Below are 115,343 nucleotides of genomic sequence, written 5' to 3' on the forward strand. Positions count from 1 at the left end.
GCCACCCTGCGCTTTCTGGGCAGTACCTGTTTTTCCGCCGACCCGATAGGAATCGACAAACGCTTTGCCGCCTGTCCCCTGAGCGACAACACTTTCAAGAGCATGCCTGATTTGCTTAGATGTCTCTTCGGAGATGATCCTATGTTTGAGCTTCGGGGCGTTTTTCATCACAACTTCCTTAGTTAATGGGTCAATAAGTTCCTTTGCAATGTATGGAGTATACAGATATCCACCATTTACAGCTGCGGAAACCGCTGCAACCTGCTGAATGGGTGTTACAGAAACACCTTGCCCGAAAGCAGTTGTTGCGAGCTCTACCGGGCCAACACGATTGATGTTAAAAAGAATCCCGGTTCCCTCACCCTGCAAATCGATACCCGTTTTTTGGCCAAATCCAAACCCTTTAATATAGCCAAACAACTTGTCTTTTCCAAGGCGTTCCCCCAATTCGACAAAGCCAGGGTTGCAGGAATTCTGGACAACTTCCAGGAATGATTGACTTCCATGGCCGCCTCGTTTCCAGCATTTCAGTCTCGCACCGCCAACTTCAACAGACCCGGAATCATGAAAATGGTCGTTTTTTAAATTCACCTTCCCTTCCTCAAGTGCTGCAGCCAAGGTGATGATTTTAAAGGTGGACCCGGGTTCATACGTACTCCAGACAGGCAGGTTGCGATTATACACTTCCTGTGGCACATTCCGAAAATTGGCAGGATCAAAATTCGGCCTGCTCGACATTGCGAGGATTTCCCCATTATTGGGGTTCATGGCAATTGCGATAATCCCATCAGGGTTGTATGTCTTTTGGGCAATATCAAGCTCTCTTTCTACAATTGTCTGGACCTTTGTATCGATTGTCAGCCGAAGGTCAAGCCCATCCAAAGGCGGCTGGTAATCATCGGCCATATCATTCATCCGCCTGCCTTTTGCATCGGCATAAAACTGGACTGACCCTTTTTCCCCACTCAATTCCTTGTCATAAAAAAGCTCCAGGCCCATCAACCCTTGATTGTCTATGCCAGCAAATCCTAGTACGTGAGAAAGGTAGCTCCCATACGGATAATGTCTCTTTGAGTCTTCGCCAATATAAATTCCCTTGAGGCCAAGCGACCTGATTTCCTTTGCCTTTTCGTGTGAGATTTTCCGGCCTGATGGCAGCCTGATGATCGACTCTTTCTCAGTCAAACTTTTTAAGGTTGCTTCTTTCGAAGAATTCAAAACGGCCGCGAGTTTTTCTGCTGTAGCCTCAGGATCCACTATTTGCCTTGGTACCACCCACACTGTCGGGGCGCTAATATTCGTTGCGAGCGGGACACCATTACGGTCAACGATTTCCCCTCTTTCCGGGGCAAATGGGATGTCTCTGCTCCACGAGCCTTTTGCTCTGTCAGTTAACATATCCCCCATATAAAACTGTACATAGCCAAGTCTGACGTCAATTATAAGGAATATAAATATCCCTGCAAACAGAGCGATTAATAGGCGCCTCCGCACTGTCACATTTGATACCCGCATAAAGAATGCTCCCCTTTCATTCTGTTCCTTCTTAATTCCGCATGCCTGGACAAAAAGAAGGACATGCTCGTCGTTCATTCTTATGCTGGGTGTTTCAAAAATAGAAGAGGGTGTTACAAAAAGAAACCAACCATGTTTTTCCACAAGAAATAAGATGGAAAGATTTCTCAGGGAAAGTATTGCTTTCTAAAGCTGCTTCAGGGGCTTTACATTTAACCAGGATACTCATGCAGAAAGGAAAAGGGATTTATTAAAAGGGTTTACTGGATTAATCCCTCCTAAAGAACACGCGATTAATCTACGAAATAGGGTTTACTGGATTAATCCCTCTACGAGAACACATGATTAATCTACGAAACAGGGTTTACTGGATTAATCCCTCTACGAGAACATATGATTAATCTACGAAACAGGGTTTACTGGATTAATCCCCCTACGAGAACACATGATTAATCTACGAAATAGGGTTTACTGGATTAATCCCTTCTAAAGTACACGCGATTAAACTGCCAAACAGGGTTTACTGGATTAATCCCTCTACGAGAACACATGATTAATCTACGAAACAGGGTTTACTGGATTAATCCCTTCTAAAGTACACGCGATTAATCTACGAAACAAAGTTTACGGGATTAGGTCCCTAGGATGCTAAAAATCGAGCCCCTGCCAAATATATATTAAACAAGTTTAGGTAACAAAAAAAACTGACCCAAAGCGCCGCTAACTATCCGCGGCGACTTTGGGTCAGCCTTACATTAATTTTTAATATCTGGATTCTTTTCTTCTTTACCTTCGAGGGTTTGAAGCGGTGTTTCAAGTTCGAGAGTCAGCAAGTCGCCTTTTTTCAAAGGCGTTCCTTTCGTAATGCTTTGCGTTACGACGTATCCCGAGCCTTTGTAATCGAGGCGGATTCCAGATAGAGTCGCTACTTTCATTGCGTCTCTAAGGGACCAGCCTTTCATATCCGGCATCGTCGCTTCACCGGATGTAAGGAGAATAATTTTTTCACCCTCAAGCGCAGTTTCCCCAGCGGCAGGTACCTGAGCTTCAATCTCACTGCCTTTGCCAAGAACGATCGCCTCGAAGCCTTTGTCTTTCAACTGTTTTTGTGCATTTGTTACCGGTTCACCAGACAAATCTGGAAGCTCTGCACTCGTTGGTGCTTCCTTTGTAGTCGGCTTTATATTCAAGTATTGAAGGCTGTTTTTCATTACCGGATTAAAAATCATTGATACTGGGATAGACCCTTTGGAATAGTGGTCAATTTTAGGCTGTTGGACTGCTACATACATGACCAGCTCAGGATCATCCTTAGGCGCCATGCCCAAGAAGGAGAAAATATAATCCCCCGGTCCGCTCAAGTAGCCGCCGCCTCCGGAAATTTCCGCTGTTCCGGTTTTGCCTGCAACACTATAACCATCAATCTTATACCGGTTTCCGGTACCGTTTTTAGAAGTAATTACCGTCTCCAGAATATCCCGGACTTCTTTCGCTGCTTCCGATGATATTGGAGTGCCTGCTACCTGAGGCTCTTTTTCCTTAACCTCGCCTGTATCAGGATCCACGACTTTTTTAATAACATATGGCTTCATCATTTTGCCGTCATTGGCAACCGCTGTAACCGCTTGGACTTGTTGAATCGCAGTAATCGCAGTTCCCTGGCCGTAAGAAGTTGTAATCTTCTCAATCGGCCATTCATAGCGGATTTGACTTGTTGCCTCGTCAGGCAAGTCGATTCCAGTAGGCTTATCAAGCCCAAACTTAGAAAGATAGTCCCTGAATTTTTCAAAGCCCAATTTTTCATTTGCAATCTTGGCAAATGCAACGTTTGATGATCTCTGTACACCTTCGAGGTAAGATATTTTACCCCATCCTGACCTTTTGTGATCGTGGATGGGTTTATCCTTTTTTGTAACCTGGTATGATCCAGATTGAAATTTTTCGTTAGGATTGAATTTCCCTTCGTTAACAGCAGCTGCGAGCGTAAATATTTTCATAGTTGAACCAGGTTCAAATGGATATTCAATCGCCTCATTATGCCAGGTTTTTTCGAGCCCTTCCCTTGTTTTGGGGTCGAAGCCAGGGCGCTGCCCCATCGCAAGGATTTCTCCTGTCTTCGGATCGGCAACTATCGCAATGATTTTTTGGGGGGTGTACTCTTTCGCAACTTTATTCATCGCGTCTTCAAGGAAAGTCTGAATTTTTTTATCAAGGGTCAAATAAATATCTTTACCATTATCAGCTGGTTCCACAAATTCCTTTCCATCTGGAAGCAGCATTCCCCAAACATCACTTTCAAACTTGATTTTCCCATCCTTGCCTTTCAGGATCGAATCCATTGACTTTTCAATGCCAAGCCTTCCAACGGACCTAATCCCGTCATCTTTCGTCTCTTGCTTTTCAACAAAGCCAACAACATGTGAGGCAAAGTTTCCGTTTGGATAAAATCGTTTTGAGCCACGCTGGAAGGTTATCCCGGGTAAGTTCTCTTTTTCAATCTGTATTTTCGTTTGATGGGAAATATCCCTTCCAGCATTCCCAAACTCAACCTGAAACAATTTCGGGTTTTCTTTCTTCTTGGAAAGGATTCTGAGTATTTCACTTTCTTCAAGATCAATATACTTTGCTAAAACCGCCGCTGTTTTTTCATAATCAACAACATGCCTTGGTTTTTCCGGATTGGTGGTCATTTTCTTATCAAGGATGGCAACAAGATTATAGGAAGCAGTGTCCTCGGCGATTATTTCACCTTTTCTGTCCATAATAGAGCCTCTCGATGCCTTTATTACGTCTTGCCTCATATGCTTCTGTTCAGCCTTTGCAGCCAGGGGCTGTCCTGCAGCCTCTCCTGTGATGCCTATGACCGAAAATCGATATAGTACGATTAAAAAGAGCAGGAGGAAAAAGAAAAACAATCCAACTGCTCCCTTGTTTATATTTGGTTGTTTCTTAATCATTTAGTGCACAACCTTGACTTTTTTGTCATCAAACTTCAAGCCCAGTTCTTCTGCTTTTGCCATAATCCGCTCGTACGAACTCAGTTCTTCTTTAAGTACTGTTAGGTCACCGTTTTCCTTTTGCATTTCACTAACAGAGACTTTCATTTTCTGAATATCCTTGTTCGTTTTGTAAATTTCGGCCTGTGTTGAGATAATCTGCACAGCACCTAAGCAAAGAAATGCTGCAAATAACATCCAAATGACCCGTTCGCCTGGAGTAACCTTTTGTCTTGCAGCCCTGCGCCTCTCGGGTTGGGCAATCTGCTGCCTTTGCTCGTGTTGCTGTTCCTGGAGCTTTCTTGCCAAACTGCTCATTCGTTCCCCTCCTGAATCTCACTTATTTTCCATGGGCTTATCCTGGATCAGTGTCTTTTTATATAGATTACAATTTTTCAGCTATTCTTAGTTTCGCCGACCGGGCCCGGTTATTATGTTCCAGTTCCTGCTCACCGGGAAGAATTGGCTTTCTGTTCACTAGTTTTAAGACTGGCTTATACTCATCCGGAATAATTGGCAACCCCGGAGGTAATGGCGGAGTCTCTGATGCTTGTTTCAATGTCACCTTGCAAATCCTGTCTTCAAGGGAATGAAAGGTAATGACCGAAATGCGGCCATCCTTATTCAGCAAGTTGATTGCCTGTTGGAGCGACTTTTCAAAAACGCCAAGTTCATCATTCACCGCAATTCTGATCGCCTGAAAAACCCTTTTCGCGGGATGTCCGCCAGTCCTTCTTGCAGGCGCGGGAATCGCTTCCTTAATTAGTTCAACTAGCTCACCAGTGCTTTCAATCGGTTTTTTTGCCCTGGCAGCCTCAATTTTCCTTGCAATTTGCTTTGAAAATTTCTCTTCCCCGTACCGGAAAAAGATCTTTACCAATTCTTCGTATTTCCAGTTGTTGACGACATCGTAAGCGGATATTTCCCCTTCCAAATCCATCCTCATATCAAGAGGTGCATCATGGTGGTAACTAAATCCACGCTCTGGCGTATCTAGCTGAGGAGAAGAAACACCAAGGTCATATAAAATTCCGTCCACACTATGTATCCCAATGTTCTCAAGTTCACTTTCTAGGTGAAGAAAATTGCTTTTAATAATAGTAAGCTTGTCCGTATAAGCGGATAGTTTTTCCCGGGCATGGGCGATAGCAGTCTCGTCCTGATCAAAGGCTATGAGCCTCCCGCCCTCCCCCAGCTGCTCGGCAATCTTCAGGCTATGCCCCGCACCTCCAAGAGTACAGTCAACATAAATCCCATCAGGCTTAATATTCAGCCCGGCTACTGCTTCTTCCAATAATACTGTTGTATGTTCAAACATTGTTATCCACCTTTCCAATCGAACGATACATAAAGAAATTATACTAGGATAACATTCCCTTTATATATCAAACCCAATCATATTTTCTGCGATTTCAGCAAAAGAATCCTCGGATTCCTGGAAATATTCTTCCCATATCTGCTTGCTCCAGATTTCGATTCGATTGGAAACTCCCAAAATCACACATTCTTTTTGTAATTGAGCATAGTCAACCAATGGAGTTGGAATATTGATTCTCCCCTGTTTGTCTATCTCGCTCTCAGTTGCGCCGGAAAAAAAGAACCTCGTAAAAGCGCGGGCATCTTTCTTTGTAAGCGGGAGGGCCTTCAGTTTTTCCTCAATCAGGCTCCACTCGGATAGCGGGTAACCAAATAAGCATCGGTCGAGACCACGGGTGATGACAAACATCTCCCCCAGGTTGTCCCTTAACTTTGAAGGGACGATCAGGCGGCCTTTATTATCGATGTTATGATGGTACTCACCCATGAACATACCCGTTACCCCCACTTTCTATTTAGAATGTACCACAATCCTCCACTTTCCTCCACTACTTTTTTACGCATCCATTATGTAAATGCTATAAAATTCTGACTATGATGGTTCTACACTATCTTTCTTAAAGGGACAAAATTCGCCAAATACCGCGGTAATTAAGGGTTTATCGCCGGACAGAAGCTACATGTTTTTTTATTAAAAATAATTTGATGGAAAAAACTGCTGTCCTTAAAGGATTAATCTGTCTAACAAAAAATCGTTTATATAGTTTTCGTGCTTAGTAGGAGAAGGGGCCGAACTATTAATTCAGCAAAGGGTTCAGTGGAGGTTTGTGGTAGATTTGTGGTGCAGACGGGTTGATTCCAACAGGAGGAACCAACTAATTTGGAGTACGCTTATTACAAGTGGTGGGGCAAAGTGGGAATGCCTGACACTCAGCACTATCCCTTTTCAAATAAAAAAGGCCCCGCTGTCCGCGGAACCTTTTTTAAATCCGTATTAATTTATGGGATCCATCAAACTCAAAGTCGAGTTCAAGGAGCCTGCCAGGAAAGTTAATTCCAAACTTATTCATATAATAGAGGATGTTCCATACCCGTTCCTGGGGCATTCCCTCCGGCCTAAGTTCCAATCCGACTCTGGTATATTTTCCTAATTTAACCGCATGCTTCATTTTCACTGCGTCTTCAAGCTTCTTCTGCATAAAGCCGACTTGCGAAAGGATGATGCTTTCATTTTTTTTCAGTAAAGCAAGCATGGCTGGGTCGATTTCGATGGTTTTGTCTTCAATTCGCCGATATTGGGCATTAATCTCCTTAATTGCGTTCCGGAAGATTGAATCGAGGTCACGGTCATGAACTGACTCCAGGAATATCTGCTGTTCTGACTCTGTTCCCCGCCTTATTGCTTCAGCAACATCCAAACCAAGTTCATTTATATCTCTTTCTGTTGCCCTGTCCATAAAGGTAATATTCAGCCTTGGAACAATAGGCGGCATTTTTATGCCAAAATGTTCAAACACGAGCTTCAGTTCAGCCCAATATGCGATCTCGCCAGGGCCTCCTATAAATGCCAGGACCGGAAATAACCACTCCTGCATTAAAGGCCTTGTTACAACATTGTTGCTCAAGCTGGAAGGCTCGTTCCTGGCAATTTGAAGCAATTCCTCAAGTGTAAACGAAAGGCTGCCATTGTTGCCTATGAAACAGCCGGAAACTGGTTCAAAGTCAAGGAGGACCCGCTCATTGATGGTTTTATCATAATAAAATAAATTGGCGGAATGCTCGGAAGCATCAATCGTGTTGGCGAAACCGCCTTTTCGGATTTCCTCTTGCTGGCGCAGCAAAGAGGAAATGATAGCCTCCTGGTTAAGGATAATCTCTTCAAACCTTGTCCGTTCTATTTCCCTTAATTCAGGATTGGCTGAGTCAATTAGCAGGATCCCGGAATCAGGAAAGAGGCCTGCAATCAGGTCTGCAAAAAAGTCAGTGAATGTATCCGACCGCTTTAGTGAGTCTTCTATAAAAGCCCTTACCTGCCGTGTAAAGCCAGTTTCGCCAAAAATGGCAAGAAGGCTTGATACCCATGAACTGCATAGCTCTTTATCAATCTTGATATCCGAGACCATTTTTTTCTCTATGACTTTTTGCGGAAAAATCCATTTGTCCGCCCTGCTGCCAGCAGGTACATAAATATGGTTCACTTCCTGGTAATCATGGTCTTCGCCAGCAATCCAGAAAACAGGAACGACTGGAGTGCCAAGCTCCTTTTCCTTCTGGCGAGCGAGTTGAACAATGGAAATGACTTTATGAATGGAATAGAGTGGTCCGGTCAGGATGCCTGCCTGCTGGCCGCCAATAACGACTGAGCTGTTCGGCTGCTTCAGCTTTTCAAGCGATATTTTTGTGGCTGCAGTTGGTTGAAACCGCGCCATATACTTTTCGATATGGGCAGCAAGCTCTTCTCTCGGGAAATCCCTGTTACTTAATTCACTTAAGCGTTCCCTGTCTGAAACAGGATGATTGTATGTATAGTGAAAATAGGGTGTTACTTCATTGGTCTGCTGCAAATAATTAGACGCAAATTGATTTGCTGCAGGCAATAAGAGATTTGAAATCTCCATATAGTACTTCCTTTCTGCAAAAACGGTTGTGTATCAATACCATACGAGTATAGCATTTACATAAAGGTTTTAAAAAATCTTTGCCTGACAATTATCCGTCAGGGAAGTTGAACGGCGGCCACCGCCCTCTGGATTAGGCCGAATACGATAAGGCCAAGATACCCGGTAAAGAACAGGAGGAAATTGAATCTCCAGAACCCTTTGAAAACTTTGCCGACAACCACCTCACCGCGTACTTTCCAATGGAGGATCGAAAAAATCATCGCGGTAGTAAATAAAATAATCATAATAAGCCATAGGTAGGACTGCCCCCAGATGGTTCTAATTAAGAAATGGACCGCCAGGATTAGGAGGAAGGTCGTAAAATCAATTGCAATGTTTACTGATTGCCTATGTACCCCGGTTACCGTCTTGCTTATCGTAAAGACAACCACATACCCAAGCAGCGGCAGGACAATGAATAATGCAAAAAATGATGAAATGAATGTGCTCATCGATTCCCCCCCATTCCCGATTCAATTCCTTTAACCAAATGATAAAAAGCTGTTATGAGCGGTACATTCTTCCCTTTGGCTTCGGCCTGTTCGAGAAGGTAGCCGAGGATGGCGTCAATCTCGGTCACACTTCCCGCCTCGATATCCTTCAGCATCGAGGAACGATTTTCCGCGGTGTTTTTGCATATTCTTTTAATATTTTCTAGCTGGGCCTCTTTATCGTCGAATTCTAGTATAGACGCAACCTCATGGTAAAGGGCTTCCAGATTCCTTTCATAAAACGGATTCGCAATAAGCTGGCCATTTTCGACCCGGAGAATGGCTGTCAACGGGTTTATAACAGCATTGGCAGCAAGTTTATTCGCAAGCATTGAGTAGTAATCTGATTCAACCGTGAAAGGGAAAGACCCGATTTCTCTTTCAGCCAGGGCAGACAGCATTTTTCCATCGCCTCTGAACACCGCCGCTTTGGTAACGCCAGTCCCATTATGGGTTACAGCTGCAGCCCCTTCCCTAAAAGCACCGTGCTCCACTGTTCCAACGAATAAATTATTCGAAGATAATCGGCTGATCAGCTTCAAGTGGCCCATGCCATTTTGCAAGAACAGGACATTTGATACTGAATCAAGAATAGGGAGGATGTTCTCAAGTTGGTATTGCTTCACCGCAACAATAGCAAGATCCATGTCAGGAAGCTTTTCAGCCAATGCCCTGGCTTCAATAGTAGTGTTATAGACCTTATCGGCTCTTTTAAGGGTAATCCCTGATTTATTAATCTCATCCGCCTGCTCTGCTGTTCTGGTAAATAAAAGGACTTTAAAACGGGTTTGCAAATAGGCGGCAAACAACAACCCGATTGATCCTGCACCAATTACACCTATTTTCATTTCGCTGGCTCCCTGTTTGTTCTTTACCTACATTTTACCAAAGTGGGACAAGGTTTGTATGACTTAATTCCTATCTTTCTAAAAAGAAGGCTGAGTAGATCCTAAGTTTTTCTGTTGATTTTCGCTGTCCAAAGGAAAGCTTCCCTGAACAGTCAGTACAGGGGCGGGCGTTTTTTGCCTGTCACGAGACACTTCGTGGACCTTAGGGCGAGCTGGGAGCTTCCTCGTCGCTAAAGCTCCTTCAGGGTCTCCGACTGGCCTTTTCTCTCGCACGACATTGAATAATCTTCCCGGAAAAAGCACAGCAGGAGAAAATGCGTTTTTTGCATTTTCGATCGAGCTTCGTGCCTTCCGCTTCAATCTGACTAGGTAATTCTTTAATTCTATTTCTATAGTAAGTTAGATTCATTTGGAACCTTACACATAAAAAGCTTGCCTACTTAAACAATCGGCAGAACTGCGTTTTACGAAGAGGGATTTCTTCCATATAGCTGTTTTATTGGACGGAACGGCAATCAGCGAAGAGGGATACGTCCCATCTAGTTATTTTATGGGACGGAATGGCATTCTGCGAGGGGAGTTTCGTCCCATAAAGCTATTTTATAGGACGGAACGGCATTCTGCGAGGAGAAATACGTCCCATAAAGCTATTTTATGGGACGGAATGGCATTCTGCGGGGAGAGATTCGTCCCATAAATACTTACACACTGGATTAGTCCATCCATAAATGCAAAAACCCTTCCGCACGCATATGACGGAAGGGCAAATCATAATTATACTGGATAAACCGGATGCTTGCGGGTACTGAAGTTGAGTTCCTTCGTTTCATAGTAGCCCAAGCGCTTGATGAGTACCTCTCTCAACTCGTCGGGTGCTACAATTTCATCGACGATCAGGTCCGATGCAAGCTTATAAATATCGATTGATTCTTTGTATTCCTGATGTTTTTCCTGAACAAAAGCAAGCTTTTCTTTCGGGTCGGTTATTTCATTGATTTTATTGGAATAGACCGCGTTGACTGCTGCTTCCGGCCCCATTACAGCTATTTGGGCTGTCGGGAGGGCGATGCAAACATCTGGCTCGAAAGCAGGGCCCGCCATTGCATAAAGGCCTGCACCGTAAGCTTTTCGGACAATTACCGAAATCTTCGGTACAGTCGCTGAACTCATGGCCGCAATTAATTTTGCACCGTGGCGGATAATGCCTGCCCTTTCAACCTTCGTGCCAATCATGAATCCTGGCACATCCGCCAGGAACAACAGCGGGATATGGAAGGCGTCGCAAAGCTGGATGAACTTGGCGCCTTTATCAGCAGAGTCGACAAACAGGACCCCGCCTTTTACTTTTGGCTGGTTGGCAATGATTCCGACTGTCCGGCCCCCGAGCCTGGCGAATCCGGTGATCAACTCAGGTGCGAACAGCTTCTTTATTTCGAAAAAACTGTTTTCGTCTATTAAGCTGTTAATGGCTTCGTACATATCAAACGGGGCATTCTGGTTCACAGGAATAATTGCTTCAAGCGGCCGCCCTGCAAGCGGCGGGACTGGCTCATGTTTTTTTGGCTTCTCCTGAAAGTTGGCCGGGAAGAAGGTAATATATTTTTTGGCAGATTCGATTGCTTCCTCTTCGGAAGAAGCGAGAATGTCTCCGCAGCCGCTAACCGTACAATGCATGCGAGCCCCGCCCATTTCCTCAAGGGTTACTTTCTCGCCGATAACCTTTTCAGCCATCCGCGGCGACCCCAAATACATCGAGGCATTTCCATCGACCATAATGACCACATCACAAAAAGCAGGTATGTACGCGCCTCCAGCTGCTGAAGGGCCAAAAAGGAGACAGACTTGAGGGATCATCCCTGACAATTTCACCTGATTATAAAAAATCCTGCCCGCACCGCGCCTGTTCGGAAACATGTCAAGCTGGTCCGTTATCCTTGCCCCTGCTGAATCAACGAGATAAAAGAGCGGGACCTTCAGTTTTTCAGCGACTTCCTGGATCCGGATAATTTTTTCAACAGTTCTTGCACCCCATGATCCAGCCTTGACAGTCGAATCATTCGCCATGACGCAGACCGTTTGCCCGCCAACCTTGCCGATTGCTGTAACGACCCCGTCAGCAGGCAGCCCGCTGGCCTGATTGTTGGCAAATTTCCCATCTTCCTCATACTCGCCATTGTCAAACAGCAGCGCAAGTCTCTCTCGCACAAATAATTTTCCTTGTTCTCTATTTTTTTCGTGGTACTTTTGTTGGCCGCCCGCTTCGGCCAGTTTTCTTTTCTCATTCAGTTTTTCAGTTAATGTTGTTGTTTCTGTCACCTGTATTTACCCCCTATCGATGACGGCAAGAGTATCGCCTTCATTAACGAAATCACCAATACCAACCTTCAGCTCGCTGATTTTTCCCGCAAACGTGCTTTCAACCGGAATTTCCATTTTCATTGATTCAAGGACAATGATTTCCTGGCCCTCGCTGACTTCATCGCCTGTTGAAACAAGTATATTCAAAACCGTGCCTGCCATGGATGCAGTAATTTCTTTCATTTCTGTTTCCTCCTTATGTCTTGATTTTCGTTTGTAAAAATGAAGTTGTATAATTCCCTTTTGTAAAATCTGGGTTAGTAAGAATTTTTGTGAATAGCGGGGCGTTGGATTTAATTCCAGTTATTGTGAGTTTCTCGAAAAATGCCCGAGCACGCTCCATAGCGACTTCCCTTGTCTCTCCGGATAGAATACATTTAGCAATCATCGGGTCATAAAAAGGTGTGACTGCATCACCCGATTTATAACCGTAATCTACCCGAATTCCCTCTCCAGCGGGAACTTCAAAAAGTTCAATTTTCCCTGGTGATGGCAGAAATTTTTCCGGGTCTTCGGCATAGAGCCTAAACTCAAATGCATGCCCCTTGCTTTTGATATCCTCCTGATTCTTTGGCAAAGCTTCTCCTCTAGCGGTGAGAATTTGCCATTCGACCAGGTCAATTCCTGTAACTTCTTCAGTCACTGCATGCTCAACCTGAAGGCGGGTGTTCATCTCAAGAAAATAAAAGTTCTCTTGTTCATCAAAAATAAATTCAATTGTTCCAGCATTCTTGTAATCCACTGCTCTCGCGGCATTGAGAGCGGTTTCAAAAAGCTGAGCGCGCGCCTGATCGGAAAGAAATGGCGACGGAGACTCTTCCACCACTTTTTGATTGCGGCGCTGGACCGAGCAATCCCTCTCGAAAAGATGGACGATGTTTCCATTTCCATCTCCAAAAACCTGGACTTCTATATGACGGGCATTGAGGATGAATTTTTCAAGAAACACTTCATCCGAGCCGAAATAAGCCTTTGCCCTTGCTTTGACTGAAGCAAAAGACTTTTCCAGGTCTCCGTTATCCGCGCATTTAACCATTCCGATTCCACCACCGCCACTCGAAGCCTTTAGCATCACCGGATAACCGATTCTTTCGGCAATTTCCTTCGCCTCTTCCAGGGCTGCAATTCCGCCCTCGCTGCCCGGAACTACCGGCACTCCAGCCTGCATCATCACAGCTCTTGATGCAACTTTATCACCCATTAACCGGATTGTTTCTGGTTTCGGACCTATAAAAATCAGCCCTTCCTTTTCAACAAGCTCGGCAAACTCTGCATTTTCAGATAAAAACCCATAACCAGGATGTATTCCGTCTGCACCCGCATTTTTTGCAGCATGGAGGATTTGTTGGGCCTGCAGATAGGATTTGGCAACAGGTGGCTCTCCAATCCTGACAGCCGTCGTGGCTTCCTGTACATAAGGAAGTCCTGCATCTGCATCAGAATAGATGGCAACCGTCTCGATTCCCATCTTCTTGCATGTTTTTATAATTCTTAATGCTATTTCGCCCCGATTTGCGATTAATACCCTTTGCACACTATACCCCTTTCTCCCCCCGGATTTCTTGTTTGCGACCTTCTCAAAAGCTCAGGGTATTCGAAAGCCATTGGCCAGACAGTGAATACATTCCCTGGCTTGCATACCCTATACTATGTTTCTACCATACATTCTGAATATCCTGCAAATTTTGAAAACGCCTTTCTATATTAAAATGCAGAATTTTTCATATTCTTAGGTTATAATATGAATAATTAAATCAGCTTAAAGATATAGGCCTGATTTCAGCAATACCGGGATAAGGGAGAATCATAATAGGGGGGCATATACATGGCAATTAAAGTTGAGAAACTAAAAGTCAATTACAAAACGCTTGAAGAGTTTAAAAAATTCAAAGAATATGGAATTCAGGAATTGTCCATGCTCGAAGACCTTGAAGCAAACATTATTGAAAATGATAGTAAATCACCCTTTTACGGGATTTATTTCGGGGATAAGCTGGTAGCCCGGATGAGCCTTTATCAGGTTGATGCCAAAAGGGATCTCTATTTTAATCCTCCACAGAATTACATTGAACTTTGGAAGCTTGAGGTGCTCCCTGCCTATCAGGGCAAAGGCTATGGTTCAGCTCTTGTCAAGTTCGCTAAGGACCAGGGCCTTCCTATCAAGACAAACCCTCGAGTCGGTTCAAAGGGATTTTGGGAAAAGCACGGCTTTAAACAAGTAGAATATGAGGTAGACCGAGATCTTGGTGAAAATCCGCTCGTCTGGTATCCGGAAGGCGTCAGCGCACAGCACCATTAAGAATTGACATCCGCATAGTTGCAACATGCGAGTAGCCCGGGCTGGCTATTATGTGTGCGCAAGCAAGCATTTTACGATAGTACAAAAAATCTCTCTATATAAATATCAAAAGGCTGGACGGACTTTATCCGTTCAGCCTTTTCGTTTTATTCAACCCTTTCAAGGTTCCCATACTTATCTAACTGAAATTTCGCTTTATGCTGGCCCTGTGAACTGTCCTCCTTATCCGCAGCCATCTTCCTAGCCCGGTCGAGGATGGCCATCAGCGCTTGATAGTCTTCCTCAAGGGTAGTCAATTCCTTTAGAAGCCGTTCGTTTTCCCTTTCGAGCGCTTTAATCCGTGCTTGGGCTTGCTGGATTTCTTCTTCAGCGGTTCCTGCACGTGTATAGAGGTCTTGCAAATAGGACAGGATCGCCTTGAAGTCAGGAACGGGTAGAGTACTTATTTGCTGGGCAGATGGAAGTAAATCGCTTAGCTTGGTTTCTTCTGCCTGAGTGGAAACAAGTTGCTCTTCCACCGGAAGCCCCTGTTCTTTTGGAGCATCCCGTGAGTTCTTCTTCGCTTCCTTTCGCTGCTTTTTGGCATGTTCAATGCCGGCCCTGTATTGTTTCCTAACGTGAGAATTCCAGCGGAACCCACATGCAGCCGATGTCCGGGACAGCTTTCTCCCAACTTCTTCGAATGCCTGCAGCTGCGTTCCGCCTTCCCTTATATTCCGCAAGATAACCTCGGCTAGAAGCAGGTCTTCATCCGAGGTCCATGCATCCTGGCGTGTTGATGACATCCTTCTTATCCCTCCTATCGTTTTACCTCATACATATGCAGGTAATAGGAAAGATAGAATTGGTATGGAGGTCTCATTTTTACGGATTCTGCTACTTTTTCTTTCGAAGGAATTTTGCAACGTGCTGATGATGGGCCTCAGTTTCCCAAAGCTCCGCACAAAAACGGACTTCGTTTTCTATTCTCTTCTTAAGGCCGGCACTCTCCCATTTGTCCACCCAAACTTGCTTGAAGCCTTTAAGAACTCCACTTTCTTTTACTAGCATTTCTGAGGCAAATTTTCGAAGCGCATCAATTGGGGGTCCATTAAAGACACTGTCAACAAATCCAATTCGATTCAGTTCTTCCACAGGATGTAAGCCCGCTTCCATTAGGAGTTTCATGCTGCATGAAGCTGGCAGTTTTTCCGATAAAAGAGAAGCCCCTCCCCATCCGGTAATGATGCCTTGTCTGCCCTGTACGAATCCGGCTTTTGTCCCGCTTCTGGCTATCCGGAAATCACAGGCAGCCGCAATCTCGCAGCCTCCGCCGACAGCTGGCCCATTTAGAATCGCAATTGTCGGTTTTGGCAAGGTTGCAAGGGAATAAAGAATCTCTGCCGCTCTGGACAGCATAGGATGAGCTTGCTCTTTTGTTTTTAAAGAATGGAATTCCGACAAATCCCCACCTGAACAAAAAGCCTTAGTGCCTGAACCCGTTAGTGCGACGATTTTAACCTTTTCATCATGGGCTGCTTCCAGCAATCGGGTGAGTCCATCGAGGACTTCATAGCTGATTGCATTCCGTTTTTCTTCCCTATCAATTGTAAAAAGGAGAATCCCTTCATCCAGAATAGTCATCGTATAAGCCAAAAGCTTTACCCCCTAACTAAATATGTACGAAAAAAGCACAGGAGGTTTTTCCCCTGTGCTTGTTCGAACGGAAAATTAGTCGTTAACAACTTCTTTCCCCTTATATGTTCCGCAATTTTTGCAAACGCGGTGAGCAAGTTTCATTTCTTTACAGTTCGGGCATTCCACCATGCCAGGAACATTTAATTTGAAATGAGTGCGACGTTTTCTTTTTGCAGTTTTAGAAGTCCTTCTAAAAGGTACAGCCATTCTTCCCACCTCCTTAAAGAGTTATAAGAAAGTTATGAAGGCCAGAAAATGCTGGGTCTTCACTTGCTTACTTTTTTTGCCGATTATGAATCGGAAGTTTTGTTGTCGTCAAAAAACTTGGCCAGACCCGCTAATCTTGGATCAATCCTGTTGCTTTGGTCCTCTTCGGTTACGACTTCCCAATCCTTGCCGGACTGCGGAGCCGCCCCTTCAGGATTCGCCTCATCGCTGAATACCTGCATGGGAACCTCCAGCAAAAGGATTTCCCTGATGATAGGCATGACGTCGACCACATCGCCTTTGACCTGATGAGCTTCCTCATCCGTTTCATATCCAGAAATATTGAAAAGAAACGTTTCTGTTGTTTCTACATCAACTGGATAAATGACATCAACTAGAGTCCGTGAACAAGGGAGGACCAGATGTCCCTTAATCCTGATATGAAAGGTCACACGAGATGACCCGATATCGGCGCGTCCGGTTACGTGAATCGGGGACACGTCCCTAATGGTTGGGTCGGTTTCCCTGATTTCGTCCGCATTGACTGTTTCATCAATCAGCATTTCCTTGTTGCGGTTTTTTTGTAGTTGGCTAATTGTCCATTTCATTTACATCACCCCAAGGCAACAAAGGTAATTATACTTTTATGCATACTATTTGTCAATATTTTTTCTTTACAGAGGAATTGCTTGAAACCAATCATGTTCTGGCTAATAGAAAGACTACTATTCAATAGTTTATCCTTAACAGGCTCAAGGAAAACATACTTACTTATCAGGCAGTTTTACTAATATGTGCATAATGTTTTATAGTAGAAATGAAAGTATACCTATCAGAAAGGAGGCTGTCAATATGGATGCGGTTGGTGTTGTAGTTGAGTATAATCCTTTTCACAATGGACATCTCTACCACTTGCAGTCTTCAAAGCAGCTTTCTAGAGCGGAAATTGCCATCGCTGTTATGAGCGGCTCTTTTTTGCAAAGAGGTGAACCTGCACTGGTTTCGAAGTGGTCCCGTACAAAAATGGCCCTGTTGAACGGAGTTGACATAGTTTTTGAGCTCCCATACCAATACGCGGTCCAGAAGGCTGAATTATTTGCTTGGGGTGCTGTTGCAATTCTTGAGGCTGCTGGCTGTACAAGCCTTTGTTTTGGCAGTGAGGCGGGCGATGCTGGCAGTTTTATCAAGACTGCAGAGTTCCTGACCGCAAACGAGGCCGAATATAACTCTTTAATAAAGAAACATATTAAGTCAGGGGTCAGCTACCCGCGTGCAGCCTCGCTCGCAGTTTCCGAATTGAATGGACCCGAAGGAATAGTCCCGCTGTCCGAGCCCAATAATATTCTCGGCTATCACTATGTGAAAGCGATGCTTGACCAGCGCTGCAGGATGGAGCCTCTGACTGTAAAAAGAAAGAATGCCCAATACCATGATGAAGATTTTTCTTCAGCTACGATAGCAAGTGCAACCAGTATCCGGAAAGCTTTCTTTTCCGATGGTGTTGATATTCCAGCCATCTCGCAATACATTCCGCCCGCTACTGAAAGTTCCCTTCTGGAATACATAGAGACATATGGAACTCTCCATCACTGGGAAAACTATTGGCCTTTATTGAAATACAGACTGCTACAGACAGCCCGGGGTGAATTGGCTTCAATATATGAAGCGGAGGAAGGCCTGGAGAACCGGCTTGCTGACTGCGCAAGAAAGGCAGACAGCTTCGCCGGCTTTATGCAACTCGCCAAAACAAAACGCTATACATGGACCAGGATTCAGCGGCTTTGCACCCATATACTCGTCAATGCTACGAAAGAAGAAATGGCCGTTAGCACGGCAATGCGTCCGGGTTATTTACGGTTACTCGGAATGACAGGGGCCGGAAGGAACTATCTTAATAAAATGAAAGGCAGCTTGCCGATCCCGCTCGTTTCAAAACTGTCTGGGTTTACTTCACCAGAAATCGAGCTGGATATCCGGGCAGCTTCTGTTTATGCAATGGGACTTCATGGCAGCATGTCCCAAAAACTGCTCGAGCAAGAATATCGCCAGCCGCCGATCTTTCTTGAATGAAGAACCTTATTTTGCAGTAAAAAAACTTGGTTTTGGGTGTAAATCCGTACCTGCCATTGAATGCAACTCGTTTCCGGATTTTTTCGGTCATAATGAATTTTGCCAAATCCATGAAAATAACACAAAGAGGCTGCCCCTTACTTTTGGGACAGCCTCTGTTTATTTTTCAGGTTTCAATTTTTCCAGATAAGCAACTGCTTCATCAAACGTATCAACCGGGACAATTTTCATTTTCGTCCCAATATCTTTGCCTGTCTTTACTGCAGCCCGGTAATTGGAGTTTTTTGCTCCTTTTTCATTCGGAGCAAAAAAGATATCGGCTCCAGCTTTATCAGCTGCGACGATTTTTTGCTCAATTCCGCCAATTGGGCCGACCATTCCTTCAGACAAGGTACCGGTCCCGGCAATTTCATAACCTTTAGTTAGGTCATCTTCGGTAAGCTGATTATAAATTTCGAGTGCAAACATTAAACCTGCCGATGGACCGCCAATTTCGTCAGTCTTTATATTGACTTTTGGGTCGACGATAATTTCTTTGTCATCGATTGGCGCAATCCCTATGCCAGCACGTTTCGGATCATTTTTAAAAGCCTGTAGCTCCAAATTGGCTGACTGTTCCTTATTGCCTCTCGTAAAAGTGAGCTTCACTGTCTCCCCGGCCTTTTTGCCGGCAAGGTAATCTAGAAGTTCATCCCTTGACTTCAATATCTTTCCATCCACCTTTAAAAGCCGGTCGCCTACTTCCAGTTTTCCCTCCGCTGGCATTCCAGGGACAACTTCCATGACATAGACACCCTTATAGCGATACTCAACCGGAATGCCAGCTTTTTTATAGGCAGCCTCAATTGCACTCGCCTTTGAGCCTTCCATTAGATGGAGCTGCTTCTTGTTGTACTCCTGTTCACTTTCATTCGGCCTCAGTATATCTTTCATAGAATAAATTTCTTGATACTTACTGAAACTTGCAATTAGATACGTATAAATATTGGCGCGCCCCATCCTGACGGTTGTCAGCATGAAGCTTCCTTCCTCATCATATCCGCCCTCTACTTCTATAATCGGCTCCAATTCCTTTGCGAGCCCAGGTTTGGAAACATAATAAGGCAGCATATAAAAAACACTTGCCAGGACTAGGATCGCCGCCAGAACATACGGGATCCGAGGGTATTTCTTGCGCATTATTGCTGCTCCTTCCACCGTCCAATAACTTCTTTTATCGGTTCGATATGTCTTTTTGCTTCTTCTTCTCCTATTTTAATAATGTCTTCAATATTGGTAAAGGCACGCGAACTAAATTTACCTACATCCGGGCGAATCATAATGTCGGAGGCAATCTCGCGGTTAACGAGCAACTCAGCTTGCATAATATCTATGCTTTGCATGATCACATCGTAAATCGAATCGATTTCCGCATTTGGTTTAACCCCTGAAACATCGACAGCAATAACAATGTCAGCTCCCATCTCCTTAACAACTGAAACAGGTATCCTGTCTGCAACCCCGCCGTCGACCAATAACCTCCCATTAATTTTTTCAGGAATGAAGATGCCTGGAATCGAGATGCTGGCCCTCACTGCCTCGGCAGCAGGACCGTTTTTAAATACTACTTTTTCACCGTTCATCAAGTCTGTCGCCACAATGGCAATCGGCAGATCAAGCTCTTCAATGTTTTTGTTATGAGTAAAAACCCGGATAAACTCCTTTACCCGCTTTCCTGCTATAAAGCCCATTTTAGGTACGGCAAAATCCAGAAAATATTTCCTCTTAAATCCGATTGAAAACTTATAAAAACGGTCCAGATCTATGCCGGTCCCATACAAGCAAGCAATCAGCGCCCCCATGCTGCTGCCGGCAATCATATCAATCGGGATTCCTTCATCCCGGAATACCCTCAATACACCGAGATGGGCAAAACCCCTTGCCCCGCCGGAGCCGAGCGCCAAGCCGATTTTTGGGGCCATACTCATGCTCCCTCCTTCAATAATCAATACCGAGCTTAAATTCTCCTTCAATCCTATGGTCTAAATAATCATTCTATGAGTATATTGTTTTACAGGACAAGTCTTTGCTTGCTCTTTATCTGATGGTACGCAAGGTCTGTATTTAAGCGTCCTTTGGTTGTCCTATCGCCTTGAAACTAAAGCAGTACTCCGCAATTCTCCTGAAGGAGGCCCAATATGTTTCGTTCGAAACTAAAAACCATCTTTTTGGCAGCGTCTGTCACCATCATGGCAGCTTCCTTGATTACATATCCGCAAGAGGCGTTCTCCGCCTCAATTCGCGGCTTGAATATGTGGTGGGAAATTGTTTTTCCCTCCTTGCTGCCCTTTTTTATTGTATCCGAAATGCTCATTGGCTTTGGTGTTGTCAAGTTCATCGGAGTTCTTCTCGAGCCATTCATGCGGCCCCTTTTTAAGGTACCTGGAGTCGGCGGATTCGTATGGGCAATGGGAATGGCTTCCGGCTACCCAGCCGGTGCAAAACTTTCAGCACGGCTTCGCCAGGAAGGCAGCCTGACCAGGGTAGAAGCTGAACGGCTGGCATCCTTCACAAATTGCTCAAATCCTTTATTTATTTTCGGAGCGGTCTCAGTTGGTTTTTTCCATAATGCTCACCTTGGCTTTGTTCTTGCTGCTTCCCATTATCTTGGCAATTTTTGCGTTGGCTTACTCATGCGCTTCTATGGAAAGGACGAACGAATGACAAGAAGCAGCCGCCATAAGCGGCTAAAGATACGTGAAGCTCTTGCTGCCCTTCATAGGACGAGAATCAAGGATAATCGGCCAATAGGCAAATTGCTGGGGGACGCCGTCACCTCTTCCATCCAAACCTTGCTAATGATTGGCGGCTTCATTATCCTGTTTTCCGTCGTAAATAAAATCTTATTCCATCTGCACATTACAGCCTTTTTAGCAAAAGGAATCGAAGTTCTCTTTTCATCACTTGGATTTCCTGAAATGCTTAGCATCCCGTTCATATCCGGACTGTTTGAAATTACGCTGGGAAGCCAGCTGACGAGCCAGGTTCAAGAAGCAACGCTCCTCCAGCAGGCAATGGTAACCAGCTTTATTCTTGCCTTCAGCGGCTTTAGTGTCCAGGCCCAAGTAGCCAGTATTCTAGCACAAACTGACATCCGGTTTCAGCCGTTTTTTATTGCACGCATAGTACATGGTATTTTTGCCAGTATTTTTGCCTTTGTACTTTGGGATCCCATTTACATTAAATTTGCGGATACCGGAATCCCGCCTAATGCGGTACCTGTTATGCTTCAGCAGAATGCGCAACTCTTCACTTCCGCCCATTCCATTATCGCCTTTGCCGGACCTTTGATAACCATTGGATCGCTGTTAGTCTATATTGTCATTCTATTCAAAAGACGAAATGGATGATAGCAGAAAAGCGTATCATCATTCTTTTGGCTTTTCAGTCCCAAAGGAAGACTGTGGCTGTCCATACGAAAAAGCCAGGCAATGCCTGGCTTTTTTCGATGCTATAATGAATAAATATCAAGGTTCAGCCATGTGGGACCTTCAGGCCTTACACCGTTTAACTGGTGATTTCACTTGTTTTTCTTATAGATCGAATTTCTTTTTTAACGCAGCTTCAACAGCAGGCGGGACAAGTTCATGGATATTCCCTCCATACTTTGCAACCTCTTTTACAATGCTGGAACTTAGAAAAGAATACTGATTGTTGGTCATAATGAAGAAGGTTTCAATTTTTTCATTCAGTACTCTGTTCATTGAGGTAATTTGCATTTCATATTCAAAATCGGAAACTGCACGAAGTCCACGGATAATCGCATTCGCCTGCACCTTTTGCGCATAGTCGACAAGAAGGCCCTGAAAAGAATCGATTTTCACATTGGGCAGATCCTTCGTTACCTCTTCTATAAGACCAGTACGCTCTTCCACAGAAAACAAAGGATTTTTGGACGAATTATTAAGAACAACAACATACACCTCGTCGAAGACTCTTGCGCCCCTCCTGATAATATCGAGGTGTCCGTATGTAATCGGGTCAAAGCTGCCCGGACAGACTGCTATAGTAGCCACGTTCTAAACCTCCTGGTGGTTTTAGGAATAGGAAAAAATAGAGATTGCTATTATACCGTACACTTCACTCTTCATCTTTTCAAGACTTCCAATGGAATCTGGCAAAATTACATCCTTGCCGTGTTCACAAACAGCGATTCCATCCCTCTTCAGCCTGCCATCAGCATCAATTTGTTCAAGCAGCTTAACGAGCTGCTGTTTTTTATAAGGAGGGTCAAGGAAAATAAAATCGAAAGTGAGGTCGCGTTTTTTTAAAGCTTTTAAAGCACGTTCAGCATCAGTCCGGTAGACCTCCGTCCGTTCCTCAAAATCACAGGTCTTTATGTTGTCCTTAATGGTATGGATTGCCTTCGGTTCCCTGTCGATAAAAATCACTTGATCAAGCCCGCGGCTAAGAGCCTCAATTCCAAGCCCCCCGCTGCCGGCGAACAGATCAAGTCCTTTTCCCCCTTGAAAATAAGGGCCTATCATATTGAAAACAGCTTCCTTTACCTTGTCAGTTGTCGGCCTGGTCGATTGGCCAGGCACGGCTTTTAGCTGCCTTCCTTTACATGTCCCTGAAACAACTCTCATGTCAATCACCGCTACTCAATGTTTTTACTTTCATAATCCTACCATACTGGACGAACCTCGCCAAATATCAATATCCGTTTTATCTTTTTTAAATTTTCGTGGAAAAATGTGTATAAGCAATCTTTCGCTGGAAATAATGACATTAACAACATCATTCGAGGATGTTGTTGCCAACCGCGGAGAAGACTTACGTTTCCCCATAAGTTCTTCCTCCGGTTTCTCCTCTCCCTTTGCCTTCTGTCCCTTTGGGATATAGAAGGACCCTGCAGGTTTCCTGCAGGGTTTTTTCTTTTTTGAAAGGAACTTCTATGCTAATGTTGATCTATATAAGAGGAACTATTAAGTTTAACCTCTTTATTTCGCTACACAAAGGGAAGCTTCTGAGACATAACATCGCAGAGACAGGCGCCTTTTGCCTGTCGCGAGGCGTTCTTTGCCTGTCACGAAGCGCTTCAATTAAATTTAGATTCTTTAGTTCCTCTTATATAGAGAGATATGTTTCTGAATTTCGACTCTACAAAGGAAAGCCTCATCTCAGGGGCAAACGGAATTTTTTCTTGTCATGAACCGTTTCAATCCAATTGGACATTAATTCACCAACATTTATATAGATTATATCAAAAGGAGAGTTTTCTGTGATTCAGCGTTTTGTAGAACTTGGCAGCGGCTATGGAGACTTATATGAACTGATCGAACTCGCAAAAGCGAATTCCAGTCGCCTTCGTCATATTATTGCGTTTCATACAGCAATAGAAGGTAAACAGGTTGTATCCCTGGCCATCATTTTGGATCCAGCGGGAGAAGGAAAATTCCAGCCGATATACATTTGCAGGGAAGGAATCCCCAATCCAAAGGTGATTCCAAACAAAAGATATACTTTATTCGAGGAAACAGCGGCTAACCTGTCCAAGACTATTTGTGAGCTCACAGTGAAACCATCTACACTGTTTGCGGATAAGGAATTATATTACCAATATCTGATTGGAATCCTGCGTCTTAACCACTTTATTCCTCCACTTCACTGGTAGGAATGAATGCGATTTTTTCTAGAAGAGGCTGAACGGCTCCATCATTTCTAAGCATCAAAAAAGTGAGGGAATCACCCTCACTTAAATACCCATCTTATAATCATACTCTTTTGCTTTATCAGGAGCTGAATTCTCGTATTCCATCTTTACAAATGGCTTGTAGGATGGCTCAACCTTCTTAACAAAAGAATACGATTTTAATTTTGCCATTACATTCTCCATCTCACTCTGATTGCAGTAAATAACTGCATATTTCAGTTTTTTAGATACATAATGGACGTTGCCGAACCGCCTTAGCATTTTGGCTTGCTTTAGCGTATATAGCCAAACCACCAATCCTTGCCTTTGTCCAAACATAGTCTTTCCCCTTCATACTCAATGTTTTTTATAAGTCTAGCATAAGAAAGCAGCTTAAATCAATCCCGCCAGGCTGCAAGAGGCTAGCTAGTTATGAATAGAATAGAAACAAGAAAGGCGCTCTAACAATACTTTTCTATTAAAAATAAAGGATGATGACGAATGGAAATGGAACATGTCTGGTCCACATTCCTGAAAGAAATCAGCCTAATCCCACCGGTCAGTTCTGTTGAGCTGAAAAAGATGGCCGGAATTCCTTTCCTCTATATCACTGTCGACTCCCCCGTTAATCCAGAACTAGTAGAAAAGAGTATACGGCGCTGTTCAGCCTTGGCGATGAAAGGGAAGAAACTGAGCAGTGAAACCATTTATGTAAGATCCGAACCTAACAGCTTTGTATTTCGACATAGGTTTTATGTCCCGCAAAGAAAGATGTTTTGCTGTGGAAATTTATGTGTGGATTGCGTGCGTTTCAATCCAAACGGATGGTTTTAAGCTAATAGGGACAGTTCCCCTTTGCACACTGCAAAGGAGAACCGTCCCTACTGGTTAAGCTGAGCATCCGCAGCTTCCACCGGAGCCGCAGCCTCCGCCACAGCTTGATCCGGTATCAAAGAATGGGTTACCAGTTGGCACCTTGACGTGGATGGATACAGAGTGGCCAATCAGCATGCTGATTTGATCCAGCAAAGCCTGAAAATCATTTTCAGCCCTTTTGAATTCTGCGACGTGATCGTCCAAGTCCATATCACGCTTCGCTTCACGGATTTCTTTCATAATGCTTTTATAATCCGGATGATATTTCCCAAAACGCTGAACATCCTCGTAATGGTCCTTCAGTTTGACAAAACGAGAGATTTTTCTTTGCGTTTCTGGGCTTGTACGTACTTTATATAGGCAATCCCGATAATATTCAGCAACATCTGACTGTAACACCATGCTGCCCAACTCATCAGCAAAATCAAGCAATTCTATTCTTTCACTAGTAGCAAGCAAATCTGCCCACCTCCATTGCTTATTCTACCATGAAGGTAGGGTAAAGGTGAAATTTTCTTTTTTATTCCCTTAATTTACCTTTTCGTCACGACAAACTAATACATTTATGAATACAATCCAATAGATTATAATAAATCCGAACACAATGCCTTTATTAAAACATCAATGGTGGCATATATGAAAATAGCATTATTTTCACCTTATTATAATCAGCCAAGAGGCAATTCTACCACGGTAAAACGGCTTATTTATCATTTTGAAAAAATGGGCATTCTTCTTTCTGTTATTCCCTATCTGGAAAACAGCAGTATCGATGGTACAGATGCAGACATCTTCCATATTCTTCATGCCACCCGATTTGTAAGGTGGGCAAAAGACCGGCAGTTCATCTTAAACCACCCTTATATAGTTACAATGGGTGGTACGGACATAAATGTTGATTTACAAACAGACTTGAGTTCTGAAATTTTCTCATTTTTGAATGAAGCAGTTTTTATTACAGTATTTACAGAAGACGCAAAAGATAAAATCAAACAGCTGTATTCTCCATGGATGAAAAAGACGTTCGTAATCCCCCAGGGCGTTTGGTTGCCATGGGCAATTTCTTCACCAAAAAATAGATTAAAACCTTCTATCCTTTTACCGGCAGGGCTGCGGCCTGTCAAGGATGTCCTGCACATCCTTCCGGGACTTGATGAGATCATTGATCATTATCCGGAAATGACATTTACCATTCTTGGCGCCAATTTAGATAGGTCGGTTCATCGGGATGTGCTAAAACAGGCTGAGCATGTACTGGCTAAGATACGTTGGTGCAGTCCCCCACGAATTAATGATAGAAAAATACGAAAGCGCAGACATTATCGTCAATTCTTCTCTTTCAGAAGGCCAGCCACTTGCACTAATGGAAGCGATGGGGTTGGGCTTGCCAGTCATAGGAAGAAAAAACAATGCCAACCTGCAACTGATATCACACGAAAAAACAGGCTGGCTTTACGAAACGATTCCGGACTTCATTGAGGCAGTCCATTCAATCGTCAGCAATACGACTTTAAGGGAAAACATAGTCAAACAGGCAAAAGAATCGATGTTTGAAAAGTTCTTACCTGAAAAAGAGGCAATGGCTTACCTTTCTTTGTACCATCAGATTGGGCGTTAGCTCGTCCGTATAGCAGAAAAGGTTATGGGACCAGAAAACCCCATAACTTTTTACCCCAATTCTTTACCCGCTGGGGCTTTTCATCGATTGGAACATATGGAACATCATGGAAGCCATCTGCACGCCATTAGCAAACTTGGCTACCCGGTGCGGGATTGTTTTTTCAAAATGATGGAGGGAAGCTATTTCGAACTCATCAAGGATCGCTGGATTCCGTGTCAGCTTCCGATACCATACAGGCTGTTCCCTAATAAACTGCCTCAAATCTTTTCTTGAATTAATATAATCCGTTACTTCTCTTCTCATGGCGTCCTCCAATCAATCCTTCCGGAACGGGAATGGATGCTGCACAACTGGCTCGGGGGGCGGTGCCTGTTGGGCTGGCTGTTGTTGAAATTGACTAATAAGCCCCTGAATGGCACCCAATGCCTGGCTCAAATTATTCAAATGGGATTGGATTTGCCCAGGCTCAACCTTTTTTGCAAGCTCTGCTACCTGGCCAAGCCAATCCTTTTTTGAAGGATCTTCTTCACTCGTTTCCTTCTTTATCTCCCCGGTTTCGTTCCAGCGCGGATCCTCTTCGCCAAGCAAATACCATTCCTCATATAATTGCTGCCAAGTCGTCGTTCCGTTGCGGACTTCCCTTACAAGATGGGGATTTTCTGCCACAAACTCTTTAAACTTGATAACAGATGGATGAAGTTTCTTTACATGAGCCATCCGTTTATCCCCTCCTCCCACTATACCTATAATACCGTATGCCTATATCAGGGATTTGTGAAAGGTAGTTGCGTTGCCGTTTTTATTTCTGTAAAAAACATTTTGATAATGTTAGTATTTGTAATAGAAAAGGAGCGAACAAACAGTGGCGCATGAATTGGAAGTAATGTTAAAAAAATATCTCGAAAATGGAACCGAACAAGATATTGATGTCTTGAAATATGTAATGAGCGGGCTTAAAGATAAAGTTGACGGGAAAATAAGTACATACATAGGCGGTCTCCTGCATTATGAAAAGATATCGAATCAAAACGTCTGGGAAGTAACGATTCCAATCAATCCTGTCCTATATAATTCACTGGGAATTGTCCATGGCGGCATTACAGCTACATTGCTTGATTCCGGAATGGGGACTCTCGCAAATGCCCTTGTTCCAAAAGGATTTGGGGCTGTCACATCCCAGCTGAACGTCCATTATCTGGCACCAGCAATGGGTGACTTCCTTCGCTGCCGTGCTGAAGCCATCCATATTGGCAAAAATACGCTTGTTGTCAGTGGTGAGGTATTCCGGAGCGATGGAAAAAAAGTTGCGCATTCCACAGGAACTTTCTTTATTGTTGAAAATAACCCAGGCAGCGGAGAGTGATTTCTTTTGGTCACTGCAATTCTGATCCCCATTATCATCCTCTATTTCTTATGGATTTCCATAAAGGAAACGAAGGAACATGAAATCAAATGGCGGGAAGCAGGCATAGCAAAGGAAGAAGCCGTTATTATCGGAACCATTGTTTCTGTTTCACAGGAAAAACAGCGGTTCTATTATCACCGTTATTTGCTGGTCCAGGAGTTAATGGTCAAGACTCCGGCTGGCCTCGTGAAAGTGAGAATTAACACTCCGCTTACAAAAAATACAACATTCATCAAATACGAATCAGGCCAACCGGTTAAGGTATATGGGTCCTGGCAAGATACGTGGTTCCACGCCAACAGGGTTGAAACAAGCAGCTAATAGAAAGAGGATGGCCAATGCCATCCTCTCTTCATTCGACCCATGTCTGAATGAAGTTTTGGGTATAGTATTTTTTGTATACCCCCACACCAAGATGGGTAAAATCTTCGTCAAGCAGTGCTTCCCTATGTCCCTTTGAGTTGAGCCAGCCTTCAACTGCTGAAGGTCCATCTGTATAATTTGCAGCTATATTTTCTCCAGCGGTCTGGTAGACAACCAAAGCCCTCTTTAACCTATCCGTAAGCTTACCGTATTTTTCAGATTCATGAGAAAATGTATTTGTTTCATACATATCAAGACTGTGGCTGTAAGCTACCTGTGCTGTTCGCTCATCCCATTGGAGCGGTTCAAGTTCGTGCCGCTGCCTGATCACATTTGTCAGGTCAAATATTTGCTGTTCACTTCCTGCCTCAACCTTCTGCCAATCCATATCAGTAAGTGGTTTCGCTTCTAGCAGCTTCCCTCGATACGCAATTTCATAAGGCCTATGTTTAATCAGTGTCTCAGCATTTAGAAACCGGACACTGGAAAGACTGCTTGTAAATTTATCAATGTAAAGCTGGGCATAAATATCACCAAACTGAATAAGCGGACGGGTGTTGACATCGGTATCAGTTAATTCAAGCCGATAGGAGTTCCCTTCATAATCGATGACAATATCCGTCTGAATAGCAAAAGCAGCAAAAATCTCTTCAAGAGGCTGGCCTATTGCAAAAGGATTTATATCGGTTTCCGGGCCAATGGCATAAATAGTCACAACTTTATCATTTTGTATACCGACCTGTACATACTTATCCAATTCTTCATTATAGACATGCCAGTCATAATCATAGCTTGATTTATCAATTCGGTTCGGTTTTCCTAAAATCTTTTCCACTTCTTTTAATGGCTTTCCAATCAAGGTTGACAAACCCTCTTGCGGGCGTGGCGGTATTTCGTAGCCTGTCCGTTTTTCCAGCTTCGATTGGCCAGCCGGTTCCGGAACTGGCTCCTCTCTAATGAGGGTGTCCTTTTCCGGGGTCTCATCATGGTTTACATAAAAGCCAACAGCCAAAAAAATGGCCACAAAAAAAAGAATTCTCCCTAAAGACTTCAGACCCCTCCCCCCTCTCTTTCTATATCATCTATATGTTTTTTCCTCTTTAATTATATCATTTGACACTTTTCAAAAAATAGAGCACTTAGCAATTATAACAAAAAATTAAAAGGCGCCGTTAAGACGCCGCCATTAATGTTGTACCCCGTTATAATTTGATTCGGAAATATCAGAGAGAGCCCGCTTTGCCTGATTGTCTGTCATGTCCCTGACGGCAAAATCACCAAGAGATACAATTCCTACGAGCTTTCCATTTTCTACGACCGGAAGTCTCCTGACCTGATTGTCAGCCATCATCCTTGAGGCCTCCTCAGTTGTTGTATCAGGAGAAACAGTCACAAGCTCCTTGCTCATTATATCTTCTACCTTTGTTGAACCAGGGTGCTTTTCAGCTGTTCCTCTAATGACTATATCCCGGTCGGTAATCATCCCTACCAGCCTTCCCTGGTCAACAATAGGGATTGCTCCCACATTCAATTCCTTCATCTTAAGTGCCACTTCGTACATATTATCGAGAAGAGAACAGGTTTCAACATTGCTGGTCATAATATCACGGACTGTTTCCAATTTTTTTTCCTCCCGTCGAAATTCACCGTGTTTTTTCAGGAATCATAAGTCTATTTTTTGCAATACCCCCAGTTTTATTCCCGCTAATGCGCAAATCCACATCAATTCATTGCATAATAAAACTTTTTAAACTATTATAAAAATGAATTGAATGTCAGAATGCAATGGCAAATGTTCCAAAGGGGGATATCAACAATGAAGTTTGAAAACACGGGGATTGAAAATTTGAAAGCTGACTTGAACAGGCTTGATGAGATTATGCTTGAACACGGCCTTGTCCGTGAAGGCCAGTGGGATTATGAAAGGGTTACATACGACAAAAAATTTCAAATTAAAGATGACATTTACTATCTGAGGCTTCGCGGGTATGCAGTCGAAGGCGATGTTGGCTCCCATCAGGCAGTCATCCAACTCCTGCATCCTCTTCTTGGCAAGCATTATTACCCTCATGGTGTCGAGTATGGTGAGGGTGAAAACTTTCCTGCATCACTTGTTAACCAATGCAAGAACCTTTTAGACCAGGTTAAGGAAGAGATCGAAGCCTTTGCTTTATAACTATATTCTGCCTTTAGGACAGTAAGCCTCTTTTAGAGGCATCTGGCCTTAATGCCAGATTCGTTCAGCTAAAAATCAGTGGGATGGGAAGCCCCCACAGAATGAAGTTTCACTTTATCTTTGGAAGGCATATAAAATGCCTTCCTTTTTATTTATTCCTATGGCTATAATTAAATTATTCTATTAGATTCAAAGGGGCATTGCCATGGCTGGATTCTTTTCAAAAAAGAGAGTTATTTGGATAATTGGAGTTCTATTAACAGCTGTTGCCGCCTATTTCCTGGTGCCTGCTGGTGCCCCGATCATCCTTGCTCTCCTGACAGCACTGCTGCTTGAGCCGGCAGTCCGGTTCACAGGCTCACGACTGAAACTGAACCGGCAATTATCAGTACTTCTCGTATTTTTATTGTTTCTCTCCTTAACAGCCCTTGGCGGTTATTTTATTACGACAAAGCTTGCGGCTCAAGTGATCTCGATGGCGAATGAAGTTCCTGGGTATGTAAATAAAATATCAAGGCTTTGGGTTGAAACAAAATGGAACTTGGTTAGGGCAATGCAAGATTTGCCGGAACAACTCGTACAACAAATCATACAGCGCATTGAAAATTCTCTTTATGCAGTTATTAATGTTTTACTCGAATATATGAATATTGAAAAAGTTAGAGCACTCGTTACCCAAATACCAAAATTTTTTATTGGGTTTCTCGTTTATCTCATCGCGTTGTTTCTCTTCATGCTAGAAATTCCTGCTTTGAAGAAGGCTGCATATGCACATCTGACAGCAAAAACTGCCGAGAAGGCAAACGTTATGTCGGCCAGGCTATTTTATGTTATCACTGGTTTTTTGAAGGGGCAGATACTGGTAAGTGTCATTATCTTTGCTGTTTCTTTGTTATATTTATATCTTTATTATCCTGAGGCTGCGCTCATAGGTGCCTTTCTAATTTGGGCTTTTGATTTTATACCAGTTGTAGGTTCTATGCTCCTCCTAGTTCCATGGTTACTATTTTATGCTCTGGCCGGGAATATGGAAATCTCGTTTAAGCTCGCCTTTCTCACTGTTATACTTTTGGCAATCCGATATTATCTAGAGCCAAGAATGCTTGGCAGCTATCTGAAGTTATCTCCACTCGCCACGCTGGCATCCATGTACATAGGATTTAAGCTAGTTGGTTTGATTGGGATTATTTTTGGCCCCATTCTCGTAATTTGTATCAGCGCAGCAAGGGAAGCTGGGATATTCAAATTTAATTTCAAATTATGAGTAAAGTGCAAGGCCTTCATGATAGGCACAGACAATGCCAGGCCCTCCGATAACCATTCTGGGAAGCTTTCCTTAGGGAGCTAGACCGTTCTCAAAGAAGAAGATATATTTCTGATCATATTAAAAAGACGGGCAACTCGTTTATAGAGTAGCCCGTCTTTTTTATGTTCCAAGTATTGCCTTAATAACTGAAGTTGTTTCACCACCAGAATAAAACACATATAAAAGCAGGTAGACTGCAACACCTGTTATTGCAGTTACAAACCAGACAATGCTGGTAATAGGGCCAAGCTTCCTATGGGTGGCGAGTTGGTTCTTAAAACCTGTGTAAAAGTTGATAATCCCAAGGACTGCACCGGTCGTAGCCAGGGTGATGTGAAAAATCAGGAATATCGTATAGTAGATTTTAACATCATCCGGTCCGCCAAATGATGTATTGCCAATAAAAATTGTCCTGGAAGCATAAATAATGAAGAAAATTAACGCGGAAACACCTGCAAAGAACATCGTCTTTTTATGGGCTTCAATTCTTCTTTTTGAAATTTGATACCAGCCAATGGCGACGAGGATTGCACTAATGACAATGAAAATAGTACTGATCGTTGGTAAAATAGGTAGGGAATGCTCCATATGTATTGATCCTCACAATCTTATTTACTACTATAATTTTAGACGAGCCTCCTTACTTTTTCAATGATTAGCTTGAAAAAGTAACCGTACGGCTTGAAGGCCCCTACTTAATAAAACCGATGAACTCGGAAAAACAAGCTTTCGTAATAGAAAAAGGCCCCGTATGGGACCTTATTCTGCCGGGAATGGTTCTGGTTCAGGGTCGATACCAGTGTGTTCATCCTTATACCATTTAAAAAACACTCTTGCTAGTGCAAAACTATATACAATTTCCTGAATGATTTTCATAATTACACCACCGAGCCGCTGGTCTTCCTCCAGCGTCATGGAGCTGAACATTTGCGGCCCGCTCAGATCAAGCCCTGCAAGCATGGTCGGTGAAACACACAATTCCAGTGCTTTCGCCCAGGCCCGAGGATCAGAGAAGGTAGCATAAAGGGGCTCATTCGAAAAGATAATCAGCGCGCACGCAGGAGTGATAAGAATGCCGTTAGCAAAAATGTACCCAATTTTCCTTAAGCCGGATAGGGTTTGGTATTCTTTTAGTTCAGTTACAATTGGCCACCACATGAATGTTGCAAACAAAAAGATTAACGATGTTATACCTGCATGCATCCATATGGATAGCTTTACCGCATCAAATATGAGCGGTATATGATAAAAGGAAAACATGCCATTAAACACTATAATCGCAATGAGTGGCTTAACCAAAATAGGAAATACATTTCTGATGATAGGCAGGCTTATTACAGCTCTCCAAAGCCATTCAGGAATCCCCAGGATAAACAGAGGCGGTACAACCAGGTATAGGGTAGCCATTTGAATCATATGGGCATAAAACGTTATATGGCCAAGCAAGTCGAGCGGCGAGCCCTTAATTGCGTACAATAAAACCATTGCAGTAAGAAAGAATCCTGCCTGGCGAGCCCTTAAAGGTTCGCTCCCCTTAATCTTTTCTCTGTATTTTACTGTTATTAAAAAATAAACTGCTATGACTGCCAAAATGGATAGTAAAAAGTACGGGCTCCAAAGCGCTTGAGTTCCAAATATCTTTAAACTTAGCACCGTAATCACCTCGGGTTAATTCGATTGGCCAGCTACAACGGCCACCTTCGCTTTTCTTATTGTCTAGCTCCGGTGCCTAGAGGCTCGAGGTCGCTTCGGTCCTTAGAGGAAGTCAAAGAACAACTTCCCCTTCAGGCCCCCCACAAGAGTAAGCTTCGGAAGCATTACCTCGCACGAAGAAAAAGCGTTAGCTTTTTCGAGGAGCGCTTGTCGCCCCTGGACAAGGCACCTTCGCTTTTCTTTCTCCCTATATTATAAACCGGCTTAAATTCGCTGGCAAAGGTCTTGTCTTTTGTTAAAAAGAAAATCGGCTTGCGCCGATTTTCTATGTTGTATTGGTTTTAGTGTTCTGTTCAGCCAGGTCACTGGCATCCCACATGCCATACGGCCTTATCAGGGCTAACCACGGCCGCTTCCGCTTTTCTTTGTCTAGCTGCAGCACCGAGCCCCTCGAGATCGCTTCGGTCCTTCAGTGAAAGTCAAAGTGCAACTTTCCCCTCAGGCCCTCCAGCGCTTGTCGGGGCTGCCCACGGTGCTTCCGCTTTTCTTGTTACCACCAGACGATGGTTACCATTGCGAGTATGGTCAGCAGGCCAATCAATAAGCCGCCATATAGGAATAGAGATGGAAGCGCATGGCCTTTGTGGCTCATATGCATGAAATAGTACAACTGAAAGATTACCTGGATTACCGCCAGCAACACGATTAGCGGCACTGTAAACCAGGTAGAGAACCCAACGCCTACCGCGCCAAATGCAATGAAGGTAAGGAACAGCATCATCGAGAACGAGATGATTTGGTAGCGCATTTCTTCCTTGCTTTTCTTTTTCCGATATTTTAAGTCAATTTTGGGGTTCCCTGAGTTAACATTTTGATTTGCCATCAGTTTATCCCACCATTCCCATTAAATATACTACTGTAAAGATGAATACCCATACTACGTCAATAAAGTGCCAATAGAGGCTGGCAACATAGAATTTAGGTGCGTTGTATAGGTTAAGGCCTCTCTTAGCATTTCTGATCATGAGCGACAAAATCCAGCATAACCCGAATATTACGTGAGCTCCATGGAAACCTACTAATGAATAGAATGCAGAGCTGAATGCAGAGCTCGAGAATGTATGTCCATATTCATGAACATAATGCTGGAATTCATAAATTTCCAGTGCAAGGAAGGCAAATCCCAGAGCAACCGTAATTCCGAGCCAGAGCATCATTTTTTTATGATCAAAGTTCTTCATATGATACATTGCATAAACACTTGTCAACGAGCTGGTTAAAAGGAGCATCGTCGCCACGAATGTGAGCGGCAGGTCGAAAATATCCGCCGCGAGTTTATGGGTGTCATCAGGTACTTTATCCTTTAAGGCAAGATATGTTGCAAATAGGGACGCAAACAAAACAGTTTCGCCGCCAAGGAACAGCCAGAAGCCCAAAAATTTATTCTTTCCTTCAAGGGTAGCTTTTTCAGGCGAAGCAGGCCATGTTTCATATGTCATTTTTTCTTCAGCTTGCATTATGCCTTAACCCCCCTATCATCCTCTTCAATAAGATCTTCTTTATGAATATGGAATCCATGATCATCCTTGACGGAACGGAACAGCATGGATCCAAAGGTAATAAGAAGCCCAATTACGAGAACAGGGATACCCCATGCTTTCGGATCATTACCGGATTGATACATTGCCCCGAATGCAGCAATGAACAAACCAAGAGAGATGACAAATGGGACAAAGGATGAATTCGGCATATGGATGTCGCCGATCGGTTCAGCAGGCATCATGCCTTTTTTACCCTGTGTTTTTTCCAGCCATAATGCATCAAGTCCACGAACAAGCGGTGTCTGCTTAAAGTTATAAAAAGGCGGCGGTGAAGCGACAGCCCATTCAAGCGTCCTTCCATCTTCCCATGGATCCGCTCCAACCTTAACATTTTTGACTTGTGTGATAATGATGTTTGCAAGAAGCACGATTACACCGGCAGCCATTAAGAAGGCTCCAATTGTACTGACAAAGTTCCCTGCATCCAGTCCCTGTCCAGGCAAGAATGTAAAGATCCTGCGCGGCATACCCCAAAGGCCAAGCAAATGCTGGATGAAGAATGTCAGATGGAAGCCGATTAAAAACAGCCAGAATGTTACTTTGCCCAGCAATTCATTCAACATCGTTCCGAAAATTTTAGGCCACCATAGATGGGTAGCAGCCAAAAGGGCTAATACGACTCCGCCAACAATAACATAGTGGAAATGAGCGACAACGAAATACGTATCATGGAACTGGTAGTCCTGTGCTGCAGACGCAAGCATGATCCCAGTTACCCCACCTGCAGTAAAACTTGGGATAAATGCAACAGCATATAACATAGGTGTTGTAAATTTAATGCTTCCTCCCCACATCGTAAGGAGCCAGTTAAAGATTTTAATACCCGTAGGAACGGCAATTGCCATTGTTGCTACAGCAAAGATTGAGTTTGCGATTGGGCCAAGGCCTGTTGTGAACATATGGTGAGCCCAAACCATGAAACCAAGGAAGCCAATCAGGATGGTTGCGAATACTAGCGACGAATATCCGAAAAGGCGCTTCCTGGAGAAAATCGCAAAAATTTCAGAGAAAATACCAAATGCCGGAAGTATCAGAATGTATACTTCTGGGTGGCCGAAAATCCAGAATAAGTGTTCCCAGATAACAGTGTTACCGCCGTTTTCGACAACAAAAAAGTTAGCGTCGAACAGACGGTCGAACATCATGAGTGTCAAGCCGACTGTTAATGGAGGGAACGCAAATAGAATAAGTGCTGATGCTACAAATGTAGTCCATGTAAACAATGGCATACGCATATAGGTCATGCCCGGCGCACGCATATTGATAATTGTTACAAGAAAATTGATCCCGGCTATCAATGTTCCTAAACCGGATATCTGTAATCCTAGGACATAAAAATCAATCCCATGTCCATCACTGTATAATGCCAGGGACGCATAGGAAGTCCAGCCTGCATCAGGAGCGCCGCCCATGAACCAAGAAAGGTTCAGGAACACCCCGCCAAAGAAGAACAGCCAAAATCCCAGTGAGTTCAAGAATGGAAACGCAACGTCACGCGCTCCAATTTGCAAAGGTACAACAGCATTCATAAAGGCAAACAGCAATGGCATTGCTGCAAGGAATATCATCGTTGTACCGTGCATGGTTAAAAGTTCATTAAAGGTTCCCGCACTGACGAAGTCATTATTCGGTTTTGCCAACTGAATACGGATAAACATCGCTTCCAGTCCGCCAAGAATAAAGAAGAATCCGCCAGCTACAAGATAAAGAATTGCAATTTTTTTATGGTCGACAGTCGTTAAGTAGTCCCACAAGACTGCCCCGAAACCCCTTTTTTGAGCGTAGGTACTCACAGTTTTACCTCCCTTTCCACCATTCCCCGGTTATTCCTGGATTTTCAACCCCATCAAATAAGCCGACAGCTGATCTAACTGTTCGTCAGACAATTGACCTTTATCAAACCCTGGCATGAGTGTGCCCGGTTTATACTTATCAGGTTCTCTAATCCAATTTTCAAGGTTTTCCTCATCATGTTTAAGAATCCCGGCAATATAGTCACGGTCCCCGAAGTTAGTCAGATTCGGACCTTGCCTTGCTGCTTCTGGAGTCGTGTTTGCTGGTGTAACAGCATGGCAGGTGATGCAGCTTTGATTAAAGACTTCCTGTCCAGCCTGTGCGTCAGCAGTAGTTGGAGCAACTGCTTCTTCAACATCCTGCATTGCGGTGACCCAACTATCGAATTCATCACGCGGAACTGCCTTTACTTTGAAATCCATCAAAGCGTGGGACGGTCCGCACAATTCGGCACATTTCCCATAAAAGATGTTTCCGACTTCCTCTGCTTTTTCCCCGTCAAATTCAAGCCAGAATTTGTTGAGTGTGTCCGTGTTGGTATCCATCTTTCCTCCCACGGCCGGAATCCAGAACGAGTGCTTAACATCGGAAGCCTTCAGGTTAAAGTAAACCTTTTCATCAGTAGGAACAACAAGTTCCTGGCTGGTGACGATCTTCTCGTTTGGATATTCGAATTCCCACCAATACAGACTTGCCCGTACATTAATGACAAGGGCATCCGAATTTTTCTTTTCTGCTTCCGAAACATCGGCAAGCTTAAACGTTGCTGCAACTGTTGGTACAGCCAGGACTAGAAGCAAAAGAATCGGAATGACAGTCCAGATGATTTCAAGCGTGTGGTTCCCCTCAACTTGCTTTGGAATCTCATCGTCACTTTTGCGGCGGAATCTAAACATAACAATAACGAAAATCAACGTAACAATCAGTACTACCCCAACCATGATTCCAGTACTGAGCTTCATAAGTCCGTATTGCATTTCCGCAACTTCCCCGGCTGGCTGAAGCGTGGATAGAAATGGTTTCCCACAGCCGGAAAGTACTAGCGCCAACAATGACATCATTGCAGCCAAGCGCCACTTTGCAAACCTTTTCATAATTTAATCAAACCCCTCTTCCGTAAAAAAGTTTACTTACCGGGGCAACTCCCCCGCAGCAGGGAGATGCCCCGTAGCGCGAAGCTAAATCAGTGTTACAATAACCATCGCAGTAAAGAGAATCGTCAGGTATTGCAGCGAGTACAAAAACATTAGCTTCGCCCATTTGATATCATTTTTCATTTTATATCCATAAATCCCTAACGCCAGCCAGCCAAGATTTAGCAAGGTAGCTAGTACTAGAAATGGGATTCCAAGGGAAGTCAAGAAAAGTGGAATCGGAATCAGCGCGGCTACCCAAAGGACGATATGATGCTTGGTCGTTTTTAATCCTTTTACAACAGGCAGCATTGGAATGCCAGCAGCTCTGTACTCCTCCACCCTTCTCATCGCAAGCGCATAAAAATGCGGTGGTTGCCAGATAAACATAAGGGCGAACAGCGCCCAAGCGATAGGATCCAAATTGCCATCAATGGCTGCCCATCCGATTAACGGCGGAACAGCTCCGGAAACACTTCCGACAATTGTATTGGAGACATATAGGCGCTTTGACCACATTGTGTATAAGACAACATAGCTGAATACCCCTACGATTCCGATAATTACAGCAGTGAATGTAGTAAGCATCAGCGATAGCGTACCGAGAGCAATGAGACCGATTCCCAGCCATAATACTTTTGACGGCTGAATGGTTCCGATTACAGTTGGCCTGCTCTTGGTCCGCTCCATATATGGGTCAATATCGCGGTCATAATAATTATTGATTGCGCAGGATCCGGCAATGATTAGTGCAGATCCGGCAAGAGTAAAAAAGACTATATCAAGGTTTTCCAGGAACGACATTTGCGAGAAATGCAGTGCAAGCCATAAACCTGTAAACGTTGTTATCATATTTGAATTGACAATTCCGATTTTAATGAGTGCCAGGAAGTCTCTAAAAGCTGTAGATTTCTCAAGGCGGATGGCTCCAGTGTTTTCACTGTAAGCCTTCGAATTAGACATTCTTGTTCCTCCTTCTTCTTGCCGAATAATGGCGGCCAAGCCAACATTATTGGCATATCGTTCATTTCTTACTATAAATGAGGATTAAATGAATCCTCGAAATAAAATAAGGGCGCTTTCTCTGTATATTAAATCACACTTACATGCTTTTTTGTGAACTTTTTTCGAATTTAATATAACTATTTTTTATATAGTCATCGCATCATCCAACTTCTTTTATTTTTGAACCATAATAAAAACATATAAAATTGAAGGAGCTATACTTAAGCACATTGGTGCAGAATTTCCGGTTAAGAGTTATAATTTTGAAAGAAATGGAATTTCAACTATTTACTCGTTGTTTATATTTCAAGATAATGATAGTCTTTGAGTCGAAATTATTGAAAGAAAATTCACTCTTTAATCAACTATAAGGAATATGCCGCTTGTCATTCAACTGTTATGCATTAACAAGATAAGAAATAGGCTTTTCGGAGGATGTATGTAGTCTTATCGACATTTATTCTGTTCTTTTTCTGTTTACTCCGCTATTATGTATTAGGGGGTACATACCCACTTATTATACTTACTGTATGATTTTATGACAAATTATTGAACTATTTTAAGAAGGTGAAAGTTTTGAAGCGTTCTCTGAAGTGGTTTTCGGTTGCAACTACGATTGGAATGATCTTTGTACTGCTTGGTGGAGCATTGGTAACCAAAACAGACTCGGGCATGGGTTGTGGGAGTTCATGGCCACTTTGCAACGGTGAACTGGTCCCGGCAGACATAACCCCTGAATTGGTAATTGAACTTGCTCATCGTGTGGTATCAGGTGTTGTAGGTTTAATGGTCCTGATCCTATCAATTTGGACCTGGAGGGTAATCGGCCATATAAGGGAAACGAAATTCCTATCTTCCCTATCCTTTGCTTTCCTTGTTATTCAAGGGTTAATCGGCGCAGCAGCCGTCGTCTGGGGGCAATCCGATTTTGTATTGGCGCTCCATTTTGGCATATCGCTAATATCATTTGCCGCTGTCTTTCTCCTTACTTTGTTGATTTTTGAAATCGATAAAAAGTTTGAAGCTGAAAAATTAATCATTGATAAAAGAATGTCTTTACATATTATCGGTGTAACAAGTTACAGTTATATCGTTATTTATACAGGCGCCCTGGTCCGGCATTTGAATGCAAGCTTGGTTTGTCCTGACTGGCCCCTCTGTTCGAACGGTGTGTTTTCACTTCCCGACAATCTGTACGAGTGGGTCCAGATGGGCCACAGGGCTGCAGCCGGCCTGATCCTTATCTGGGTTGCTTATATCACCTGGCTTGTCATTAAGCATTATAAACGGGATCGCGTTTTATATTGGGGCTGGATTATATGCCTCGTTCTCGTGGTTCTTCAGGTAGCTGCAGGCGCATTGGTTATTTTCACTAGACTGAACTTGTATATTGCCCTGTCACATGCGTTCTTTATTACTTGCCTGTTTGGCGTCTTTAGCTATTTCCTACTTCTCGTTTACAGAAGCAAACGAAACCAGATGTTTAGTAAAGAAGCAATCCAAATCACTCAACCAAACAGCGAACTTGAACTTTAATACAAGAAAGCCTCACAGCCAAAATCAATTGGCTGCGAGGCTTTCTTTTTTATAGGGAACGTCCTGTCTTGGTGCGGTAAAACTTTGACTGAACTGGACTTTTTTCCGGGACAGGCTTTGCCGTTCCCTTTTTTGAATTCGTTTCAAGTTTCGTATACATGGATACATTCACTAATATCCCTGCCGACATTGCCAATTGCATAATAGATGATCCTCCATAGCTGACAAAGGGCAGCGGAACCCCTGTAAGAGGAATAATCCCCGATACGCCTGCAAGGTTGATAATTGACTGTATGCCTATCATGCTCGAAATTCCGATAGCCAGCAGACTGCCGAAGGGGTCACGGCATTTCATTGCAATTCGATACCCTTTAAGGACAATGAAGCATAGACAGAGAACAACGAAGGTAACGCCTAACAGCCCCAATTCCTCTGCTATAACCGAAATGATAAAGTCGGTGTGGGATTCCGGAAGATATCCTAGTTTCTGTATGCCTTGTCCCAAACCAAGCCCGGTGATTCCCCCTGATCCAATGGCAATCAAGGAATTGGATAAATGAAATCCTTCATCCCTTACATCCCTAAACGGGTCCTCCAGTACGGATAGCCGGCTAAGCCGTTCCTCGGAGAAAATCCAATCATGGGCACCAAGCGCAACAATCGTTATAACCGCAGCGCCAATCACCACGAGCTTCATTATATTTTTAAGATTCATTCCCGAGGAAAAAATAATAAAAATGGCAATTGCCATGATAATTGCAGCTGTTCCAAAATCAGGCTGGAAGATAATCAAGCCGCAGATGATGATCAAGTATGCAAGCGGCGGGACAACGCCTTTGTTAAAATTGTTTATGTAGCTTTGTTTCTTGGCATAAACAGCCGATAGATAGATGATTACGCTAACCTTTGCAAATTCCGCTGGCTGAATACTAAAAAGACCCAGGTCAAACCAACTTTGCGCATTCCCTTTTACCGAGCCCATAACGAGAACGGCACCCAGCGCACCGAACGAAGCCAGCACAATCAAAATAAGCCATGCTGTTTTTTTCAAAAGCCTGTACGGAAAAACATATGCAAACACAAAAAATATGACAGCTGATCCTAGTAAAGCCATTTTTTGTTTTTGATAGAAGAAGTCATGTTCGTATCCATAGCGATTGAGCGCGGCTGCCATACTGGCACTGTAGACCATTACCAGCCCAAAAATGGAAAGTACAATGATTGCCAGGATTAACGTATAATCATATGATTTAAGTTTATTTTTCATCGTTACCCTTCCCAAGTTTCTTATGAATAGGTCTATTATAAATGAAAAAGATCTGTTTTAGGGAAAGAAAATACGATTTCCTTTAATTGAAATGAAAATGTAACTTTGTTGGTGAATTCCACCAGCAGTTCTCCGGAATTCAGAATCATTTTCCTGCCAAAGAAAAATTCATCGCTCATAAATAAAACCCAAACATATTTGTTTGGGTCGATGGATTATTTTCTTAACGATGCTTCATGCAGGGCCGAAAGCTCCCGTTCCAGCTTTTCAAGAATGGCTTTGCCATCCCTTTCGTCTATAAGGCCAAGCCTGATTGCAAAATCTATTTCCCTGGATAGGCCAAACATCTGCGTGTCCAATACCTCTTCATAAAGAGGGCACTGGGGCATCGTTAAGTTATCCATTTGAACTTTTATTAATTTTAGTATTTTATCAGCGTCCGCCTGCAATAAGGCATGCGCTTTTTCCTGATGATTAATGATCATTTCGGAAGCCAACATTGATCCCCCCGTTCCGAGCAATTACCAACTATCTTTAAATTTTACCGTCCTTGGACCAAAATTGCAAGAAGAATCAGGATTTCGGGGCTAATCCTTACTAAGCTATTCTTTATGACTTTTTATGACAAACAAGTTATACTCAAATTTGATAGAGGATGGAGGAATAATTATGTCGGGAATCATACAAGTTACTGGAAAAGTTAAATTTCCTATCACCATAGACCCGGGTGTCTGGATATTCGACGAACGGAAAGTCAACCTTGATACATATTTCAGCCAGGACCAACAGAAAATAGACCTTTCCGAGAAGTACAAACAGTCTGTCTCCAGACAATGGGACAAAGAGATTACCGAAGGTGCACAGCTTCCGGAAAAGCCAACAGCAAAACTAAAAAAAACCGAAATCCTGGAAGGAACATTCGGCATGGAGCTTGCCCCCTTCCTAAAAACAGCTGAGCCCCATGCCGATGCCCATTCGCTTGTCATCTTGGCTGATGGAAAAGAATATTCATTTCCGCTAGAGGAGGCAACTACCCTGATAGCTGGATTTTCCAATAAAGGAAAGCCACTTAGGGAAGACGGGCCAATCCACATTTATAAAGGCGATGGTTCCAATCGGGATAACCCAATCAAAAATGTGACCGCATTTAAAATTATCTAACCAGAAGGCAGCCATCTGGCTGCCTTCCTCCTTATAGATCCATTCTTCCTCCTTTGACGGGCGTTTGTCTACAAAAGATCGGCTGCCAGCCTTGCCAGTCCAGAACGCTCGCCCTTCAAAAGCTTTACATGTCCTGCAATCGGCTGGTCTTTGAATTTTTCGACTACATACGTTAATCCGTTATTATAAGCATCCAGGTACGGGTGGTCAATTTGCTCGGGATCACCCATCAGAACAATTTTACTGCCTTCCCCCACCCTCGTCAGAATTGTTTTCACTTCATGTTTTGTCAGGTTTTGTGCTTCATCAATAATAATGTATTGGTCGGGAAGGCTTCTTCCCCTAATGTAAGTAAGTCCCTCCACTTCAATCGAGCCTAATCCGGCCAGTATTGCATCCAGCTCCCCAGGTTTTTTTGTATTAAATAAAAACTCAAGATTATCGTAAATAGGCTGCATCCACGGACGCAGTTTTTCCTGTTTTTCGCCAGGAAGGAAACCCAGATCTTTTCCTAGAGGGACGATTGGCCGGGCAACAAGCAGCTTTTTAAAATCCTTCAAATCCTCGATTTGCATCAGTCCGGCAGCAAGCGCGAGCAGTGTTTTTCCAGTTCCTGCTTTTCCGATTAAGGTGACAAGCGGCAAGTCCTTTCTTAGCAAGAGCTCGATTGCCATGGTTTGCTGTACGTTCCTGGGGTGGATCCCCCAGACATGCTCACTTTTAACTGCAAGTTTTTTGACGAACTTAGAAGAATTGTCTACTAGACCCAGAGCCGATGCCGAACCACCCAAAGCGTCTTTCATTATAACAAACTGATTAGGGTACAAACGTTGGCTGCCAAGTTTTTGAAGGGGAAGTTCCCCGTTTTTGTAAAATGCATTTACAAGTTCAGGCGGGAGATGTACTTCCTGAAATCCATCATATAAATGGTCAGCTTCGACCACCCTATCATTTAAAAAGTCCTCGGCATTTACGCCAATTGCATCGGCTTTGACCCGTACAAGTGCATCCTTGCTTACTAGAATGACGGTCTTGCCGTTCTCCTTCGCCTGTTCCTCCAAAAATAAATTCTTTGCTACTGCCAGAATTCTGTTATCGTTCGTTTTTTCCGTAAAAATTTCCTGGAGTTCATGAAATGACCTGTGATTTAATTCAATTCGCAAATTCCCGCCATTTTCCAATGGAATCTTCTCGTGCAGCTTACCAGTTTCTCTAAGGCTGTCTATAAGCCGCGATACTTGTCGGGCGTTTCGGCCCACTTCATCCATATATCTTTTTTTCGAATCAACTTCCTCAAGCACGACTGCAGGAATGACAACTTCATTGTCCTCAAAAGAAAAAAGTGAATACGGGTCCTGCAACAACACATTGGTGTCTAATACATATATTTTACTCAACTACATGCCTCCCGCTTCTCTGTCCTCTATTCAACTTTTGGTAAAATATATGTTTTCAGGAATAAAGATAGACGGTTTTCCGGACAATAATCTATAGATTGAACTTAAGTTTTTTCTGGATTTACGCGCCAAAAAAGAAAGCTGCCTTAAAAATCATCGCCGTGAGATGCTCATTTTTGGCTTTGGCACGAGGCGCTAAAATTCAACGGACATTCTTTTGTTCAATATATCTCTCATCGCGGATGCATTAAAAACCTTGCCGCGGTATGTTAGTAAAGGAGGCACGGCATGCACAAACTCTTGACTGTCACATCACTTCTATTCCTTTTTACCGGATGTGCTGCAAATGATTCCGGACATGAACAAAACAATAACCACAAAGTAAAGGTTCAGCAGACGGAAACCAGCGGGCCTGACAGAGAAAAAGGGCAACAATCGGCAAGGCGCCTTGAGGAATTGGCTTCATCTGTTCCGGAAGTAAATGGTGCCAATGCGGTGGTGCTTGGACGTTATGCCATTGTCGGGATTGACATAAACGCTGGTGTCGAAAGGTCAGAAGCTGGCATTATAAAATACTCCGTTTCCGAAGCGCTAAAGGAAGACCCTGATGGCGCTCGGGCCCTTGTTGTAGCCGATCCGGACATAAATGCGAGACTGAGGGAAATATCCGCTGATCTTGATGCGGGCCGCCCCATTCAAGGAATTATGTATGAGCTGGCCGATATAGCAGGGAGAATTGTTCCTGTAGCTCCCGGAAAAATCACCCAGCCGGAGACCGATGGTGAGATTGACGAGCCAAAGAACCAATTGAATTCTAATGAAAGAAAAACACTTGAAAAGAAACAGGAAGAAGAATCCAATTTTCAGAAATAAGAACAAAAGCGCAAGCACCTTCGTGACAGATGCACAGGAGCCATGCGATTCGATGATGGTTTATCGCAGGGAGGAGATGTAGGTTTCGAACGAGTAGGCACTCCTCGAAAATTGCTTTTTCTTCGTGCGATGCAATGTGCTATTGAAGCCTTCCTTACGGAGCTAGACGTAACCCAAAGAAAAAGCTTAGCCGGGATCGGCTAAGCTTTTCTTATTGCTTCCATTACTTGTGAATCCAATTGGGCAGCTGCATCCGGATCATACGTTTTATCGTACTGTGGTTCCCTAATCATTTTGGAACCATAAAACATCACATCGCGAACCTCACGTATCTTCAGTTCCACGAGGGCAAGCTTTAAAGGAATGCCATCCATTTTTTTAATTCTTATTGCGGCATTTCCATGAATTGCATATGTCGTTTCATTTGCAATGACACTGATTGCCGCTTTGCTGTTCTTTTTAATATTTTCGATTATCCTGGAACGGTTATCAACTGCGAAAAAGATCGTGGAATCATCCCTTGCCAAAAGCCAGGAAATCGCACTTACATTTGGGCCGCCAGTCTCGTGATCGATAGTAGCAAGAGTCACGAAACGTTCTTTTTGCAATTCTCCGAACAACGGTTCAATCAGTTTCGGTTCAACTCGATTGGGCATGCTTCAATCTCTCCTTTACGCACTTGCCGTACCCATATCTTACTATTTATCCCGGTCCCCTTCAACTGAATCATCTGTCAGGGCTATATAAAAGAGTGTGGCCCGTGGTATACTTGTATTACTATATCCAAGTAAGTTAGGTGGGTTCAACTTGAAGGTAAAATGTGTTTTATGCGACAAAATAGAAAATATACCGGATGATTCACACGAGGCAAAACGGCTTCGCAATCGGCCAATCCATACGTACATGTGCAAACCTTGCCATGAAAGGATTTCCGAAAGAACAAACGATAGGATTGCCAGCGGCAACTTCCGGCTCTATCGGACCAAAACCGATAAAGATGATTTTTAAGAAAAAAGCCCTCTGATAAAACTATATCAGGGGGCCTTCATTTTTAATATTAGTTATTCGGATAGTTAACGAATTTTTCAGGCTCGAGGTTGATCTGGTTCAGCATGACCTCTATCAACTCCCGAGGGAATCTTGCCTTTTTCGTTTCACCTTCACGGACATAGTGAACATAATACATCTCTTCATCTGTTTCAATGTTGATTTCTGAAATGCCATGAGTTTCTACAAGCATTTCGTCAAAAATCTCCTTTGTTTCCAAGGCAGCGGTATCGTCAGGACGAGCATCACACACAACTTTAATCGTGAGCCAATTGTATAGTGTATCCTGGACAGATTTCATCAGCTATCCCCCCTGTTTCAAGCTTGATTGCTTTCTTTCCGCTCCTGATGGAGGCGAATCTTATAAATTATAAGGATAAGCGCCGCCACAACAAGCCCCTCAGCAACCGGAAGGAAAATGCCCAAGGCAGTCAGGATGGTCCCTCCCAATGCAAGAAAGATATAAATGACTGCCTGTTTCATTAAAGGAAGTTTCTTTGCAAACCCAAGCTTGTACACAATCGCGGACAAGGCGACAATTGTCAAATACAACGGCCAAGTCCCATTTTCTTCTACATTGAATAGAGCCGCAAAAAAGGATAGCCGTTCGTCCAGCAATGCTTCCATTTCCGCCGTTCCTCCCCCTACTCCTGATTCATGTCAGCGTATTTTTTCTTTTTGGAAACCCGTTCACGTTCGTTTTTATCGAGAATTTTTTTGCGAAGACGGATTGATTCCGGTGTAACTTCACAATACTCGTCTTCGTTCAAATATTCAAGTGATTCCTCAAGAGTCATGATCCTTGGTTTTTTGATTGTTGAGGTTTGGTCCTTGTTTGCTGACCGGACGTTAGTAGCATGCTTGATTTTCGTAATGTTGACAGTGATATCATTTTCACGTGTATGTTCACCAACAATCATGCCCTCATAAATTTCTGTACCAGGCTCAACGAAAATTGTTCCCCTGTCTTCAACCTGCATAATCCCATACGTTGTGGCTTTGCCAGTCTCCATTGAAACGAGTACGCCCTGGCGCCTTCCTCCTACCTGGCCTGCAACCATAGGCTGATAGCTATCGAACGTATGATTAATAATTCCGTAACCACGTGTAAGTGTCAGGAATTCTGTTGTATAACCAATCAATCCCCTGGCTGGTACCATGAAAATAAGGCGGACCTGGCCGTTGCCGCTATTAATCATATCAGCCATTTCACCTTTACGCGTTCCAATCGATTCCATAACTCCACCTGTATATTCTTCAGGGACGTCGATCTGAACCCGCTCAATCGGCTCGCAGCGGACACCATCAATTTCTTTTACGATGACTTCAGGCTTGGATACCTGAAGTTCAAACCCTTCACGGCGCATATTCTCAATTAGAATCGACAGGTGCAATTCACCGCGTCCTGATACAACCCATGCATCTGGAGACTCCGTATTTTCAACCCGGAGACTTACATCTGTTTGCAGCTGGGCACGAAGTCGTTCCTCAATTTTTCGGGAAGTAATGAATTTACCTTCACGTCCTGCAAACGGGCTGTTGTTGACGGCAAACGTCATTTGCAGTGTAGGTTCATCAATATGAAGGACAGGCAGAGCTTCCTGATGCTCAATCGGTGTAACTGTCTCACCGACATTGATGTCTTCCATCCCGGAAACGGCAATAAGGTCCCCTGCATATGCTTCCTGAATTTCCTGGCGCTTCAAGCCAAAGAAACCAAATATTTTCGTTACCCTGAATTGTTTTACTGTCCCATCAAGTTTTATGAGGGCAACCTGCTGGCCTACCTTCATCGTCCCCCGGAACACACGGCCGATCCCAATACGGCCGACATAGTCGTTATAATCAAGGAGTGCAACCTGAAACTGGAGCGGCTCTTCGTGATTATCAACTGGTGCAGGAATATGCTCGATAATTGATTCATAAAGAACCTGCATGTTGTCTTCCTGTTTTGCTGGGTCAGGATCCAAACTTGCTGTTCCATTCAAGCCTGAAGCATAAATTACCGGGAATTCCAGCTGATCTTCATTCGCATCAAGTTCAATGAACAAATCGATGACTTCATCAATAACTTCCGCAGGGCGGGCAAAATCACGGTCAATTTTATTCACAACCACAATTGGAGTAAGGTTCTGTTCCAACGCTTTTTTCAACACGAACCTTGTCTGAGGCATCGTTCCTTCATATGCATCGACAACAAGCAAGACACCATCGACCATTTTCATGATCCGTTCCACTTCTCCGCCGAAGTCCGCGTGTCCTGGTGTATCAAGGATATTAATTTTAGTATCCTTATATTGAATTGCAGTATTTTTAGCGAGAATCGTAATACCTCGTTCTCTTTCAATGTCACCGGAATCCATCGCCCGTTCTTCAACATGTTCGTTTGAGCGGAAAATACCCGACTGTTTTAAAAGCTGGTCAACCAGCGTAGTTTTCCCATGGTCAACGTGTGCAATAATTGCTATATTTCGAATATCATTTCTTGTTTGCACTTTATTCACTCCTGCCTTCTATAAGCGGTTCATTGTATGTTCGAATGTACAACTCACATATTATACCATAACAAGTGTAAAAACCTAGCATTTTATTGAATGGTAGTATATTTCATTATTTTGCCCGTTCAAAGACTTTCAAACAAACGCTTTTTCTTGTTACCAGCAGTACAACATTTTTTATAAAAAAGCCGGCTTGTTTTCAGGCGAAATAAAAACATCGGCGGTTTTCGCGCCGATGTCAATTAGAACTTCCCATTTTTTAAGTATTGAGTAAGGATTTCCTGATGAAGTGCAGGGTCGGCAGCAAATACTGAAGACTTATTCAGGAAATCAATCTTATTCCCGTGCAGGTCTGTAATCTTTCCGCCCAGTTCCTCCACAATCACAGCACCGCCTGCTATATCCCAAGGTGCCAGTCTTGGCGAAAGATAGGCATTGACTCTGCCTGTCGCAACATAAATAAGCTCCAATGCTGCTGAGCCGTAGGATCTAGCTCCTCTGGCCTCCCTTACGAGCGGGATCATCATGTTATGGTCAATCATCTTATTTTCCATGACCCAAGTGATGTTTAAAGCCAGAATCGCTTCTTTCAAGTTGGTTTGTCCTACTTTTGGAATCTGTTTGTCATTCAAATACGCGCCTTTTCCAGAAAAGGCATGGTAGAGCTCATCGTGGACAATGTCGTAAATCAGACCAATTTTCCCTACTCCATTTTCATAAATTCCAATTGAAATGGCAAAGTTTCGTTGCTGATGGACAAAATTCATTGTCCCGTCGATTGGGTCAATAATCCAGACAATGCCATCTAAATCGGTGACAGTATCTCCGAAGCCTTCCTCCCCCAGGATCCGGTGGCCCGGGTAGGCTGCCCTAATTTTTTCAATAAAGAATTGTTCCGTTTCCCTGTCAATATGGGTAACAAGGTCATTAGGGTTCGCTTTTGTTTGGATATTCAACGTCTTGTCAAACGAAGCCCGAATTCTATCCCCGGCTTCGTATACCCAGCCCTTAGCACTTTCATACAGTTTCTCCCAATCCATTCAAAGACCTCCATTACTAAAATCAACGCATATACTTGTTAAGATTATACAAAAAGTAGTTCTCGTTCAACTTCTAGGCTTCCCTTCCATCAAAAATAATAAACGAACTCACCAGCAGGGCTAGGAGTTCGTTCTAATCAGGCGGCTTATATTTATGCATTCCTTCTTCCTCTCAGCATCCCTTATAATGCCTTGAGTCTAAGCAATTCCTGGCGTATCTTCTCGAGACGCAGCTTGCAGCTTCGCTTCATCTCTTCATTGTTTTCGCTCATTGCTTCAAACAATGTCGCAAGTTCATAATCCATTTCCATTCGTAAAACCGCAGTACGTTCCTTATCATATGCTTTTTTTCTAGTCGAATTAATTAACTGTTTCATAAGTGGAGCACTCCTTTTCTACTATTTACTGACTTTTCAGTTTTTACTATCATAGTATGAGCCATTTTGCAAAACGGCAATAAAATGTGCATTTGCCTTATAAAGTGAAACTTCAATCAGTGGGGGGTTCTTCATTCCCCGCTGATTGTTAGTTGAACCAATCGGGCTTTTACGGGCTGTTATCCCCCACCTACGCTTCATCGATTCCCCAGCCTTGAGGTGGGTCTTATAGCCCGTTAAAGCGGGATAAAAGTGTATTTAATTTCCCCACTCCACTCTATATGCTAAAATAATTTTAACTTGTGAAAGCGGGAGGTTAATATGGGATTCAACGGATTTACACAAGATGATTTCAACGTATTTACTATTGATGGGCTTGAGCCCAGAATGGATGCTATTATAACCAACATCCGCCCAAAACTTGAGTACCTGGGCAATCATTTCTCACCGATTCTTTCCATCGCTTCCGGGGAGGAACTTCATGCCCATGTTGCGAAGCATGCCAGGAGGACAATCAATCCTCCAAATGATACCTGGGTCGCTTTTGCTGCCAATCCCCGCGGCTATAAAATGGTTCCGCATTTCCAGATAGGGCTGTGGGAAACCCACTTGTTTATCTGGTTTGCTGTCATTTACGAATGCCAGGGTAAACAATCAATCGGTGAAACGTTCTTGGAGAACCTTTCTAAAATCCATCAATCAATCCCTGGGCACTTCGTTTGGTCACAGGATCATACGAAACCTGATGCTACAAAGCATAGCAGCCTTAGTAAGGACGAGCTTGCAGCTTCATTCCAGCGGTTGAAAGATATCAAGAAAGCTGAAATTCTCTGCGGCTGTCACTTCGATCGGGATACGGTTACGAAAATGGGCCCATCTGAATTGCTTAAGGAAATTGATGATGTATTTAGACAAATATTACCCCTATATAAATTGTCATAAACCTTCAAATTATTATTGAAAAATAAAGCCATAAATAGCGATGAACTTCCACTGATGGCTGGTTGGATAAGCTGCCCATGATTTCTGTCAGCGAAAAAAGGCCACTGAAAATTTCAGTGGCCTTTTTCGGTCCTATATCATAGAATTAGCTTTCCTCGTACATGCACTTCCTTGTGCAATCCAGTCCAGCCAGCATCATCCTATGCCAATTAACTGGGTATAAGGGAGGGTGTGAATTATTTATCCTTCATCTTGATCCGATCAGCGGCTGATTGTTCTTTTGCCTTGGTCACTGTCCTATAGGGGGAATAACCGCTCATTTGTTCAAACTCGCCGCAAAGCTTCTTCTCTTCCGCTTTGGAAGGGACGACTTCTTTAAAGCTTCTGTATCTATTCATCAGTTCATCCCGGCCTATCCCTTTTTCATAGGCATCCTCGATTGCCTGAAAAAATTGGATGACCTTTATTGTTTCATCTGTTGACCACGTATAATCAATTGGGTATTGATAGTCCATTTTTTTCACCTGCTTAATAAACTTAATACTCTTATTTTCCCCACTTATCGCGAATTGAAGCTGCTTCGTTCATGATTCGTTCAACCAGCTCAGCCGTAGTCGGGATATCATGAATGAGCCCAACCCCCTGGCCAGCCCAGCCAAAGCCCTCTTCTTCCTTACCTTCGTGAATAAATCTCATGTTTGCGGTCCCGCTAATATATTCCCGCAGCACTTCGTAGTCGGCCCCTTGTTTTTCCAGTTCAAGGATTTGGCTTGTCCAGTTGTTTCGAATTGCCCTCCCCGGGGCTCCGAGTGATTTTTTGATAATTGTGGTATCAGCTTCATTTGACTCGATTAATTTCCTCTTATATGCATCGCTGGCATGGATGCACTCTTTGACAGCAATAAAGCGGGTCCCCATTTCAATCCCTTCCGCCCCAAGGGCCAGTGCAGCCATAAATCCTCTTCCATCGGCAATCCCTCCGGAGGCAATGACCGGGATTGAAACCGCATCAACAACACTTGGAATTAACACCATCGATCCAATATCATCCTTGCCGAGGTGTCCCCCTCCCTCTTGGCCAACAACCATAACCGCATCTGCACCAAGCTGCTCCGCTTTTAGAGCCTGTCTCTTTGCTGCTACAAGAACAAGTTTTTTAATTCCTGTCCCGTTCAGGCGCTCAAGCAGCGGTGCTGGATTTCCGCCGGTAACCGAAATGGCCGGCACTTTTTCTTCAATCGCTACTTCCAGATACTCCTCGTAAGGCCTTCCGTGCTGGCCGATTGCAAAATTAACGCCAAAAGGTTTGTCAGTCAATTTTCTAAGTTTGTTAATTTCATTTCGCAGTTCCTCAGGGCCCTGCAACGACATTGCGGTGATTTGTCCCAGTCCGCCTGCATTCGAAACCGCCGCGGCAAGGTCAGAATAGGCAAGGTGCGCAAGACCGCCTTGAATGATTGGATACGTTACCGATAATAACTCTGTTACCCTTGTGGTCCAATCCATTATTTCTCCTCCTGTACGGTATGTATCATTGCTTCTCTTCTATTATAGGTTAATTTTCCTCTTAGTAAGGGAAACTAGAATGATAAAGGCGGAATTTCTTTAATGGCATATTTCATTCTTTGCAAACTGGAGTATAAGTGCTATAATTCTTTTGTTTTATGCCTATAGAAACAACCACTAAATTTTCATTGTAAATAAAGGCGCATAATGCGTCTATCATACTATTTTTCAGCAAAGAGGTGTGGAGAAATTTGTCCCAAAACGAAACGCCGCTTTTCAGCGGACTAGTTGCTCACGCAAAAAAGAACCCAATTCAATTCCACATACCCGGCCATAAAAAAGGCACAGGTACAGACCCTGAATTCAGAGAGTTTATCGGCGATAATGCCCTCAGCATCGATTTGATTAATATTGGGCCGCTTGATGACCTACATGCCCCAAAAGGAATCATTAAACAGGCACAGGACCTGGCTGCTGAGGCATTCGGAGCAGACCATACATTTTTCTCGGTCCAGGGAACTAGCGGGGCAATCATGACGATGGTCATGACTGTATGCGGGCCTGGCGATAAAATTATCGTGCCAAGAAACGTCCATAAGTCTGTTATGTCAGCAATTGTTTTTTCAGGTGCGATTCCAGTCTTTATCCATCCCGAAATTGATGAAAATCTTGGAATTTCCCATGGGATTACAACCGAGTCTGTAGCGAGAGCACTTGACCAGCATCCGGATGCCAAGGGTGTGCTGGTCATTAATCCAACCTATTTTGGTGTTTCTGCCGACCTGAGGAAGATTGTTGAGATTGCCCATTCTTATAATGTTCCGGTCCTTGTCGACGAAGCTCATGGGGTGCACATCCATTTTCACGAAGAGCTTCCGCTTTCAGCGATGCAAGCAGGTGCAGACATGGCTGCGACGAGTGTTCACAAGCTTGGCGGCTCAATGACACAAAGTTCGATATTAAATGTAAGAGAAGGCCTTGTTTCCTCAAAACGAGTGCAATCCATTCTCAGTATGCTGACCACCACATCGACCTCCTACCTGCTGCTGGCTTCACTGGATACTGCGCGCAGGCGGCTGGCTATGGATGGCCGAGAGCTAATCCAAAAAACGATTGAGCTGGCACAATGGATGAGGAGCAAGATAAACGAAATCGATAGGCTATACTGTGTCGGATCTGAAATTCTTACTTCCAAAGCCGCTTTTGACTATGACCCGACTAAACTAATTATCAATGTAAAAAACCTCGGTATAACAGGCTATGATGTGGAAAAGTGGCTTCGGGAAAAGTATAATATCGAGGTTGAGTTATCGGACCTTTACAACATTCTTTGTATTGTAACACCAGGGGATACGCAAAATGAGGCTGAAATCCTTGTCAATGCGCTTAGCGAGCTTGCCAGCGAATTTGGAGACCGTGCCGAGGAACCGAAACCTTTGGAGGTATTCCTTCCTGAAATTCCATTGCTCGCCTTGACTCCAAGGGACGCATTTTACGCTGAAACAGAGGTTGTCCCATTTGAGGAATCAGAAGGAAGAATCACAGCTGAATTCATTATGGTCTACCCTCCAGGCATTCCTATTATGATTCCTGGGGAAATCATTACAAGTGAAAACCTTCTTTATATTAAAAAGAACCTCGAAGTCGGGCTTCCTGTCCAAGGGCCTGAGGATGACCAAATCAAATCGATCCGTGTTATTAAAGAATATAAAGCAATCAAATAAAGTGAAACATCCATCAGTGGTGACTTTCCACTGATGATTAGTTGAACCAATCGGGCATTTAGGGACAGTTGCCTCGGAAAAAGGCTTACTGCCCCTAAATGCGGGATAAATTAAAATATAAAAACAGGATTCCAGCTGGAATCCTGTTTTTATATGAGCACTATTGGAGTTTAAAGTTCCTCATCGTGAGAATGGCATTTATTGCAGGAGCACTTTGAATAAAGTACGGTTACTTTTTCGTCTTCAAAATGATCAATCGTTGAATTGCAATCCTGGCATACAATTGTTCCCATCTTGATCCACTCCTTTGCATTTAGATATGACGCCGTTTTTATCGATTAATTCCATAATAGTATAACCTAATTGAATTTTCAAGATAAAAAGTATGACACTTTTAACTTTTTGTTACCCGATAATCCACTTAACTAACTTAATAAGGTTATTATTACCCACATATTTAAATCTGAACACTTTAATTGTCTGAAGATTTTCACGCTCATTTTTGAAGACAGATTAAAAAGACAGGCATTTAAGCCTGTCGGGTGTTAATTTATTCATATTGTGGCTGGAACGGAACAGCAGGCAGTATTTCTGTGAGAAACTCGGCCAGGTCTTCTGCCTGTCCTTGTCCATTAATGCGAAATACTTGCTGGAGGTAATTCAAATCATTCAAGTCATTGGGATCAAGGAGGACTGATTGGCCTGTTTGCATGCAGACAACAAGAGGTTTTCCGAAAAACAGTGAGGAATAAACAATTCCGAAATCATAGCGGGCGTTTTCTGTGGCAAATCCGGTAAACCGGACTTTAACGTTTTCATGCTCGTCATAGAGCTTTTCGAAAAAATCCATAACATACCTCCTTTTTATTATTAGAATATTATTATAATTCAGATTTCATAAAACCGCAAGTACTTAACGGCCCAGTGAGTAAAAATTCGAATATACGGCCGTTATATAGAGGTACTTGACGACATGTGAGTTAGGAATTGAGATGTAGGCTGTCAATAGGGAGTTAACGACCCTGCGGGTATAGAAATGGACTGCATGGTCGTCAATAGACGGTTAACGACCATGTAAGTAAGGAAATGGCGTGCAAGGTCGTCAATAGAGGGTTAACGGCCAGGTGAGTAAAGAATTAACGGCATGGTCGTCAATATAGGTTCTTGACGACCATGTAAGTATGGAAATGAGGTGCACGGTCGTCAATAGGGGGTTAACGACCATGCGGGTATAGAAATGGACTGCACGGTCGTCAATATAGGTTCTTGACGACCATGTAAGTAAGCAAATAAGGTGCACGGTCGTCAATAGACGTACTAACCAATCGGATTTTTTCCGTTGTTCAAAAATTTTAAACAATGCTACAATGGATATGGAATTGATAATCGGACTACAAGGGGGAATGGTGATGGCTGAAAACGCTTATATTAAACTTGTGCCTTCATCCGTTAAAAAATCTATTACATTAGATGAATTAAAGGAATACTTCCGCTACTACAAGGAAATCACTTCGAAAACCGGAAAACAGGTTAATTGGGAATATGGAGAAACTGCTTTTCCATATGAAATGAAAGAAACGTCAGAAGGAAGCGGGCAGTGGTTTTACCTCTCCTCAATCGATCCCGGATTATATTATGCGATTATTCTTGGAGTCGGGCAGGAAGCAATAGATGCTGAGGACGGAACTACAATTCTTCAGCCATACATACAAGTCACCTTACCGGAAGGTGCAACTGCAGGAGATAAAGGAAAAGCAAATGAGTTTTGTAAATTTCTAGCTAAGAAGCTTCAGGCAGAACTCCACTTATTTAATGGCAGAATCATGTATTACAACCCGAGAAAATAGACAAGCACCCTTTTATAGGGGGGTGCTTTTTTATTTTCTAACACCATCACCTACGCGAGCGCAAACTTCAGGTCTCCTCCCTGCGACAATCCATGTAGCAACGCACTTAGGCCCATGCACACCATCATATTCACAGAAGCTTATCTTCGTCTGCAGTTTAAGCCTTCACCCACCTCCCTGTCCTTTAGCCATTTATACAGATTTCTATCGAAGCGTAGACATCGTAAAATGAAATGCTGCGTATAATCCTAGACTGAAGACTGTAACAAAGATGGTTTTCCTCCATGAGCTGACGATTTTATTGCAAATGGTCAGTCCGAGATTTAAAAAGATAAGGAACATTAAAAAGTTATAGAGTGGATGGTCATGCTTGGAAAGCCACTCTGTCAATGTATATCCGCTCCATACCATAAATTGCAGGACCAATGCTACATATACCTTCATTGGATCACCCGCCCCGCCCGTAATAATTCAAATAGCCAAAAAGCGCTTCGTAATTGAATTATATGCAAGGGCAGTCCTATCTATTTTTCATTTCTGTAACATTTAGATGACAACAAAAGAATGTAAATACTACTGTGATAAAATAGAGTCGTGTTATTGGAGAATTGTCCGATTCGGGGTAAATACCGGAAAGAAAATGGAGGCAAAACGATGAAAGCTTTTCCTCTTTATATTCTCGCTTTAGTATTGGTGGCTACAGCATCCTGCAGCAAAGAGGAACAGGATACGCTACCGTTGGATCATAATATAAAACAGGTTATTTTCTTTTCGGACGCAACGGATTATGAGCATGAGGGAGCCTATTATGATGCCTTGATCGAGCTTAAGAAAGAATATCCAACTGAAATGGAAAACCTGATGGTTTTGTCTGAAAAAGAATTCTTCGATGATTTTGATATACAATCAGGCCCGGCATTATTGGTTATATATAAAGAGAAGGTTATGGTCCGGATTATCGGGGACGTTTCTAAAGAGCAGATTTTCATGCCCGTTTCCCAGGCGATTTCAAAAGCAAATTAAAACCCTTCCTGCTCGCAGGAAGGGTTTTATATTTGTCCAGCTGCAGTGCCGAGCCCCTCGAGGTCGCTTCGGTCCTTCAGTTGAAGTCAAAGAACGACTTCCCCTTCAGGCCCTCCAGCGCTGGTCGGGGCTATTCGCGGCACTTCCGCATGCTCTATTTACTTAATAATATGGATTGGGTTACCCAGTGCTACTTCAGCGGTTTCCATTGTAATTTCACCGAGGGTAGGATGGGCATGGATGGTCATAGCAACATCTTCAGCTGTCATGCCAGATTCAATTGCAAGGCCGATCTCTGAAATCATATCAGATGCGCCTGAACCTGCAATTTGACCACCGATGAGCAGACCATCTTCCTTGCGAGTGATCAGCTTCATGAAGCCGTCTGACTCGTTAAGAGAAAGTGCACGTCCGTTAGCCGCAAATGGGAATTTGGCAGCAATAACTTCGATTCCCTCTTCTTTAGCTTGCTCCTCAGTGTATCCAACCGATGCCAATTCTGGATCAGAGAACACAACCGCTGGAATTGCAAGATAGTCAATTTCAGATGCATGACCCGCAATAGCTTCAGCTGCAATTTTTGCTTCATAAGAAGCTTTATGTGCAAGCGGAGGCCCTGCAACGACATCGCCAATCGCGTAAATATTGCTTACGTTAGTGCGGCATTGCTTATCAATCTTGATAACTCCACGATCAGTCATTTCAACGCCAGCTTGTTCAAGGCCAAGCTCGTCGGTATTAGGACGGCGTCCAACCATGACGAATACGTAATCTGCGTCGATATTCTTTTCTTCACCTTTAACTTCATACGTAACCGTTACGCCGTCTTCTCTTTCTTCCACACCTTTAGCAAGTGCTTTCGTAACAACTTCGGCACCCTTCTTCTTAAGGTTCTTTTTAACCAAAGCTGACATTTGCTTTTCGAATCCATTGAGGATTTCATCTGCGCCTTCAAGAATTGTGACTTTTGTTCCAAAGGCTGCGTAAGCGCCGCCAAGCTCAGTTCCGATATAGCCGCCGCCGATTACGACAATGCTCTTAGGAAGTTCCTGCAGGTTTAGTGCACCTGTTGAATCCAAAACACGCTTCGAATATTTAAAAGCAGGGATTTCAATTGGACGGGAACCAGTTGCAACAATTGCATTTTTAAACGTATATGTTTGGGATGATTTTTCATCCATCACCTTAAGTGTATTAGCGTCAACGAAATAAGCTTCGCCGTAAACGACATCTACTTTATTTCCTTTTAGGAGACCAGCTACACCGCCAGTCAATTTTTTTACAACACTTTCTTTAAACGCTTGTACCTTAGAAAAATCAAGAGTAACATTTTCTGCAATAACGCCCATGCTTTCAGAATGCTTCGCATTCTCAAAACGATGGCCTGCTGAAATCAATGCCTTCGATGGAATACATCCAACATTCAGGCAAACTCCGCCAACAGTTGCCTTTTCAACAACTGTTACCTTTTGTCCAAGCTGAGCGGCACGGATGGCGGCAACATATCCGCCAGGGCCCGCGCCAATTACTATCGTATCTGTTTCAATCGGAAAATCTCCTACTACCATGCTTTTTACGCCTCCATTAACAAGAGTTCTGGATCATTCAGCAAACGCTTGATGTGGTTCAACGCATTCTGTGCAGTTGCGCCATCAATGATCCGGTGGTCAAAGCTTAGGGAAAGTGCCAGCACTGGAGCTGCAACAATTTCTCCGTCTTTTACAACGGCTTTCTCAGCGATCCGTCCAATACCAAGGATTGCTACCTCAGGATGGTTGATGACTGGAGTAAACCATTGGCCACCTGCAGAACCGATGTTTGTAATTGTGCAAGAACCGCCCTTCATTTCATCAGGAGCAAGCTTGCCGCTTCTTGCTTTGCCAGCAAGTTCGTTAATTTCATTGGAAATGTTGAATACAGACTTGCGGTCTGCATCTTTAACAACTGGTACTAGCAGGCCTTTTTCAGTGTCAGCCGCGATACCAATGTTGTAGTAATGCTTTTGAATAATTTCACCTGCAGCATCATCAATGGATGTGTTGAGTGCAGGGAATTCACGCAATGCACTTGTCAATGCTTTTACAACGTATGGAAGGAATGTAAGCTTTATACCCTTCTCGGCAGCAACTTCCTTGAACTTTTTGCGGTGTGCAACAAGCTTGGTTACATCCACTTCGTCCATTAGAGTTACGTGAGGGGCAGTTTGCTTGGAATTAACCATTGCTTTTGCAATTGCTTTCCTGATGCCGCTCATCTTTTCCCTTGTTTCTGGGTATTGGCCTTCCAGAACAACCGGAGCTTGTGCAGCTGCCTTTTGTTCTTCTTTCGCTTCAGCAGCTTGTGCAGCAGGTGCCGCTTGTGGAGCCTGGCCGCCAGCAGCGAATGCATCGATATCGCCTTTTAGTACCCGGCCGTTATTGCCAGTGCCAGCTACCATGCGGATATCAACACCTTTTTCACGGGCGTATTTTCTTACTGATGGCATCGCGATAACCCTGCGGTTCGGATCAACCTCAACCTGTGGAGCCGATGCTGCAGCAGCACCTGTCGCACCTGCAGCTTCAGGAGCTTGGGTTTCTTCTTTCTTAATATCCTGGCCCTCTTCCAGTGTGGATTGGACCTGTGCTTCTGTTTTCTCCTGGGCAGGAGTTTCATCAGCAGAGTCATCACCTTTGAATGACATGTTTTCATATCCAGGTGCATCAAATGTAATAAGTACTTGTCCAACTGTCGCTACAGTTCCTTCACCGACCAATACATCAGTTACGGTCCCTTCTACAGGGGAAGGAATTTCTACTACAGCTTTATCGTTTTGCACTTCGCAAAGAACATCGTCTTCCTGTACTTTATCGCCTGGCTTTACAAACCATTTGACGATTTCTCCTTCATGAATGCCTTCACCAATGTCAGGCATTTTGAATTGGAATGACATGAATTCACCCTCCTAAAATTTCGCATAAGCCCCTGTCAGCCCTTGAGACCTCAACAGGTTTCAAGGGCAGGAGGGTACTTAGCAATAACACGTTTGATTAATTTACTCTATTAGAACGAAAGAACTTTTTTGGCTGTTTCGATAACATCTTTATAGTTAGGAAGCCAAACTGCTTCTGCTTGCGGGAACGGGAATACTGTATCTGGTGCTGCAACACGCAATACTGGTGCCTCAAGGCTTAGAATTGCACGATCGTTGATTTCCGCTACGATTTGAGCTGCTACCCCTGCCTGTTTTTGAGCTTCCTGTACAACAATCACACGGCCAGTTTTTTCAACCGAAGCAATGATTGTCTCAATGTCGATTGGCCAAACAGTGCGAAGGTCGATAACTTCTGCAGAATGCCCTTCTTTTTCAAGCTCTTCCGCTGCCTTTAATGATTCATGGACCATTGCACCGTAGGTAACGATTGTTACGTCATTTCCTTCACGCTTTACGTCTGCTTTTCCGAGTGGAATTGTATACTCCTCTTCAGGAACTTCCTGGCGGAAAGAACGGTATAACTTCATGTGTTCCAGGAAAATGACAGTGTCATTATCACGGATTGATGAAATCAACAGACCTTTTGCATCATACGGAGTGGAAGGAATGACAACTTTAACACCAGGTGTTTGAGCCATCAACCCTTCAAGGCTGTCAGCGTGCATATCAGGAGTATGTACCCCGCCGCCGAATGGTGAACGGATCGTTACAGGTGAAGTGTAACGGCCGCCTGAGCGGTAGCGCATGCGCGCCATTTGCCCGGCAATGGAATCCATTACTTCAAACACAAATCCAAAGAATTGGATTTCCGGAACTGGACGGTATCCTTGTAAAGCGAGTCCGATAGCCAGGCCGCCAATACCTGATTCCGCTAGCGGAGTGTCAAAAACGCGGTCTTCGCCGAATTCTGCCTGAAGGCCTTCCGTTGCACGGAATACACCGCCATTTACGCCCACATCCTCACCGAATATCAATACATTCGGATCATTACGCAATTCTGTGCGCAATGCGTCAGTAATAGCTTGAATCATTGTCATTTGCGCCATGGCTTACTTCGACTCCTTTGCTTTGTAAACTTCATATTGTTCTTTTAAATAATCTGGCATATCGTCAAACATAATGGACATCAAGTCTGTAACCTTTTGCTTAGGTGCCGCGTCAGCTTTCTTGATCGCTTCTTTGATATCCTCTTTCGCCTGCTCGATTACTTCTGTTTCCTGCTCTTCGCTCCAAAGGCCTTTGTTCTCCAAGAACTTGCGGAAGCGGACAAGCGGGTCTTTCTTTTCCCATTCATTATCAAGGTCTTTTGTACGATACCTTGTTGGATCGTCACCAGCCATTGTATGTGGACCATAACGATAAGTAATTGTTTCAATCAAAGTTGGCCCTTCACCATTTACCGCGCGCTCACGTGCGTCACGTGTTGCCTTGTAAACAGCCAACGGATCCATACCGTCTACAACAACGCCCGGAATCCCAGCTGCCACTGCCTTTTGAGCAAGTGTTTTAGCTGCTGTTTGCTTCTCGCGTGGCGTGGAAATAGCAAATTGGTTGTTTTGGATCACGAAGATTGCTGGAGACTTAAATGCACCAGCGAAGTTGATGCCTTCATAGAAATCACCTTGGGAAGTACCGCCGTCTCCTGTATACGTAATGGCAACGGACTTTTGGCCGCGCTTCTGCATACCAAGAGCAACACCTGCAGTTTGAACATACTGCGCACCGATAATGATTTGCGGATGAAGTACGTTCACACCTTCAGGTACATTCATGCCTTCAAAATGGCCCCTGGACCATAAGAATGCTTGATAAAGCGGTAAACCATGCCATATGATCTGTGGAACATCACGGTATCCTGGAAGGATAAAGTCTTCTTTTTCAAGTGCATATTGGGAAGCAAGCTGGGAAGCTTCCTGCCCTGCTGTTGGCGCATAGAATCCTAGGCGCCCCTGGCGGTTTAGGGAAATGGAGCGCTGATCAAGGATACGTGTGTACACCATGCGGCGCATTAACTCCTGAAGTTGCTCATCGCTCAGGCTTGGCATTGCAGCTTCGTTTACAATTTCCCCTTCTTCGTTAAGGATTTGGAGAGTTTCGAATTGCTGTTCAACAGTATCGAGCGTTTTTTTGGCATCGAATTGGGCATTCTTTGTCTTAGAAGCCATGTTGGTCACCTTTCCTTTCTAAGCTTGAAATATCGATTCTTTAATAGTTTTTCTCTTTTGAGCTTTCCTTATTTAATGGGATAATAATACTTGCTTATGTTACCCATAAAATTGCATTAAAGACATTCAGGCGAAGGAATTTGATTAAATATTCATACCTCTATGCGGTTATCCTTGAGCCTATAGTCTTTTGCGCACATCTTTATGTAGTTTTCCACATTCAGGCACCTAAAAAACACCCAATTGGGACATTTGCAAGGCCCTGATTCTGTACTAGTAAAACAACCCCATCAAATTAATACAACTCTCACCTGCAAACTGAGTGTACAACATATCTGATTAACCCGTCAATCATATTGCTTCACAAATTTATCACTATATTTATATTACTTATTTTTTACACTCTTAACCAAACTGTATCAATGATAATAGTAAGCCTGTTTCATTATTTTCATATAAAAAATTATTTCAAAAAAGAAAAAGCCAGGAATCCCTGGCTTCTCTACTTTCTAGGATGGATTGCTTTCATCCAGCCCGGCTAGTTTAAAGAAGGAAAGTTTTTCTTCATTATATTTTTCAGTTAGTTCGTTGAATAGCTGGTTTGCTTCAAGTACTTTTGTATAAGACCCATTTACCGAGGTAATCTGCCCTTCGAGATCGCTAAGGGTGATATCCTTTGTTTTAAGCATTGTATACAGCTTTTGATCATTTTCAATCGCAGTCATATACTCCTTATAGAGTGTTTCGTGGGCCTTATACCTATCAGCCATCGTACTTACAAGCAGCCCTGCTTTTTCTTTAAGCTTTTGATCGCCGATTTTATCTAGCAGCACTTTCGCAGCGTCAAACTGTTTTTTTGATTCCTCAAGACTCTCCTTCTCCAGGGCAATATGTTCTTTTCTCTGATCTACTAGTTCCAAGGCTTCATTTGACAATTTCTCCACCTGTTCAAAATCCTTTTGTCCAAGTGCGACTATTTTATCAAATAGCTCCTTTTCCTTCTTTTCCAACTGAACCAATGGCGCCTGTTGCTCTTCGAATTGTTTTTCAGCGGCAACAGCTTTCTCCATTACATCATAAAGTTGTTCAGCCGTGGGTTCTTGGCCAAGGCAACCTGTCAGTAAAATGAAAGGAACCGCAAGGCAAAATACATTCCGGAAAAATTTTATTAAGGATAATGGCATACGTAACCCTCCTATCATAACACTTCTACTATATCGGTACTTGCTGTTTTTGACAACATTCCCGCAATAGGCCCATTCAAAAGGACAGCTTTGGCCAAAAGAGCCATGGCGGTCTTTATATTATACCTCTTCATAGTTACTCAAAGAAGCCGCCAATACTTCGGGCTTGTCCCATCCTTAACATATTCATTCCATAAACCAAGTATGACTGGGCAAAGGCCTATACTTGCAAAGCTCTTGATGCATAGGCTGTAATAATCCCCCGGGGCAAATATCCATGGGTGGGAAAAACCAATGAGGAGGGTCTTGAATGTACGGGTATTATGGACATTGTGGATATGGCTACCCAGCTGCTGTTGGCGGTGTGGGTTATGGAAGAGGGTTTGCATTAATTGTAGTCCTGTTCATCCTGCTGATCATCGTAGGCTGCGCCTGGCTGTAATCAATAAAGAGAAGGCCGCTGCCTTCTCTTTTCACATTCATTTATTTAACTTTTTATTTAATTTTTGTTAGACTTTATAATATAAAAAAATTCGGGTTTCCCGAATGATACTTAATGCATTTGGTTTACAGGAGTGAATAATTATGTTGACGATGGGCGATATCATCCGGGACGGGCATCCTTCCTTAAGGACTCCGGCCGAGGAGGTGGAAATTCCGCCGACTGAAGAAGAAAAACAGATACTTGCAAGCATGCATGAATATGTCGTAAATAGCCAGAAACCGGAAATTGCTGAAACATATGGACTAAGGCCAGGGATCGGGCTGGCGGCACCGCAAATTAATGTTCTAAAACGGATGATAGCTGTTCATCTTCATGATGAAAAGGGGAATCTCCATAGTTACAGCCTTTTCAATCCGAAAATTATAAGCCATTCCGTAGAAAAAACTTACCTCGCTTCTGGAGAAGGCTGCCTTTCCGTGGACGAACCACATCCTGGCTATGTGCCACGCCATGCACGAATTACTGTAAAGGCTTTTGATAGTGAAGGAAATGAAGTGAAATTACGCCTTAAAGGGTTGGTTGCGGTTGTTTTCCAGCATGAAATCGACCATTTGAATGGCATTATGTTCTACGATCACATCGATAAGAATAATCCACACCAACCGATAGAGAATGCCATTCCAATTGAAAGGTAACGTATGGAAAACTGCCGGAAACAATAACTGGCAGTTTTTTGTTGTAAAGAAGTTAAGCATATGTAAAACGAATTTATCGGCCAAGTTTTTCTCTCTTTTCTATTGATTGGAGTGGAAGGCACGTAGCTCGTTCGAAAATGCAAAAAACGCATTTTCTCCTGCGATGCTTTTTCAGGGAAGTTTATTCAACGTCCTGTGGGAGCAGCGGGACAGGTGAGACCCCACAGGCGTTTACGCCGAGGAGTAATAAATGCGGAGGCGACCGCCCAGCTCCGACAAGCGCTCCTCGAAAAAGCTAAAGCTTTTTCTTCGTGCGATGCTTATGCTTCCGAAGCTTACTCTTGTGGGAGGCCTGAAGCAGAAGTCGTTCTTCGACTTCAGTTGAAAAACCGAAGCGACCTCGAGGAGCTAGGAGCCGGAGCTAGATAGGCTCACCGCCCGCCCCACGGAAAAGGAAGTGCCTCGTGACAGGCAAAGAACGCCTGTCCCTGCGATGGAAATTCTAAGAAGCATCCCTTTGTGGAACGGAAATCAACTGAAGGACTCCTTTTAAATTTGTCATTTTGTTAACAACTGCCAATTCCATGATTAACCATGAAAATAACAGCCAGTTCATCATATACTAATAGTAACAAAACGGATAGAATCCCCAAAATCAGCAAAAATTTGGCGATAAACACCCTCCACTGCTTTACTTTGGACAAGGATAGTTTAAAATATAAGGTAAGGAGATGATCCACTATGTTAAAGAAGCTCAGAAAGAAGCTTTTAAAACAGTGGAAAGATTTGCTTAGAAAAAAATCCATTGCCTAAATGTTTTGAGCCCTTCAAACTTGCGGAGGGCTCCTTCCTTATTGTAAATTGAAAAGCAGCAGTGAAAATTTAGCAAGTGTTCCTTTATAATCCGGTTAAATTCCTGCCCAGGTGGAAATAAAACAGTGAACCAATAAATTTTCGCTAGTAAGCCTTGTGGCTTTGACAGGGACGTTGTTGCACATATGCGAACTAAGAAAGCGTTAAACTAATAAAAATATGCATTCTTACAAGCTAAAATAGACAAGTTATTTTGGAGACAGGAGCGATTTATCATGTTATTCAAGATTTACTACCAGGAGAGCATTAATGAGGTTCCGGTTAGGGAAAAAACAAAAACACTCTACATCGAGGGTGATTCTGAAAGGGATGTAAGAAAGAAAATTTCCGACCGGGGATATAATATCGAATTTGTGCAGGCAGTTAGTGGTGCATTTCTGGATTACGAAAAACAAAATGAAGACTTTAATGTATTGGAGATTTGATAATTTATGAAATTTGTAAAGAATGACCAAACCGCAGTTTTTGCACTTGGCGGTCTTGGAGAGATCGGGAAGAACACGTATGCCGTCCAATTTCAGGATGAAATTATTGTGATTGATGCCGGTATAAAGTTCCCGGAAGATGAACTTCTTGGAATTGATTATGTCATCCCCGACTATTCCTATCTTGTGAAGAATGAAGAAAAAATCAAGGGCTTGTTCATCACCCATGGCCATGAGGACCATATTGGCGGTATTCCTTATCTACTTAAGGAAGTCAATATTCCGATTTATGGCGGAAAGCTTGCACTGGGATTGATACGGAACAAACTTGAGGAACATGGACTTCTAAGGACTGCAAAACTAATTGAGATTAAAGAAGATGACATCATTAAATTCCGAAAGACATCGGTCACGTTTTTCCGGACAACCCACAGTATTCCTGATGCTTACGGAATAGTTGTTAAAACTCCAAATGGACAAGTTGTCCATACTGGTGACTTCAAGTTTGACTTCACACCGGTTGGTGAACCAGCGAACCTGACAAAAATGGCCGAAATAGGCAAGGAAGGTGTACTGTGCCTGCTTTCTGACAGTACTAACAGTGAGATCCCTGAGTTTACCATGTCGGAACGGCGGGTTGGGGAGAATATCGATGATATCTTTAGAAAAGTCGATGGAAGGATTATTTTCGCCACTTTCGCATCTAATATCCATAGGCTGCAGCAGGTTACCGAAGCTGCAGTCGCGAACGGCCGTAAAGTAGCCGTGTTTGGCCGCAGTATGGAAGCAGCAATAAATATCGGCCAGGAGCTTGGTTATATTCGCGCTCCCAAGGATACATTTATTGATGCCCAAACAATTAACAGGCTTCCTGCAAATAAGGTAACGATTCTTTGTACCGGCAGTCAGGGAGAACCAATGGCTGCCCTTTCAAGGATTGCCAATGGGACGCATCGACAAATACAGATCATTCCTGGAGATACGGTCGTTTTCTCATCTTCACCAATCCCAGGCAATACGATAAGCGTAAGCCGGACAATAAACATGTTGTTCCGTGCCGGAGCAGATGTTATTCACGGAAAACTGAGCAACATTCACACCTCGGGCCACGGAGGCCAGGAAGAGCAAAAATTGATGCTCCGCCTGATGAAACCTAAGTTCTTTATGCCAATCCATGGTGAATACAGGATGCAGTTGACACATGCTAAGCTTGCTGTTGATTGTGGCGTTTCAGAAGAAAATTGTTTTCTTATGGATAATGGTGAAGTTCTGGCTCTATCCGAGGATTCTGCGCAAGTAGCAGGAAAAATCCCGTCCGGTTCTGTCTACATTGATGGAAGCGGCATCGGCGATATCGGCAACATCGTCCTGCGTGATAGAAGAATTTTATCAGAAGAAGGCCTTGTCGTCGTGGTGGTCAGCATCAATATGAAGGAATTTAAGATTGCCGCCGGCCCTGACTTGATTTCGAGGGGCTTTGTCTACATGAGGGAATCAGGCGATCTCATCAATGATGCCCAAAGCCTGATAGCAAAACATTTGAATAAGATTATGGAACGCAAAACAACCCAATGGTCTGAAATAAAAAATGAAATTACTGACACACTCGGGCCTTTCCTCTATGAAAAGACTAAACGCCGCCCAATGATCTTACCAATCATAATGGAAATATAAGAAAAAAGGAGAAGCCTGCTAAGCCGGCTTCTCCTTTTGTATTTATCCCGCATTAACGGACAGTACCCCCCACCTCAAGATTCCATGGCCAAATGAGGAAATTAGGTGGGGGATTAACTGCCCGTAAAAGCCCGATTAGTAAGATACAGTGAAACTTGCCGCTATGTTCTTCAGCGGCTTAGTTGAACCAATCAGGTTCGTAGTGCCGCTTAATCGCCTCGCGTTTTGGTGAATTAGCGGCACTAGAACGGGACTAACAATCAGTTGGGAATGGAGAACCCCCCCACTCATTGAAGTTTCACTTTATTCCATTTCCTTATGGCGGAACCGTTCAATATCAGAATCAGAACCAATTACAATCAGAATATCCCCCAGCCAAATCCGTTCACTCGCTTGAGGGGAAACAATAATGTCCGTTCCTCGTTTTATCGCGACAATGTTTAGTCCGTATCTTGCACGAATATTAAGTCCAATAATTGTGTTGCCACCAAGTTTCTCATTTGCTACTATTTCGACAATACTATGCTGGTCGGATAGTTCAATATAATCGAGGACATTATTTGTAGAAATGGTATTCGCAACCCGGATCCCCATATCCCTTTCCGGATGAGCAACAACATCTGCACCAATTTTCAATAATACTTTTTCATGATAATCGCTTAATGCCTTTGCTGTGATGTGGCGAACGCCAAGCTCTTTTAGAATCAATGTAGTGAGGATACTCGCCTGGATATTGTCCCCGATTGCCACAATAACATGGTCGAAGTTCCTAATCCCCAGCCCTTTCAAAACTGCTTCATCGGTAGAGTCGCCCACGACTGCATGCGAAGCAATAGAAGCATATTCATTAACCCGATCCTCGTTGTTGTCAATTGCCAGGACCTCCATTCCCAATTCGGTAAGCCGTTTGCAAATGCTCCCCCCGAACCTTCCTAGCCCTATGATTGCAAAATCCTTCTTCACCAAGACTCCTCCAATGCCAACACTTTCTTTCCATAGTAGCAAAAAATAATCAATTTGTTTACCCATTCTTTCTTGGGAACGATTGGTTCTTGCTAACTCTTATTTTTAAAAAGCTTCCTTATGCTTATATAAAGGACAAATCCGGTTGCGGCAAGCCCTAGCAAAACTGGGAGATTTCCGAAGAAAAAAACAATGAAACCAGATAAACCTGAAAGGACTATGTTGATGCTGCTTAAAAACTGCTTTTTAGTCCTTTCCCATGTATTTAAGTCTTCGGGCTTAACGCCGGCTACGACAATTTTCGTTTCATACATGTTTAGTGTAATGGTAGATAAGGAAGCACGGTCCTTTAAATAATTCATTTTTCCAATCAGTTGTTCAATCTCTTCCTGGACTGTGGCAAGATCCGATGAGATTTTTAAAAGGTCCTCGGTCTTTTCAGCTCCCTTCATAAATTCCAGGAGTCTTGCCTCTACAGCGCGTTTTGATTTTAGCCTGGATTCCAGGTCGACATAGTCTTCTGTTACATCATCTCCTCTGACAACCCTCTCGATTACCTCTGCTGCCTCTTTTTCGGCTTCATGAAGAAATTTTTCAAATTGGGCGGCTGGAACCCTGATTTTTACTACCCCGCTCATTCGTTCTTCATCCCTAGATACAGTTGATTCGACAATAAAGCCTCCATATTGTTTAGCTTTTGTTTCAATGGATTGCTGGGCTTTAGCAAAATCCTTTACGCGTACATGGAGCTCGGCTTCGTGAATAACCATCCTCGCTTTCTGTTTGGCAGCATCTTTACCTGTCTGCTTATTTTCCTCAGGTGAAGCACTATCCCCTGTATCTTTAGAGACATCATTCCGTTCAACAACCCCAATCTCATTGCCGATTGCAGCTTTCTCCTTATTTGCTCCTGCAGAACCATCCATCCCACTGTCTGAAGAATCATTTGAGCTGCAAGAAACCAAAATAACCAGCATTAATGATACCAACAGGAAAGAAAACCTTTTTATCATGGCCATACGCGTCACTCCCCGGGTTCGTTTATTAATTAGACGTATTACCCGGGACGTTGTGACAGTTCAAATAAAGGAGCTTCCAATTGAATCAATCTAGATTATCCAGGGACATAGCTTAAAAACCGGAACAGACCGAAAATAGACTGCTTTCCATTCTTCATTGGGCTTATGAAGACGGGGACAGACCAAAATTTGATGCCTATCAATCCTTCATTCCGCCTGTGAAGACGGGAACAGACTAAAATTTGATGCCTATCCATCCTTCATTCCGGCTTTGAAGACGGGAACAGACTTAAAATTCATTCCTATCCATACTTCATGGCCTTGAAGACGGGAACAGACTAAAATTTGATGCCTATCCATCCTTCATTCCGCCTATGAAGATGGGAACAGACTAAAATTGGATGCCTTCCCCTCTTTCATCGGCTTATAAAGGCGGGAACGACCTCAAAATAAGGGTCTCCCCATCCTCTATCCCGTAGGAGGCCAATTTGACAATCATATCTAGTTCACCCGGTCACACCCGATTTAATCATGCAGGTTACTCACAAAAATAGGCTGGCACCTTGGCCAGCCGATCCATAACTATTCTGTTTTTTCAATTTCATCCAGCATCCGGTTAACGCGTTTTTCTAACATTTTCGTCCCGCTTCCTCCGGCCTGAAAATGGCGGAGTTTGCCTTCCCGGTCAAAAACATAGTAAGCGGGAACATATTGGTTTGCGAAAGCTTCTGTTAACTTGTGCTCACTGTCAACAAATATCGGCTGGGTTATCCCATGTTCCGCTGCTGTCTTCTTGATTTCTCGCATATTCAGGTCATCTTTCGATCTTGGCATATGGACTGCAATAACATTCAGTTGGTCTTTGTATTCATCACGAAACTTGTTTATTTGCGGCATAGCTTCCTTGCAAAGATGGCAGCTGATTGACCAGAAATGAATTAAGGTAGGCTTTTCACCGATAAGCTCTTCCCTCCCTACTGCACCATTGAGCCATTCGGTTTCCCCAGTTAGTTCAGGCATTTGTTCACGCAATTTCATACATAACTACCTCCCTGGTTGTTCTCTTATTGCAAAAAAAAGCCCAACCATCCTGCAGGTTAGGTCTTTCATTCTGTTGCAAAGCAAATGGATAGCCTGTCTCCCCCTTAATTGGAAGCCCGTCTATATCAGCTCTGTACCCAATCGTTTTTGATGGATTTTTGCCGCTGATCCTAACAATTAAGCCAGTCCGCCATTCTTTTATTTGAAGCCGGTCCTGGGGAAGAGAACGCAGGAAGTTTAGCAGGTAATCCTGAGTTTTGTATACAAGAAAAAATTATTATTAATTACCTTCGTTAATATGTTCAAGTACGAGTTCTGTAAAAGCACTGACTTGTTTCAGCTCAAAGGATGATTCATAGCCCAGAAGCCATGTGTCCCGTTTGATGGGATCCCCCTCTTCATCCATCAGCGCTATCTTAAAAATGTCTTCTCCGGCCCCGTCCAACGTTATCTCAGGCAGGATTGCGTAACCAATTCCATTGAAAGCCATCTGCTTGCACGTTTCTATTTGGTCAACAAGCACTGTCCTTTTGGGCGGAAGCTTAAACTGGCGGTGCCACCATTCCTGTATTTCCTGATAATAATTTGAATCGCTTTTAAATTGGATAAAAGGCCGATCGGTTTGCAGTACCTGCTCAATCGCCGAAATTTCCCTATCCACCATAAACAGGCGATCCTCAAACAAATGCACCTTTTTCCCTTTCCACTCAGGCGTCCCTCTTATAATCCCGATGTGTACTTGATGATCGTATAATGACCTTAAAATCTCGCTGCTCCAACCGGTCACAAGCGATATCTTTGCCTGTGGATAGCGCTCAATGAATTTCTTTAGCACTTTAGGGAGCCAGTGTTGCCCAACAATGGTCGCTACAGCTATTTTTAATGTTCCGGAAACACCCGATTCCATTGATTGAATGGCTTCCCTAACTTTTTCCTCTTCACGGAGGACCTCATTAACAAAGCGGATGACTTCCTCACCCTGCGGCGTCAATGAAAGCCCCTTTTGTGAGCGGATAAATAATTTTGTTCCCCATTCCTTTTCAATGGACTGTAATCGCTGTGATAAAGCTGGCTGTGATACAAAAAGGCGTTCGGACGCCTTTCTCATATTCATCTCCTGGGCAAGGACAGATAAGAGATGGAATTCCGACAAAGAGGACACACGTTTCCCCCCCATAAGTTTTTCTTATATTATATCGCATAAAAACATACTATTCATTGGAAGGGGGACAAATTCACGAAAAGAACCCATGATCCTGGGTTCTTTTCGGAATTGATATATAATGTGGCGGAGTTTGACCCGCTTATCCTTTTTGGTTTTTTGGGAGAAATAGAATAAATGTCAAACTTATAACTGCAAAAAACAATACGCCAATATAAACTGTATGCAGGGCAACAGTCAGGCCTTCCTGAAGAACTTCACGGACACCTGAAGACATAGTCTCTCTTTTCGTTTCATCAAGCAGCATATTGGCAGTATCAAGGGTAAGTTCTTCACCTTCTCCTCCTTTACTGGCCAAATATGAGGCAAGGCGGCTATTGAGGATACCACCTAAAAGCGCAGCCCCAATGGTACTCCCTAGGTTTCTCATAAACATATTTGATGCCGTCGCTATCCCTCGCTGCTGCCAGCTGACAGTGCTTTGTATAAGGACAATAAAGGCAGTCGATGTAAACCCCATTCCAGCCCCTGTAAAAAATGAACCTGTCGCTGCCCAGATTGGGCCAGCTTCAGGGGCCATAAATACAAAGAAAAGTGCTCCTATAATCAACAAGCATCCGCCAATCAGGGAGCTTGTCCGGTAACCCTTTGTCAACACCAGCCTCCCGGAAATAGCCGAAGCGATTGGCCAGCCAATTGACATGGCAGTCAATGCAAATCCGGCAACAATCGGAGGCTGCTCCATAACACCTTGAACAAAAGCCGGCAGGAAACTCGATATGCCAATTAGCATGATTCCCGTCGTAACTGAAACAATATTTGCAATGAGAATGGATTTTTCCTTCCAGATTGAGAATGGCATCACAGGCTCCGTCGCCCGTTGTTCTTGAACTACAAATAAACCGATTGCCAAGGCGCTTACCGCAAATAAAGATATGGAACGCAGAGATGTCCACTCCCATCTGTTGCCGCCTTCAACAAGGATATACATGAAGGAGGATACTCCGATTGTTAGAAGGATTGCGCCCAAATAATCAATATCACGTTTCTTTTTCTCAATATTTTCATGAAGAAAAAACCAAAGGCCGGCCATTGAAAGGATTCCTAGTGGAATATTAACCCAAAACACGTAATGCCAGCTGACATATTCCACGAGCAAACCGCCAATAGCAGGTCCCATTACAGCTGATATGCCCCAGACACTGGAAAGATATCCCTGAATTTTAGCCCGTTCTTCCTTAGTATAAATGTCGCCCACGATTGTAGAGGCAATTGGCATCACCGCACCGGCGCCAAACCCCTGTATCAGCCTGAATAAAATCAGCATTTCCATTGATTCCGCGAGGCCGCATAGGATTGAGCCAATCATAAAAACAGCAAGTCCGAAAGTAAGAACTGGTTTTCTTCCAAATAAATCTGCTAGTTTTCCATAAATGAGCACAGTTACAGCATTTAATAAAAGATAGGCTGAAAACACCCAGCTATAAAGAGAAAAACCTCCCAGATCGCCTACAATCGCCGGCATGGCAGTAGAAACAATGGTTGCTTCAATGGCTCCCATGAACATGGCCAGCATAACTGAAACCAGCACCAAAGGCCTGTTCGTTCTCTTCTCTTTCATTGAACCTTTATTTATGGATTCCCCCACAAATTGCACCCCTTTATCGGCTTATGGGAACGTATATTTCCACGTCCTAAAAGCATAAGAAAAAATCACATTCTCCAATCATACTGGCCAACGCCAGTTTTTCTAACCCGAGTTGATCAACGATACAATGAAGATGGCTCCCGAAACCGGGAGCCTGTTTTTAACCTTAATTTTTATTCAGTTTCTTTAGATGGCGGTTCAGTTGGTTTAAAACTGTGCTTCTGGGAAGAATCCCCTCAAAATATCCATCACCCGATACAATACAAAGAAAAGGATGATTTATTAAAAGTTCAATACATTTATTGATCTGCACATCTATTTTGACGCGAGGCACGGCAACGTTCATTACTTCCTCAACTCTTTTTTTCTCGAGCAGCTCAAATTCGATTCGCTCGAGCCCCAACAATGAATCCATGATTAGTGACGTACTAATCAATCCGTGAAGCCGATAATGAGGATCGAGAACGGGAACTGCAGTATAGCCGCTCTTTGTTAATACCAAAAGGGCATGTTCAAGGTTATTTCCGATCTGCACGTGAGCAGTCCGTTCTGAAGGGATCATTAAGTCCCTAATGTTCATTTCCAGAAATTCTCCACTATGAAGGCTAATCATTTACGAATACTCCTCAATTTTGTTTATACTCTATTTTATTCTAACACAAACGAGTGTGTATGGGTTATTCCAAGCAAAGCCAAAAACCTCAAACATGGTTACAACCCGCGGCCAACTGGGCATGTTTAAAATGAAAAAGGAACCCTAAGGTTCCCCATGCCAGATTACTGAATCAAATCAAAGATTTCAATCGTAATCATGTCAATATTATCGAATTGGTAGCGTTTTGGCTTTTCCTTTTCATTGTATACTTCAAGTTCGAAGGTTTCAGTTTTAGGATGGAAAGTGACTTGGCACTTTCTTTCCCCATTCACTTCAAAGTAACGTTGGGCAGGTTCACCGCTGTTTGATTGTTCCTGAAGGTTTTTTAAGCGGGTTATAATCCCTTGAAGCTGTGACATGCTCTCTCTCCTTTCAAAAAACAAAACAAGCCCTCTTTATTTAGATTTCTCACCGCAAGCATTTTTATCCATGCGGGATGTATCCATTATTTTCTTGCAGGTACCTTGTTTGCCAATATTAACAGCATAAAGTAAGTTAGTGGATATATACAAGCAAAAACTAATCATTTTAATAAAAAATTATCCAACTCAATAGAAAAGCCGCCAATATTTATAGGCAGCTCATGTTTCGTTATTTGGTTTCGCTGTTTTGGAACAAGCGACAGACTAGCCAAGTCCTATCAAGGTATCCATAGGACTGAGGCAAACGCCAAATAGAAATGTAGCAGCTCGTACTTGCTTCGGACCGTCCGTCTGGTTACTGTTTGCTTTGCTGGCATTTGCGGCTGTAATTTGCCCCTCCGCCTTCTTAATAATGGATTCTGGTATCGTGTTGTACAAGTATTCGGCTACCTTCCATCCATCTCTTTCCTTTATAAGAAGAAGGCCCTCGTAATGGTTATCATAGGCAACCGGCCCTTCATCTGTTCCTGGGAAAAACTCAAAAACATATGCTTTGTTCTTCTCTACCACAACTTTTGTATGATCCGAGAACTGATAGTACGGTATATAATATGGTGCGAAATCTGACCCATATGTAACATACTTTCCAGATTCCTTAGCAACATTTGCATCCCAAAACAACTTGGCGTATTCATCGGTAAAATAACCAGAAAGAATGGACTCTACTTCTTCTCTTGAACGTAATTTCTCGCTTAAAGAAACTTGTGCCCTAAAAGCATCTTCCAAAAATGCGAAGATTTCATCGCGATCGGCATGGATTTCTCCATCCGTTGCATGTGGATACAAAGGCAGGGTAATCAGGAATGCACAAATTACTAATAAGGCCTTCTTCATTTAAACTCCCCCTGTTGCAAATTTCTGCATAGTCCTTTTATTGTATCAGCTATCCTTTGAGGCCTGTCCCAAAATAATAGCACAATTAGACATTCCTTTTTCTATACCCTTTGGTAGGTTAATTTAACCAACAATACCAAAAATCCAAATTATGGAATGGCAAGTAGTTCCGCTACTAAGCATCATTTCCGCGGGGAAACTATAATTAAGGCTTGAAAAAGGAGGATAAATTTGTTGAGAATTTATTTCCTGACAGCTCTCTTGCTTCTTCATGGTTGTGAAAATGGCCACTCTATTTCAGCAGTTGAAGAAACACGCAAAGAAGAGGTTACAAGCCAAATCCCCTTAAGGCAAAATATGGGGAAGACAACCGGACATGGTGAAGGAGACATCCTTTTCAGTCCTTACGGTGGACAGAAAGAGCAATTTCCCAGCCAAGCGATGATTGACGTTGTCCAAATCAATCAAAATCCTGAACTCCGCTATGGGTGTGAAGTGACAAGTCTTGCGATGGTTCTTAACTATGCTGGAGTTCATACAGGAAAATTGGAATTATTCAGGAGAGTAAAAAAAGATCCTGACCCTATTGTACGTACAGGCAGGGATATTACGAAATGGGGTAATCCAGCGGACGGGTTTGTAGGGGATATGACTGGTAAAAGAAGCGCGGGTTATGCCGTTTTTGACAAACCAATTGTTGATTTAGTTAATGAATATCTCCCCGGCCGTGCTGTAAACCTGACCAACAGGCCATTTGAAGATATTCTTGCCCATGTAGCCCAAGGGTATCCAGTCGTCGTTTGGACAACAGGAGATTACCGGCTACCCGACAGATGGGAATCCTGGATGCATGGTGGAGAAAGGATTAGAACCCCTCTTGACCTGCATGCTGTTGTCCTGGTTGGTTATGATGCGAACAATGTCTATATCAATGACCCGCTCTCCGGGAAAAAACAGCATAAAGTTAACAAAGAACAATTCATTGCTTCCTGGAAAGCACTGAAATGCCGAGCCGTTAGTTACAAATAAGACCATGGTACGCACGAGGGATGGAGCTCTCCATCCCTCTGCTATTGCCTTCGCTCCAGAATCTCAACTTCTTCAATAGCTGCCACTTTTAATCCCATTTTTAGTTTGATAGTATAGTAGCTAAAGACCATTTCCCAGGAGAAAAGATGAAGCAGGTTGGTAAACTTTAATGAACATAAAAAAGACAAGAAGAGGGTTTCTTAAAACATTATTTGGCGGGGTGCTCGCTGCAGTTGGACTTGGAACTGGCGGTTACTTTTATGCCCGTGAAATCGAACCAAGATTGCTGGACATACAATCCCATGACATACTTCATTCATTAATACCAGTAACACTGGATGGATTCAGAATTGTCCAGTTTAGTGATACCCATATTGGATTTCATTACAGCCTGGGGCAATTGAAAACGCTGACGGAAAAAATCAACGAGCTTAAACCGGACTTAATTGTGTTTAATGGTGATTTGATTGATGACCCGAATTCCTTTGAGGACACAGATGAAATTGTAAACATTCTTAAAAAGCTTGAAGCGCCAGCTGGAAAATTTGCGGTTTATGGCAACCATGACCACGGAGGATATGGCACTGAGTTGTATCAAACCTTAATGGATAGGTCGGGTTTCTCGGTACTTTTCAATAATGGAACGACAATTACTAAATCCGGCGGATCGTTTTACTTGGCTGGCATTGATGATAAAATGCTCGGAAAGCCTAATCTTTCGAAGGCATTCGAAAATACGCCCAAGGACATATATAAAATTCTTTTATCTCATGCCCCGGACGTTGCCGACGAAGCAGCAACTTATGGTTGTCACTTTCAATTAAGCGGCCACAGCCATGGAGGCCAAATAAAAATTCCCTTATTTGGCGCACTTGTCGTTCCCCCATATGCGGAGAAATATTATGAGGGCTTTTATAGTTTAGATGGAACTGAACGCCTTACCGTATACGTGAACCGCGGACTAGGAACAACCCGCCTTCCTTTCAGGTTCCTCTCAAAGCCAGAGCTGACGGTCTTTACTTTGAAAAATAAAGCCTAAAAAAATCCTTTATTGAAAAGAATAAAGGATTTTTTTATTAGGCTGTTTTCGCAAACTTTGTTGCTAATAGAAGAGATAAAGGTTTAGTATTCAGTTGATTGGAGCGGAAGGTGCGAGACTCCTGCGGGACAAGCGGGACAGGTGAGACCCCGCAGTCGCTTTAGCGACGAGGAGGCTCACCGCCTGCCCCGCGGAAAGCGAGCATCCTGGAGCGGAAATCAACTACTACAAAAAACAACAATCTTTTAGAAAACAGCCTTTTATTAAGAGCTGTACCCTTCAAGGATACCAACCCTGGTTTTTAAATATCTTTTCTCTATTTCGATTGCTTTGAGTGGGACTGAAAAATAAAAACCCTGTGCTTTATGGCATCCTTCATCACACAGCCAGTCCGCTTGCTCCTCAGTTTCAACCCCTTCAGCAATAACCTCGACACCTAGGCTCTTGCCAAGGTGGATAATGGCAGATGCTATTGCAGCATCTTTTGGATTTTCGGCAATGTCCTTAATAAAAGACTTGTCGATTTTCAGGACATCAATTGGGAATTCTTTTAAATAGCTTAAAGATGAATACCCTGTGCCAAAGTCATCAACTGCTATCGTTATTCCCATTTCCTTTACGGCTTTAAGGGCTGGAATTGCCTCTTCCTTATTCTGCATAGTACTTTCAGTTATTTCAATTTCCAAAAAAGAAGGTGAAATTAAATACTTATCCACCATAGCTTTTAAATATATAGAAAACCCAGGCTGTTGAAGTTGCTTAGGTGAAATATTGACGGCTACCCTGAAGTCATAATAGCCCTTGCCAATCCAGGTTTTTATTTGTCTGCAGGCGTGTTCGATTACCCAGTTGCCTATAGGTACTATCATTCCAGTATCTTCTGCCAGCGGAATGAAAGTCCCCGGTGAAATTGGTCCGATTTCTTCCGAATTCCAGCGCAGGAGAGCCTCAAAGCTTTTTACCTCCCCAGTAGAAAGGTCGACCTGCGGCTGATAGGAAATGCTTAACTCTTTTTTATCAATAGCCTTCCGCAGCTGGGTCTCCAATGTTAGAATGTTTGAAATGGAAGTGTTCATATCAGACCTATAAAATTGGAAGTGTGCCCTGCCCCTATCCTTTACCCGAAACAATGCCTCATCCGCATTCTTTAATAAGGTTTCCGCGTCTTTGCCATCATTGGGGTACATACTGATTCCTATACTTGGCGAAATGTAGTATTCCTGAGAATTAAAATAAAAAGACCTCTTAAATAAAGACAATATTCGCTGCGCAAAGAAAATCGCTGCTTTCCTGTTTGTCCCTAGCAAGAGTATATTGAATTCGTCCCCGCCCTGCCTGTACACCAGGCATTTCTCATTCGAGCATTCGGACAAACGAACTGAAACCTTTTTTAAAAACTCATCCCCAACAAGGTGGCCGAGGGAATCATTCAAATTTTTAAAACGGTCCAAATCAATCGATATTAGGGCAAATTCTTTTCGGTGCTTTGATGGTGAATATAGTTCCTCATTCAATTTGTCCAATAGGGCTCTGCGATTCAGCAAACCTGTTAATTGATCATGGAACGCCATATACCGGATCATTTCAACATTTTTTGATTGCTCCGAAATATCTCTGATAATGACATAAATCCCAAGCACGTCTCCATATACAATTATAGGTACAGTCCTTATGTGCAGGCTAAGCAAGTGGCCTTCCTGGCCAATAAAGCTGCAATCCAGTGATTCCAAAGCTTTCCCATTACCAGTATGTTCAACGAGATTTTGAAAGCTTTCAAGGTCCTGGTCATAAACAAGATCATATATGGACATACCTTTCAGCATATACTCTGCATAACCGGACAATCCCGCAGCAGCAGGGTTTGCTTCAAGGATCATCCCTTCAAGATTAATTGAAAAAATAGCATCTATATTATGTTCAACAATCGAGCGATACCTTTGGCCGGCGTGAATAATTGCATCTTTTTCATTTAGATATGCAGTAACATCTCTGGTGATTCCAACAATATACTCTACATTCCCTGATTCATCCCTGACCGGTGTAAGAATGGTTTCGCCATAAAATTCCTCGCCCTTTTCTGAAAAGGAACCGTCAAACATGGATGTTGATGAATCGGAATCGATTACTTTCTCGTATTCATGCTGTAAATGTGCAGCCGTTTCGGGAGGAAGGACTTCCTGAAATGTTTTACCCGTTGGATCACCTGATAAGCCTGCCCTTTGCAAGGCTGTCTCATTAGCAAAAAAATAACGAAAACATGGACCTCTTTCCACCTTCATAATAAAGACCATGTCCCGAATATGCTTAAAAATCAGATTGTATAAGGTTTTTTCCCTTATATCCGGCTTTAAGGCGCTATTCGTTTTTTGTCCAGTCCGGCTTTTCATTATTTCCATAAAATCATCCTCTAAACACAGTGAATTCTATACAAAATGCAGAAACAGCAAATGGTTTATTTTCAAAATTCTACATATTTCACGCTATGTCTATCATACTATAAGAATTTTCGTACGGGGAGTGTATTTAGAAACTTTTACTTAAAACTGTAAAAAACTTGCACAAAAAGGAAGAAATAACATATCATATTGATATATCAACTCGATATATATACTTTCTCTTCTGGGAGGACATCATGTCTATTGAACATTCGATATTGGCAGTTATTAGTTTCAAACCGAGCTCCGGATATGATATTAAAGCCGAATTTGAACATAAGGGTGCTGGCCTTTACTGGGGTATGAGTTATGGCAGCATCTATCCTAAATTAAAAAAGCTAGAAGAACACGGATTAATTGTTGCATCTGAAGCAAATTCGGCAGGACGTAAAAAAACGCTTTATGAACTGACAGGCGAAGGATGGAGAGAGCTTGAAAAGTGGCTGGCCGAACCTCCAGAATATCCGGTTATCAAAGATGAGTTATTTATGAAGATTGCAGCATGGCATGAGGAAATGGATTCGGATGTACTTATAGCTCATTTAAAAGCCAGGAAAGCAAAAAGTAAGGAGTTGCTGGACTTTGTAATAAAATGGCCAGAGAATAATCAATCCTTTGTCAGTGGTATTGGGAAACTAGGAATTCTATATGTTAAAACCAAGCTTGAAGCTGAAATAAAATGGATTGACGATACGATTGCCGCTTTGGAACAGAAAGATATTCCTGAGGCTCAGGATCCCTCCAGCCTTGGAGCAGGAATTAAAAAAAGGCGCAGGAATGCGCTGCAAGGGGAAAAAAACTATGAATAATATGTTTACAGTCTTAAAAAATAAGCCCTTCAGGTCCCTCTTTACCGCACAGGTTTTTTCGGATATGGGAAACTGGCTCGATTTCGTCGCTATCCAAATTATCGTTGCCTATCAGTGGGGACTTGACGAGTCGGCAATAGCGTCTGTCATTATTGTGATGGGACTCCCTTGGGTTATTATCGGGCCATTTGCAGGAGTATGGGTGGAAAGGCTTCCTAAAAAGGCTGTCATGGTTATAACAATGGCCATGAAGTTTATCTTTGTTTTGGGGCTTTACTATTCACCGAATCTCTATGTTCTCCTTCTATTTGTATTTCTAAAAGGTTCAGCTGCCGCTTTATATGACCCGGCACGCCAAAGTATGATTAGGCAAACAGTAAGTGAAGATGAACTTCCACAAGCCGTGACACTCAGCCAGTTATCCGTTAATTCAACGAAAATCATTGGCCCGGCTCTGGGCGCTGCCCTTATTGCTCTTTTTGGAGCAAAGAGCCCTTTTCTTTTCGAAATGGCTGGTTTTGCTATTGGGATTTTATTTTTACTAAAACTTCCTGCGGGCAGACCTATATCTTTACCAACCGAAATTTCAGAGCCAAAACCAAAATTTATATCCGAATTCCTTGCAGGGATTCGCCACATCATCCGTACTCCTCTCCTAAGATTATCGGTACTGCTGTCTGCAGCTGCATTTTTCATTATTTTCCTATACGACGGTTTGTTCGTCTTTATCGCACAGGCTATAGGCTTCACCAGCGAAAATTTCGGCCTTCTAGTCAGTGCCGTAGGTTGTGGAAGCGTGGCTGGTTCACTCTTCCTTGGTTCCTGGATACGGTGGAAATCCTTTCCGATTGCTTTAATGGCTGGTTCGTCCGTTTTCAGCGGGTTCTTGATTGTCAGCTTGGGGCTGGGCGGTATGCATGTATTTTCAATGGAAGAGTGGGGATGGCTTACAGGTGCTTTTTTGCTGGGAGTACTTGGAGCAAGCCAGTCTGTTCCCTACGGATATGTGCTTCAATCAGAAACTCCTAATGAAATGATGGCAAGAGTGTCGGCAGCCGCTTCTGCTATACAGACATTCTCCATGCTGATTGCTCCCGCCGCAGGAGCCCTCCTGGCAAAACTTTGGGGAGTATCCAGTGTACTATTGGGTGCTGGCGCTGCCACAAGCTTTTTGGGAATGTTTTTAGTAATCTTGTTATTTACAAAACAAAAGCACCTTTCTGAAAGAAAGCTTTCTGGATACGAGCAGGCATAGGCCTGCTCATTATTGACATTTTTAAAAGGAGAGCAGAATCGTATCTGAAAAGAAGATGCTTTCTAATCATGAGAAATGGGGTATAATAGGAGTAGATCCTATAAATCGAAAGGAGACTTTGCTTGAATAGCAACAGGACACATCCCCTTGCAAACCTGTCAGTCCAGGAACTCTCCCAGGCAATTTATATTGTTAACCGGCATGCCAAGACTGCTCCCAATCCAAAGTATCTTTATCTTTTAAAACACGAGTCCATTAAGAAAATGCTCCGCGAAGGTAAAGCAAGGAAAGTCGGTCTGCACTTTTCAAATAGGCCAAAGAACAGCCAACAGCAGTCCGATGTGCTGGTCGAGTGCGGAGAATACACATTTCATGTCCCGCCCGAAAAAAAGGACTTTACAAACCTTCCCCACCTTGGGCAGTTAAATGATTTGATCCGCAATCCAAAAGCCTCCATTTCACTTGCTAAGGCTAAGGCAATCCTCCAAGCTTATACCGGCATCAAAGAAACCCAGGAACCGCCAGCCAGGAAACGGACATATCAAAAACCAGTCTTTAAAAAGCTGGGTGAAAGTTATTAATAAGCTGGGGCTCTCCAAAGCTATCGGGAGCCTCTTTTTCATGGATTGATTACTTTTCAGCCCTTGCAGCTAAACCCTAAATAGAGATATTGCGCTCCCCACTAGTTTTCCTGTAGGATAAAGTGAAACTTCCATCAGTGGTGACTTTCCACTGATGGTTAGTCCCGTTCTACTGCCGCTAATTCGCCTAATGGCGTGGCGATTAAGCGGCACTACGAACCCGATTGGTTCAACTAAGCCGCTGAGACAGCACAGCGGCAAGTTTCACTGTATTTCACCAATCGGGCATATAGGGACAGTTGCCTCTGTAAGAGGCTTGACTTCCCCTTAATGCGGGATAAAGTGAAACTTCCATTAAAAAACCCTGCAGCAATCGCTGCAGGGTTTAAGTTTATATCATCTTTCTAATGAACCTTACTTCTCGGTATCCTTCGATTTTATCGGTTGTAAATAAGCCAATCTCCGCGTATGTCCCTTTCAAATTAATGAGAATATCTTCGAGTTCTGCGGGAGATTTAGGTTTGGCATAGCCAAGCCGCTTGATTTCTTCCATCAAAATCCGAAAGCCTCCATCTGTTTCAATATGGCTGAATTTAGCAGGCAGCCTTCCCTTTACCTCGTTGATCAAGGTAAGCTCCCATTTAATCGGCCTCGTATTGTTGACAGTTTTTTCTCTTGAGAAACCATCAATCCTCACCAAGTAGCGTCCATCTTCCAATTCATCAAATTTTTCCTTAACATCATCAAATATACCCATATCCAAACACCCCCTTCAATGTAAATGTATTTTTACCGGGGGCATTTTAGAAGATATGTTAGAGCCAGTATTTTAGGAGAGCCTGAGTCCCGCTGTTTTCTTCACCCTTCTCCGCCAATTGTTCGTAAAGTGATTTTGAAAGAGCAAGACCAGGCGCATCCATTCCCATCTTCTCTGCTTCCTCAAGCGCAATCTTCATATCTTTTATAAAATGCTTTATGTAAAAGCCGGGCTCAAAGTCGCCCTTTATCATCCGCGGAGCCAGATTCGATAATGACCAGCTGCCGGCGGCCCCAGTCGAAATGCTTTTAAGGACATTTTCTGGATCTAGGCCTGCTTTTTCTGCATAAGCTACGGCTTCGGCAACACCGATCATGTTGGAGGCAATTGCAATCTGGTTGCACATTTTCGTATGCTGGCCGGCCCCCGCTTTGCCTTGGTAGACAATATTTGTGCCCAAAAGCTCAAGCAATGGTTTGACTGCATTGAAATCCTCCACATCGCCTCCAGCCATGATTGCCAGCCTTGCCTCCCTGGCACCGACATCGCCTCCGGAGACAGGCGCATCTATGGAATGCATTCCTCGTTTTTTCGCCTCCTCATGAAGCCTCGATGCAAGTGTAGGTGTCGAAGTTGTCATATCGATGAGATACGTACCTTCCCGGGCATTTTCAAGGATTCCGCCAGCTCCGAGATAGACTTCCTCAACATCATGCGGAAAGCCGACAATCGTAAATACCACATTGGCGCCCTTTGTTGCTTCACCAGGGGTGTCGGCCCAGGCTGCGCCTTGCTGAAGAAGAGTTTCGGCTTTTTCCCTCGTTCTGTTGTAGACGGTAAGCTTATAACCCGCCTTTAGTAAATGGCCAGCCATGCTCTTTCCCATTACTCCAGTGCCAATAAAAGCTATGGTTGTTTTTTCAGGTGTCATCATATTGACCCAACTCCTTTCCATTCTTTAATTCTACCTTATATTATTAAATTTAGCGTGGAAGAACCCCCGTTAGGCTGGCTTATATAATTGTAGAACAAACACCCTTTTAAAGAACGAAAATCCATCCTTCACGGGAAAATGGCCTGCAATTCATATAGAGAACCTCTCCAAATTTTTTCGCCTTGTATGAACTTTTTTCAACCTCATTCACAATTAAATACTCACAGATCAGACACAACACCAAGACCTACTACTTCTCTAAGCAAAATGAAAAAACACAGTTACCAGACTGTGCCCTTATAAAGAAAAAAACCCGGAGGCCTTACTCTCCGGGTTGTGCCAATCTCCAAATTATGCACAATGATAGTTTGTCCTTTTTCGAAAAAGAGCAAACAATATTTCAAAAAAAAATCAAATGGACTTAACCATACCCCCGTCAACAATAAACGCTTGTCCTGTCATATAGGAATTGGCGTCAGAGAGCAGGAAGGCTGCAACTTTGGCAAATTCCTCAGGCGTCCCATATCTTCCGAGTGGAATGCTCTTTTTAACATTGTCTTCAACCGCTTCACGGTCAACACCAAGTTTTTCGGCCCGGAATTGATCAAGATGCTTTGTACGGTCTGTTGATATCCTGCCGGGTGCGATTGTATTAATCAGGATTTTATAGGGTGCAAGTTCAGAAGCCAGTGTTTTGGACATTCCCACTATGCCAGCCCTGTATGTATTGGATAATATTAACCCAGCTATTGGTTCTTTTATCGAGGACGAAGCAATATTCAGGATCCTTCCGCCATTTTTCTTTAAATGGGGCAAAGCTTCCTGGATTAGTCTTACATAAGATAATACATTTAATTCAAAGGCTCCCTTCCACTGTTCTTCAGATAGTGACTCAAAGCTTCCCGCTGGTGGGCCCCCCGAATTATTGACAAGAATATCGATTGTGCCAAACTGTTGCACAGCCCCTGAAATAAGCCCTTTGATGTCCCGGGGATTTGTCAAGTCTGTCTCTATGCAGATGGCCTTTCCCTCTCCTACTCCTTCAAGCTCGGTCAATCGCTGTTTAAGCTTTTCTTCATCCCTGCCAGAAAGAACGACATTGGCCCCCTCTTTATATAGTTGCTTGGCAATCGCAAACCCTAACCCCTGGCTTGAAGCGGCCAGAACCGCGGTCTTCCCTTTCAAATTCAGATCCAAAACACGTTCCTCCCATTTGTTTTAATAAAAACTATTATAAGCCAAACCTCCCGCCAAAACGACTAAAGCGGGTGCGCCTTGGTTCCTGAAGTCATAAGTTTCCTACAACAAGAAAAAAACCCCTGTGAAAACAGGAGCCTTTCATATTTTAAAGCGTATCTGCCTGATTCTTCTTTTTGGAAGTTCCCAGCGATTTCATTTGACCCATCAATTTGTCACGGGAATCCTTGTTTCTCATTAGATAAGCAAGTCCTAGCCCTACAGTTGTCATTACCATCTTTTTTCTATCCACTAGAATAACCTCCTAATTAATCTGCCTTCATTAAAAGCTTCCCGTTCCAATACTTGCGTAAACGCTTCTCCAATTAAAAAAGAGGTTTTCCAGTGTTTCCTTATCCTTCCACCCTGTTCCAAGCAAAAAAAAATCCGGCTGCATCCGCAGCCGGCAAAAAGGGGGAAAATGAGAATGATTAGCTTACACTAAATCATACTAGTTGCTTGGTTATAATTTACCCGCAAACTTGTCCCAAAAACCTTTTTTATATTTCATTTGTGTTACAAGTTTGTGGCAGATTTTACAGCATCGATGACTTCCTCAACTGTACCCATCGACAATGCTCTTTGAGCTAACGCTTCCATTTCAGATTTTTTAAGCTTCTTAATTTGAGAGCGAGCCTTTAAGATCGAAGTGGCGCTCATTGAGAATTCATCCAGTCCCAGGCCAACCAGGAGTGGAATCGCTGTTTCGTCTCCAGCCATCTCACCGCACATCCCTGCCCATTTCCCCTCGGCATGGGCGGCGTCAATCACCATTTTTACCAATCGGAGAATCGCCGGGTTATAAGGCTGATATAAATACGAAACCCGTTCGTTCATCCTGTCAGCAGCCATTGTGTATTGAATAAGGTCATTGGTTCCAATACTGAAGAAGTCGACTTCCTTGGCAAATTGGTCGGCAATTACCGCAGTAGACGGAATTTCAACCATGATGCCGAGCTCAATGTGATCGGAAATGGTCGCCCCTTCGCCAATGAGTTTCGCCTTCTCTTCCTCCAGGATTGCCTTTGCCTGTCGGAATTCATCCAATGTTGCAATCATAGGAAACATAATTTTCAGGTTTCCATAGGAACTTGCCCTTAGAAGCGCGCGGAGCTGAGTACGGAATATTCCTTGCTCTTCAAGGCAAAGGCGAATCGCCCTGAAACCCAGGAACGGATTCATTTCCTTAGGGAGATTCAGGTAAGGAAGTTCCTTATCCCCGCCAATATCCAACGTCCTGACAACAACTGGCCGGCCTTCCATGCCTTCAAGGACCGCTTTATATGCCTCGAATTGCTCATCCTCAGTAGGGAGCTGATCACGGCCCATATAAAGAAATTCCGTCCTGTAAAGGCCGATTGCTTCAGCGCCGTTGCTACGTGCACCCTTGAGGTCTTTTGGCGTACCAATATTAGCAGCCAGTTCGACTTCATGGCCGTCGGCAGTAATAGTCTTTTCATTCACGAGTTTTGCCCATTCCGCTTTTTGAGCTTCATAGTCAGCTTTTATCTGTTCATATGCCTGAATCAATTCAGGAGTCGGATTGATATGTACCTCTCCTTTTAGACCGTCAACTATGACCAGGTCCCCATTGCTGATGGCTTCTGTAGCGGTTCTCGTACCAACAACTGCCGGGATTTCAAGTGATCGGGCCATAATGGCAGAGTGTGATGTCCTGCCGCCGATATCTGTCGTAAAACCCTTTACAAATTGTCGATTCAGCTGCGCTGTATCAGATGGTGTCAAGTCTTCTCCGACAATGATTACTTCTTCGGCAATCATTGCAGGATTAGGTAATTGAACACCGAGCAGCCTGGAAAGCAGGCGTTTTTTAACGTCGCGGATATCAGCCGCGCGTTCTCTCATATACTCGTTGTCCATTTGTTCAAACATGGAAATGAACATACCTGCCGTCTCATTCAAGGCAAATTCGGCATTTACATTTTCAGTCTTGATTCGATCTTCGATTGGCGAGAGAAGTTCGGGATCGGATAGGACCAGCAGATGTGCTTCAAAAATTGCAGCCTTATCTGCCCCGAGCGTTTCATTTGCCCGGTCCTTGATTTGTTCAAGTTCAGCCTTTGACTGCTGAAGCGCGGAGCGGAAACGCTCAACCTCAGCGTCAGCATCGGAAACGGACTGTTTTGAAAATGCAAGGTCTGGTTCTATCAGCCTATACGCTTTTGCAATCGCGATGCCATTCGATGCTGCAATACCTTGTAGGAATGCCATTATTCTGCCAGTCCTTCATTCTTCAATGTTTCTTCGAGTGTACGAAGTGCTTCTTCGGCATCTCCGCCTTCAGCTGTAATGACAATGGATGCATCCTGTCCGATCCCAAGTGACATGACACCCATGATTGATTTAAGGTTTACTTTTCTGCCTTTGTATTCAAGGTTAATATCAGAATCAAACCTGCTGGCGGTTTGTACCAAAAGAGTTGCCGGCCTTGCGTGGATGCCAGTTTCGGCCGTTACTGTAAATTGTTTTTCTGCCATGTGAATCAAACTCCTTATTATCGTTTATTTGAGTGATCTGCTTCTATAACAACTATTCCCCATTTGCCATTTAGAAAAACTGGACATCCGCCAGGTATATCAGGCACTTATTCGCTTTACGAAACCATGGAAATGGTTGGAATCGACCCTTCCCTAACACTGAAACGGGCAGCAGTATAGTGCAATCCCTCAACCTCATTAACTTATACAATTTATGTTTATTAGTCAACAAATCAGGCAGCAGCCTATCTTTTTAAAATTTCAACTGATACATAGTACTTGATTGGAAAGGCAGTGTATGCAATGCCTGGTAACGGGTGAATTTACTCCTGTACATGATCTTTATCCATGCGTTTCCATTGCTTTCTTTTCGCTTTAATATAGTCTTTTATACGCTTTATCTCTGACTTGGAGTCTTCCAGATCAAGGGGAGTAAATTGTTCGTTCCCATAGCGTACCCGGTCATAAATCGCGATAATTCTGGAATTTATAGGAGCATTGAGGCGATTCAGCCATTCCTCCAGTGATTCGGACGGCTGTCTCGCAAAACCTGCTTTCCGGGCATATCGCTCAAGTATAAAAAACTCTCTTCTTATCTCATTGGCTGGAGGGGACATTTTTCTTTTAACACTCGGATTTGCTATGGTTTTTTCACCGTCCACAACTGCCATGATGAAACGTTCATCACTAGCGGAGATAACCAGCCTCTTCTTGAGTAAATAATAAAACCCTACACCTATTGCAGCTAGTACAAGAATCATTAAGCCTATTTCTGTTAAGGCTAGATTCCCGCCAGTTTCACCAAAATCAGACCGATTGTCTCCGGCAGCAGTTCCACTTATATAGTCTGAGTCATCACTTACTACCTTAAACCGTTTCTCCTCAGCCCACTTCAAATAAGGGGCAGCAATAATTCCTAAAAGTCTGGCAACCAATGCCATTATATAGAAAAAAAACGCCTGGATTCGATCCAAAGACACAGCAAGAAGAAATCCTGTTCCTAAAAGTATCCCTGCCATTTTCAAAAAGAAGACGATATATCCGTACTTTTGCCGGACATCACCATTGACGCTCTTAAGACTTATTATAAAACGGCCAATTAGTGCAAGGAGGAACTGAAGTCCAACAAGTATGAGTGATGCAAGAAGAATTTCCTGTCCTTTAAAGGTTGAAAAAATCACAGCCGGAACTGACGCAATCAGAGTTAGCGACAGCAGCTTTGTTTCATGGTCCTCTAAAGGAGGATCCAATAACGCCGTACCTCTCCAAAAAATGAATAAACCAATTGCAATTCCAAGGATTGGAGTCAATTCTCCTAACCACGAAACAAACATCGCACAAGGAAGGATTGTAATAAAGAAAAGAAATTTAGCTTTCTCCCTGATATTGATTAGCATTACCGTATATAAAGCGTGAAGGATTATGTAAGCAGAGAGAACAAGAAATATTCTTTCAGCCCCTTCATTGTCAGCAAAATACGGGTAAACCAGCAAGGATGCCAGAATAATCTCAAGGCTGAACACCAATACACTTCTTATCACGGCAGTACACTCCTTCCGAACGAGGGACTGCTTTTTGCCAGCTCGGCATGATCTCCGCTAATTTTCAGAAACAGCAGCCGGATTCCGTTTGCTTCGACCTCACCCAGTCTGCTTGCTGAATCACCATTCAAAGCCCCCAAGTGGATGAGGCATGGAAGCATATGCAGGTGGCCAGCCTGGTATGCAACCATTTTTTCATAAGGTAAAGTTGCATGATTTGGGCTGGCTATTGCAAGCATTTCGTAAACTTTTTGCAGCTGCTCACGCCCATCTCCCGGGGGCAGGTAGCTAAATGGCACATCCCCAAAATTGCGGATGTTCATGCTTACTGATAGAGGAATTTGATTGGCATATGCGAAATGAGCTATATCTGCGGCACTTTCTAATAATGCCTCGAAATCATTGCTTACAAAATAGCCATTTGAAACATTGATAGACAGGAAGATTCCCTTTTCGGCAATTCGATCATATATCTTTGTTTGGAGGCGGCCTGTTCTTGCACTGGCTTTCCAATGAATACGTTTGAAACCGTCTGAATACATATAGTCCCTTGTGCCAGCGGGGGAAAGCATATCCTCAAAAAGGGAAGAAGGAGCATAAGAAGAACCAGGTTTATCTGATAGTATATTCCTTTTATTCAGGACATCCCTCCGAACAGGATATACAATCACTTCCTGGTCCAGTCTCAGCCGATACTCAAGAATGACCGCTCCAAAACCGAAATAACTTGGAATATGAATTTCAAGGCTTCTGATTCTGGCAAGCCCCCTCCTGCGTGCAATGAATGGCACCTCCAGTTTCCTCGTCTCACCCTTCCTGATTGAAAACGGAACACGGATTTCGGATCCTCCTGAAAGAGGTTCAAGATTCTCATCAAAATATATCCTGGCCTCTCCATTCAGGATTGGCCAGCCAGCATTTTGAAACGTCAGCTCCCATTTTCCTTCCTCATCAATGAAAAAACGATCCCGGCGCCTTGCCATTTTCACGCCCAATCCTTCCCCAGCCAGCCTTCCATATACCTTGTTAAAGGTAATGATGGAATATGATATGGTGCCAATAAAGAATATAAGTTTGGAATTCATATAAAGGGAGAGGAGAATTAGGAAAACTGAAGCAATTTGAATAAGAAACGCTTTCTTTTCAAAGAAGGCATGCCTGTCCCATGCCATTAATTCGCACCCGCTTCAACTGGTACTGGTACACTGTTCAGAATGTCTAAAATGACCGCCTCATGCGACTTTGTCATTGCTCCTTCTGTGGTCAGGAAGATACGATGTCCCAACACGTATGGGGCAACAGCTTTCACATCATCGGGTGTAACGAAATGACGGCCGGAGACATAGGCTTTTCCTTGAGAAGCTCTCATCAATGCGAGCGTCCCCCTTGGGCTTACCCCCAGTTCAATCAGAGGATGCTCCCTGGTAAGCCTTGTTAAGCCAAGGATATACGTTTCCACATCCTCTTCAATCCGAACAGCTTTAGCCTTTAGGGACATGGAGGCGATTTCCTCGCCGGTAAGGACCGTTTCAGCTGGAGCCCCTGCCGATTCTTCCCGGCTAATCTTCATGATCCGCTTTTCCTCTTCCAAGGCGGGGTAACTAGCACTCAGCTTAATAAAAAACCTATCCATCTGGGCAACAGGGAGGGGAAAGGTCCCCTGCTGTGATTCTACCGGATTTTGGGTTGCAATGACCATAAATGGTTTTTCAAGAGGAATGGTATGGCCATCAATTGTTACTTGAAGTTCCTCCATCGCTTCAAGAAGACTAGATTGTGTCCGCGGTGTAGCCCTATTGATTTCATCTGCAAGGACGATATTTGCCATAATTGGCCCGGGCAGTAATTCAAATTCCTGCTTTTTGGGATTAAAAAACTGTATGCCTGTTATATCTCCCGGCAGGACATCAGGTGTAAACTGGATCCTCGAAAAGCTTCCTCCAACTGCTTCTGAAAACTTCTTTGCAAGCATCGTTTTGCCTGTTCCCGGCACGCTTTCCAGCAGAGTATGGCCATTAAACAAAAGTGAAATAAACATCATCTCGATTTCGCGTTCTTTGCCTACCAAGTGTTTCCCTATTTCATTGTTTAGTTTCTGCATTGCCTCTTGAGCTCCCATATCCCCACTCCTATATATTCCTGCTATATGTATGTTTTTTTCTACTCTTCATACATCATCTTTTTTGTCATGCCTCCGTCAATCATCAAATTCTCTCCTGTAATGAAATCATTTAATGGGTCTGACAGAAAGAGGCAGGCACGAGCTATATCTTCAGGCTTTCCAACCCGTCCACTTACATGCTGGTTATGGTCGCGTTCTGACAGGGCCTGATAGTTACTAGTTTCAATCCAGCCGGGACTAATTGAATTGACTGTAATTCCATATACGCCAAGTGTCCTGGCAAGGGCGTGTGTCAAGGCTACAATCCCGCCTTTTGAAGCCGAATATGCTTCAGTGTCAGGTTCAGACATGAAAGCCCTCGTTGAAGCAATGTTAATGATTTTACCTCCTCCTTTGTCCTTCATCACCCGGGCGACTGCCTGTGAGCATAAGAAAACACTACGGAGGTTTGTGTTAATGACCTCATCCCATTCTTCAACAGTTAACTCAAAAAAGCTGCCGAAACTGGATATTCCTGCATTATTAATTAAGATGTCAATTTTTCCAAACTGGCGAACTGTCTTTTCTACAAGGATGGAAATGCTGCTTGCTTCTTTAACATCTGTTTCCAGAAAAACAGCTTTTCCTTGATTTCGTGTTAATTCCTTTGCTAACTCCATGCCTGTTTTTCCATCTATATCTGCTAATACAAGATCAGCACCTTCCTCTGCAAACATTCGGGCAATCCCCTTGCCAATACCGTTTGCAGAACCGGTAACAATGACGGTCTTCCCTGCAAATCTCAAAATGTCCCCTCCTTCATCCTTCATTCCCTAAGAATCGGGAACCGAGTTAAAGCATATTCCTTCTACAGCCGGATTTCGAGCTATCACTGGCAGCACAGCCCATATAAAGTAAGTTTTCCCAAAATTTCTATAACTACAATTTTACAGTTTTCAGTTATTCTTCTCAAGATTGCCATATAAATTATCGTCATGTTAAGCGTTAGCTTCGAGCTTCGCTAACATATTCATAAATCACATCTCCACCGCGCTGGGCTATTCCACGGAAATGCTTAAAGTCCTGCCTATGTACCAATACAGTTCTAAATGGCAAAAAATCCTCTTTGGTTACATAATACTCGGTGAGAACTCCATCACGAAGCTGATCTAGAATTTCATTTATTTCCTTTTCGTTCATACTGCCATCTTCCCCTTTCTTTAAACGAATAATAATCCTCCGCAGGATATCTGTCCAGTCTCCGATAATTCCGGGGAATTTTCAAAGAAAGATAGGTATTAGAAAGACTTTTTTTTGTACGAACATTGTTATTATGCTGGTTATGCGAGCATATTTATTACCTTAATGGCCTCATCATCAAAAAATTCATATTATTTAAAAAAGAAAGCCTTTACGTTTTAATATTTTTAGTGCAAACTGTTATTAAAATCTTATAGAAAGAAAGCATTTACTATCTGACATGGAAAAAACCTGTCAGAACGTATGCCAGTTAAAACGGGAGCAAAAGGAGAGAGACAGTTGAAAAGAGCAGAAGTGGGAAATGTGATTGAATTCCGCGGAGGACTTCAAGGTATTGTAGAAAAGGTTAATGAAAACTCAGTAATCGTCGACCTCACTTATATGGACAATTACCGGGATTTAGAGTTGGACCAGCGTACTGTCATTAACCATAAAAACTACAAAGTTATTAAAGAAAGCGCAAATTAATAGATAAGCAGAGGGTATCCCAAAGCATATTCCGGGTACCCTCTCTCATTTTAAAAACCTGTTTTCTAAAAGATTTTGTTTTTTATTGTTGTTGATTTCCGCTCCACAAAGGGAAGCTCCCAAGAGTAATCATCGCAGGGACAGGCGCTTTTTGCCTGTCACGAGGATGCTCGCTTTCCGCGGGGCAGGCGGTGAGCCTCCTCGTCGCTAAAGCGACTGCGGGGTCTCACCTGTCCCGCTTGTCCCGCAGGACGTTGAATAATCTTCCTGAAAAAGCACCGCAGGAGAAAATGCGTTTTTTGCATTTTCGAACGAGCTCACACCTTCCGCTCCAATCAACTGTTTACTTATCATCTATCTAATAGCAACAAAGTTTGCGAAAACAACCTTTTAAAAAAACTTCTCCTTCAATGTTTCCGTTATGTTCTCTAAAAATGAGGATATCATTTACAGGCAAACTGCTTTCTGCAAACAACTACTCGCAATGTGTTTTGTTACTATACTTCCATATTGCCAAGCCGGACGATTTGATCAGATTCAATAACCTGTAACCCTCTATTTGTTTCGAGTGCTGTTTTGGCCATTGCTTTCGCTACAATATGCCCCTGGACAGGTGCATATTTTACAAGTTTTCCAGACAAAATCGCCGAAAACGGACGGGTAATCCATTCCGCGATTTTTTCACCAACCCTGAATTCCTCCCTTTCCCCAAGCAAAAGGGAAGGCCGAAAAATAGATGTAGTTTCGTAAGGAAATTCGCTTAACGTTTCTTCCAATTCTCCCTTAACCCTGCTATAGAAAAACCGGGAGTCTTTGCTTGCCCCCATCGAGGAGATAACCAGAAATTGTTTCGCCCCTTTTTCGAGCCCCAGTTTTGCCGCCTGAACCGGATAGCTATAATCGACTTTCCGGAAAGCTTCCTGCGAACCAGCCTTTTTAATTGTTGTCCCAAGACAGCAAAATAGGTCATCCACCTCGAAAATCTCCTTATGGATGTCCATTTGGTCCATGTCAATGACATATTCCTTCACTTTTGGGCTGGTAAACCCTCCAGGCCTCCTCAACAAAAGCCGCAGCTCCGAATACTCCTCCATAGATGCCAACACATGTACGAGCTTTCTTCCAACTAGCCCAGTAGCTCCAAGGATTAGTGCACTTTTTTTCATACAAACCCTCCTTAGACTCAACTATACTGCTCCTGAAATTGTTTGCCAACTTGCATGCTAAGGAGGGTATAGGGGATACTGCTTAATGGTATGTCTTTCATGAGTCCGAAGAGTTTGTTACAATAGGCTCATTGCAGAAAGGAGCCTGACGTTTTAATGCCTTTAGAAAAAATAGATTTCCGCCTGCTTACAGGTTTTTTACTCGCTCATTTACTACTCTTTTTTACATTTCAGGATAGAGATATTTTTTGGTACATATTCTCGGCATCGCTGTTATTTTTAACCATTTGGACGATTTGGCAGGAAGATGTCGATGATTCTATATCTTTTAGTGAATACATGGGTTATGGACTAATCTCAGGTTTTGCTCTTTTTGGTTTGTTTTATGTTGGAGACATGCTGTTCGATATACTCGGTTTACCTTTTAGAGATAATATTTCCAAGTTATATAGCTGGTTTGCCCCAAAGCAATTTTGGCATTATATCGCCCTGATTCTGATAGCAGCACCAGGCGAAGAATTATTTTGGAGGGGATATGTCCAGAAGAGGCTGCTAAAAAGCATTTCTCCACTAGCAAGTATCTTTGTCTCCTCGATTATGTATGCATCTGTCCACATTTATTCGAATGAATTCATTCTTGTGTTTGCTGCTTTTGTATCTGGACTGGCATGGGGCCTTTTATATGCCTGGAAAAGAAGCATGCCTCTCGTCATTGTTTCCCATCTCGTGTTTGATTTAATGTTATTTGTTTTCTTGCCACTAAATTAAAGCATCCGCCCTGGATTTCCGGGGCGGATTTTTAGCTTACTTTTTATTGACCTTAAGAGGCTTGTTCCATAAAAGGACAAGGAAAGCAAGGCTAACATATCCGAACAAGGGATATAAAATGGAAAGAAGTGTGCCGTAATGGATAAGACTTGCACCATATGAGACAGCAAATATGGCCGCTGTTATTGCTAGTGGATGTAAAGGAATGTATTTTCTTAATTGGCGCTCAAGCCCGTAAATATTGCCTATCACTGATGTGAAAATTTCTGAATAAACGATCCCGATAAAAATCCAATGTAAACCTGCTGCCAATTTTCTCATTACAGCGGCCATTGGGATATCATATCGCTCATAGCCCGGGAGCATAACAAGCGTCAAATGGCTTGATATAAGGATCAGTGTCAAAGCAACACCACCAATGATGCCGCCCCATTTTATTGTCCAATCATCCCGCACTTCCATAGCAATCGGGACAAGAACCGCCTGGGAAAGCCCCAAATTAAAGGCGATATAAAGAAACGGAGAAATAAAACTCCTCCAGCTTCCTCCTTCTTCAGTCAATCGAAAAAAAGCCTCTTTCACCCCAGGATTCCCGAGCGTCAAAACCATAAGGAACAAACTGAATGCTATCATCGCTGGTACAATGAATGTATTAACTGCAAACAATCCCTTTGTTCCAACCGCCATCACAATGACGGATAATCCAATAGTAAGCAAAACTCCATAATGGCTTGAAACTCCTATTTGCTCTTCGAACACTGCCCCTGCCCCGGACATCATTACAGATGTGACACCTAGCAGCATTAAAAGCATTAGGACATTGATGACCTTGGCAGCAAAAGGACCAAATAAATATTCATTAAACTCTTCGTACGTTTCTGTTTTTGCATGGGCAGCCAGCCTCATCAACTTTGACCCCATTGCAACAAGCAAATAGCCGCTCACCAAAATCCCCAGGAAGCCAATAAACCCGTAGCGAGTAAAAAATTCAACTATTTCCCTTCCAGTCGCAAATCCAGCCCCAACGACTGTTCCGACATATACAGCGGCGATTTGGAAGGCCCCTGTCCAATTTCGTTTCAAGAAGACATCCCTCCCCATTAAACTATATGGGAATTAGGACAAACCATTCCTAACTTCAAAACTTTATATCATAAAAACCTTCCAACAATTGCCACTAGTTTTAATGTGTTTTTTTAAGCAAAACACTTGAATGTCAAAGAAGGTCAAAGTATACTAAGAAACAGAAAGGTCAAAGTTAGTCAAAATCAAACTTTCGGGGAGGCAGATAGTATGCTTTGCCAACAATGTAAACATAACGAAGCTACAATCCAACTTAAATTAAATGTGAATGGCATAAGAAAAGATTTAACATTATGCCACGATTGTTATACAAAGGAACGCCAGGCAATGGCAAGTGCGTTCGGGCCATCTTCTGGTACACCTTCATCCTTCTTCAACTTCAATTATCCGCCTTTTGGCGGCCAGGATATTCCCGCACAAGGATTCACTCCTGGGCAGCAAACGAAAAAGGCAAAAAGCGGCAATGGGTTCTTTGACCAATATGGCCGTAATTTGAACCAGGCAGCCAAAGCCGGCCTAATCGATCCAATTATCGGCCGTGATGAAGAAGTTGAGCGGGTTATTGAGATTTTGAACAGACGGAATAAAAATAACCCCGTCCTGATTGGGGCACCAGGCGTAGGTAAAACCGCAATAGCTGAAGGACTTGCCTTAAAAATAGTCGAGGGAAATGTTCCTTCAAAACTTGCAAATAAAGAAATTTACTTGCTTGATGTTGCATCGCTTGTTTCCAATACCGGCATCCGCGGACAATTCGAAGAGCGCATGAAGCAGATGATTTCCGCACTTCAGGAAAGAAAAAACATTATTTTGTTCATCGATGAAATTCATTTGCTGGTCGGTGCAGGCTCAGCAGAAGGATCAATGGATGCAGGCAACATCCTGAAACCGGCACTTGCCCGCGGCGAAATGCAGCTTATTGGTGCGACAACACTAAAGGAATATCGCCAAATCGAAAAGGATGCCGCTCTTGAACGAAGATTCCAGCCAATCCATGTTCATGAACCATCTGTTGAAGCGGCAATTGAAATCTTGAAAGGCATCCAGCCTAAATATGAAGCGTTCCATGAAGTTGCATATTCTGAGGATGCGGTTCGTGCTTGTGTTCAGTTGTCACACCGTTACATCCAGGATAGGTTCCTGCCTGATAAAGCCATTGACCTTCTTGATGAAGCAGGCTCGAAACTAAACCTTGTATCAGGAAGTATTTCTTCAAAAGAGGATATTGATGCGAAACTTAAAGCAATTGCTTTTGAGAAAGAAAAGGCATTAAATGAAGAGAATTATGAACGCGCAGCTGAACTCCGTGACGAGGAAGCTAAGCTTGAGAAAATGCTCATTGACGCTAAACCAACCAACCGCCCTGTTGTCGGGGTAAGCGATATCCAGGCAATCATTGAAAAGAAAACAGGCATTCCAGTCGGCAAGCTTCAAGAGGATGAACAGAAAAAGCTGAAAAACCTTGAAGACTCAATTGCCCGGAAAGTCATCGGACAGGAAGAGGCTGTTAAAAAGATTGCAAAGGCTATCCGCAGAAGCCGTGCGGGGCTGAAAGCAAAGCAGCGCCCGATCGGTTCATTCCTGTTTGCAGGGCCAACCGGTGTAGGTAAAACCGAACTGACAAAAACACTTGCGGAGGAACTCTTCGGTACCAAGGATGCCATGATTAGGCTTGATATGAGTGAATACATGGAAAAACACAGTGTATCGAAGCTGATTGGATCACCTCCAGGTTATGTAGGCTTTGAAGAAGCAGGCCAGCTGACTGAGAAGGTTCGCAGGAATCCTTACAGCATCATCCTGCTTGATGAAATAGAAAAAGCCCACCCTGATGTACAACACATGTTCCTTCAAATCATGGAAGATGGACGCTTGACCGACAGCCAGGGCCGCACCGTTTCCTTCAAGGATACTGTCATTATCATGACTACCAACGCTGGAGCAGGCTTCAGGCCAATTCATGTCGGGTTTGGAAACAGCAATCAAAGCAAGGAAACCGGTCTGCTGGAATCCCTTGGCGGATACTTCAAACCTGAATTCCTGAACCGCTTTGACAGCATTATTGAATTTACACAGCTTGAAAAAGAACATCTCCTGCAAATTGTCGATTTGATGATTGCAGAATTGAATGAAGCACTTGCTGAACAAAACTTGTCATTGACTATTACTCAGGAAGCTAAAGGCAAACTGGCCGATCTTGGCTATCATCCGGCATTCGGGGCACGTCCTTTAAGAAGGGTTATTCAGGAACAACTGGAAGATAGGATTGCTGACCTGATCCTTGATGAGCCAGATACAAAAGAAATCGAAGTCGTTTTGGCTGGAAATGAAATTTCATTACGAGTGCAATCTCAAGCCCAGGTCAACTAATCAAAAGATACTGAATTAAGCCCTTCACTTTTGGTGAGGGGCTTTTTATCCTTAACAACTGTCATGCTGTTTTTCACTTCTGAAGAAAATGTCCTTCAATTCACCCCTTGTTTTGCTTATTATTTCCATATAAACTAAAATGACAAAACCAAATGAAGAACATATTTGGAGGTATACCTTATGAAAAATAAACTACCACCAATATCTTTTCCTTTTCCCTTAGATAGCCAGAAGCACCCTTTTGATATGAATGCGAAGGGTAGATATTTTATTTATGCAAGCGGTTTTTCTTTTCTTGCTGAGAATCCAGAACATTTATCATTAAATGGCCCATGTTTTCACAAAATAAAGGAAGTCATACCAATGGGCTATAAAACCATCTCTGTCAATGAACGAGTGGCTTTCATTATGGATGGAGAAATTCTAAAGGAAGAAATGGAAGTTCCTGACCAAAACGAAACAAGAGAAATTTTCAAAGACAGATCGGATGGCTACACAATCTATAGCAATACTAAAATTTATTTTAAGAAGTATGATGCGTTCGCAGATAAACTTTCCAAGAATGATAACTGGGGTTATTGGGATACAATCTGGGAGAGTAAACAGGATGCTGTAAACCATGCGATAACTGTATCGGAACAGGACCGCGGCCTTAACTTGTTATTGGTATGCAGAGTATTGGATTCTATGAATTGGCATTAAGGCAAGGAAATGAATCTCAAGCAACAAAAAAGAAGCCAGGACTTCATTCCCTGGCTTCTTTTTAAAGTTATTAAAGCTTCTTATCATCCACTGATTCAAGCCAATTTTCAATTACGCCGACTACGGATTGTACACAGCCATCTTCGAACGGGGAAATCAAGCCGGCTTCCTTGACAAGCCCAAGGAATGACTGGCTCCCTCCAAGCGAACATAAGTGGAGATAATCCTTCCACGCTGCCTCCATGTTCTCCTGGGATTTTTTCCAGAATTGGAACGCACAAATCTGGGCAAGCGTATAATCAATGTAGTAGAAAGGAGAATTATAAATGTGGCCCTGGCGCTGCCAGAAGCCGCCCCTATTCAGGTAATCATTTTCCTCATAGTCCTTGTGAGGCTGATATTTCTTCTCAATCTTACGCCATTGGGCTTTTCTTTCTTCCGGAGAAGCTTCAGGGTTTTCATATACCCAATGCTGGAACTCATCGACAGAAACACCATACGGAAGGAAAAGTAATGCATCACTTAAATGCTGGAACTTGTATTTTTCAGTATCTTCCTTGAAGAAAAGCTCCATCCATGGCCATGTGAAAAATTCCATGCTCATCGAGTGGATTTCACACGCCTCGTACGTTGGCCAGTAATATTCAGGGACTTGGAAATGGCGGCTGGAATACACCTGGAACGCGTGTCCCGCTTCATGTGTAAGAACGTCAATATCTCCGGAGGTCCCATTAAAGTTCGAGAAAATAAACGGTGCCTTGTAATCTTCGATATAAGTGCAGTATCCTCCGGAAGCCTTGCCTTTTTTCGCGACAAGGTCCATTAGGTTATTTTCCCTCATGAATCGAAAAAATTCTCCTGTTTCAGCTGACAGCTCATCGTACATTTTTTGCCCATTTTCATTAATCCATTCAGGGCTCCCTTTTGGCGCGGGGTTACCGGAAGTATAGCTGAACCCTTCATCATAATAATAAAGTTTATCAACACCAATCCGTTCTTGCTGTCGGGATTTAAGCTTTGATGCAATGGGAACAATATACTCTTCTACTTGCTTCCTGAAGCCAGCAACCATCTCCGCATTGTAATCGGTTCGGTACATCCTGAAATAGGCTAGCTCCACAAAGTTCTTGTAGCCAAGTTTATGGGCAATTTCAGTCCTAACCTTTACAAGATTATCATAGATGCGGTCGAAGCTTTTCTCATTGCTGCTAAAGAATCCAAATTTCGCCTCGCTTGCGCTTTTTCTTGTATTTCGGTCAACCGACTCAATAAATGCATCCAGTTGTGCAAGAGTGCGTTCTTCCCCTTCAAATTCAATTTTTGCTGAAGCAATGAGCTTCGTATATTCAGTCACAAGCTTATTTTCCTTTTGTAAAAGAGGAATGATTTCCGGCTTGAAAACTTTCAACTGCGCCTCCGCTAATGCGAATAACTGTGGCCCGAACCGCTTCTCAAGCTCCGTCCTGAACTTGGAACTGACCAGTGCCTCATAATACCTTGTTACAAGCCCTTCAAGCTCGGGCCCGACTTCATCCATAAAATCTTGTTCGGCTTTATAGAACTCATCCTCGGTATCAATGGAATGGCGCACAGATACTAGCGTGACCATTGTACTGACCTTGTTCCTCAATTCATTAATTCTGTCCATCGCCCGAATTTGCCTGTCAGCACTATCGGAGTTGATGAATTCATTCAGCGCCGCTTCGAAAGTTTGCTTTGCTTCATCCAGATTCGGCCGGACATATGTATATTCCTCAAATTTCAAATTGGTCCCCTTCTCTCTGTTTAGTATCCTTATAGTTTCTACATGAGCAATCCATTTTCCTTCAAATTCAGAAAAGTCTTGCAGAAACCATTATAGCATCTCCTGTTATTGCCGTAAAAAATCGTTGCTATAAGATAGTATTCATAACTTTGTTGAAGGACATTCCAATGTACGCTTCGGAAGATAAATAACAGTCTTAGCGATGAAGTTTAGGATAAGGCAAAAAAGACGGCAAATATCAAATATCTGCCGTCTCTTTTTGCCTATACTTAGTATTTCCCGGATGGTATACCCAATCTCTTCAAAAGGTCGATGGCCTGGCTGCGCTCTTCCTCAGAAATACGTGACATTATTTCGTGTATATTTTGTTCATGGCTTGGGAATACCTCTTCGATAAAACTTTTACCCTTATCTGTGATTTGCGCAAACGTAACCCTTCTGTCAGTAGGGCAGGCAACGCGCTGAAGCAGCCCTTTTTGCTCCAATTTGTCAACTACATACGTGATGCTTCCGCTCGCTATCAGGATTTTACTTCCAATTTGCTGCATTGGCTGGTCGCCTTTATGATAAAGAAGTTCAAGAACAGCAAATTCAGTTGGATTTAATCCATTCTCTTGGATAAGCTTGTTTACTTGCTCGTTAATTGCTTTAAAGGCCCTTGATAGAACAATATATAGCTTCAGCGATTGTGCAACAGAGTCTTTTTCCATTATAATCATCCTTTGTTGTTTAATGTACGTATCTCGAATTCAAGATAATTATAATAAATTTGACTTGTACTGTCAAATCACGGTAGTAGAAAAACTGGCATCACCCAGAATTGTCGGCGAATGCCATAGTTGTTCTTATTTGTTAGAATTGTATAGACCTATACTTGCCTATTAGCAAATAAACAGTTATTCCATCTTTGTGATTTTAGGATTATTCTATAGTTATAGAATTAGACAGAGGAGTTCGGTATATCATGACTACACAGGCTGCATCTGCCGTTAAGAGACAAACTGCCCCCGAGGCGACTACTTACAGAATTTTATTCGTTATTAGCATTTGCCATTTATTGAATGATGCAATTCAGTCGGTTGTACCTGCTATGTTTCCAATCCTGGAGAAGTCACTTGGCTTAAGTTTTACACAGCTTGGGCTAATCGCCTTTTCCCTTAATATGATTTCCTCTGTTATGCAGCCTGTTGTCGGGCAGGCTACTGATAAGAGGCCCCTTCCGTACGCGCTTCCGATAGGGTTAGCCTCTTCAATGGCGGGTGTCCTGGGGCTTGCCTTTGCACCAAACTTTGCGCTAATAATACTTTCGGTCATCTTTATAGGGATTGGTTCTGCTGTCTTCCATCCGGAAGGATCAAGGGTCGCATACATGGCTGCCGGACCGAGAAGAGGTCTTGCCCAATCAATCTATCAGGTAGGCGGAAATTCCGGGCAAGCCCTGGCCCCTTTGATAACCGCTCTCGTGCTGGTGCCTTTCGGGCAAAAGGGGGCTGCCTGGTTTGCTATTGTCGCCGGACTCGCTGTCCTTCTGCTCGTTTATATTGCACGGTGGTATACAGGCAGACTTGAAAGCGCAAAAAGGGCATTGGGCGGAAAAAAACGGGCTGAGGTTCATTCCAAGCCCCTGTCTAGAACTGTAAAGCTTGCTTTATTGTTTATCCTGCTGCTAATTTTTGCGCGTTCCTGGTATATTTCTGGAGTTACGAATTTCTATGCGTTTTTTGCAATTGAGAAATATGGATTCTCGATTCAGGAAGCCCAGTATCTGCTTTTCTCATTTCTGGTAGCTGGTGCTATAGGTACATTTTTCGGCGGCCCGCTTGCTGACCGTTTCGGGAGAAAAAAGGTGATAGCCGGGTCTATGCTTGCGGCTGTCCCTTTTTCAATCGCTATTCCATTTCTGCCTCCATTGGCTGCCTTCCTATGCCTGCTAATTAATGGATTCATTTTAATGACGAGCTTTTCTGTCACAGTCGTCTACGCCCAAGAACTTGTCCCGGGGAAAATCGGCCTCATGTCTGGTCTAACTGTCGGCCTTGCTTTTGGAATGGGCGCGATTGGATCAGTAGGACTCGGATATGCTGCCGATTGGGCAGGCTTGAAGGAAATGATTACAGCGTTAGGGTTCCTGCCTTTATTGGGGCTAATCTCGCTGTTATTGCCGCCAGATGAAACTGTGTCGCAATGAAACGTGAATTAAATTATTTTAAAAGGTTTGTCGACTATGCCTAAGTTAACAGACAAAGAGGGGGTTTGGGATGGTCTCATTCCGAACCCTTTTGAATTCTAGAATCTTCCTATAAAAATAAACTCTCTCAAATATACTGTTAGGCCATGTCTGGACTTCTCCATATCCAGTTGGCCAACTTCTTCCCGTTCGAGGAAGCGAAAGTAAGCAGAATACTTCAGTACTTCACCTGCAGTGCACAAATTATTTTAAAGGGAATTCAATAACACTTCATATAATTCGGGATCAATTATGGAATAGAAATACTACAATTTATTATTTAATTGAGAATGCCAATATACTTTTGCCTTCTATTGAAAAAATAACATGGATCGATGGACTGAATCCTTGCTGCTAAAAAAAGGTGGGTGTTTGTTACCTGTAAATCATATATAATTTTAGATGTTAAGCCCGTTCCAATAATAGAAAAGAATGAATATGGAGGAAAAGATTGATGGATAAACTGCCTAACTGCCCGAAATGCAATTCTGAATATACATACGAAGATAGCCCAATGCTTGTTTGCCCGGAATGCGGACATGAATGGACACTTGAATCCGAAGCGGAAGAAAATGAAGAAAAGGTATTCAAGGATGCGAATGGAAACATTCTGCAGGACGGGGACACTGTTTCTGTGATCAAAGACCTTAAAGTAAAAGGCAGCTCATCTGTATTGAAGCAAGGAACAAAAGTGAAAAACATCCGCCTAATAGACGGAGACCACGACATAGATTGTAAAATCGAAGGCTTCGGGCCAATGAAGCTGAAATCAGAGTTTGTCAAAAAAATCTGATTGACTGCCCCTGAAGCATGTAATCCTGTGCAGCATATTGAAAGCCAAATCGGCCAAATAGTTGTGGGAATTGCCAGATATAGAATCACTCGAGATATCTGATTTCTTTCAAAGGAAATATTAAAAATTCTTTTAATTTTTTTGTTAATTGAGTGGTTTTCCTCGGGAACCATAGTCTGTATTGACATCGTTTCATCCTCTACTTATGTGAAATGTTGCCAAGGGCGTGAAATGGCAGTACATTAGATTTTAGCAATACGTTGCAACAAAAAAGGATGGTAGCTAACCAGTCACCTGGCAGGCCCATCCTTTAGTTTCGCTATTTTATTAGGGTAATCCTTCTAAATTTCCTGGATGCGGCGATGAAGTTCGGACTTTTCATCTTCCGAGAGCATCCGCTGTGCCATTGGGAACAGTACATTTTCTTCCTTGGCAAAATGCTCTGTCAAAGTATAGTATGCTTCTTTGATTTTATTGGCAAGTACTATGATTTCTTCAATCGTAAAATTTTTATCCTCATTCCCTGTTGCAGCAAGATAATTGCCAATCAGTGCTTTAGCCCGGTCATGCTCGTATTCCATGACAGCAATCGGCCCTGAAGTACGGCCAATATACTGTTCCATCATTTCAAACAAGACACCCTCTTCCCTGTCCGAATGAGGGCCAAGATCGGAAATAAATTCCTGGGTCTTACTTGTTAATCCTTTGAAGTTTTCTTGAACCTCAACTTCCGCTTCAATCAGATTAACCAGCTTTAGTAACCCTTCAAGTTGGGCCAGTAGAGGAGGATGCTCATTTTTCAATTGCTCCAATCCCTCACACAATTCAACTGTTCCCATACCTCTTAATGCACTCATACACCCGCTCATTTTATTTACCCCTTCCTACATAGTGTTTTGATTTGATTTTAGTATAAGCGGCTCAGTATGCATCTGTTGTGATGAACGTCACTAGACAGAAAAACGTCACAAATACCCTGTTCGAGTGAAATTTTCAAAAAACTTTAACATTTTCTTAAACATTTCTATAAGGACAGCACATATAATTTAGGTAAGACCTTAAAGGGAGGGACGAGGATGAATTTTCCATATTACAGAGAGTTTTACCCAACTGCAATGATGCAGATTGGCGCTAATGATTCAGCCATCTTAAAAGACACATGCTTTGGAGGTACTGAATCCACCCATTGGCTGATTGCCCTGCAAGAGGAAAAAATTGAGCTTCCGGAAGATTATTGCCATTGGAAGGTTGTTGTTTATACAGCGGATGCTGACGGCGCCTTTAATTGGGAGATGCCTTATTACACATCGTCTTTGTTCGATACACTTGAGTCCGCAATTGAACTTGCCCAGCGTTATCAGCAATGTGGAAGTAACGACCAGCTTTGTACAATGGAACAAAATACAAAAATAAGTTAAACCCTCAGTGTTTTCCCCTTCATGCTTCACCTCTTTTAACCTCCATTGTGAATTCCTATACATAGCTTGAAAATAGTGTAAACACTCCCAATTTAAAATTCAAATCTTTTTCTCCATTATTTGACGATCAGCGGAGACAGAAAGCGAGACAAAGTGTCCTGTTAAAAGTTCGTTCAATTTAATCAACGCCAGACACGAGTCCATTTGTCCACTAAACCGTTGTTCGTAGATTAATCGGCGCTCGTCACGAGCCCATTTGTCCACTAAACCGTTGTTCGCGCATTACCGTCGGTAAACACGAGGGACACAGTCCACTATTTTAAGACTAATTTAAATTGACACTGTTTAAGGTTAACCAAGAACCTTATCTTACAAAGAAAAGCTGCCCAAATGGACAGCTCTTGTCATAACTTCTATTCAAATTTCTATGCGAGCCTAAAGACAATTCCGTGGCCGCCCTTTGGGTATTCCCATTTAATATTTTGGTATGGGCAGCCAATCCGGCAGCTGCCGCATTCATGGCAGCCTTCATAGCCTACCTGCATCCGTGTCCCTTCCCACTTATACACCTCGGCAGGGCAGAATACGGTACATAGTTTATCCGGGCATTTTGTCGCACAAATGTCTGTGTCCAAAACGGTCAAATGGGATTTTGTATCACATTTGAAGCGAAGCAGATATTGTTTTTCTTCGAGTGTTTTAGTTGACATTATTTCACCGCCTTCCATGCACGATAGACATCCTGAAGCACCTTGAACGTACCGCGTTCACTGGTGATGCTCTTCATGATTTCTTTTTGCTTGTCGCGTTTAGGGGTACCATCAACTGTGAAGAATTTGCTCATCGCCTGGTTCATCATTGGTACATATTCCTTAAAATATTGCGGGTACTTTTCAAATGTATGCGCCGCATCCTTGTACTTTTCCAAGTCCTTCATAATAAAGCTTCCATACAGGGCGTCACGGTAGCTATTCAAGCTTGCCTCGCTATAATTATCGCGGGCTTTCGCCTGGATAATTGCCTCAGCAGCCAACTTTCCTGAATACATCGCCATATTTGACCCCTCGCGATGGATGGCATTGACCAGCTGGGCAGCGTCCCCTATTACGACCACACCATTGCCTGCTACCTTCGGAACCGACCTAAAGCCGCCTTCCGGAATCAAGTGAGCAAGATACTCCGCGGATTCCCCGCCTTCTAGCATCGGCCTGACCATCGGATGTGTCTTAAGGTAATCCAGCAGGTCATACGGTTTTAATTTTGCTTTAATCATGCTTGATAACGTAGTCCCTACACCAATGTTGAGGCTATCCTTATTTGTATACAAGAAAGCAGTTCCGAGATTTCCTTTAGTAGAATCTCCGAAGATTTCGATTGTACAGCCTTGGTTGCCTTCAAGATTAAAGCGGTCATTTATCTTATCTTTTGGAAGATTGATCACTTCCATAACAGTCAATGCCACTTCATCCGGGCGGAATTCCTTATGGAAGCCAAGCTGCTTTCCGAGCAGCGAGTTAACACCGTCAGCAAGGACGACCACGTCTGCGTACACATCCCCGTCCGGCCTGTCTGTTCGGACACCGACCACTTTACCGTTTTCAACAATGCACTCTGTTACAACTGTTTCATTGATTAGCAAAGTTCCCTGTTCGACAGCCTTCTGGGCAAACCATTGATCGAATTGGGCCCGCAAAACTGTAAAATTATTGTAAGGCTCCTGGGCCCATTCAAGGCCCTTATATCCAAAGGAAACAACTGATTCCTTATCCATCATCCAGAACCTTTGCTCAACGACAGGGCGCTCAAGCGGAGCCTCCTTCCAAAATTCAGGAATCAGCTCTTCTGTTTGCTTCCTATACAGCACGCCGCCCATGACGTTTTTAGCACCAGGATACTCACCCCGTTCAATCAGCAATACATTCAGGCCGCCTTTAGCACAGACTAACGCACAAGCAGTACCCGCTGGGCCGGCGCCGACTACGATTACATCAAACTTTTCAGGCATAACTGATTTCACCGCCCTTTTGATTCCGGATCTGTTTAAATTGCTCAGTCAGTTTAGGAACAATCTCAAGTGCGTCCCCTACAATTCCGTAAGTGGCCACATCAAAAATTGGTGCATTCGGGTCCTTGTTGATTGCAATAATCACCTCGGAGTTCTTCATTCCTACCACATGCTGGATTGCACCCGAAACGCCAATCGCAAAATAGATTTTAGGCGTTACGGTTTCCCCCGTCTGGCCTATTTGCAGTGAATGCGGGAGCCAGCCTGCTTCGACGACATCCCTTGTTCCGCCGACGGTCGCGCCTATCGTATCCGCGAGCTCGTATAGCATCTGGAAGTTCTGGTAATCTCCCATTCCCTTGCCGCCGCAAACGATGACATGGGCATCTGCGAGGTTTGCATTATTTGTTATGTCATTCACAATTTTAAGCACTTTTGTCCGCATTTCTTCTTCAGACAAATTAATCTTTTCTTCAATGATCCGGCCCGGCCTAGAAGAATCAGGTTCTAGCGCCTTCATTACCTTCGGCCTTACAGTTGCCATCTGCGGCCTATGTTTTTTACAAAGAATGGTTGCCATAATATTGCCTCCGAAAGCAGGCCGGCTAGCCTCGAGAAGCCTGTTCGAGAGGTCTACATCAAGCATCGTTGTATCCGCTGTGAGCCCTGTATTCAAATCCGTAGCCACAGCGCTGGCAAGGTCCTTCCCGTTTGGCGTAGCTCCGTAAAGAAAAATTTCCGGCTTGTATTTTTCAGCAAGCATGATGACGCCCTTCATGAATGATTCCGTACGATAATGTTTCAGGACAGGGTGGTCAATCACATACACTTCATCTGCTCCATGTGCAACCACCACTCGGGAGAGCGATTTTACCCCTTCCCCAAGTAAAACCCCTGCAAGCGGTACTTCGAGTTTATCAGCCAGTTTCCTTCCTGCTCCGAGCAGCTCCAGGGAAACTCCCTCAATATGCCCGTCTGCTGCTTCTATAAAAACCCAAACTCCTCTATAATCATCTAAATTCATCACAATCCTCCTATCCCATTCGGTGTTTTAATTTGCGGCAGTAGGCATCAGCAAATCTTTCTTCTCCATCAGCAAGCTCATAAGTTCACTGACCTGAGCATCGGGAGTGCCTTCAAGTTTCTTGCCGCCGTCCGGCTTTGGCGGTGTGAACATTTTTCCGACAATGGTGGGTGATCCTTTAAGCCCCAATTGTGTCCGGTCAACGTGTTCAAAATCACTGACTGCCCAAATGACAGGCTCATATCTGGCTGCTCTAATCATATTTGGCAGCGGTGAATACTCTATTTCATTGATTTCTTTTTCAACTGTCAGGAGGCACGGGAGCTGAGCCTGAATCAATTCATGCCCCTTTGTCTGTTTCCTTTTCAATAAAATCGTTTTTTCCTTCAAATTCACTTCAGGAACTTCAATGACATTTGTAACAGGCGGGATATCAAGTCTCCTTGCGATTCCAGGACCTACCTGGCCTGTATCGCCGTCAATGGCATGCTTGCCGCAAATGATCAGATCAATGGGCAGTTCCTTGCTGATTTTTTCGAGTGCTTTTGATAGGGCATAGCTTGTAGCCAATGTGTCCGCACCGGCAAATGCACGGTCCGATATTAAATAGCCCCTGTCAGCGCCAATTTCAACACTGCGTTTTATAACAGATGTCGCTTGCGGCGGCCCCATTGACAGAACGGATATTGTCCCCCCGGTCAATTTCCTGATCTTCACCGCTTCCTGGACAGCATGTGCGTCGTAAGGATTAAGGATAGCTGGGGCACTCCTTCGATCAAGCGTGTTTGTCTTCGGGTTAATCTTAATGATTTTTGTATCAGGCACTTGCTTCACACAGACAACAATATGCATGTACTTCCTTCCCTTCCTAAAAGATGAAAACGCTTTCCATTTTTAATATAAAATTGCATGTATTACGATATATGAACCGTAAGACAAGCATAGTACCACATAAGGATGTAAAACTTGATTACTAAGGCGGATGCTGCTTAAGGAAATACAAATTGTGCAGGTTTTAACATGTTGTAGTGGAAAAAATTATAACTTGGCCATGAGGAATAAAGAGAAAATTGCCGATACTTTAACTATAAAAAATATTTAAATCTATACAATGATATATGTCACACATAAACCCAGTTATTAATAATTTTTATGTGGGTTAGATGCAAATTAGATATAAATTTATTTACTAATTAAAAGGACCCTGCAAACCCTGCAGAGTCCTCAACTATTACTATTTACTTTTTCAGAAGCTGTTTTGAGTATTCAGCCTTGACGAAAGGGCAAAGCCAATTTCCTGGTTCCAGCTCCCGGTTATATCCCCAAACTCCTTGCCGGGGTTTTGCATCCTATTCCTGACTTTTTGATAAGCTACAATCAATTCATCAAGTTCCTGGCTATATCGAATGGTGTTTTCACTGGTAAATCCGCTCACATTAGCGGACTCAATCATCAGTTTACGTTTAGCCTGTATCTCACCCATCATTATGTCAGGTCTCCAGCTAACTTCTAACACTTCTAACCTTCCTCCAATTGTCTCTAATTTACTTTATATTGCCTCTTTGTTATGCCGCATCAAAAAAATTATGCCAGCGATTTGGGACAAAGTAAATAGAATCGCAAAACAAGACAAAACATTCTCCGTTTCGCTTTAAATCGACAAGGCCATTACACCTATTGGGCATCTGCTTGTTCTACGAGTAGAGTGTCTATTTCGCCCACATCTCCTCAGGGTTTAATTCATAGATGCTGTTCTCTCTATACATAAAGTGGTTTATGATAAATTCCCTTCTTATAGTGGCATAGTCCTCATGAAACTTTTTAATGTATTCATTTAGTTCCTTTTCTTTGTATTTCCGGCCTTTTTCCAACCCCTGCACAATATGCTCAAAAACAAACAGCTTTTTCTTCCGCTGTGCAGGAATACTTTTCAGTTTCCCCTCCTTGGTGAAGAAATTAGTAATAACCTTCTGTTTTTCAAGACTCGTATCAACCATTTCTGCCAGTTCCTCCCCTTTTTTCTCCAATAGTTGTGACAACACCTTGGCATGCTGCTTGATTGTTGATTCATTTAAATTAAAATAGATGGTATTTTTATCGCGCCGTTCATTAACGATTCCCACCTCACGCAGCTTTTTCAAATGGTGTGTAATGGTGGGAGGAGTAAGCCCAAGCTTGCCTGCAATAGCCTGGCCATGCAAAGGGCCCACAGATAGCAAGGCGGTTATCCTGATGCGGGTTGGGTCCCCCATAGCCTTGTAAAATGAAACAAGCCGATCCAGTTGCATTTTCATCATTCCTTATAGTTAGATAATTATCTAATTAGATATATACCAAATTCATCTGCTGCAGTCAATGGGTTTTTTTGCTGTCTCTCTAATCAACAGAAAAATTTAATATTAAAATCACCAATTCTTTAGTTAGTTTCTAATAATAATAATAAATTACAATGAAAAAAGCAGGCCGCTTTAGCCTGCTTTTTCTTTCATATTCAATTACAGCATCGGATGCTCGTCCTTAGCCTTGAGGCGCCGCCAGCGGTGTTCGATTTCAGCCTCGAAGGACTTGAGCAGTGCCTTGTTTTCCTCTTTCAAAAGATGCTTTGTTTTCCCCATATATTTCAGCCATTCAGAAGCTGGTACACGTTTATTCTTTGCCTCTGGATCATAGGTAATCGTTGTAATTCCCTGCTCTATCTCGTATAGCGGGAAGAAGCATGAGTTGACTGCCTGCTCCATAATCGTACTGCCATAAAGATCCTCCGACTTCCAGTTAAGCGGGCAGGTAATAAGGATTTTCCCATAGGCTGTGCCGACATTCTGGGCATACCACTGTGCTTTTGCGCCTTTTTTGACAAGGTCCTGCGGGAAGGCTTCCGTTCCGGTGAACACATATGGAATATTCGCCGCAGCCATCAGCTGGGCTGTATCTTTATGGTGGAACGACTTCCCTTTTTGTGTCTTGCCGACGCTTGTCGTGCTAGTCATATGGCCAAGCGGTGTCAATAGGACATTTGTGAACCTGTGTTCATATAGCCTTCATTGTCATATTCAACAATAATCAGTTTGTGACCGCGGAGCGCTGTTCCGATTGCGGAGCCCATCCCAATATCCATGCCTCCGTCCCCGGTAATCATGACAAAGGTAACATTGTCATCGATGTCGATTTCCCCGCGCTTTTGCATTTCAAAAAATGCTTCAACCGTTCCGGATAAGGTTGCAGCCCCATTCTGGAACAGGTTATGGATCATCGTCTGCTTATGGGAGGTATACGGATAGGCAGTTGTCGTTACATACGCACAGCCTGTCTGATAAAGGACGACAATATCCCCTTCAATCCCTTTAAAAAACAGTTCCAGCCCAGGGAATATTCCGCATCCCGGGCAGGCCCCATGTCCGGAGCCAAGCCGTTTCGGTTTGCCGGCAAGCGCCCGGAGCGGCGGAATTTTTACCTTCAGCTTGCCGGTGTCCTCATCCATCTTCACATCAATCAAGCCGGTTTTAAATGTTTCCCCATGCTGTGGTTCAATGACCTGTTTGGGAGGGCCTGTTCCGGATTTCCGGGAACAATTCCATAATAATTAAACGGTTTTTCAGCATAGCCTTTTTCCATTGCATTCAACGCTAAAGCAAAAAATGCTTCCGCATCATCGGCATAGAAATCCTTGCCGCCCAGGCCGAAAACTCTGCTTTGGACGATTGTCTTGTTTTCTTTATCCTCCTGAAGTGCAGATTTAATTTCATGAGTCAGGTTCGGCCCATGGGCACCGTAGGAATCTGCGCGCTCCCCAACGAGGAGAGATTTTACATTCCTGAGGGCTTCGCGAATTTCTTTTGCCGGGAAAGGCCTGATAATATTTGGCGAAATGATTCCCGCCTTGATTCCTTTCCCCCTCAGCCTGTCAACAACATCCTTCGCTGACTCGGCGGCAGAGTTTAGGAGGAATAAAGCAACCTCAGCATCTTCCATTCTATAAAGATCAAGAACTCCGTATTCCCTTCCCGATATTACGGCGTACTCGGCAGCTACTTCCCTGAACACTTCTCCAGCTGCATAAATGGCTTCGGATTGCTGGAAGTGGTTATTCATCAAGTCTTCCCCATTCATATGGGCACCAATTGTGACAGGTTTCTTCGGATCCCTGGCAAAATTGTAATCAGTTGGACACTCACCGACAAACTGCTGGACAACCGAGCGGTCCTTGAAATAATTGACTCTTCTCTTTTGGTGAGATGTCCAGAATCCATCATAAGCAACAATGACCGGCAGCCGGACCTTTGAATGCTCGGCAATTTTAAGTGCCATGATATTCATATCATAAACAGCCTGAGGAGTCCTCGCGGTCAGGATGACCCATCCAGTATTCAGTCCGTAATATAAATCGGAATGGTCCCCTCTGATATCAAGCGGTCCGCTGACTGCACGAGTGACAAGGTTCATGACCATAGGGAACCGTGTCCCGGCCTGGACTGGAAGCTGTTCAATCATATAAAGAAATCCGTTGGCGCTTGTGGCATTAAACACGCGTGCACCTGTGGCGGCCGCACCATAGCATATCCCTGCAGAACCGTGCTCCCCGTCAGCCGGAATCAGCTTTATATCATGCTCGCCCCTTGCTTTCATCATATCAAGATACTGGGCAACCTCTGTTGAAGGGGTAATCGGGAAATAGCCCATAATATGATAATTGATTTGGGCAGCCGCCATCGCAGCCATCTCATTTCCCGATTCGAATGTCAATGTTTGCTCAGGTTTTGCTGTAGTTTTCAATTCTTCTTCGATAATGGCCATTATAAAAGCCTCCCATCTGCATACGGAAAGTTCTGTTTCGTTCTGTTTGCTTTAGCATAGCCAATCATTTCGCGGAGATCTCCCAATGCATCAGTTGGACAAGCTTCCACACACTTTAAGCAGCCCTTGCAATATTGATAATCGATTCCCTTTAGAAACATCTGCTCGCGGCCGCGCTTATCGGCACCTTTTTCCCAAACAAAGCAGAAGTCCGGGCAGACTGTATCACAGGAAGCACAATGGATACAGCTCTCAAGCTTCAATTCTGGCAAAAAGCCCTGGCGGGAGCCGCTTAAGTCCTTGAGAATGCTGTTTGCAGGTGAAGGAATGACACCGCCCAGCTCCTGGGTCATATAGCCAAGCTTTGGCAGCGGGCGTGAAAATTTCTTTCCTTTTGCTCCATCTGGCACTTCGTATACTTTAAATTGAACTTCATTGTAACCGCGCTCGAATGTCCGAATATTCGGCTCTACAAGATGCGGATATTTTTTCTCGAAAGTTTTCCTGATTACGTTTTTCATAGAATCAGGGTCGAGGAAATCACAAATCCGGAATAACGCACCAAGCATCGCTGTATTAACTTTTGTCTTTTCTTCGACTGCAATGGTCAGTGCATCAACGATTGCGAGTGTTCCGTATTCAAACCTCAAATCCTTCTTAATTCCGTCAAAATCGCGCACGGAGTTGACGAGTACGATTCCGTTCGCATCGAGGCCGGAAACAACATCGACCATTTTGTATAGAGCCTCATGGAACACCCCAATTACATGCGGCTGCTCGATGGGACTGTGATCACGTATTTCAACGTCCGGCTCACAAAAGCGGATAAAGCTTTTGACAGGTGAGCCTTTTTTCTCAGAACCATAGGACGCAAAGTTCGATCCGTTAAGTCCAAGGCCAAGCACTCCAGCTTCAGCCAGCATTTTTCCTGCAAGGTTGGCTCCAAGTCCGCCTATTGATTCAAGGCGTATTTCAAAAAATCCCAGTTCATTTTGTTTCGGTAAGATTGACATGTTCTCCCCCCATAAACCTTATGTAAATTGCTGTGCCAGACAATGCTGGCGGTCCCCACCTTCCATTCTAGGCAAGCAACCAAATTTACGCTGTGACAAATGTTATACACAAGGAGGAAAATATTGAAACAGCTTTGATTTTTTCTTGAATACCCAGAAAAACAGACGGCTCTACGAACATTATTACTGTACTACAGAATAAAAATTGTTGTATAACAGTTCAGGTTTGGTTTGTTTGGAATTGATTGCCTGTTTGCTGTACGCGCGTTTCGGGTACTTGTAGGGGTGATTGTTTCCGGGGGTCTCTACTTTGGAGGTCAGCATGAAAAAACGAGACTACTACTTTGATAATGCAAAATTCATTTTGATATTTCTTGTTGTGTTCGGGCATCTGCTCAGGGCATTCATAGAGGACAATGAAATCTTTTACGCATTATATAAAGCGATTTACACGTTCCATATGCCTGCGTTTATTCTTGTGTCAGGTTTTTTTGCAAAAGGGTTCAATGAAAAAGGGTATATAAAGAAAATCACCAAGAAACTCATTTTGCCGTACATCATCTTTCAGGTTATTTATTCTGTGTTTTACTATTTTCTTTACCAAAAACCGACTCTTGTCATTGATCCGTTCAACCCGCAATGGTCTCTGTGGTTCCTCGTCAGCATGTTTTATTGGAATCTGTTAATGATTCCTTTTTCAAAACTGAAGGCAGCGACCGCGATTCCAATCGCTTTGGCGGTAGGGCTGTTGATCGGATACGTTGACTGGATTTCAAATTATCTGAGCCTCTCAAGGACATTTGTGTTCTTCCC

General features: G+C 43.3%; 120 protein-coding genes and 2 pseudogenes (2 of these 122 only partly in view). 35 read left to right on the forward strand and 87 right to left on the reverse strand.

What is annotated here, in order from left to right; all coding sequences use genetic code 11:
• From A8F94_RS12945 to A8F94_RS12995, 11 genes are all read right to left on the reverse strand, one after another.
• Positions 1–1,515: the 5' portion of a stage V sporulation protein D gene (locus A8F94_RS12945; RefSeq protein ID WP_066200958.1), read on the reverse strand. It extends 408 nt beyond the left edge of the window; only the first 1,515 of its 1,923 coding nucleotides appear in the window; the start codon lies at positions 1,513–1,515; its stop codon lies beyond the left edge, outside the window.
• A 755-nt stretch (positions 1,516–2,270) separates the two neighbouring features.
• Entirely contained in the window at positions 2,271–4,472 is a 2,202-nt protein-coding gene (locus A8F94_RS12950; RefSeq protein WP_066200961.1) for a penicillin-binding protein, read from the reverse strand.
• Positions 4,473–4,829: a cell division protein FtsL gene (gene ftsL / locus A8F94_RS12955; protein ID WP_066200962.1), complete on the reverse strand. Its 357-nt coding sequence runs from the start codon at positions 4,827–4,829 to the stop codon at positions 4,473–4,475.
• Between the two features lie 67 nt (positions 4,830–4,896).
• Positions 4,897–5,829 carry a 16S rRNA (cytosine(1402)-N(4))-methyltransferase RsmH gene (gene rsmH / locus A8F94_RS12960; protein WP_066200964.1) on the reverse strand — a complete coding sequence of 311 codons (933 nt, stop codon included), beginning with the start codon at positions 5,827–5,829 and terminating at the stop codon, positions 4,897–4,899.
• A gap of 60 nt (positions 5,830–5,889) precedes the next feature.
• Complete coding sequence (gene mraZ, locus A8F94_RS12965) at positions 5,890–6,321, reverse strand: division/cell wall cluster transcriptional repressor MraZ (RefSeq protein ID WP_066200967.1); 432 nt, start codon at positions 6,319–6,321, stop codon at positions 5,890–5,892.
• 490 nt (positions 6,322–6,811) lie between these two features.
• Positions 6,812–8,446, reverse strand: a complete 1,635-nt coding sequence (bshC, locus tag A8F94_RS12970; protein ID WP_066200970.1) for a bacillithiol biosynthesis cysteine-adding enzyme BshC — start codon at positions 8,444–8,446, stop codon at positions 6,812–6,814.
• A gap of 98 nt (positions 8,447–8,544) precedes the next feature.
• Positions 8,545–8,940, reverse strand: coding sequence for a DUF3397 domain-containing protein (locus A8F94_RS12975; protein ID WP_066200972.1), 396 nt, complete (start codon positions 8,938–8,940; stop codon positions 8,545–8,547).
• Positions 8,937–9,827: a 2-dehydropantoate 2-reductase gene (locus A8F94_RS12980; RefSeq protein WP_066200975.1), complete on the reverse strand. Its 891-nt coding sequence runs from the start codon at positions 9,825–9,827 to the stop codon at positions 8,937–8,939. Before A8F94_RS12980 ends, A8F94_RS12975 begins: the two co-directional genes overlap by 4 nt.
• A gap of 774 nt (positions 9,828–10,601) precedes the next feature.
• Positions 10,602–12,143: an acyl-CoA carboxylase subunit beta gene (locus A8F94_RS12985; RefSeq protein ID WP_066200978.1), complete on the reverse strand. Its 1,542-nt coding sequence runs from the start codon at positions 12,141–12,143 to the stop codon at positions 10,602–10,604.
• A gap of 6 nt (positions 12,144–12,149) precedes the next feature.
• Positions 12,150–12,368 (reverse strand): biotin/lipoyl-binding carrier protein, encoded by a 219-nt coding sequence (locus tag A8F94_RS12990; protein ID WP_066200981.1) that lies wholly within the window; start codon positions 12,366–12,368, stop codon positions 12,150–12,152.
• Positions 12,369–12,381: 13 nt separating this feature from the next.
• On the reverse strand, positions 12,382–13,719 hold the full coding sequence (locus A8F94_RS12995; RefSeq protein ID WP_066200984.1) for an acetyl-CoA carboxylase biotin carboxylase subunit: 1,338 nt from the start codon (positions 13,717–13,719) through the stop codon (positions 12,382–12,384).
• Positions 13,720–14,010: 291 nt separating this feature from the next.
• On the opposite strand from A8F94_RS12995, the gene A8F94_RS13000 reads away from it, so the two are divergent.
• On the forward strand, positions 14,011–14,484 hold the full coding sequence (locus A8F94_RS13000) for an N-acetyltransferase (protein ID WP_066200987.1): 474 nt from the start codon (positions 14,011–14,013) through the stop codon (positions 14,482–14,484).
• A 146-nt stretch (positions 14,485–14,630) separates the two neighbouring features.
• Here the strand turns inward: A8F94_RS13000 and A8F94_RS13005 are convergent, their stop codons facing one another.
• The 4 genes from A8F94_RS13005 to A8F94_RS13020 all read right to left on the reverse strand — a co-directional run bounded on the left by A8F94_RS13005 (position 14,631) and on the right by A8F94_RS13020 (position 16,976).
• On the reverse strand, positions 14,631–15,269 hold the full coding sequence (locus tag A8F94_RS13005; RefSeq protein ID WP_066200991.1) for an RsfA family transcriptional regulator: 639 nt from the start codon (positions 15,267–15,269) through the stop codon (positions 14,631–14,633).
• Between the two features lie 91 nt (positions 15,270–15,360).
• The gene (locus A8F94_RS13010; RefSeq protein ID WP_254660850.1) at positions 15,361–16,119 is read right to left on the reverse strand and encodes an enoyl-CoA hydratase/isomerase family protein; all 759 of its coding nucleotides are present in this window, start codon (positions 16,117–16,119) and stop codon (positions 15,361–15,363) included.
• A 75-nt stretch (positions 16,120–16,194) separates the two neighbouring features.
• Complete coding sequence (rpmF, locus tag A8F94_RS13015; protein WP_066200994.1) at positions 16,195–16,368, reverse strand: 50S ribosomal protein L32; 174 nt, start codon at positions 16,366–16,368, stop codon at positions 16,195–16,197.
• 83 nt (positions 16,369–16,451) lie between these two features.
• The gene (locus A8F94_RS13020) at positions 16,452–16,976 is read right to left on the reverse strand and encodes a YceD family protein (protein WP_066200996.1); all 525 of its coding nucleotides are present in this window, start codon (positions 16,974–16,976) and stop codon (positions 16,452–16,454) included.
• 244 nt (positions 16,977–17,220) lie between these two features.
• On the opposite strand from A8F94_RS13020, the gene A8F94_RS13025 reads away from it, so the two are divergent.
• On the forward strand, positions 17,221–18,438 hold the full coding sequence (locus A8F94_RS13025; RefSeq protein ID WP_066200998.1) for a nucleotidyltransferase: 1,218 nt from the start codon (positions 17,221–17,223) through the stop codon (positions 18,436–18,438).
• A 159-nt stretch (positions 18,439–18,597) separates the two neighbouring features.
• Here the strand turns inward: A8F94_RS13025 and A8F94_RS13030 are convergent, their stop codons facing one another.
• Both A8F94_RS13030 and A8F94_RS13035 read right to left on the reverse strand, forming a co-directional pair.
• Positions 18,598–19,617 (reverse strand): SepM family pheromone-processing serine protease, encoded by a 1,020-nt coding sequence (locus A8F94_RS13030; RefSeq protein ID WP_066201001.1) that lies wholly within the window; start codon positions 19,615–19,617, stop codon positions 18,598–18,600.
• Positions 19,617–20,405 (reverse strand): patatin-like phospholipase family protein, encoded by a 789-nt coding sequence (locus tag A8F94_RS13035; protein WP_254660851.1) that lies wholly within the window; start codon positions 20,403–20,405, stop codon positions 19,617–19,619. Before A8F94_RS13035 ends, A8F94_RS13030 begins: the two co-directional genes overlap by 1 nt.
• A gap of 210 nt (positions 20,406–20,615) precedes the next feature.
• On the opposite strand from A8F94_RS13035, the gene ylbJ reads away from it, so the two are divergent.
• A complete protein-coding gene (gene ylbJ / locus A8F94_RS13040) occupies positions 20,616–21,827 on the forward strand; it encodes a sporulation integral membrane protein YlbJ (RefSeq protein WP_066201007.1) in 1,212 nt (403 codons plus the stop codon).
• 183 nt (positions 21,828–22,010) lie between these two features.
• On the opposite strand, the gene coaD is transcribed toward ylbJ, so the two are convergent.
• Together coaD and rsmD are read right to left on the reverse strand one after the other, a co-directional pair.
• Positions 22,011–22,493, reverse strand: a complete 483-nt coding sequence (gene coaD / locus A8F94_RS13045; protein WP_066201010.1) for a pantetheine-phosphate adenylyltransferase — start codon at positions 22,491–22,493, stop codon at positions 22,011–22,013.
• 21 nt (positions 22,494–22,514) lie between these two features.
• Positions 22,515–23,066, reverse strand: a complete 552-nt coding sequence (rsmD, locus tag A8F94_RS13050; RefSeq protein WP_066201013.1) for a 16S rRNA (guanine(966)-N(2))-methyltransferase RsmD — start codon at positions 23,064–23,066, stop codon at positions 22,515–22,517.
• Positions 23,067–23,701: 635 nt separating this feature from the next.
• Between rsmD and A8F94_RS13055 the strand changes: the two genes are divergently transcribed.
• Complete coding sequence (locus A8F94_RS13055; RefSeq protein WP_066201015.1) at positions 23,702–24,094, forward strand: DUF7147 family protein; 393 nt, start codon at positions 23,702–23,704, stop codon at positions 24,092–24,094.
• Between the two features lie 81 nt (positions 24,095–24,175).
• On the opposite strand, the gene A8F94_RS13060 is transcribed toward A8F94_RS13055, so the two are convergent.
• Positions 24,176–24,451 (reverse strand): YlbG family protein, encoded by a 276-nt coding sequence (locus tag A8F94_RS13060; RefSeq protein ID WP_066201021.1) that lies wholly within the window; start codon positions 24,449–24,451, stop codon positions 24,176–24,178.
• Positions 24,452–24,613: 162 nt separating this feature from the next.
• On the opposite strand from A8F94_RS13060, the gene A8F94_RS13065 reads away from it, so the two are divergent.
• A complete protein-coding gene (locus A8F94_RS13065; RefSeq protein WP_066201027.1) occupies positions 24,614–24,946 on the forward strand; it encodes a hypothetical protein in 333 nt (110 codons plus the stop codon).
• A 54-nt stretch (positions 24,947–25,000) separates the two neighbouring features.
• On the opposite strand, the gene A8F94_RS13070 is transcribed toward A8F94_RS13065, so the two are convergent.
• Together A8F94_RS13070 and A8F94_RS26560 are read right to left on the reverse strand one after the other, a co-directional pair.
• Positions 25,001–25,447, reverse strand: a complete 447-nt coding sequence (locus tag A8F94_RS13070; protein ID WP_066201032.1) for a YlbF family regulator — start codon at positions 25,445–25,447, stop codon at positions 25,001–25,003.
• 401 nt (positions 25,448–25,848) lie between these two features.
• Positions 25,849–26,112, reverse strand: a complete 264-nt coding sequence (locus A8F94_RS26560; RefSeq protein WP_077247699.1) for a hypothetical protein — start codon at positions 26,110–26,112, stop codon at positions 25,849–25,851.
• 167 nt (positions 26,113–26,279) lie between these two features.
• Here A8F94_RS26560 and A8F94_RS26565 point away from each other — a divergent pair, with 167 nt between their 5' ends.
• Entirely contained in the window at positions 26,280–26,606 is a 327-nt protein-coding gene (locus tag A8F94_RS26565) for a glycosyltransferase (RefSeq protein WP_368072791.1), read from the forward strand.
• Positions 26,607–26,669: 63 nt separating this feature from the next.
• On the opposite strand, the gene A8F94_RS13080 is transcribed toward A8F94_RS26565, so the two are convergent.
• Entirely contained in the window at positions 26,670–26,912 is a 243-nt protein-coding gene (locus tag A8F94_RS13080) for a YlbE-like family protein (RefSeq protein ID WP_066201039.1), read from the reverse strand.
• Between the two features lie 12 nt (positions 26,913–26,924).
• Complete coding sequence (locus A8F94_RS13085) at positions 26,925–27,326, reverse strand: YlbD family protein (protein WP_066201042.1); 402 nt, start codon at positions 27,324–27,326, stop codon at positions 26,925–26,927.
• A gap of 145 nt (positions 27,327–27,471) precedes the next feature.
• Here A8F94_RS13085 and A8F94_RS13090 point away from each other — a divergent pair, with 145 nt between their 5' ends.
• Entirely contained in the window at positions 27,472–27,972 is a 501-nt protein-coding gene (locus A8F94_RS13090; RefSeq protein ID WP_139070090.1) for a PaaI family thioesterase, read from the forward strand.
• Positions 27,973–27,978: 6 nt separating this feature from the next.
• Positions 27,979–28,335, forward strand: a complete 357-nt coding sequence (locus A8F94_RS13095; RefSeq protein WP_066201045.1) for a hypothetical protein — start codon at positions 27,979–27,981, stop codon at positions 28,333–28,335.
• A gap of 31 nt (positions 28,336–28,366) precedes the next feature.
• On the opposite strand, the gene A8F94_RS13100 is transcribed toward A8F94_RS13095, so the two are convergent.
• Positions 28,367–29,431 carry a CAP domain-containing protein gene (locus tag A8F94_RS13100; RefSeq protein WP_066201050.1) on the reverse strand — a complete coding sequence of 355 codons (1,065 nt, stop codon included), beginning with the start codon at positions 29,429–29,431 and terminating at the stop codon, positions 28,367–28,369.
• 132 nt (positions 29,432–29,563) lie between these two features.
• The gene (locus tag A8F94_RS13105) at positions 29,564–29,998 is read right to left on the reverse strand and encodes a CBS domain-containing protein (RefSeq protein WP_066201053.1); all 435 of its coding nucleotides are present in this window, start codon (positions 29,996–29,998) and stop codon (positions 29,564–29,566) included.
• Between the two features lie 195 nt (positions 29,999–30,193).
• Between A8F94_RS13105 and A8F94_RS13110 the strand changes: the two genes are divergently transcribed.
• Together A8F94_RS13110 and ytvI are read left to right on the forward strand one after the other, a co-directional pair.
• On the forward strand, positions 30,194–30,553 hold the full coding sequence (locus A8F94_RS13110; protein ID WP_066201056.1) for a YugN family protein: 360 nt from the start codon (positions 30,194–30,196) through the stop codon (positions 30,551–30,553).
• Between the two features lie 205 nt (positions 30,554–30,758).
• Positions 30,759–31,817 carry a sporulation integral membrane protein YtvI gene (gene ytvI / locus A8F94_RS13115; protein WP_066201059.1) on the forward strand — a complete coding sequence of 353 codons (1,059 nt, stop codon included), beginning with the start codon at positions 30,759–30,761 and terminating at the stop codon, positions 31,815–31,817.
• Between the two features lie 162 nt (positions 31,818–31,979).
• Here ytvI and A8F94_RS13120 read toward each other — a convergent pair whose 3' ends face one another.
• From A8F94_RS13120 to cyoE, 7 genes are all read right to left on the reverse strand, one after another.
• On the reverse strand, positions 31,980–32,447 hold the full coding sequence (locus tag A8F94_RS13120; RefSeq protein ID WP_066201062.1) for a DUF420 domain-containing protein: 468 nt from the start codon (positions 32,445–32,447) through the stop codon (positions 31,980–31,982).
• A 171-nt stretch (positions 32,448–32,618) separates the two neighbouring features.
• The gene (ctaG, locus tag A8F94_RS13125; protein ID WP_066201065.1) at positions 32,619–33,512 is read right to left on the reverse strand and encodes a cytochrome c oxidase assembly factor CtaG; all 894 of its coding nucleotides are present in this window, start codon (positions 33,510–33,512) and stop codon (positions 32,619–32,621) included.
• A 550-nt stretch (positions 33,513–34,062) separates the two neighbouring features.
• Positions 34,063–34,395: a cytochrome c oxidase subunit IVB gene (gene ctaF / locus A8F94_RS13130; protein ID WP_066201069.1), complete on the reverse strand. Its 333-nt coding sequence runs from the start codon at positions 34,393–34,395 to the stop codon at positions 34,063–34,065.
• A 4-nt stretch (positions 34,396–34,399) separates the two neighbouring features.
• Positions 34,400–35,029: a cytochrome c oxidase subunit 3 gene (locus A8F94_RS13135; RefSeq protein WP_066201071.1), complete on the reverse strand. Its 630-nt coding sequence runs from the start codon at positions 35,027–35,029 to the stop codon at positions 34,400–34,402.
• The gene (gene ctaD, locus A8F94_RS13140; protein WP_066201074.1) at positions 35,029–36,906 is read right to left on the reverse strand and encodes a cytochrome c oxidase subunit I; all 1,878 of its coding nucleotides are present in this window, start codon (positions 36,904–36,906) and stop codon (positions 35,029–35,031) included. Before ctaD ends, A8F94_RS13135 begins: the two co-directional genes overlap by 1 nt.
• 30 nt (positions 36,907–36,936) lie before the next feature.
• On the reverse strand, positions 36,937–38,001 hold the full coding sequence (coxB, locus tag A8F94_RS13145; RefSeq protein WP_066201077.1) for a cytochrome c oxidase subunit II: 1,065 nt from the start codon (positions 37,999–38,001) through the stop codon (positions 36,937–36,939).
• A gap of 84 nt (positions 38,002–38,085) precedes the next feature.
• Positions 38,086–39,003, reverse strand: a complete 918-nt coding sequence (gene cyoE, locus A8F94_RS13150; protein ID WP_066201080.1) for a heme o synthase — start codon at positions 39,001–39,003, stop codon at positions 38,086–38,088.
• 618 nt (positions 39,004–39,621) lie between these two features.
• On the opposite strand from cyoE, the gene A8F94_RS13155 reads away from it, so the two are divergent.
• Entirely contained in the window at positions 39,622–40,581 is a 960-nt protein-coding gene (locus A8F94_RS13155) for a COX15/CtaA family protein (protein WP_066201083.1), read from the forward strand.
• A gap of 49 nt (positions 40,582–40,630) precedes the next feature.
• Here A8F94_RS13155 and A8F94_RS13160 read toward each other — a convergent pair whose 3' ends face one another.
• Together A8F94_RS13160 and A8F94_RS13165 are read right to left on the reverse strand one after the other, a co-directional pair.
• Complete coding sequence (locus A8F94_RS13160) at positions 40,631–41,848, reverse strand: FtsW/RodA/SpoVE family cell cycle protein (protein WP_066201085.1); 1,218 nt, start codon at positions 41,846–41,848, stop codon at positions 40,631–40,633.
• A 215-nt stretch (positions 41,849–42,063) separates the two neighbouring features.
• On the reverse strand, positions 42,064–42,345 hold the full coding sequence (locus A8F94_RS13165) for a YlaN family protein (protein ID WP_066201087.1): 282 nt from the start codon (positions 42,343–42,345) through the stop codon (positions 42,064–42,066).
• Between the two features lie 172 nt (positions 42,346–42,517).
• Between A8F94_RS13165 and A8F94_RS13170 the strand changes: the two genes are divergently transcribed.
• A complete protein-coding gene (locus tag A8F94_RS13170) occupies positions 42,518–43,009 on the forward strand; it encodes a hypothetical protein (RefSeq protein ID WP_066201094.1) in 492 nt (163 codons plus the stop codon).
• Positions 43,010–43,077: 68 nt separating this feature from the next.
• On the opposite strand, the gene A8F94_RS13175 is transcribed toward A8F94_RS13170, so the two are convergent.
• Positions 43,078–44,406 (reverse strand): PhoH family protein, encoded by a 1,329-nt coding sequence (locus A8F94_RS13175; RefSeq protein WP_066201097.1) that lies wholly within the window; start codon positions 44,404–44,406, stop codon positions 43,078–43,080.
• 288 nt (positions 44,407–44,694) lie between these two features.
• On the opposite strand from A8F94_RS13175, the gene A8F94_RS13180 reads away from it, so the two are divergent.
• Entirely contained in the window at positions 44,695–45,279 is a 585-nt protein-coding gene (locus A8F94_RS13180; protein ID WP_066201100.1) for a YhcN/YlaJ family sporulation lipoprotein, read from the forward strand.
• Positions 45,280–45,479: 200 nt separating this feature from the next.
• Here the strand turns inward: A8F94_RS13180 and A8F94_RS13185 are convergent, their stop codons facing one another.
• Positions 45,480–45,935, reverse strand: coding sequence for a pyridoxamine 5'-phosphate oxidase family protein (locus A8F94_RS13185; protein WP_066201103.1), 456 nt, complete (start codon positions 45,933–45,935; stop codon positions 45,480–45,482).
• A gap of 151 nt (positions 45,936–46,086) precedes the next feature.
• Between A8F94_RS13185 and A8F94_RS13190 the strand changes: the two genes are divergently transcribed.
• A complete protein-coding gene (locus A8F94_RS13190) occupies positions 46,087–46,287 on the forward strand; it encodes a YlaI family protein (protein ID WP_066201107.1) in 201 nt (66 codons plus the stop codon).
• Between the two features lie 49 nt (positions 46,288–46,336).
• Here A8F94_RS13190 and A8F94_RS13195 read toward each other — a convergent pair whose 3' ends face one another.
• The 6 genes from A8F94_RS13195 to A8F94_RS25745 form a co-directional block, all read right to left on the reverse strand.
• Positions 46,337–46,627: a hypothetical protein gene (locus A8F94_RS13195; RefSeq protein WP_066201110.1), complete on the reverse strand. Its 291-nt coding sequence runs from the start codon at positions 46,625–46,627 to the stop codon at positions 46,337–46,339.
• 17 nt (positions 46,628–46,644) lie between these two features.
• The gene (locus tag A8F94_RS13200; protein ID WP_175384413.1) at positions 46,645–46,953 is read right to left on the reverse strand and encodes a YlaH-like family protein; all 309 of its coding nucleotides are present in this window, start codon (positions 46,951–46,953) and stop codon (positions 46,645–46,647) included.
• A 17-nt stretch (positions 46,954–46,970) separates the two neighbouring features.
• Positions 46,971–48,821 carry a translational GTPase TypA gene (gene typA, locus A8F94_RS13205; protein WP_066201112.1) on the reverse strand — a complete coding sequence of 617 codons (1,851 nt, stop codon included), beginning with the start codon at positions 48,819–48,821 and terminating at the stop codon, positions 46,971–46,973.
• A 245-nt stretch (positions 48,822–49,066) separates the two neighbouring features.
• On the reverse strand, positions 49,067–49,864 hold the full coding sequence (locus A8F94_RS13210) for an inositol monophosphatase family protein (protein ID WP_066201114.1): 798 nt from the start codon (positions 49,862–49,864) through the stop codon (positions 49,067–49,069).
• Positions 49,865–50,046: 182 nt separating this feature from the next.
• On the reverse strand, positions 50,047–50,241 hold the full coding sequence (locus A8F94_RS13215; RefSeq protein WP_066201117.1) for a hypothetical protein: 195 nt from the start codon (positions 50,239–50,241) through the stop codon (positions 50,047–50,049).
• Between the two features lie 36 nt (positions 50,242–50,277).
• The gene (locus A8F94_RS25745; protein ID WP_175384414.1) at positions 50,278–50,442 is read right to left on the reverse strand and encodes a hypothetical protein; all 165 of its coding nucleotides are present in this window, start codon (positions 50,440–50,442) and stop codon (positions 50,278–50,280) included.
• Positions 50,443–50,562: 120 nt separating this feature from the next.
• Between A8F94_RS25745 and A8F94_RS13220 the strand changes: the two genes are divergently transcribed.
• Complete coding sequence (locus A8F94_RS13220; protein WP_066201120.1) at positions 50,563–51,183, forward strand: YktB family protein; 621 nt, start codon at positions 50,563–50,565, stop codon at positions 51,181–51,183.
• Positions 51,184–51,419: 236 nt separating this feature from the next.
• On the opposite strand, the gene A8F94_RS13225 is transcribed toward A8F94_RS13220, so the two are convergent.
• Positions 51,420–51,698 (reverse strand): UPF0223 family protein, encoded by a 279-nt coding sequence (locus A8F94_RS13225; protein ID WP_066201123.1) that lies wholly within the window; start codon positions 51,696–51,698, stop codon positions 51,420–51,422.
• Between the two features lie 31 nt (positions 51,699–51,729).
• Positions 51,730–52,689: an NAD(P)H-dependent flavin oxidoreductase gene (locus A8F94_RS13230; protein ID WP_066201126.1), complete on the reverse strand. Its 960-nt coding sequence runs from the start codon at positions 52,687–52,689 to the stop codon at positions 51,730–51,732.
• Between the two features lie 251 nt (positions 52,690–52,940).
• Between A8F94_RS13230 and A8F94_RS13235 the strand changes: the two genes are divergently transcribed.
• Positions 52,941–54,413: an aminotransferase class I/II-fold pyridoxal phosphate-dependent enzyme gene (locus tag A8F94_RS13235; protein WP_066201129.1), complete on the forward strand. Its 1,473-nt coding sequence runs from the start codon at positions 52,941–52,943 to the stop codon at positions 54,411–54,413.
• A 170-nt stretch (positions 54,414–54,583) separates the two neighbouring features.
• On the opposite strand, the gene A8F94_RS13240 is transcribed toward A8F94_RS13235, so the two are convergent.
• On the reverse strand, positions 54,584–54,706 hold the full coding sequence (locus tag A8F94_RS13240; protein ID WP_066201133.1) for a GapA-binding peptide SR1P: 123 nt from the start codon (positions 54,704–54,706) through the stop codon (positions 54,584–54,586).
• A 257-nt stretch (positions 54,707–54,963) separates the two neighbouring features.
• The gene (locus A8F94_RS13245; RefSeq protein WP_066201135.1) at positions 54,964–55,263 is read right to left on the reverse strand and encodes a DUF3055 domain-containing protein; all 300 of its coding nucleotides are present in this window, start codon (positions 55,261–55,263) and stop codon (positions 54,964–54,966) included.
• A gap of 559 nt (positions 55,264–55,822) precedes the next feature.
• On the opposite strand from A8F94_RS13245, the gene A8F94_RS13250 reads away from it, so the two are divergent.
• Complete coding sequence (locus A8F94_RS13250; RefSeq protein WP_175384415.1) at positions 55,823–56,260, forward strand: DUF1885 family protein; 438 nt, start codon at positions 55,823–55,825, stop codon at positions 56,258–56,260.
• A 204-nt stretch (positions 56,261–56,464) separates the two neighbouring features.
• Here the strand turns inward: A8F94_RS13250 and A8F94_RS25035 are convergent, their stop codons facing one another.
• Positions 56,465–56,704 carry a hypothetical protein gene (locus A8F94_RS25035; protein WP_077247701.1) on the reverse strand — a complete coding sequence of 80 codons (240 nt, stop codon included), beginning with the start codon at positions 56,702–56,704 and terminating at the stop codon, positions 56,465–56,467.
• A 210-nt stretch (positions 56,705–56,914) separates the two neighbouring features.
• Here A8F94_RS25035 and A8F94_RS13255 point away from each other — a divergent pair, with 210 nt between their 5' ends.
• Entirely contained in the window at positions 56,915–57,283 is a 369-nt protein-coding gene (locus tag A8F94_RS13255) for a hypothetical protein (RefSeq protein WP_077247702.1), read from the forward strand.
• 158 nt (positions 57,284–57,441) lie between these two features.
• On the opposite strand, the gene lpdA is transcribed toward A8F94_RS13255, so the two are convergent.
• From lpdA to A8F94_RS13280, 5 genes are all read right to left on the reverse strand, one after another.
• The gene (gene lpdA / locus A8F94_RS13260) at positions 57,442–58,851 is read right to left on the reverse strand and encodes a dihydrolipoyl dehydrogenase (RefSeq protein ID WP_066201141.1); all 1,410 of its coding nucleotides are present in this window, start codon (positions 58,849–58,851) and stop codon (positions 57,442–57,444) included.
• A gap of 5 nt (positions 58,852–58,856) precedes the next feature.
• Positions 58,857–60,215 carry a dihydrolipoamide acetyltransferase family protein gene (locus tag A8F94_RS13265; RefSeq protein WP_066201144.1) on the reverse strand — a complete coding sequence of 453 codons (1,359 nt, stop codon included), beginning with the start codon at positions 60,213–60,215 and terminating at the stop codon, positions 58,857–58,859.
• Between the two features lie 110 nt (positions 60,216–60,325).
• Positions 60,326–61,303, reverse strand: a complete 978-nt coding sequence (locus A8F94_RS13270) for an alpha-ketoacid dehydrogenase subunit beta (protein WP_066201147.1) — start codon at positions 61,301–61,303, stop codon at positions 60,326–60,328.
• A gap of 3 nt (positions 61,304–61,306) precedes the next feature.
• Positions 61,307–62,422, reverse strand: a complete 1,116-nt coding sequence (gene pdhA / locus A8F94_RS13275) for a pyruvate dehydrogenase (acetyl-transferring) E1 component subunit alpha (protein WP_066201150.1) — start codon at positions 62,420–62,422, stop codon at positions 61,307–61,309.
• Between the two features lie 509 nt (positions 62,423–62,931).
• Positions 62,932–63,606, reverse strand: a complete 675-nt coding sequence (locus tag A8F94_RS13280; protein ID WP_066201153.1) for a YkyA family protein — start codon at positions 63,604–63,606, stop codon at positions 62,932–62,934.
• Between the two features lie 310 nt (positions 63,607–63,916).
• Here A8F94_RS13280 and A8F94_RS13285 point away from each other — a divergent pair, with 310 nt between their 5' ends.
• The 4 genes from A8F94_RS13285 (at position 63,917) to rnjA (ending at position 67,718) form a co-directional block, all read left to right on the forward strand.
• Positions 63,917–64,048: a YjcZ family sporulation protein gene (locus A8F94_RS13285; RefSeq protein ID WP_066201155.1), complete on the forward strand. Its 132-nt coding sequence runs from the start codon at positions 63,917–63,919 to the stop codon at positions 64,046–64,048.
• Between the two features lie 143 nt (positions 64,049–64,191).
• Positions 64,192–64,746 carry a peptide deformylase gene (gene def / locus A8F94_RS13290; protein WP_066201157.1) on the forward strand — a complete coding sequence of 185 codons (555 nt, stop codon included), beginning with the start codon at positions 64,192–64,194 and terminating at the stop codon, positions 64,744–64,746.
• Positions 64,747–65,834: 1,088 nt separating this feature from the next.
• A complete protein-coding gene (locus A8F94_RS13295; protein ID WP_066201162.1) occupies positions 65,835–66,044 on the forward strand; it encodes a DNA-dependent RNA polymerase subunit epsilon in 210 nt (69 codons plus the stop codon).
• Positions 66,045–66,050: 6 nt separating this feature from the next.
• Positions 66,051–67,718: a ribonuclease J1 gene (gene rnjA, locus A8F94_RS13300; protein ID WP_066201168.1), complete on the forward strand. Its 1,668-nt coding sequence runs from the start codon at positions 66,051–66,053 to the stop codon at positions 67,716–67,718.
• Between the two features lie 303 nt (positions 67,719–68,021).
• On the opposite strand, the gene A8F94_RS13305 is transcribed toward rnjA, so the two are convergent.
• From A8F94_RS13305 to A8F94_RS13340, 9 genes and pseudogenes are all read right to left on the reverse strand, one after another.
• Entirely contained in the window at positions 68,022–68,684 is a 663-nt protein-coding gene (locus A8F94_RS13305) for a potassium channel family protein (RefSeq protein ID WP_066202408.1), read from the reverse strand.
• An 89-nt stretch (positions 68,685–68,773) separates the two neighbouring features.
• The gene (locus tag A8F94_RS13310) at positions 68,774–69,700 is read right to left on the reverse strand and encodes a DUF4349 domain-containing protein (RefSeq protein WP_254660853.1); all 927 of its coding nucleotides are present in this window, start codon (positions 69,698–69,700) and stop codon (positions 68,774–68,776) included.
• A 582-nt stretch (positions 69,701–70,282) separates the two neighbouring features.
• Positions 70,283–70,738 carry a TlpA disulfide reductase family protein gene (locus tag A8F94_RS13315; protein ID WP_066201171.1) on the reverse strand — a complete coding sequence of 152 codons (456 nt, stop codon included), beginning with the start codon at positions 70,736–70,738 and terminating at the stop codon, positions 70,283–70,285.
• 85 nt (positions 70,739–70,823) lie between these two features.
• Positions 70,824–71,012: pseudogene (locus A8F94_RS26195) on the reverse strand (N-acetyldiaminopimelate deacetylase); the annotation flags it as partial.
• A gap of 9 nt (positions 71,013–71,021) precedes the next feature.
• Positions 71,022–71,903 (reverse strand): LysR family transcriptional regulator, encoded by an 882-nt coding sequence (locus A8F94_RS13320; protein WP_066201172.1) that lies wholly within the window; start codon positions 71,901–71,903, stop codon positions 71,022–71,024.
• Between the two features lie 142 nt (positions 71,904–72,045).
• A complete protein-coding gene (locus tag A8F94_RS13325; protein WP_066202414.1) occupies positions 72,046–73,524 on the reverse strand; it encodes an MDR family MFS transporter in 1,479 nt (492 codons plus the stop codon).
• A 193-nt stretch (positions 73,525–73,717) separates the two neighbouring features.
• Entirely contained in the window at positions 73,718–74,164 is a 447-nt protein-coding gene (cbpB, locus tag A8F94_RS13330; protein ID WP_066201175.1) for a cyclic-di-AMP-binding protein CbpB, read from the reverse strand.
• Between the two features lie 164 nt (positions 74,165–74,328).
• Positions 74,329–74,565, reverse strand: coding sequence for a YkuJ family protein (locus tag A8F94_RS13335; RefSeq protein WP_043933503.1), 237 nt, complete (start codon positions 74,563–74,565; stop codon positions 74,329–74,331).
• A 267-nt stretch (positions 74,566–74,832) separates the two neighbouring features.
• On the reverse strand, positions 74,833–75,462 hold the full coding sequence (locus A8F94_RS13340; protein ID WP_066201178.1) for a DUF3993 domain-containing protein: 630 nt from the start codon (positions 75,460–75,462) through the stop codon (positions 74,833–74,835).
• Positions 75,463–75,687: 225 nt separating this feature from the next.
• On the opposite strand from A8F94_RS13340, the gene A8F94_RS13345 reads away from it, so the two are divergent.
• Positions 75,688–76,491 carry a C39 family peptidase gene (locus tag A8F94_RS13345; RefSeq protein ID WP_441294198.1) on the forward strand — a complete coding sequence of 268 codons (804 nt, stop codon included), beginning with the start codon at positions 75,688–75,690 and terminating at the stop codon, positions 76,489–76,491.
• Between the two features lie 169 nt (positions 76,492–76,660).
• Positions 76,661–77,530 carry a metallophosphoesterase gene (locus A8F94_RS13350; protein ID WP_066201184.1) on the forward strand — a complete coding sequence of 290 codons (870 nt, stop codon included), beginning with the start codon at positions 76,661–76,663 and terminating at the stop codon, positions 77,528–77,530.
• A gap of 263 nt (positions 77,531–77,793) precedes the next feature.
• Here A8F94_RS13350 and A8F94_RS13355 read toward each other — a convergent pair whose 3' ends face one another.
• Complete coding sequence (locus A8F94_RS13355; protein WP_077247704.1) at positions 77,794–79,926, reverse strand: sensor domain-containing protein; 2,133 nt, start codon at positions 79,924–79,926, stop codon at positions 77,794–77,796.
• Positions 79,927–80,162: 236 nt separating this feature from the next.
• On the opposite strand from A8F94_RS13355, the gene A8F94_RS13360 reads away from it, so the two are divergent.
• The 3 genes from A8F94_RS13360 to A8F94_RS13370 all read left to right on the forward strand — a co-directional run bounded on the left by A8F94_RS13360 (position 80,163) and on the right by A8F94_RS13370 (position 82,610).
• Entirely contained in the window at positions 80,163–80,774 is a 612-nt protein-coding gene (locus A8F94_RS13360) for a PadR family transcriptional regulator (RefSeq protein ID WP_066201187.1), read from the forward strand.
• Positions 80,767–82,029, forward strand: coding sequence for an MFS transporter (locus A8F94_RS13365; RefSeq protein WP_066201189.1), 1,263 nt, complete (start codon positions 80,767–80,769; stop codon positions 82,027–82,029). The genes A8F94_RS13360 and A8F94_RS13365 overlap by 8 nt, the downstream gene beginning before the upstream one ends.
• Before the next feature lie 122 nt (positions 82,030–82,151).
• The gene (locus A8F94_RS13370; RefSeq protein ID WP_066201190.1) at positions 82,152–82,610 is read left to right on the forward strand and encodes a YkyB family protein; all 459 of its coding nucleotides are present in this window, start codon (positions 82,152–82,154) and stop codon (positions 82,608–82,610) included.
• Between the two features lie 391 nt (positions 82,611–83,001).
• On the opposite strand, the gene A8F94_RS13375 is transcribed toward A8F94_RS13370, so the two are convergent.
• From A8F94_RS13375 to A8F94_RS13420, 11 genes are all read right to left on the reverse strand, one after another.
• Positions 83,002–83,367: a hypothetical protein gene (locus A8F94_RS13375; protein ID WP_066201193.1), complete on the reverse strand. Its 366-nt coding sequence runs from the start codon at positions 83,365–83,367 to the stop codon at positions 83,002–83,004.
• A 58-nt stretch (positions 83,368–83,425) separates the two neighbouring features.
• Positions 83,426–84,301, reverse strand: a complete 876-nt coding sequence (locus A8F94_RS13380; RefSeq protein WP_066201196.1) for an NAD(P)-dependent oxidoreductase — start codon at positions 84,299–84,301, stop codon at positions 83,426–83,428.
• A gap of 411 nt (positions 84,302–84,712) precedes the next feature.
• Complete coding sequence (locus tag A8F94_RS13385) at positions 84,713–85,498, reverse strand: SDR family oxidoreductase (protein ID WP_066201199.1); 786 nt, start codon at positions 85,496–85,498, stop codon at positions 84,713–84,715.
• A 148-nt stretch (positions 85,499–85,646) separates the two neighbouring features.
• On the reverse strand, positions 85,647–85,790 hold the full coding sequence (locus A8F94_RS25755; protein ID WP_175384417.1) for a hypothetical protein: 144 nt from the start codon (positions 85,788–85,790) through the stop codon (positions 85,647–85,649).
• Positions 85,791–86,053: 263 nt separating this feature from the next.
• Positions 86,054–87,769 carry a phosphoenolpyruvate--protein phosphotransferase gene (ptsP, locus tag A8F94_RS13390; RefSeq protein ID WP_066201202.1) on the reverse strand — a complete coding sequence of 572 codons (1,716 nt, stop codon included), beginning with the start codon at positions 87,767–87,769 and terminating at the stop codon, positions 86,054–86,056.
• Positions 87,769–88,035, reverse strand: coding sequence for a phosphocarrier protein HPr (locus A8F94_RS13395; protein ID WP_066201205.1), 267 nt, complete (start codon positions 88,033–88,035; stop codon positions 87,769–87,771). The genes ptsP and A8F94_RS13395 overlap by 1 nt, the downstream gene beginning before the upstream one ends.
• A 323-nt stretch (positions 88,036–88,358) precedes the next feature.
• Positions 88,359–89,576 carry a DUF4129 domain-containing protein gene (locus A8F94_RS13400; RefSeq protein WP_066201208.1) on the reverse strand — a complete coding sequence of 406 codons (1,218 nt, stop codon included), beginning with the start codon at positions 89,574–89,576 and terminating at the stop codon, positions 88,359–88,361.
• A complete protein-coding gene (locus A8F94_RS13405) occupies positions 89,573–90,748 on the reverse strand; it encodes a DUF58 domain-containing protein (RefSeq protein ID WP_066201211.1) in 1,176 nt (391 codons plus the stop codon). Before A8F94_RS13405 ends, A8F94_RS13400 begins: the two co-directional genes overlap by 4 nt.
• Positions 90,748–91,695 carry an AAA family ATPase gene (locus A8F94_RS13410; RefSeq protein ID WP_066201213.1) on the reverse strand — a complete coding sequence of 316 codons (948 nt, stop codon included), beginning with the start codon at positions 91,693–91,695 and terminating at the stop codon, positions 90,748–90,750. The genes A8F94_RS13405 and A8F94_RS13410 overlap by 1 nt, the downstream gene beginning before the upstream one ends.
• A 41-nt stretch (positions 91,696–91,736) precedes the next feature.
• A complete protein-coding gene (locus tag A8F94_RS13415; protein ID WP_441294194.1) occupies positions 91,737–92,483 on the reverse strand; it encodes a glucose 1-dehydrogenase in 747 nt (248 codons plus the stop codon).
• A 199-nt stretch (positions 92,484–92,682) separates the two neighbouring features.
• Positions 92,683–92,877, reverse strand: coding sequence for a hypothetical protein (locus A8F94_RS13420; protein ID WP_066201219.1), 195 nt, complete (start codon positions 92,875–92,877; stop codon positions 92,683–92,685).
• A 339-nt stretch (positions 92,878–93,216) separates the two neighbouring features.
• Between A8F94_RS13420 and A8F94_RS13425 the strand changes: the two genes are divergently transcribed.
• Positions 93,217–93,405: a YkvS family protein gene (locus tag A8F94_RS13425; RefSeq protein WP_066201222.1), complete on the forward strand. Its 189-nt coding sequence runs from the start codon at positions 93,217–93,219 to the stop codon at positions 93,403–93,405.
• Between the two features lie 497 nt (positions 93,406–93,902).
• Here A8F94_RS13425 and A8F94_RS13430 read toward each other — a convergent pair whose 3' ends face one another.
• Entirely contained in the window at positions 93,903–94,571 is a 669-nt protein-coding gene (locus A8F94_RS13430) for an oxidoreductase (protein ID WP_066201225.1), read from the reverse strand.
• A 156-nt stretch (positions 94,572–94,727) separates the two neighbouring features.
• Here A8F94_RS13430 and A8F94_RS13435 point away from each other — a divergent pair, with 156 nt between their 5' ends.
• Positions 94,728–95,339 carry a CPBP family intramembrane glutamic endopeptidase gene (locus A8F94_RS13435; RefSeq protein WP_066201228.1) on the forward strand — a complete coding sequence of 204 codons (612 nt, stop codon included), beginning with the start codon at positions 94,728–94,730 and terminating at the stop codon, positions 95,337–95,339.
• A gap of 36 nt (positions 95,340–95,375) precedes the next feature.
• On the opposite strand, the gene A8F94_RS13440 is transcribed toward A8F94_RS13435, so the two are convergent.
• Positions 95,376–96,422, reverse strand: a complete 1,047-nt coding sequence (locus A8F94_RS13440) for a YkvI family membrane protein (RefSeq protein ID WP_066201230.1) — start codon at positions 96,420–96,422, stop codon at positions 95,376–95,378.
• A 210-nt stretch (positions 96,423–96,632) separates the two neighbouring features.
• On the opposite strand from A8F94_RS13440, the gene A8F94_RS13445 reads away from it, so the two are divergent.
• Both A8F94_RS13445 and A8F94_RS13450 read left to right on the forward strand, forming a co-directional pair.
• Complete coding sequence (locus A8F94_RS13445) at positions 96,633–98,792, forward strand: ATP-dependent Clp protease ATP-binding subunit (protein WP_066201233.1); 2,160 nt, start codon at positions 96,633–96,635, stop codon at positions 98,790–98,792.
• 180 nt (positions 98,793–98,972) lie between these two features.
• Positions 98,973–99,494: a hypothetical protein gene (locus tag A8F94_RS13450; protein ID WP_066201236.1), complete on the forward strand. Its 522-nt coding sequence runs from the start codon at positions 98,973–98,975 to the stop codon at positions 99,492–99,494.
• Between the two features lie 70 nt (positions 99,495–99,564).
• Here A8F94_RS13450 and A8F94_RS13455 read toward each other — a convergent pair whose 3' ends face one another.
• Positions 99,565–101,259: a M3 family oligoendopeptidase gene (locus A8F94_RS13455; protein WP_066201239.1), complete on the reverse strand. Its 1,695-nt coding sequence runs from the start codon at positions 101,257–101,259 to the stop codon at positions 99,565–99,567.
• A 269-nt stretch (positions 101,260–101,528) separates the two neighbouring features.
• Positions 101,529–101,969 carry a MarR family winged helix-turn-helix transcriptional regulator gene (locus tag A8F94_RS13460; protein ID WP_066201241.1) on the reverse strand — a complete coding sequence of 147 codons (441 nt, stop codon included), beginning with the start codon at positions 101,967–101,969 and terminating at the stop codon, positions 101,529–101,531.
• 254 nt (positions 101,970–102,223) lie between these two features.
• On the opposite strand from A8F94_RS13460, the gene A8F94_RS13465 reads away from it, so the two are divergent.
• Together A8F94_RS13465 and A8F94_RS13470 are read left to right on the forward strand one after the other, a co-directional pair.
• Complete coding sequence (locus A8F94_RS13465; RefSeq protein WP_066201243.1) at positions 102,224–103,447, forward strand: MFS transporter; 1,224 nt, start codon at positions 102,224–102,226, stop codon at positions 103,445–103,447.
• Between the two features lie 493 nt (positions 103,448–103,940).
• Positions 103,941–104,279, forward strand: coding sequence for a zinc ribbon domain-containing protein YjdM (locus A8F94_RS13470; RefSeq protein WP_066201246.1), 339 nt, complete (start codon positions 103,941–103,943; stop codon positions 104,277–104,279).
• Positions 104,280–104,620: 341 nt separating this feature from the next.
• Here A8F94_RS13470 and A8F94_RS13475 read toward each other — a convergent pair whose 3' ends face one another.
• Positions 104,621–105,148 carry a hemerythrin domain-containing protein gene (locus A8F94_RS13475; protein WP_254660854.1) on the reverse strand — a complete coding sequence of 176 codons (528 nt, stop codon included), beginning with the start codon at positions 105,146–105,148 and terminating at the stop codon, positions 104,621–104,623.
• Between the two features lie 207 nt (positions 105,149–105,355).
• Here A8F94_RS13475 and A8F94_RS13480 point away from each other — a divergent pair, with 207 nt between their 5' ends.
• Positions 105,356–105,697, forward strand: a complete 342-nt coding sequence (locus tag A8F94_RS13480; RefSeq protein ID WP_066201249.1) for a hypothetical protein — start codon at positions 105,356–105,358, stop codon at positions 105,695–105,697.
• 425 nt (positions 105,698–106,122) lie between these two features.
• Here A8F94_RS13480 and A8F94_RS13485 read toward each other — a convergent pair whose 3' ends face one another.
• The 8 genes and pseudogenes from A8F94_RS13485 to A8F94_RS13520 form a co-directional block, all read right to left on the reverse strand.
• Entirely contained in the window at positions 106,123–106,407 is a 285-nt protein-coding gene (locus tag A8F94_RS13485) for a ferredoxin family protein (RefSeq protein ID WP_066202419.1), read from the reverse strand.
• Positions 106,407–107,702 carry an FAD-dependent oxidoreductase gene (locus A8F94_RS13490; protein WP_066201252.1) on the reverse strand — a complete coding sequence of 432 codons (1,296 nt, stop codon included), beginning with the start codon at positions 107,700–107,702 and terminating at the stop codon, positions 106,407–106,409. The genes A8F94_RS13485 and A8F94_RS13490 overlap by 1 nt, the downstream gene beginning before the upstream one ends.
• Positions 107,695–108,726: an electron transfer flavoprotein subunit alpha/FixB family protein gene (locus A8F94_RS13495; protein WP_066201255.1), complete on the reverse strand. Its 1,032-nt coding sequence runs from the start codon at positions 108,724–108,726 to the stop codon at positions 107,695–107,697. Before A8F94_RS13495 ends, A8F94_RS13490 begins: the two co-directional genes overlap by 8 nt.
• Before the next feature lie 27 nt (positions 108,727–108,753).
• Positions 108,754–109,578 (reverse strand): electron transfer flavoprotein subunit beta/FixA family protein, encoded by an 825-nt coding sequence (locus A8F94_RS13500; protein ID WP_066201257.1) that lies wholly within the window; start codon positions 109,576–109,578, stop codon positions 108,754–108,756.
• Between the two features lie 394 nt (positions 109,579–109,972).
• On the reverse strand, positions 109,973–110,242 hold the full coding sequence (locus A8F94_RS13505) for an aspartyl-phosphate phosphatase Spo0E family protein (RefSeq protein ID WP_254660855.1): 270 nt from the start codon (positions 110,240–110,242) through the stop codon (positions 109,973–109,975).
• Between the two features lie 193 nt (positions 110,243–110,435).
• The gene (locus A8F94_RS13510; protein ID WP_066201262.1) at positions 110,436–111,014 is read right to left on the reverse strand and encodes a DUF2087 domain-containing protein; all 579 of its coding nucleotides are present in this window, start codon (positions 111,012–111,014) and stop codon (positions 110,436–110,438) included.
• A 207-nt stretch (positions 111,015–111,221) separates the two neighbouring features.
• Positions 111,222–113,517, reverse strand: a pseudogene (locus A8F94_RS13515) (thiamine pyrophosphate-dependent enzyme).
• Positions 113,517–114,530: a 2-oxoacid:acceptor oxidoreductase family protein gene (locus A8F94_RS13520; protein ID WP_066201265.1), complete on the reverse strand. Its 1,014-nt coding sequence runs from the start codon at positions 114,528–114,530 to the stop codon at positions 113,517–113,519. Before A8F94_RS13520 ends, A8F94_RS13515 begins: the two are co-directional and overlap by 1 nt.
• 322 nt (positions 114,531–114,852) lie before the next feature.
• On the opposite strand from A8F94_RS13520, the gene A8F94_RS13525 reads away from it, so the two are divergent.
• On the forward strand, positions 114,853–115,343 hold the 5' portion of the coding sequence (locus tag A8F94_RS13525; protein WP_066201267.1) for an acyltransferase family protein. 544 nt of this gene lie beyond the right edge of the window; 491 of the gene's 1,035 nt are visible here — the first part of the coding sequence; its start codon is at positions 114,853–114,855; its stop codon lies beyond the right edge, outside the window.

The organism is Bacillus sp. FJAT-27225, assembly GCF_001685025.1.
GTDB lineage: Bacteria > Bacillota > Bacilli > Bacillales > Cytobacillaceae > Bacillus_D.

Coding starts and splice junctions, on each gene's coding strand:
- A8F94_RS13420 (WP_066201219.1), bottom strand. CDS start 92,877: ATGAACGAAAAGGAAATAAATGAAATTCTAGATCAGCTTCGTGATGGA.
- A8F94_RS13405 (WP_066201211.1), bottom strand. CDS start 90,748: ATGGCATGGGACAGGCATGCCTTCTTTGAAAAGAAAGCGTTTCTTATT.
- cyoE (WP_066201080.1), bottom strand. CDS start 39,003: ATGTCTAATTCGAAGGCTTACAGTGAAAACACTGGAGCCATCCGCCTT.
- A8F94_RS13160 (WP_066201085.1), bottom strand. CDS start 41,848: ATGAAAAATAAACTTAAATCATATGATTATACGTTAATCCTGGCAATC.
- A8F94_RS13520 (WP_066201265.1), bottom strand. CDS start 114,530: ATGTCAATCTTACCGAAACAAAATGAACTGGGATTTTTTGAAATACGC.
- A8F94_RS13025 (WP_066200998.1), top strand. CDS start 17,221: ATGGATGCGGTTGGTGTTGTAGTTGAGTATAATCCTTTTCACAATGGA.
- A8F94_RS13280 (WP_066201153.1), bottom strand. CDS start 63,606: ATGCCATTATCCTTAATAAAATTTTTCCGGAATGTATTTTGCCTTGCG.
- ptsP (WP_066201202.1), bottom strand. CDS start 87,769: ATGGCATTCCTACAAGGTATTGCAGCATCGAATGGCATCGCGATTGCA.
- A8F94_RS13490 (WP_066201252.1), bottom strand. CDS start 107,702: ATGCCTGAAAAGTTTGATGTAATCGTAGTCGGCGCCGGCCCAGCGGGT.
- A8F94_RS12950 (WP_066200961.1), bottom strand. CDS start 4,472: ATGATTAAGAAACAACCAAATATAAACAAGGGAGCAGTTGGATTGTTT.
- A8F94_RS13315 (WP_066201171.1), bottom strand. CDS start 70,738: ATGAAATTGCGTGAACAAATGCCTGAACTAACTGGGGAAACCGAATGG.
- rnjA (WP_066201168.1), top strand. CDS start 66,051: ATGAAATTTGTAAAGAATGACCAAACCGCAGTTTTTGCACTTGGCGGT.
- bshC (WP_066200970.1), bottom strand. CDS start 8,446: ATGGAGATTTCAAATCTCTTATTGCCTGCAGCAAATCAATTTGCGTCT.
- A8F94_RS13065 (WP_066201027.1), top strand. CDS start 24,614: ATGGAAATGGAACATGTCTGGTCCACATTCCTGAAAGAAATCAGCCTA.
- A8F94_RS13460 (WP_066201241.1), bottom strand. CDS start 101,969: ATGGAAAAAGACTCTGTTGCACAATCGCTGAAGCTATATATTGTTCTA.
- A8F94_RS13080 (WP_066201039.1), bottom strand. CDS start 26,912: ATGAGAAGAGAAGTAACGGATTATATTAATTCAAGAAAAGATTTGAGG.
- A8F94_RS13020 (WP_066200996.1), bottom strand. CDS start 16,976: ATGAAATGGACAATTAGCCAACTACAAAAAAACCGCAACAAGGAAATG.
- pdhA (WP_066201150.1), bottom strand. CDS start 62,422: ATGGCTTCTAAGACAAAGAATGCCCAATTCGATGCCAAAAAAACGCTC.
- A8F94_RS13000 (WP_066200987.1), top strand. CDS start 14,011: ATGGCAATTAAAGTTGAGAAACTAAAAGTCAATTACAAAACGCTTGAA.
- A8F94_RS13375 (WP_066201193.1), bottom strand. CDS start 83,367: ATGGGTATATTTGATGATGTTAAGGAAAAATTTGATGAATTGGAAGAT.
- A8F94_RS13240 (WP_066201133.1), bottom strand. CDS start 54,706: ATGGGAACAATTGTATGCCAGGATTGCAATTCAACGATTGATCATTTT.
- A8F94_RS13350 (WP_066201184.1), top strand. CDS start 76,661: ATGAACATAAAAAAGACAAGAAGAGGGTTTCTTAAAACATTATTTGGC.
- A8F94_RS13060 (WP_066201021.1), bottom strand. CDS start 24,451: ATGTTTGGACAAAGGCAAGGATTGGTGGTTTGGCTATATACGCTAAAG.
- A8F94_RS13270 (WP_066201147.1), bottom strand. CDS start 61,303: ATGGCGCAAATGACAATGATTCAAGCTATTACTGACGCATTGCGCACA.
- A8F94_RS13310 (WP_254660853.1), bottom strand. CDS start 69,700: ATGGCCATGATAAAAAGGTTTTCTTTCCTGTTGGTATCATTAATGCTG.
- ylbJ (WP_066201007.1), top strand. CDS start 20,616: ATGTTTCGTTCGAAACTAAAAACCATCTTTTTGGCAGCGTCTGTCACC.
- A8F94_RS13360 (WP_066201187.1), top strand. CDS start 80,163: ATGTCTATTGAACATTCGATATTGGCAGTTATTAGTTTCAAACCGAGC.
- A8F94_RS13210 (WP_066201114.1), bottom strand. CDS start 49,864: ATGGATTGGGAGAAACTGTATGAAAGTGCTAAGGGCTGGGTATACGAA.
- A8F94_RS13495 (WP_066201255.1), bottom strand. CDS start 108,726: ATGAATTTAGATGATTATAGAGGAGTTTGGGTTTTTATAGAAGCAGCA.
- A8F94_RS13030 (WP_066201001.1), bottom strand. CDS start 19,617: ATGCGCAAGAAATACCCTCGGATCCCGTATGTTCTGGCGGCGATCCTA.
- A8F94_RS13225 (WP_066201123.1), bottom strand. CDS start 51,698: ATGGACTATCAATACCCAATTGATTATACGTGGTCAACAGATGAAACA.
- A8F94_RS13510 (WP_066201262.1), bottom strand. CDS start 111,014: ATGCAACTGGATCGGCTTGTTTCATTTTACAAGGCTATGGGGGACCCA.
- A8F94_RS13245 (WP_066201135.1), bottom strand. CDS start 55,263: ATGGATTTTTTCGAAAAGCTCTATGACGAGCATGAAAACGTTAAAGTC.
- A8F94_RS13380 (WP_066201196.1), bottom strand. CDS start 84,301: ATGATGACACCTGAAAAAACAACCATAGCTTTTATTGGCACTGGAGTA.
- ytvI (WP_066201059.1), top strand. CDS start 30,759: ATGGCTGGATTCTTTTCAAAAAAGAGAGTTATTTGGATAATTGGAGTT.
- A8F94_RS13180 (WP_066201100.1), top strand. CDS start 44,695: ATGCACAAACTCTTGACTGTCACATCACTTCTATTCCTTTTTACCGGA.
- A8F94_RS13445 (WP_066201233.1), top strand. CDS start 96,633: ATGCTTTGCCAACAATGTAAACATAACGAAGCTACAATCCAACTTAAA.
- A8F94_RS13465 (WP_066201243.1), top strand. CDS start 102,224: ATGACTACACAGGCTGCATCTGCCGTTAAGAGACAAACTGCCCCCGAG.
- A8F94_RS13120 (WP_066201062.1), bottom strand. CDS start 32,447: ATGGAGCATTCCCTACCTATTTTACCAACGATCAGTACTATTTTCATT.
- coxB (WP_066201077.1), bottom strand. CDS start 38,001: ATGAAAAGGTTTGCAAAGTGGCGCTTGGCTGCAATGATGTCATTGTTG.
- A8F94_RS13170 (WP_066201094.1), top strand. CDS start 42,518: ATGTCGGGAATCATACAAGTTACTGGAAAAGTTAAATTTCCTATCACC.
- A8F94_RS13215 (WP_066201117.1), bottom strand. CDS start 50,241: ATGAAACAGTTAATTAATTCGACTAGAAAAAAAGCATATGATAAGGAA.
- A8F94_RS13195 (WP_066201110.1), bottom strand. CDS start 46,627: ATGAAATCTGTCCAGGATACACTATACAATTGGCTCACGATTAAAGTT.
- A8F94_RS13475 (WP_254660854.1), bottom strand. CDS start 105,148: ATGAGCGGGTGTATGAGTGCATTAAGAGGTATGGGAACAGTTGAATTG.
- ftsL (WP_066200962.1), bottom strand. CDS start 4,829: ATGAGCAGTTTGGCAAGAAAGCTCCAGGAACAGCAACACGAGCAAAGG.
- A8F94_RS13480 (WP_066201249.1), top strand. CDS start 105,356: ATGAATTTTCCATATTACAGAGAGTTTTACCCAACTGCAATGATGCAG.
- A8F94_RS13265 (WP_066201144.1), bottom strand. CDS start 60,215: ATGTCATTCCAATTCAAAATGCCTGACATTGGTGAAGGCATTCATGAA.
- A8F94_RS13430 (WP_066201225.1), bottom strand. CDS start 94,571: ATGAAAAAAAGTGCACTAATCCTTGGAGCTACTGGGCTAGTTGGAAGA.
- A8F94_RS13470 (WP_066201246.1), top strand. CDS start 103,941: ATGGATAAACTGCCTAACTGCCCGAAATGCAATTCTGAATATACATAC.
- A8F94_RS13335 (WP_043933503.1), bottom strand. CDS start 74,565: ATGTCACAGCTTCAAGGGATTATAACCCGCTTAAAAAACCTTCAGGAA.
- A8F94_RS13085 (WP_066201042.1), bottom strand. CDS start 27,326: ATGGCTCATGTAAAGAAACTTCATCCATCTGTTATCAAGTTTAAAGAG.
- mraZ (WP_066200967.1), bottom strand. CDS start 6,321: ATGTTCATGGGTGAGTACCATCATAACATCGATAATAAAGGCCGCCTG.
- rsmD (WP_066201013.1), bottom strand. CDS start 23,066: ATGAGAGTTGTTTCAGGGACATGTAAAGGAAGGCAGCTAAAAGCCGTG.
- A8F94_RS13295 (WP_066201162.1), top strand. CDS start 65,835: ATGTTATTCAAGATTTACTACCAGGAGAGCATTAATGAGGTTCCGGTT.
- A8F94_RS25745 (WP_175384414.1), bottom strand. CDS start 50,442: ATGAAGCGTAGGTGGGGGATAACAGCCCGTAAAAGCCCGATTGGTTCA.
- rsmH (WP_066200964.1), bottom strand. CDS start 5,829: ATGTTTGAACATACAACAGTATTATTGGAAGAAGCAGTAGCCGGGCTG.
- A8F94_RS12980 (WP_066200975.1), bottom strand. CDS start 9,827: ATGAAAATAGGTGTAATTGGTGCAGGATCAATCGGGTTGTTGTTTGCC.
- lpdA (WP_066201141.1), bottom strand. CDS start 58,851: ATGGTAGTAGGAGATTTTCCGATTGAAACAGATACGATAGTAATTGGC.
- cbpB (WP_066201175.1), bottom strand. CDS start 74,164: ATGATTAGCCTTCATAGTGGAGAATTTCTGGAAATGAACATTAGGGAC.
- A8F94_RS13035 (WP_254660851.1), bottom strand. CDS start 20,405: ATGAGTATGGCCCCAAAAATCGGCTTGGCGCTCGGCTCCGGCGGGGCA.
- A8F94_RS13200 (WP_175384413.1), bottom strand. CDS start 46,953: ATGGAAGCATTGCTGGACGAACGGCTATCCTTTTTTGCGGCTCTATTC.
- A8F94_RS13285 (WP_066201155.1), top strand. CDS start 63,917: ATGTACGGGTATTATGGACATTGTGGATATGGCTACCCAGCTGCTGTT.
- A8F94_RS13395 (WP_066201205.1), bottom strand. CDS start 88,035: ATGGCAGAAAAACAATTTACAGTAACGGCCGAAACTGGCATCCACGCA.
- rpmF (WP_066200994.1), bottom strand. CDS start 16,368: ATGGCTGTACCTTTTAGAAGGACTTCTAAAACTGCAAAAAGAAAACGT.
- A8F94_RS13355 (WP_077247704.1), bottom strand. CDS start 79,926: ATGGAAATAATGAAAAGCCGGACTGGACAAAAAACGAATAGCGCCTTA.
- A8F94_RS13410 (WP_066201213.1), bottom strand. CDS start 91,695: ATGGGAGCTCAAGAGGCAATGCAGAAACTAAACAATGAAATAGGGAAA.
- A8F94_RS13435 (WP_066201228.1), top strand. CDS start 94,728: ATGCCTTTAGAAAAAATAGATTTCCGCCTGCTTACAGGTTTTTTACTC.
- A8F94_RS13500 (WP_066201257.1), bottom strand. CDS start 109,578: ATGCATATTGTTGTCTGTGTGAAGCAAGTGCCTGATACAAAAATCATT.
- A8F94_RS13110 (WP_066201056.1), top strand. CDS start 30,194: ATGAAGTTTGAAAACACGGGGATTGAAAATTTGAAAGCTGACTTGAAC.
- A8F94_RS13485 (WP_066202419.1), bottom strand. CDS start 106,407: ATGTCAACTAAAACACTCGAAGAAAAACAATATCTGCTTCGCTTCAAA.
- def (WP_066201157.1), top strand. CDS start 64,192: ATGTTGACGATGGGCGATATCATCCGGGACGGGCATCCTTCCTTAAGG.
- A8F94_RS13340 (WP_066201178.1), bottom strand. CDS start 75,462: ATGAAGAAGGCCTTATTAGTAATTTGTGCATTCCTGATTACCCTGCCT.
- A8F94_RS13230 (WP_066201126.1), bottom strand. CDS start 52,689: ATGGATTGGACCACAAGGGTAACAGAGTTATTATCGGTAACGTATCCA.
- A8F94_RS13450 (WP_066201236.1), top strand. CDS start 98,973: ATGAAAAATAAACTACCACCAATATCTTTTCCTTTTCCCTTAGATAGC.
- A8F94_RS13220 (WP_066201120.1), top strand. CDS start 50,563: ATGGGATTCAACGGATTTACACAAGATGATTTCAACGTATTTACTATT.
- A8F94_RS12990 (WP_066200981.1), bottom strand. CDS start 12,368: ATGAAAGAAATTACTGCATCCATGGCAGGCACGGTTTTGAATATACTT.
- A8F94_RS13005 (WP_066200991.1), bottom strand. CDS start 15,269: ATGTCATCAACACGCCAGGATGCATGGACCTCGGATGAAGACCTGCTT.
- A8F94_RS12975 (WP_066200972.1), bottom strand. CDS start 8,940: ATGAGCACATTCATTTCATCATTTTTTGCATTATTCATTGTCCTGCCG.
- A8F94_RS13325 (WP_066202414.1), bottom strand. CDS start 73,524: ATGAAAGAGAAGAGAACGAACAGGCCTTTGGTGCTGGTTTCAGTTATG.
- A8F94_RS13135 (WP_066201071.1), bottom strand. CDS start 35,029: ATGCAAGCTGAAGAAAAAATGACATATGAAACATGGCCTGCTTCGCCT.
- A8F94_RS13365 (WP_066201189.1), top strand. CDS start 80,767: ATGAATAATATGTTTACAGTCTTAAAAAATAAGCCCTTCAGGTCCCTC.
- A8F94_RS26565 (WP_368072791.1), top strand. CDS start 26,280: ATGATAGAAAAATACGAAAGCGCAGACATTATCGTCAATTCTTCTCTT.
- A8F94_RS13255 (WP_077247702.1), top strand. CDS start 56,915: ATGAAAGCTTTTCCTCTTTATATTCTCGCTTTAGTATTGGTGGCTACA.
- ctaF (WP_066201069.1), bottom strand. CDS start 34,395: ATGGCAAATCAAAATGTTAACTCAGGGAACCCCAAAATTGACTTAAAA.
- A8F94_RS25035 (WP_077247701.1), bottom strand. CDS start 56,704: ATGAAGGTATATGTAGCATTGGTCCTGCAATTTATGGTATGGAGCGGA.
- A8F94_RS13250 (WP_175384415.1), top strand. CDS start 55,823: ATGGCTGAAAACGCTTATATTAAACTTGTGCCTTCATCCGTTAAAAAA.
- A8F94_RS13185 (WP_066201103.1), bottom strand. CDS start 45,935: ATGCCCAATCGAGTTGAACCGAAACTGATTGAACCGTTGTTCGGAGAA.